We start from the raw sequence: 96821 nt of genomic DNA on the forward strand, positions 1-96821 counted from the left end.
ACGGGTCTGAGCGCGAGGCGCGACTGCTGGTAGGCTGGGAAAAGCGCGTCGTAGCGACGGACAAGATCCTCATCGGCCAGCTCTGCCGTGCGATGATGCGGCCGCACCCAATCGTCGACGCACTCAGCCATCGAGGGATAAATGCCAAGCGAAACGGCGGCAATCATCGCCGCCCCGGCCGCACCCGCCTCTTCGCGTTCGCTCGTCTGGACGCTGGCGCCGAGCGCACCGCCGAGGATGCGGCGGAGAGAAGCACTGCGGGCGGCACCGCCCGTCAGGCGAATGCATTTCGGCAGCGGCCCCATCTCGGCATAGCAATCCCGGGCGGCAAGGGCGAGGCCGTCGAAGACCGCGCGCAGCATGTCGCCGAAACCATGCGCCATCGAAAGCCCTACGAAGGAGGCGCGAGCCGAGGCATCGACAAAGGGGCCGCGCTCACCCGCCTCCGAGATGTAGGGCTGGAAGAGAAGCGGCGCGTCCTTCGCGTCGGCGAGCCAGCCATCCACATGGGCAAGCAGATCGCTCTTGGACTTCTCGACCCCCATGCCCTTGAGCACGCCGCCCGCAAGCGACAGAATCCAGTCGATGTTGAGCGTCGCAGCCATGTTCGACTGCATCTGCGTATAGGTGTCCGGGATCGGCATGCACATGGTGTAGCCGGTGAGATCGCGGTTGAGGCGCACGTCGTCGGCACTCGTCGCCAGGCGCATATGCATGCCGGTCGAGCCGATGATGGAGCAGCCGGTGTCGGTTCCGGGATCGTAGAGACCCGCCCCGAGCGCGGTGCAGACGACGTCTACATAGCCAAGCACCACCGGAATCCCCGCGGGCAGCCCCGTCACGGCAGCGGCGGCCGACGAGAGGGCGTGATACGCCGTCGCCCCGTCGACGATTTCCGGCAGCAGGTGCTTGAGTTTTTCAAGGCCAAGGAAGGCGATCACATCGTCGCAATATTGCCGCGTGCGGAAATCGCCGAAGGTGAAATTCGCCTCCGAGGGATCGGTGGCGCGCCTGTCCGTGAGGTTGAAGTAGAGCCAGTCCTTGCAGTGAAAGGCGGTCGCAGCACCTTCGAGCATTTCCGGCGCATGCTCCTGCATCCAGCGCAGTTGCGGCCCCTGTTGGCAGGCGGCAAGCCCGGATCCGGTGCGCGCGAAGCGCTCGACGTCACCGCTCTCGCCGCGCAGCCGCTCGACGACCGCGCTGGCACGCGCATCGAGCCAGAGCCAGCCCTTGCCGACCGGCTCCCCATCCTTATCGATCAACCAGGTGCCGTCCCCCTGACCGGTCACCGCGATCGCGGCAACACGGCCAGGGAGGTTCTCGATCCTGGCCGAGAGCTCGACCAGGGTTTTCACTGTATCCGCCCAGGTGCGCCGGAGGTCCTGGACGGCACCGGCGCGGCCCACCGCCTCATAGCTGTTCGGAACCGCGGCCATGGCGAGCTGCCGGCCGCCGAGATCGAAGGCGACCGACTTGATGACCGACGTCCCGGCATCGATGCCGATCAGGATGTCGCGCATCAGGCGAGCTCCTCTCCATGCGAGATCGCATTGCCGCTCTCGCTGTCGAAGACATGCAGGCTCGATGGCTCGAGCCGGATGCCGATCGGTTGACCGATCTCGAGGCTCGTCCGGTCATGTTCGACGAGAACCATCGTGCCGCCGGCGAAGTCGGCCGCGATGTGGGTTTGATCTCCAAGCCACTGGTTAACGGCGACGCGGCCAGTGACTCCGTCGGCACTGCGCCGAACGGCATAGGGTCGAACGCCGAGAACCACTTTCTGCCGCTTCAAAAGCGCTTCCCGAACCGGATGCGAGAAATCGGAGGTGTGATAGTCGAGGTGTACTCCGTCCTTGAGACCGAAGCGGATGCCGGTGCCCGATCCGCTGACGCTCGCCTCGAAGACGTTCATCGGCGGCTCGCCGACGAACGTGCCGGTGAAGAGATTTGCCGGCCTTTCCTTGATCTTCTTGGGCGTGTCGAACTGCTGCAGCACGCCCCCTTCCATCACGGCGATGCGATCCGCAAGCGCGTTCGCCTCGGTCTGGTCGTGGGTGACGAGGATCGCCGTGAGCCCGCGCTCCTTGATGTAGTGCTTGATGCGGCCGCGCAGCACGGCACGCAATTGCGGTTCGAGCTGGCCCATCGGCTCGTCGAGAAGATGCAGGGCGGCATCGCGGATCAGCGCTCGCCCGAGGGAGGCACGCTGCTGCTGGCCGCCGGAGATCGAGCTTGGATAGCGGCCGAGGATGTCCTCGATCTCGAGCAGCTTGGCGATGCTCGCGACCTTCTCGTCGACAACGGCTTGCGACAGCTTCGATGCCTTCAGCGCGAAGCCGATGTTCTCGCGCACCGTCAGCGGCGGATAGAGCGAATAGCCCTCAAAGGCCATGGCGACGTTGCGGCGGACCGGCGGAAGCGTTTGCACCTGCCGGCTGCCAAGCGAGATCGTGCCACGCGAGACGGGCTCGAAGCCGGCAATCATCCTGAGGGTCGAGGTCTTGCCGCAGCCGGACGAACCGAGAAGCGCGATGATCTCGCCCTTCTTGACCTCCATGCTGAGCCTCTTCACGGCGTGAACGCCGTAGTCGACCGGACCGTAGAACTTGTCGACGTTATCGATCGAAAGAGCGGTATCGTTCATGCCGCTTCTCCGTTGCGCTTGGATGTGACTTCGGAAGGCCGGATGCGCTGTCCGCTCGCCCTGTCGAAGAGGAAGGCCGCTCGGCCGTTGACGGCGATGTGTGCAGGCCCGGCGGTGGGGCCGGGTGTGCCGGCGGGGCGTGAAACCAGAATCTCGCGACCGCGCGCGGTCAGCGCCAGCGTCACGGTCTTCTCGTTGAGCGGCGTTTCCGCCTCGACCGTCACCGGGACCGCACCGAGCGTTGAGGCTTCAGTGAAGGCGATCGTCTCCGGACGCAGCCCGAGGACGCATTCCTTGCCGACGATCTCGGCGCCGAAGCCCGGAAGGCGGACACGGACGCCGGAGAGTTCGACAAAGGCGCCGTCCGGTCCGCGTTGCGGCACGACATCGAGGAGGTTGATGGTCGGGTCGCCGAAGAGGCGGGCGATCTCAATATCGGCCGGTGAATTGTAGATCTCCGCCGGCGTGCCGATCTGTCGAATGCGCCCCTCTGCCATGACGGCGATGCGGTCGCCGAGTGCCATCGCTTCCTTGTAGTCCTGGGTGACGTAGATCACGGTCGCGCCCTGGGCGGCGAGCAGCCGGGGCAGTTCCAGCCGCATCTCGAAACGCAGCTTGGCGTCGACGTTGCGGAGCGGGTCGTCTAGCAGCAGCAGCGGCGGCGAACCGACGAGCGCGCGGGCGAGCGCCGTACGCTGTTTCTGCCCGTTCGAGAGCGCCTTTGGATGGTGGCTCAGCACATGATCTATCTTCAACAGCTTCGCCACTTTCTGCACGCCTCCGGCGATCGCCTCCTTGGAAGACTTCCGCGAGGTCAGCGCACTGGCGATATTGTCGGAGGCGCTCATATGCGGGAACAGCGCGAAGTTCTGGAAAGCCATGCCGACGCCGCGATGCTCGGCATCGACCGCCGTCATGTCTTCGCCGCCGATCAGCACCCTGCCCTCGTCCGGATCGATGACGCCGGCGATCAGCCGGAGCAGCACGGTCTTGCCGGAACCCGACGGTCCGAAGAGCACCAGCCGCTCGCCATCCGCGACTTCGAGCGACAGGTCGTCGAGAACCGTCTGGCTCTTGTAGCGCTTGACGATGTTCTTCAATTGCAGCGTGGTCATTGTCGATTATCCCTTCACCGCGCCAAGCGACAGGCCCTCGACGAGGTAGCGCTGGGCGTAGAGTGCGAGTGCCAGCGTCGGCGTGATCGAGAGCACGATCGCGGCGGCGATCTGGCCGTACTGGATGCCGGAAGCCGTGACGAAAGCGAGCGCACCGACGGTGACTGGCTGCTTGTCGGCGGAGGCCAGCACCAGCGCGAAGACGAAATTGTTCCAGGCGAAGATGAAGGCGAGCAGGCCGGCCGCCGCGATCCCAGGGCCGGCGAGCGGCAGGGCGATCTTGCGGAAGGTCGAGAACCAGGAATGGCCGGCGATGCGATAGGCATATTCGACGTCGGCCGAGATGTCCTCGAAATAGCCGCGCACGATCCAGAGGATGAGCGGCAGGCAAATCAGCTGGTAGACCCAGATGAGACCGAAATAGGTATTCGAGAGGCCAAGCCACTGGAAATATTGCGTCAGCGGCAACAGTACGAGCAGCGGCGGCGCGAAGCGGAAGGAGAGCAGCGTGAAAGCGATGTCCTCCGATCCCCTGAACTTGTGCCGTGCGAAGGCGTAAGCAGCGGGAACGCCCAGCACCAAAGCCAGCGCTACTGAAGCGACCGACAGGAACACCGAGTTGCCGAGATTGCGCATGAAGGCGATGTCGAGCGTACCAGCGGCCGTCGTGAGCTTGCCGGTGATCAGCGCCGCATAGTTGTCGAGCGTCGGCGTGAAGATCACCGAGGGAGGAATTCTGAGGATTGTCTCGTTCGTCTGGAAGGACATGAGGAAGATCCAGACGATCGGGAACATGAAGAAGATGACCACCAGAGTCAGGGCGATGCCGCGCAGGATACGTTCGAGCGGAGACATAGTTTCCATGGGAACCTCCTTACGCCTCGCCGCGGGCGCGTTCGCGCAGCCGGAGCCAGTTCTTGATGAAGACGTTCGAGAGAATGTAGGTGATCGCCCAGAGGATGATCAGCAGCGCGGCGGAGCGCCCGACATTGGTCGACTGGAAGAAGTTGAGGTAGGCCTCGACCTGGAAGACGGTCAGCGTGTCGCCAGGCCCGCCCTGCGTCATCGCATAGATGATATCGAATTGCTGGATTGAGTCGAGCAAACGGAAGAGCGTCGCCGTCAGGATGTAGGGCGTCAGCATCGGCAAGGTGATGCGGAAGAAGACGAAGGTGCGCGGCACGCCGTCGAGCGCCGCCGCTTCGAAGGGCTGCGTCGGCAGCGAGCGCAGTCCAGCGAGAAGCAGGATCATGATAAATGGCGTGTAGACCCAGATGTCGACGAGCACGACTGTGAGCAACGCCGTATCTGGCGACGAGGCCCAGCGGAAATTCTCAAGACCGACAAGGCTCGCGAAGTAGCTAAGAATTCCGAAGCCGGGATTGGTCATCAGCTTCCACATCAGCGCGGCGAGCGCCGGCGCCGTCATCAGCGGCAGAAGCAGCATGATCGAGATGAAGTTGTTGACCGTCGTACGCCGTTGCAGGAGCAGCGCGATCCCGAGCCCGAGCAAGAGCTCTAGGCCGACGGTGACGCCCGCATAGACCAGCGAGATCCTCAGCGTGTTCCAGAAGCCGGGATCGGTGAAGAAGTTCAGATAGTTCTCACCCCAGTTGAACTGGCGTGCCCATGGCTGGCTCAGTCGGTAGCGCTGGAAGGAATAGATCACCGCCGTGAAAAACGGGATCAGGATACCGATGCAGACAAGAAGCGCCGGCAAGGAGAGCACATAGGGAAGAACCCTCTTGCTGATCCTGAATCCGCCGGTCCTTGCACCGGGTTGCGTCACAGAAGCCATGGCCAGCTCCGTTCGGAATGCTTGTCTCGATGACATGAAGGGGTCGGCCGCGGCTGGCGCAGCCAGACCCCCTCCTCGTGCTTGTGCATGTTATCGATACGCCGACCGCCGCGGGCGAGCCGACGCACCCTCTCGAGCTTAACCGAGCCCGGCTTCCGCGAGCTGCCGGTTGATGCTCTCGGCGAGCTTGTCGAGCCCCTCATCGACCGGCACCTCCTTCGCCACCATTTTCTGCAGCGTCGCTGCCCATTCGGTGGTGAGGTCGAAGAAGAGCGGCTGGGCAGTGAAGTGGATCTTCGCGCCGGGTGCGGAAATATCATGCATTTCCACATAGCCCGGATAGCTCTTGTTCAGCCGTTCGCGGAAGATTTCGTCCTTCCAGACCGAAGCACGGACCGGGTTGACGAAGTCCATCTTCGTCGCACCGAAGATCGCGTGCTCCAGACCGGTTGCCCATTGCAGGAAATACCAGGTCGCGTCCTTGTCCTTGGAGAAGTTGGACATCGACAGCGACCAGATCCAGATGTTCGGCGTTGGCGCGGTGGCGGCCGGATTGGCGGCGAAAGGCGCGTAAGCGAGCTTGCCCGCCATCTTGTTGTCGCCGCCGTTCATGAAATAGCCGAGGATATCGGCGTCGTAGATCATGGCGGAAGCGCCGGCGCCGAGGTCGGTGCCGACCTGATACCAGGTATAGGTCGACCAGTCCTTCGGACCGCTTTCCTGAATCATCTGCACCCATTTGGCGTGGAAGGCCTTCGATTCCGGCGTGTTCATCGCGGCAGAAAGCTTGCCGTCGGCCGAGACGTTCAGATCCTTCTGGCCGAAATTGGCATAGCCGGAAAGGAAGCCCGGATGGATCGTCGCCCAGGAGCGCGAGCCGCGCACGCCGATGCCGTAGACACCGCCACCGACATCCTTGGTGAGCTTCGCTGCAGTTACCAGAAGCTCATCGAGGTTCTTCGGAACGCTGACCCCGACCTTGTCGAACATCTCCTTGTTATAGGAGAGGTTGTTCTGCTCGTAGCCCCACGGAATGCACCACTGCTTGGCATCTTCCGAACCGAGCGCCCCGCCCGGCTGGCCATTCCAGGCGCAGGATGCCTTGACGCCCGGCAGGAAGTCGTCCCACCCATATTGCGGGTTGGTCTTCGACGGATCCTTGATCCATTCGTTGAGGTCGGTGATCCAGCCGGCCGGACCATAGGTCCAGGTCATATAGGCGCCGGTCATGAAGGCATCGTACTCCGACGAGCTCGATGAGAGCGCCGCCGTCACCTTGTCGAAATAGACGTCCTCGGGGAAGACGTCATAGGTGACTTCGATGCCGGTCAGATCCTTGAAGGTCTGAAGATTTGCAATCATCGCATCGGCATAGGGGTGCTTGTTCAGAAGCAGCTTCAGCGATTTGCCCGAATGCGCCTTCCAGTCGAAATCGGCTGCGAGCGCCTGCGTCGACATCATGTTGAACAGGGTGCCGGCGGTGCCTGCCGTCAAGCCTGCCGCGCCGAGACCTTTCAACAGGCCGCGACGGTCCACCTCTCCGCGCAGGAATGCGCTAATGAGGTCTTTCTCCTTATCGTACATCTGTTCTCTCCTCCACTAAGGGTAGAACTGCTCGACTGAGCTGGCCGGCTACCCCAACCGGTATTGCCTCCCTGGACCTCGCGCGTCGGCTCTCTGCCGCCGTGTGGGTTCCGCATATTCTCAGGCGACGAGCGCTTGCGCGGTGCGCTCGTCGGTAATGAGCCCGCTCAGGAATCCGCTTTCGAGCACCGCGCGAATGGCGCGCGCCTTGATCCTTCCGCCCGCGACCGCCACGGCGCGGCGGTTCTTCAGGTCCTCGCGGCCAAGTGTAAAGGTGCGATTGGAGAGCGCCGTCTCGATCGGCCGGCCCTTCTCGTCGAAGAAGTGGCCGAGCAATTCGCCCATGCCGCCGCCCTTCTGGATTTCCTCGATCTCGCTCATCTCGATCATGCCGGTCGCCACCAGCGACGCCTCACGCTCCGCCGTGCCGATGCCGACCATCAGAAGATCGGCCGATTTCGCGAGATCGAAAACTTCGCGTACGCCGCGCTGGCTGAAAAGAACGTCGCGGTCCTCCACCGTGTTGGCGAAGAAAGGCACCGGCATCACAAAGGCCTCGGCGCCGGTGCGTTCCGCCAGGCGATGGATCACGTCATGCGGATTGGCGGAGAATTTGCGGGTGAGACCGCCGAGCAAGGAGACGAAGCGGGTGTTGTTGCCTGGAGTGCGCGGCAGGTATTCGACGCAGGCCGCGAGCGTACGCCCATGGCCGACGCCGATCAGCGCCGTTTCGCCGCGTTCGATCTCGCGCCTCAGGAATTGTGCGCCCGAGATCCCGAGCGCCTTCAGCGGCAGGTCGTCGCTGTCGAAATCGGGAACAACCTCGCAATAGTCGAGGCCGTATCGGCTTGAAAGCCTCTGCTCCAGCTCGACGCATTCGGAGACGTCGCCGTCGATATAGACCTTCACCAGACCTTCCTGGTTCGCCTTCATGATCAGCCGGTGCGCTTTGAGCGACGTGAGACCGAGACGCTTGGCGACCTCCGCCTGAGTCAATCCACCGGCGTAATGCAGCCACGCCGCGCGCGTCGCCATGCTCGCCTCGTCGTCGCGGACTGCCATTCCCCCGATGAATGCCATCGTCTCCACCCATGCTGCGCTGCATGAAAAATTTTGCGGCGCATGAAATTTTTATCAGATATGAAATAATTTTCACGGCATGAAAAAATTGTCAAGCGCGACATGGTTGCGCCTCCGCAAAAAAGCCGCCTCCTTTGTCCGGCGGCAGCAGCTTCGCGGCTACGGGTCAGAAAAGAACACGTGATTTCAAAAGCTTGGCGGATTTGTCGAGTTACGGGGCTCGGATCAGCGGAATCGCGGCTTCGGCCGCCCTGAACCGGTGGTTCGGGTTTCTCTCGAGAATGAGACCGGCTCACGGTGTCAGTGGCCGAGATTCTTGATGTAAAGCGAGAGCAGTTGCGTCTGCGAGGAGATGCCGAGCTTGCGATAAACGTTGCGGCGGTGGACTTTGACCGTGCCGGTCGAGATACCGAGCTTCAATCCGATCGATTCGGATGAATGCCCCTGGAGCACGAGTTCGATGATCGCTGCCTCGCGCTCGGTCAGATTGAGGTGCTGCCAGACGCCGTCGGCCGGCGGATGCACAGCCTTGCGCCGGGTTCGTCCGGTTCTCGCGAGCGCCGCGTCGAAGCGGCGGTCGAGCTCGCCCCAATGATGACGAACCAGTGCCGCAACCAGCGGCTCCACCTTCCTGAGCAAGGCAAATTCCACCCCGCTGAACGCGCCGGTCGCCTCACGCCGCATGAGCGAAAGCACCACGGTGACCTGGTCCCTGACCGGAACGAAAAAGCCCACCTCTTCGGCAAGCCCTGTCTGGACATAATAGGTGCGATAATATTCGCTGGAGAAGAAACGGTCGGGCGCGAGTTCCCGCATCCGCCACACGCCGGGCTTCGGCGCGCATGCGGCGTGGTAGAACGGGTCGAGCAGATAGGGTCCGGCCTGATAGAGGCTCACGAAGAGCACGTGGTCCTTGGCGTCGAAGGTGCTGTAGAGATCGATCGGCCGCTCCTTGCCTCGATAGGCGAAGACGACGACGTAGTCAAAGCTCATCAGGGTCGACACCAGCAGCCGGAAGGTGCTGCCGACCGCCTGGTCGTCCATAGGCGCGCCGCTGATCAGCGGCGACAAGGCTTGAAAAAGTCTCTCGAGGTCGATGACCAAACCGTTCCCCCGCCGCTACTGTTGCAGGGTATACTCCTTCCACGAGGCAATCTGCGGTGAAATACCTCTCTTGGGGTATATACCGGCTCGGTAACCTTTGACTAGGCTACCTGACAATGACGGTGGGAAGCGCCGGCGCAAAACCGCGAGCGATTCCAAAAACAACCGCAGGGAACAGACGTGACATCCGCTTCGACGAACGACATCGAATTCCGTTCGGTCGCCAAACGCTATGGCAGCGTGACGGCCGTGTCGGACATCAACCTCGCGGTGCCGCAGGGTGCCTTCGTGGCGCTGCTTGGACCTTCCGGCTGCGGTAAGACCACATGCCTGCGCATGATCGGGGGCTTCGAACAACCGAGCGAGGGCATGGTCTATATCGGCGGCCAGCCGATGAACGGCGTGCCGGCCTACCGCCGGCCAGTCAACATGGTCTTCCAGCAATATGCCCTCTTCCCGCATCTCGATGTCGAGCAGAACGTCGCCTATGGCTTGAAGCAGATGCGCCCGCGCGCCGCCACCGCCGAGATCGTGCGCCGCACGCAGGAGGCGCTCGAAATGGTTCGCCTCGGCGGCTTCGGCAAGCGCCGTATCCACGAGATGTCCGGCGGCCAGCAGCAGCGCGTGGCGCTCGCCCGCGCCATCGTCAACAAGCCGAAGGTGCTGCTCCTCGACGAGCCGCTCGCGGCGCTCGACAAGAAGCTGCGCACCGCCATGCAGATCGAGCTTCAGAGCCTGCAGCGCGAGCTCGGCATCACCTTCCTCCTCGTCACACACGATCAGGAAGAGGCGCTTTCGATGAGCGATCTCGTCTGCGTCATGAGCACCGGCCGCGTCGTGCAGATGGGACCGCCGCAGGAGATCTACGATCGCCCGGCAAGTCTGTTCGTCGCCGATTTCGTCGGCAAGACCAACCGCATCGCCGCCACGATCGAACCGGGCGCAGGCTCGGTGCGGCTTGCCAACGGCGTCGGTCTTTCAAAACCTGCGCGCGCCAACGGCACGGTCGGGGCTGCCATGGTCGCCGTGCGGCCGGAAGCGATCAGCCTCGTCCGAAATGGCACTGCAACACTGCAGGGGACGGTGACACACCGCATGTTTCTGGGTTCTACCGTAGAATACTCGGTCGAAGTCGAGGGCCTTGGTGATTTCCTCGTCACTGCCGACCGGCGCAATGAAAGCGAACTTGCCGAGCCCGGTGAACGGATCGGGCTCAACTTCGATCCGAACGCAATGCATGTCTTCCCGGCCTGAACGACCGGTCTGCCGCAATCAATGCACATCAACGATAAGGGAACAGCATTATGACCAAGTGGTACAGAGACAATGCCCCGATTACCGCGGACAGGCTCGCCGACGAGTTGATGCGCCTGAAGCGCGGCTCGGTTACCCGCCGCCATTTCCTCGGCGTCACCGGTCTCGGCCTGGCGACGGCCGTACTCGCGCGCCAGCCTGGTCTCTTCAATTCGACCGCATTCGCCGAGGAGCTCGGCACGCAGATGTCGATCGCGACCTGGCCGAACTATCATGATCCCGCCACCTTCGAGGCCTTCACGGCCGCGACAGGTGTTGCCGTCGAAGTCAACGTCTTCGGCTCGAACGAGGAGATGCTGGCGAAGCTGCAGGCCGGCGGTACCGGCTGGGACCTCTTCGTGCCCACCAACTACACGATCTCCACCTATGTGAAGCTCGGCCTCATCGACGAACTCGATATGGCGAAACTGCCGAAGTACGACGCCTCGACCGAGAACCCGCGCTTCACCAATGAAGGCATCGTCGACGGCAAGACCTATGCCGTGCCGAAGAACTGGGGAACGACCGGCATCGCGGTGAACTCCAGCAAGATCAAGACGCCGGTAGCGAGCTGGAAGGACTTCTTCGAGGTCGCGATGACCGAGGCCGACGGCCGCACTATGGTGCACGACTATCAGCTCACCACCATCGGCAATGCCCTGGTCTCGCTCGGCTTTTCTTTCAACTCGGTCAAGCCCGAAGAACTCGCCAAGGCCGAAGAGCTCCTGATCAAGGTGAAGCCGCATCTCTACGCGATCAACAGCGACTACCAGCCAGCAATGCGGGCGACCGACGCCTGGATGACGATGTGCTGGACCAATGACGGTGCCCAGCTCAACCGCGATATGCCGGAAATCAAGTTCGTACTCGGCAAGGACGGCGGCGAGATCTGGTCGGACTTCTACGCGATCCCGAACAGTGCGGCCAACAAAGCGGCTGGATATGCACTGCTCAACTACCTGATGGCGCCTGAAAACGCCGTCAAGGAGCACATCGCCAACGGGGCGCCGACGACCGACAGCCGGGTCATGAAGCTGCTGCCGGCGGAAGTGACGTCCAACAAGATCGTCTATCCGGACGAGGCCGCGCTGACCCCGCTCGAATTCGGCGCTGCCGTGACGCTGACGGATCCCGGCCGCGCCGAGCTTATGGCGCGGTTCAAGGCAGCTTGATTTTCGGCTCGGTGGCAAAATTTGCCCCTCGTCCCGCTGCCGCGACCCTCTCCCCGTTTTTGACGGGGAGAAGGTGGCCCGCAGGCCGGATGAGGGGCGGATCTTGAGCCTGCATTCTGACGGACCAACTCCATGCGCGCGGCAATGAACACGAAGAGGAACCTGGTGACGGCGGCGCTGGTTGCGCCGGCGGCCGCGTGGCTGACCGTCTTCCTGGTCCTCCCCTTCATCGCCATGCTTGTCTTCGCCTTCGGCGAGCGGGCGCCCGAAGGCGGATACCAGGTGGCCTTCACCTTCGCTCAGTTCGCCAACCTGCCGACGCGTGCCGCCGCCTTCTGGAATACGCTGCTCCTGGCGCCGACGGGTGCCCTGCTCTGCCTGATCGTGGCCTATCCAGTCGCCTACTATCTGGCCGTTAAGGCGAACCCGCGCTACCGCCTCATCCTCGTCTCTCTCGTCGTGGTGCCCTTCTGGACGAGTCTGCTCGTGCGCACCTATGCCTGGATGTACATTCTCGGCTCGCGCGGCATTCCCAATCTCCTGTCGATGATCGGCATCGAGGACGTCCGCATGCTGAACACGCCCGGGGCCGTGCTGCTCGGCATTGTCTACGGTTATCTGCCGCTGATGATCATGCCGATCTATGTGAGCCTCGAAAGACTCGACCGCCGGCTGCTGGAGGCCTCCGCCGATCTCGGCGCGAAGCCCGTCTCGACCTTTTTCGGCGTCACGCTGCCGCTGTCGCTGCCGGGGGTCATGACCGGTGTCGCGCTCGTCACCATCCTGCTACTCGGCGAATATCTGATCCCGCAGCTCTTGGGCGGCGGCAAGGTCTTCTTCATCGGCAACGCGCTCGTCGACCTCTTCCTGCAATCGCGCAACTGGCCTTTCGGCTCGGCCATCGCCGTCACTCTCGTCGCTGTTGTCGTCGTTGTTCTGATGGTAGCGATGCGGATCGCCTGGAGGGTCGCCGGAACAAGACAGGTGGATCTCGTCTGATGCGCGCCTTCATCTCCTCCGTCTACCTCTTCCTCTATGCACCGATCGCACTGGTCGTGCTCTTCTCCTTCAATGCGGGCCGCAATGCGAGCGAGTTCACCGGCTTTTCGACCGCATGGTATGCCAAGGCGCTGAGTAACACCTTTCTTGTCTCGGCGCTCCAAAACAGCCTGATCATCGCCTTTACGAGCGCCGCACTTGCCGCGGTTTTCGGCACCATGGCCGCGCTTGGCATGGAGCGGTTGAGCTCCCGCATGCGCGCGCTCTTCGATGCACTCTTCGCGGCAGCGATTGTCGTACCCGGCGTCGTGATCGGCATTGCGACGCTGGTCGCGCTCGTCGCGGTATTCTCCTTCGTCAATCCGACAATTGCAGCCCTCTGGCCTGGCGATCAGCCGCCGCGGCTCGGGCTCGGTTATGGCTCGATCATTGCCGCTCACGGGCTCTTCTCGATGGCGCTCGTCGCGATGATCGTCAAGGCGCGCATCGCGAGCCTCGGCCGCGACATCGTTGAGGCCTCGAGCGATCTTTATGCGACGCCGCTCACCACCTTCCGGTTGATCGTGCTACCGCAGATTCTGCCGTCGATTCTCGCGGGCTTTCTGCTCGCCTTCACCTTCTCCTTCGACGATTTCATCATCGCCTTTTTTGTCGCCGGCTCGAAGACGACCCTGCCGATTTATGTCTTCGCCTCGATTCGCCGCGGCGTGACGCCGGAGATCAACGCCATCGCGACGCTCGTGCTGGTCGCCTCGTTGCTCCTGATCCTGACCGCACGGGTGCTCATGCGCGAAAAGAAAAGCAAATCCGGGGAGTGAAACCATGATCCTCAAAGACCGGATCGCGATCGTGACCGGAGCAGGCTCCGGGATCGGCCAGGGGGGTGCCGCCATCATGGCGCGCGAAGGCGCTCATGTGGTGGTCGTCGACCGCAGCGCGACCGCCGCGAACGATACCGTCGCTGCGATTGCCGCCAAGGGCGGCAGTGCCGAGGCGCTCGCGATCGACGTCACGGATGACGACGCCCTGTCGCACGGCATTTCCGACGTCCTTTACCGGCACGGCCGCATCGACATCCTGCACAATCATGCCGGCGCGCAGGTCGCGGGCGACCTCGAGACGGTCGAGGTGGCGGGTTTCGACCGATCCTGGAGCCTCAATGTCCGCGCCCATTTCATGGCCGCCCGCCTGGTGGTGCCGTCGATGAAGGCGGCGCGCCGCGGCGTGATCGTCAACACCTCCTCGTCCTCCGGTGTACTCTATGATCGGGAGATGATCGCCTACACGACCACAAAGCATGCGGTCATCGCCATGACCCGGCAGATGGCCGGCGACTACGCGAAATACGGCGTGCGCGTGAATGCCCTCTGCCCGGGCTGGGTCGATACACCCTTCAACGAGCCCTTCATCGCCCAGATGGGCGGGCGAAGCGCCATCGAGGCTTATATCCGCGAGAGAGTGCCGCTCGGCCGCTGGGCCAGCGTCGACGAAATCGCCGAGTCGATCCTGTACCTCGTCTCCGATCGCTCGTCCTACATGACCGGCCAGATCCTCGTGGTCGACGGCGGCGAGACGGTCGTCTGACACGGCGAGGTATCGCCTCCACCCAGTTTTCGAAAGCGGATGAGAGAGCAAAGCCGTCCTCGTCACTTCGGCGGAAGCGACAGCGCATAGCTGAGCGCCGCCTCAATGAGGCTTCTGCGCAGGGCGTCGTCGCCATAGGTTTTCGCGCCGGCGCGCACCCAGCCATGCATTCGGCGCTCGCCCATCACCATCTGGACGACGCCTGGCAGCTCCAGCGCCCAACCGTCATTGCCCTTGCCCAGCCTCACCAGCATACCGTCCTCGCGCGCGCCGCAGAGGAGGTTGCCGTTGACGAGAAAGGCCAGGCCGCCGAACATCGGCTTCTCGGAAAGCCCCGGCTGATCGCCGAGTTCCTGCCTGACCAACTCCTCAAGCCCCTTATCGCGCATCGATTTTCCTCGCTCTTCCAAGGCTCGCAGCTGAATCATTTTCCGAAAGAGCCGAGTATAAAGCGCTGATTCGATTCGATGTATCGGCCCAGCTGAACCGTCCTCTGAAATTCTTGATTCAGCTCTTGAGCTTCAGACGCCGGCGCGTCTCGCTGGGGCTTTCGCGATAGTGGGCGCGGTAGCTGCGCGAAAACGACGACGACGAATTGAACCCGGAGATCGCTGCGATGTCAGCGAACTCCATCCGCGTTTCGATCACCTTGCGGCGTGCCGCATTGAGCCTCAGCGCCAGATAGTGCTCATGCGGGGCGGCGCCCATCGTCTCCTTGAAGAGGTCTTGCAGATGCCGGGCGCTGACACCCACCCGGCGCGCAAGGCGATGAAGCGTCAGCGGCGCCTCGACCGTTTCCTCCATGAGCTTGACCGCCGCGCCGACGCGCGTATCGAGAATGCGCATATTGCCGATCGCCGGCATCTGCAGCAGGTCGCCACGCGTGCGCTCCTGCTCGTAGATAAAGAGCCGCGACACTTCGAGGGCCAGCGAATAGCCATGCGCCCGACGGATCAGCTCCAGCATCAGGTCCAGCGTCGGCAAGGAGCCGCCGGTGGTGATGCGCTTGCCGTCGATGACAAACCGCTCGCGCACCATGGTCACCTGCGGATAGGCGGCGGCGAAATCCTCGAAATCCTCCCAGTGGGTGGTGGCGGAAAAATTGTCGAGCAGGCTCGTCTCGGCCAGCAGCCAGGACCCGGATTCGATTCCAGCCATTACCTCCCGATATCGAGCCGTCTGCGAGAGCAGCATCTTGAGCTGCGACGTGGCGCTGCACTGCCAATTGTAACTCGACAGCACGAAAAGCGGCGACGTTTCGCGCTGCGGCCGGAACGGCCCCGCGACCGGGATCGGGATGCCGCTCTTCGTCTCGATCGCCTCGCCGTTCGGGCTGAACATCGTCCAGCTATAAAGCGTGCGCCCGGCGATGCGGTTGGCGGCGCGCAGCGGCTCGATGACCGAGGCGACTAGGATCAGATTGGTCTCCGGCAAGACGAGCAGATCGACATGCTGCGCCTGCGAAACGGCGGCTTCCACGGTGTAACTTCCTCCTCCTTCTGCCGAAAATGTATAGAATGGCTCCGAACTTGGAAAGCAGGCTGGCGCTTTCTGGCTCCTAATAGGCTCATCAAAAGGGAGACAGCCATGCCACTCAGCATGAACCGCGAGGTGTTCGTCACCTGTGCCGTCACCGGCGCCGGCGACACCGTTTCGAAATCCCCTCATGTGCCGGTCACGCCGAAACAGATTGCCGAAGCGGCGATTGAAGCTGCCAAGGCGGGCGCCGCGATCGTCCACTGTCACGTCCGCGATCCCGACACCGGCGCACCGACGCGGCGCCGCGATCTCTATAAGGAAGTGACCGACCGCATCCGCTCCGCCGATATCGACGTGGTCCTCAATCTGACCGCCGGCATGGGCGGAGACCTGGTCTTCGGCAATGTCGAGAGCCCCTTCCCGGTCAACGAAAAAGGAACGGACATGGCCGGCGCCACCGAGCGCGTCGCCCACGTGGCCGAATGCCTGCCGGAAATCTGCACGCTCGACTGCGGCACGATGAACTTCTCGCTCGGTGACTACGTTATGACCAATACGCCGTCGATGCTGCGCGAAATGGCACGCCAGATGACGGCACTCGGCGTCCGCCCGGAGATCGAGGCCTTCGACACCGGCCATCTGTGGTTCGCGAAGCAACTCGTCGAGGAAGGCCTGATCGAAGACCCGGTCCTCATCCAGCTCTGTATGGGCATTCCGTGGGGCGCGCCGGACGACCTCAACACCTTCATGGCGATGGTCAACAACGTGCCCTCGAACTGGACCTTCTCGGCCTTTTCGATCGGCCGCAACGCCATGGCCTATCCGGCGGCGGCGATTCTTGCCGGCGGCAACGTCCGCGTCGGCCTCGAGGACAACCTCTATGTCGGCAAGGGCCAACTCGCGACCAATGCCCAACTCGTTGAAAAGGCGGTAGCCGTCGTCGAGAACATGGGCGCCAAGATCATCGGGCCGGAAGAGGTGCGCAACAAGCTGAAGCTGACGAAGCGGTGAAGGGTCCACGGCAATCTCGAACTCCGAGGTTGCCGCGGCGGCAGGGGCGAGCGGCTAAAGAGCGAAGTAGAGGATCCGGAGCCGCCTATCCCTCCCCCTTGTGGGGAGGGTGGCCCGCAGGGCCGGGAGGGGTTCCCACGGTACAACGGGATGGAGAGGGGAGAATGACCACCATCACCAAGGCCGCCTGCATCGGCGGCGGCGTCATCGGCGGGGCCTGGGCGGCGCGCTTCGCGCTTGCCGGCATAGACGTCAACATCTTCGATCCGCATCCGGAAGCCGAGCGGATCATCGGCGAGGTCATGGCCAATGCGGAGCGCGCCTATGGCATGCTGACCATGGCGCCGCTGCCGCCGCGCGGAAAATTCATCTTCTGCAAGAGCATCGAGGAAGCCGTCCAGGACGTTGACTGGATTCAGGAAAGCGTGCCCGAACGATTGGCGCTGAAGCGCGGTGTGATCACCGAGATCGACGCGGCCGCCCGGCCCGACGCGCTCATCGGCTCGTCGACCTCGGGCCTCCTGCCCTCCGACCTCCAGGCCGAGATGAAGCATCCCGAACGCATGTTCGTGGCGCATCCCTACAATCCGGTCTACCTGCTGCCGCTGGTCGAACTCGTCGGCGGCAAGAAGACCGCGCCGGAGACGATCAAGCGCGCCGAGGAAGCAGTTGCCGAGATCGGCATGAAGGGCGTCGTCATCGCCAAGGAGATCGAGGCCTTTGTCGGCGATCGCCTGCTCGAAGCGCTCTGGCGCGAGGCGTTGTGGCTGATCCAGGACGATATCTGCGATACCGAGACGCTCGATAATGTCATGCGCTATTCGTTCGGCATGCGCTGGGCGCAGATGGGGCTCTTCGAGACCTATCGCATCGCTGGCGGCGAGGCCGGCATGCGGCACTTCTTGGCGCAGTTCGGCCCCTGCCTCAAGTGGCCCTGGACCAAGTTCACCGACGTCGTCGACCTCGACGACGCGCTGGTCGAAAAGATCGGCGCGCAGTCGGACGCCCAGGCGGCCGGCCGCTCCATCCGCGAACTCGAACGCATCCGCGACGAGAACCTCGTCGGCATCATGCATGCGCTGAAGGCCAGTAATGGCGGTGAAGGCTGGGGCGCCGGCAAGCTGCTCGCCGATTTCGAGAAACGCCTCTGGGCGAAGGGCGGCAACCAGTCGAAAAGCTACGACGCTTCCGGGCCGCTGCGTCTCGTCGAGACAAAGGTCAATGCCGCCTGGGTCGACTATAACGGTCACATGACCGAGCACCGCTACCTGCAACTCTTCGGCGACACCTCCGACGCGTTGCTCAGACTGATCGGCGTCAACTTCGACTATGTCGAGGCCGGCCACAGCTACTACACCGTCGAGACGCATATCCGCCATCTCGGCGAGGCCAAGCTCGGCCAGGCGCTCTACACGACGCTGCAAGTTCTCGCCTCTGACCAGAAGCGCATCCACTTCTTCACGCGGATCCACGATGCTGGCTCCGATGACGTCATCGCTACTGCCGAGCAGATGATGCTGCACGTTGATGCCGAGGCCGGCAAGTCCGTGCCAGCGCCGGCGGAGGTGCTGGCGAAGCTGAAGCCGATCGCCGACGGGCATGCGAAGCTCAACGTGCCGGAAGGTGCGGGGCGGCATGTGGGGCAGAAGCGGTGAAGGGGATGACGGCGGGGCGACGCCCTCATCCCGCTGCGGCATGTCCCCTCTCCCCGCGCGCGGGGAGAGGGTTAGTCCTCGGGTTAAACTCGAGGAGAGGGACAACCCCGATACGCAGCCGCCAGCGGACCGATGAGGAGCGATCCGCAAGGCGAATGCAGCGGATCAAAATTACGAGGGAGAACAATGAATTTCGCACTGACCGAAGAACAGCAGATGATCGTCGACACGGTCCGCAGCTTCGTCGAAACCGAAATCTATCCGCATGAAAACGAAGTGGAGCGCACCGGCGTCGTGCCGCGCGAGCTGGGCCTCGAGATCGCCCGCAAATGCAAGGAACTCGGCTTCTTCGCCTGCAACTTTCCCGAGGAAGTCGGCGGCGCGGGGCTCGATCACCTGACCTTCACCCTGGTCGAGCGCGAGCTCGGGCGCGGTTCGATGGGGCTCACCGTCTTCTTCGGCCGCCCCTCCGGCATTCTGATGGCCTGCAATGAGGAGCAGCGCGAGCGGTACCTCTTGCCGGCGGTCCGGGGCGACAAGTTCGACGCGCTCGCCATGACTGAGCCGGACGCCGGCTCCGATGTCCGCGGCATGAAATGCTTCGCGAGGCAGGACGGCGACGACTGGGTCGTCAATGGCACGAAGCACTTCATCAGCCACGCCGACATCGCCGATTTCGTCATTGTGTTCATCGCTACCGGCGAGGAGCAGACGCCACGCGGGCCGAAGAAGAAGATCACCTGCTTCCTGGTCGACCGCGGCACGCCCGGCTTCGAAATCCGCGAAGGCTACAATTCCGTCTCGCATCGCGGCTACAAGAACTGCATCCTGACCTTCGACGACTGCCGGCTCCCCTCCTCGCAGATCCTCGGCGAACTGCACAAGGGCTTTGATCTCGCCAATGACTGGCTCTACGCAACACGGCTGACGGTCGCCGCCACCTCCGTCGGCCGCGCCCGCCGCGCCTTCGATTATGCCCTTTCCTATGCGGCCGAGCGCAAGCAGTTCGGCAAGCCGATCGGCGCCAACCAGGGCGTCTCCTTCAAGCTCGCCGACATGATCACCGAGATCGACGCCGCCGATCTTCTGACGCTATCCGCCGCCTGGCGGCTCGACCAGGGTCTGCCCTCGAACCGCGAGATCGCCTCGGCAAAGGTCTTTGCCACAGAAATGCTTGCCCGCGTTACCGACGAGGCGATCCAGATCTATGGCGGCATGGGGCTCATGGATGACCTGCCGCTCGCCCGCTTCTGGCGCGACGCCCGCGTCGAGCGCATCTGGGACGGCACCTCGGAAATCCAGCGGCACATCATCAGCCGCGACCTGCTGCGGCCGCTGGGGGCTTGAACGATGGGCGAACTTCCGCAAATTACCCCCCTCTGCCCTGCCGGGCATCTTCCCCACAAGGGGGGAGATCGGCAAGACGCAGCCGCCCAGCTTCCTTTTCAGAGAACCGTCTCGACCGCCCGCCGTACATCGAGAATATTCCAGCGCTCCTCGGCGGTCGCTGACGGGCAAGGACAGCGCCCCAACCAATCTCCCCCCTTGTGGGGGAGATGCCCGGCAGGGCAGAGGGGGGTGCGCTGCGGATGGCGCCCCCCCGGCGCACTCAACGGGGGCGCGGCATGACCACCCCTCCCCGTTCCCACGATCGCCTGATCCGCCCCCGCTCGATCGCCGTTTTTGGCGGCAAGGAGGCGCGGCGCGTCATCGAGCAATGCGACAAGATGGGCTTTGCCGGCACGATCTGGCCGGTCCACCCCCGCGAAGAAGAAATCCTCGGCCGCCGCTGCTACCGCTCGGTCGCGGACCTGCCGGAAGCGCCGGATGCCTCCTTCGTCGGCGTCAACCGGGCGCTTACCATCGAGATCATCCGCGACCTCGCCGCGCGCGGCGCCGGCGGTGCCGTCTGTTACGCTTCCGGCTTTCGCGAGGCGGCAAACGAGCTTGCCGACGGCAACGACCTGCAGGAAGCGCTGGTCGCCGCCGCCGGCGACATGCCGATCGTCGGGCCAAATTGCTACGGCTTCATCAACATGCTGGATGGCGCGCTGCTCTGGCCGGACCAGCATGGCATGTTGCGGGTGGAGCGTGGCGTCGCGGTGCTCACGCAATCCTCCAACATTGCCTGCAACATCTCCATGCAGAAGCGCGGCCTTCCCCTCGCCTATGTCATGACCGCCGGCAACCAGGCGCAGACCGGACTTTCCGATATCGCTTGCGCGGTGCTCGAGGACCCGCGCGTCACCGCCGTCGGCCTTCACATTGAAGGCTTTGACAGCATCGAGGCGTTGGAGCGGCTCGCAACCCGCGCGCGCGAACTGCGCAAACCAGTCGTGACGCTGAAGGTCGGCAAGTCGGAGGCCGCGCAAGCCGCGACCGTCTCCCACACCGCCTCTCTCGCCGGCAATGACCGCGTCTCCTCGGCCCTGCTCGCCCGACTTGGCATCGGCCGCGTTGATACGCTGCCGGAGCTTCTCGAAACCTTGAAGCTTCTGCATCTTCATGGTCCCCTCCCCAACGCCGACATCTCCTCAATGAGCTGTTCCGGTGGTGAAGCCTCGCTGATGGCGGACGCCGGCGTCCGGCGCAGCGTCAACTTCCGCCCGCTCAAGGAAGAACAACGCCGGCCGCTTCGCGAAAGTCTCGGCGAGATGGTGACCATCGCCAATCCGCTCGACTATCACACCTTCGTCTGGGGCAATCGGGAGAAGCAGACGGCCGCCTTCGCCGCGATGATGCGGGGCGGCTATGCGTTGAACCTGATCGTGCTCGATTTCCCACGGCTCGACCGCTGCGATGCCGCCGACTGGGTGACGACCTGCGAAGCGGTGATCGACGCGGCGGACGCGACCGGCGCGGTTGCCGGCATCGTCGCAAGCCTTGGCGAGAACATGCCGGAGGAAACCGCGCTTTCCCTGATGGCGGCAGGCGTAGTGCCCTTCTTCGGCATCGATGAGGCGCTCGCCGCCGCCGAGACCGCGGCAGCAATCGGTGCGTCCTGGGCAAGGGCGGCTGCGCCTCCCCTGCTTCAGGTCCGCCCGGATACCGGAGACGCTGTCACGCTGACCGAGGCGGAAGCGAAGAGTGAGCTATCCGCCTCGGGCATAGCCGTTCCCAACGGCATCACCGCCGCTACGGCGGAACAAGCAGCCGATGCGGCCGAAACCCTCGGTTTCCCGGTCGTGCTCAAGGGCCTGGGTGTCGCCCACAAGACCGAGGCCGGTGCGGTCAAGCTTAATCTCGCAAGTCGCGACGAGGTACTCGCCGCGGCCCAGGGCATGGCCTCAGTCGCCTCCGGCTATCTCGTCGAAAAGATGATTGCCAAGCCTGTCGCCGAGCTGATCGTCGGGGCAATGCGCGATCCCGTCGCAGGCCCGGTGCTGACCATCGGCGCCGGCGGAATTCTCGTCGAGCTGCTGGAAGACTCCGCAATACTGACGCTGCCGACGACCGAAGAGGCGATCGGCGAGGCAATCGCGGGCCTCAAGAGTCACAAACTACTGGATGGCTATCGCGGCGGTCCAAAGGGAGATGTCGCCGCCTTGATAAGGACTGTCGCTGCCGTGGCATCCTATGTCGTTGCAAACGCTTCCAAACTCGAAGAACTCGATATCAATCCTATAATGGTGTTGCCGGAGGGCCAGGGAGCCGTTGCCGCCGATGCCTTGATCCGCCGGAGGAAATGACGCCTATGACCGGACCGATCCTCACCCGCCGCGAAGGCGGCATACTTGAAGTCACGATCGACCGGCCGAAGGCCAACGCCATCGACCTGAAGACCAGCCGGGTCATGGGCGAAATCTTCCGCAATTTCCGCGACGATCCCGAACTCAGGGTCGCAATCATCACTGGCGCCGGCGAAAAGTTCTTCTGCCCCGGTTGGGATCTGAAGGCGGCGGCGGAGGGCGATCCCGTCGATGGCGATTACGGCGTCGGCGGCTTCGGTGGCATGCAGGAGCTGCGCGACCTCAACAAGCCGATCATCGCGGCCGTCAACGGCATCTGTTGCGGCGGCGGCCTCGAAATCGCGCTTTCGACCGACATCATACTTGCCGCCGAGCATGCGACTTTCGCGCTTCCGGAAATACGATCGGGCACGCTTGCCGATGCTGCCTCGGTCAAACTGCCGAAACGCATCCCTTATCATATCGCCATGGACATGCTTCTCACCGGTCGCTGGCTCGACGTCGTCGAGGCGAACCGCTGGGGTTTCGTAAATGAGATCCTGCCGGCCGGACGGCTGATGGAGCGGGCCTGGGAACTCGCCCGCCTCCTCGAAAGCGGACCCCCGCTCGTCTATGCTGCGATCAAGGAAGTGGTGCGCGAGGCCGAAGGCCGCGACTTCCAGACGACGATGAACAAGATCACCCGCCGGCAGTTCAGGACGGTCGACACCCTCTATTCGAGCGAAGACCAGTTGGAGGGCGCTCGCGCCTTTGCCGAAAAGCGCGACCCGGCCTGGAAGGGACGTTGAATTACGCGGGCCTCTACGGCCGCGACAAGATCTGGAGCCGGCTGGCCCGGCATTCTAACGTGGCACGCCGCGGATGCCGCTGCGCGCGGAGAGCTCGACCTCCCATAAGGAAGACTTATGGCAAAGATTTGTGATTTAGGGCGTTACAAGCCTCATCCAAGCAGCTAGCCTTATGGATGAAGATGGTGGGAGCGCCCCCGGAACCGGAGAAGGAGGTCAGGATAGGCAAAAATCATGGCGGGGCACCAAGCCCCGGGGCCGGAGCCATCGCATCGATGGCAAAACGCGAGTACTCTACCAATCACAACGAACGGCGAATGCCGAGGAAAGAAGGGAACAGGGGAATGAGCGATTACAAAGACTATCTGGCACGGCAGGTCATGCTGGGCAAAATGAACCGGCGTGAGTTTCTTGGGCGCGCGGCAGCTTTCGGCATCGCCGCATCGACGGCAAACACGCTTTTCGCGACCAGCGCGGCTGCACAGGAGCCGAAGCGTGGCGGTCACCTGAAGCTCGGTCTCGAAGGTGCAGCGGCAACCGACTCGAAAGACCCGGCCAAGGCGCTTTCGCAGTTCATGTTCGTCGTCGGCCGCAACTGGGGCGACATGCTTGTCGAAAGCCATCCGACGACCGGGGCGCCCGTGCCGGCGCTCGCCGAATCCTGGGAACCCTCCGCAGACGCGGCAACCTGGACCTTCACGATCCGCAAGGGCGTCAAGTTCCACGACGGCAAGGAACTGACGGTCGACGACGTCATCAAGACGCTGCAACGGCATACCGATGACAAGTCGGAGTCAGGCGCGCTCGGCGTGATGAAGTCGATCAAGGAAATCAAGGCGGATGGCAACAAGCTCGTTCTGACGCTGACGGAAGGCAATGCCGACCTGCCGCTGCTGCTCACCGACTACCACCTCATCATCCAGCCGAATGGCGGTCTCGACAATCCCGATGCGATGATCGGCACCGGTCCCTACAAGGTGACGAGTTTCGAACCTGGCGTGCGCGCCACCTTCGAAAAGAATCCCGACGACTGGCGCACGGACCGCGGTTATGTGGATACGATCGAACTGATCGCGATGAACGACGCAACGGCGCGTATCGCCGCCCTTTCATCCGGCCAGGTGCACTATATCAACCGCGTCGACCCGAAGACGGTCAGTCTTCTGAAGCGCGCTCCGACCGTCGAAATCCTCAACACATCCGGCCGCGGTCACTACGTCTTCATCATGCATTGCAACACCGCGCCGTTCGACAACAACGACCTGCGCATGGCGTTGAAACTGGCGATGGATCGCGAAACCATGGTCCAGCGCATCCTCGGCGGCTACGGCAAGGTCGGCAACGATTTCCCAATCAACGACACCTATGCACTCTTCCCGGAAGGGATCGAGCAGCGGGCCTATGATCCGGACAAGGCCGCCTTCCACTACAAGAAGTCGGGCCACAGCGGTCCGGTTCTGCTGCGCACCTCCGACGTCGCCTTCCCGGGCGCGGTGGATGCAGCCGTTCTCTATCAGGAGAGCGCGAAGAAGGCGGGTATCGAGATCGAGGTCAAGCGCGAGCCGGGCGATGGCTACTGGACGAATGTCTGGAACGTTCAGCCGTTCTGCACCTCCTACTGGGGGGGCCGTCCGACCCAGGACCAGATGTACTCGACGGCTTATCTGTCCAACGCCGACTGGAACGACACTCGCTTCCAGCGTGAGGACTTCGACAAGCTTCTGCTCGAGGCGCGCTCCGAACTGGATGAGGCCAAGCGCAAGGACATGTACCGCACCATGGCGATGATGGTGCGCGATGAAGGCGGTCTGATCCTGCCGATGTTCAACGACTTCGTGAACGCAGCCACCAAGCAGGTGAAGGGTTACGTTCACGACATCGGCAACGACATGTCGAACGGCTATGTCGCGACCCGGGTGTGGCTGGACGCCTGACGATGGAAAGCGGACCGATCACTGGTCCGGTTCTGACGGACGCGGCCGCGGGAGAGACACCCCTGCGGCCGACCGACCTTTCCGGAGTACCAGCAAAACCCAACCCCGCCCTCGCCGCTGGCGAGCTCGACGGCACATTCTGGCGGCGTTTCGTCTTTCGCCGTCCTCTCACGGCGCTGATCCTCCAGCGCCTCGGCTTGAGCGTCGGGCTTCTCTTCGCCGTGTCGCTGATGATCTTCGGCGGCGTCGAGGCTCTCCCCGGCGATTTCGCCACCACCTATCTCGGCCAATCCGCGACGCCGCAGGCGGTCGAGAACATCCGCAAGGATCTCGGCCTCGACAGACCCTGGAGCGAACGCTATCTCACCTGGCTCGGCGGTGCAGTGCAAGGCGACTTCGGCACCTCCTGGGCGAGCAAGAACTCCGTCAGCGAGCAGATCGGCAACCGCCTCGGCAATTCGCTGTTTCTCGCCTTCTTCGCTGCGCTCATCTCGGTACCGCTTGCAGTCGGGCTCGGCATGCTGGCGGTACAATTCCGCAATCGTATGCCGGACAAGATCATCAACGTGATATCGCTTGCCGCGATCTCGCTGCCGGAATTCTTCATCGGCTACCTCCTGATTATGGTTTTCGCGGTCCAATTGGGCGTCGCCACCTTCCCGGCGACCGTCTATGACAGCATGACCCTCACCGAGCGGCTTTCGGCGATCGCCCTGCCGGTGGCGACCCTGGTGCTCGTCGTTCTCGCCCATATGATGCGCATGACGCGGGCGGCGATCCTCAACGTCATGTCTTCGGCCTATGTCGAGACCGCGGAGCTCAAGGGTCTCGGCACCTTCCGCATCATTGCCCGCCATGCTGCTCCCAATGCCGTGGCGCCGGTCATCAACGTCATCGCGCTGAACCTTGCCTATCTGGTCGTCGGCGTCGTCGTCGTGGAGGTCGTCTTTGTCTATCCCGGCATGGGGCAATACATGGTCGATGCCGTGACGGTGCGCGACATGCCGGTCGTGCAGGCATGCGGCCTGATCTTTGCGGCCTTCTACATCTTCCTCAATATGGCGGCCGATATTCTCGCCATTCTCGCCAATCCGAGACTGAGGCATCCGCGATGAATGTGAAATCCATCCCCATCAGCGCCTGGATCGGCATTGCCGGCATCGCTCTTGCCATTCTCTGCGCGATTTTCGCGCCGGTGCTCGCCCCCTATGGCGAGCGCGACGTGGTCGGCGAGATCTGGATGCCGGCCGGCGGCGACTTCCTGCTCGGCACCGACAATCTCGGGCGCGACCTGCTTTCGCGCCTGATCTACGGCGCCCGCACCACCATTCTCGTGGCGCTGGCGGCAACCGTACTCTCCTTCGCGCTCGGCATGATCCTGAGCTTCGCCGCGGCCGTCATGGGCGGCTTCGTCGACCAGCTCTTTTCCCGCTTCAACGACCTGATGATGGCGATCCCGACGCTGATCTTCGCGCTCGTCGTTCTTGCCGTGCTGCCGCAGCATCTCTGGATCCTGATCCTCGTTATGGCCGTGCTCGACTCCACCCGCGTCTTTCGCATCGGCCGGGCTGTCGCGCTCGACGTCGCGGTGATGGAATTCGTCGAGGCAGCAAGGCTTCGCGGCGAAGGCAGCCTCTGGATCATCTTCCGGGAGATCCTGCCGAACACGCTGTCGCCGCTGCTTGCCGAGTTCGGCCTGCGTTTCGCCTTCTCGATCCTGTTCCTTTCCACGCTCTCCTTTCTCGGCCTCGGCATCCAGCCGCCGGCCGCCGACTGGGGCGGCATGGTCAAGGACAACAAGGACGGCATCATCTTCGGCATTTCGGCCGCTCTTGTTCCGGGTGCCGCCATCGCCACCCTTGCGATCTGCGTCAATCTCGTCGTCGACTGGCTGATGAAGCGCACCTCGAGCCTGAAAGGAGGGCGTGGCGATGCCTGAGCTGCTTTCCGTCAAGAACCTGAAGATCGAGGCGACAAGCTATCCGCCCGGCGAGCCGCCGAAGGTCGTGACGCTGGTCGAAGGCGTCTCCTTCGATCTGCAAAAGGGCAAGGTGCTCGGGCTCATCGGCGAATCCGGCGCCGGCAAGTCGACGATCGGCCTTTCGGCGCTTGCCTATGGTCGCGGCGGATGCGGCATCACCGGCGGCGAGGTGCTGCTCAACGGTAAGGATATCCTCAAGCTCGACCGCAGCGGCATCAACTCCGTGCGCGGCGCCCATGTCTGCTATGTGGCTCAGTCTGCGGCGGCCGCGTTCAACCCCGCCCACAAGCTTGGCGAACAGGTGATCGAGGCGTCGCTGCGCCACGGCATCATGAACAGGGCGGAGGCGCAGAAACGCGCGCTTTACCTGTTCCGCGTGCTGGGCCTGCCCAATCCCGAAACCTTCGGCGAGCGCTACCCGCACCAGGTGTCCGGCGGCCAATTGCAGCGTGCGATGACCGCCATGGCGCTCTGCCCCAATCCGGAACTGATCGTCTTCGACGAACCGACAACGGCGCTCGACGTGACCACCCAGATCGACGTTCTCGCCGCCATCAAGCACGCGATCGAGGAGACGCATACGGCAGCGCTCTACATCACCCACGATCTCGCGGTGGTCGCCCAGATCTCCGACGACATCATGGTGCTGCGCCACGGCAAGACCGTCGAATACGGCACTACAAAGCAGGTGATCGAAGCGCCGAAGGAAGACTATACCCGCGCCCTCGTCAGCGTCCGCCAGACGAAGCGAGACGAAGCCACGGACCAGTCCGGCACGCTTCTCAAGATCGAGAACGTGCACGCTGCCTATGGCAACGGGTTCAAGGTCCTGCACGACGTCTCGATGCATCTGCCGAAGGGCCAGACGTTGGCGATCGTCGGCGAATCCGGATCCGGCAAATCGACGCTCGCACGGGTGATCACCGGGCTCCTGCCGCCGACCGAAGGCCACATCACCTTCGAGGGCAAGGAACTGCCTCGAACATTGAAAGGACGGTCGCGGGAGGAACTGCGCCGCATCCAGATGATCTACCAGATGGCGGACACCGCGATGAACCCCCGCCAGACGGTGCGCGACATCATCGGCCGGCCGCTTTCCTTCTATTTCAGCATGCACGGCGCCAGGAAGACCGAGCGCGTCAAAGAACTGCTCGACCAGATCGAGATGGGCTCGCGCTTTCTGGACCGCTACCCCGCCGAACTTTCCGGCGGCCAGAAGCAGCGCGTGGCGATCGCCCGAGCCCTTGCCGCCAAGCCTGAACTCATCCTCTGCGACGAGCCTACTTCGGCACTCGACCCGCTGGTCGCCGAAGGCATCCTCAATCTTCTTATGAAGCTTCAGGAAGAAACCTCTGTTTCTTATGTCTTTATCACGCACGACATCGCGATCGTGAGGGCGATCGCCGACAGCGTCGCGGTGATGCACCGCGGGCGGCTCGTGCGCTTCGGCCCGAAATCGAAGGTGCTCTCGCCGCCCTTCGACGACTACACAGACCTGCTGTTGAAGTCGGTTCCGGAAATGGAAATCGGTTGGCTTGAAAGGGTGCTGAAAACGCGTCGAATGGAGAGCGCCGGCAATTGACGGATCGGCGTCTCTCGCGCGTCGTATGAGCGGCGAAAGATGCCTCGCGAGCTCCGGAGCCCGGGAGGCGAACCGCCGGCTCTCAATATTCGGTCGGCACGCTCAGCACCTCGGCCGCCGGTGTGTCGAGAAAGCTCTTAACCGTTGCCGGCAGTTGTCGCGATCCGAACGAGAGCACGCCGCAGCGCCCTAGCATCTGACGATGGTCCGGTTCCTGGCCGATGTAGCGCCAGATCATCCGCGACGCGTACGGCTGGTTTTCCTTGCGCCAGGAAACGCCCATGGTCGTGCCGCGGAGATAGACGCGCTGGTGCACGTCGAACGGCATCAGGATCGTTTGCGAAAGCATCGGCTCCCATCCGACGCTGCGCTCTGTGATGAAGATCCGGTTTCGCCAGAAGGTGACGAGTCCGACGTACTTGGAGAACTGCTGGATTTCGTTCGCAGCGTCGCGGATACGCTCGATCGATTTCACGCGGATGGAGCCACTGGCCTCGTAGATTCGCGAACAGGAGCAGACGACGAGACCAGGCCACGACGGCGACGTGTGATAGGTCTGATAATAGCCGATGTGCCGCCTCAACGCCGAGAGATCGCCGGGGAAGCCTTCGAACAGCAATCGCGCCTCGGAGCGATCCTGGTCGGGGCGGATCAGTCGCGCCTCGAACAGCTTCGGCGACAACGAAAAGTCCTGCGCCGAAAGCCCGAAGAAGGCGGCGATCCGGGCGATATTGTGTGGCGAAGGCCGTGCCTCGCCGCTGATATAGCGATTGAACTGCTGGCGATTGATGCCGATCTCACGGCAAATCTGCGAAATCGAGCGCCGTGTCGCGCAGGCGAAACGCAAATTGGCGACGAATGTCTCTGCCTGCTCCACGCCGATGCTCCCAGACCTCGATTGCGTAGCGTAAACTTGCGTCAAGAAGCGTCAAGTCGCGAAATTGTGTGCTGCCCGGCAGCCGCTAGGTTTTCCGTCGAAAAAACACAGAAGGGAACATGCACATGACCGAATTCACAAAGCGTGCGGACGGCCTGATCGTGTCGACCGGCATCAACCGGCGCGGATTTCTCGCGGGTACGGCAGCGCTTAGTCTCGCCGCCACCGTGGGAAGCTCGATAATGGCCGGCGAGGCGCGAGGACAGGAACCGAAGCGCGGCGGCCATTTGAAGCTCGGTCTCAAGGGCGGCGCCACGACCGACTCCCTTGATCCGGCCGCCTATACCGGCTCCGTCTCCTTCGTGATCGGCCATCTCTGGGGCGACAAACTCGTCGAATCCGATCCGGTGACCGGCGCGCCCCTGCCCTCGATTGCCTCCTCCTGGGAGCCTTCCGCGGATGCTTCGGTGTGGACCTTCAAGATCCGCAGCGATATCGCCTTCCATGATGGCAGCAACCTGACGGTCGCCGACGTCGTCGCGACGCTGAAGCGGCACTCCCACGAGGGCTCGAAGTCCGGCGCGCTCGGTCTGATGCGCTCGATCAAGACGATCGAGGAGAAGGCCGGCGACCTCGTCCTGACCCTTGCGGAAGGCAATGCGGACTTGCCGCTGCTCCTCACCGACTACCATCTGATCATCCAGCCGCGCGGCGGCGTCGACAATCCTGCCTCACCGATTGGAACAGGCCCCTACAAGCTCGTGAGCTATGAGGCTGGCCTCCGCGCGACCTTCGAAAAGAACACCGCCGACTGGCGGTCGGACCGCGGCTTTGTCGACAGCGTCGAAATTATCGTGATGAACGACAACTCGGCGCGCATCGCGGCCCTGTCCTCGGGCCAGGTGCACTTGATCAACAACGTCGACCCGAAGACGGTGCCGCTGTTGAAGCGTGCCCCGCGCGTCCAGATTCTGCAGACACCAGGCAAAGGCTTCTACAGCTTCCTCATGCATTGCAATACGGCGCCTTTCGACAACAACGATCTCAGGATGGCGCTTAAATATGCAATTGATCGGCAGGCCATCCTCGATCGCGCCGTCGGCGGCTACGGCAAGCTTGGCAACGATTATCCGGTGAACGAAAACTACGCGCTGGCCCCGGAAGGCATCGAGCAGCGCGTCTACGATCCCGACAAAGCCGCCTTCCACTACAAAAAGTCCGGTCACGACCGGCCGATCCTGTTGCGCACCTCGGACGCCGCCTTCCCCGGCGCGGTCGATGCCGCGGTGCTCTTCCAGGAAAGTGCCCGCAAGGCCGGCATCGAGATCGAGGTCCGCCGCGAACCGGAAGACGGCTACTGGACCAATGTCTGGAACGTCCAGCCGTTCTGCGCTTCCTATTGGGGTGGCCGCCCGACGCAGGACTCCCGCTATTCGACCTCTTATCTTTCGAGCGCTGAATGGAACGACACGCGCTTCAAGCGGGAGGATTTTGATAAACTGCTTCTAACCGCACGCTCCGAGCTTGACGAGACGAAGCGCAAGGACCTCTATCATCGGATGGCTCTCATGGTCCGCGACGAAGGCGGCCTCATCTTGCCGGTCTTCAACGACTATGTGAACGCCGCCTCCGCCTCGCTCAAGGGCTTCGTGCATGATATCGGCAACGACCTTTCGAACGGCTACATTGGAAGCCGCGTCTGGTTTGATAGCTGAGACGGATCGAGAGGTAGCCAACATGGTCGATCGCAGTTTTACCGTGATAGAGAACGAGTGGATCACGCTCAAGGACGGAACTCGGCTTGCCGCGCGGATCTGGATGCCGGAAGGCACGGAACAGAATCCAGTACCGGCGGTGCTCGAATACCTGCCCTATCGCAAGCGCGACGGGACCTGCGCGCGCGACGAATCCACCTATCCGGTTTTCGCGGCCGCCGGCATTGCTGGCGTGCGCGTCGACATCCGAGGCTCCGGCGAATCGGAAGGCGTGATCGACGGTGAATATACGCCGCGCGAGCTTTCCGACGGCTGCGAGATCATCGATTGGATTGCCGCGCAACCCTGGTCGAACGGCAAGGTCGGCATGATGGGGATATCCTGGGGCGGTTTCAACTGCCTGCAGGTGGCGGCACTCAAGCCGCCGGCGTTGAAGGCGGTGATCTCGATCGCTTCGACTGTCGATCGCTACAACGACGACATACACTACAAGAACGGCTGTCACCTCTCGGCGCAACTCTCCTGGGCGGCGACCATGCTCGCCTATCAGTCGCGCTCGCCCGATCCGGAGCTCGTCGGCGAGCGCTGGAGGGAAATGTGGCTGGAGCGATTGGAGAACGAGCCCTTCTTTCTCGAAGAATGGCTCGAGCACCAGCGCCGCGATGATTTCTGGCGGCATGGCTCGATTTGCGAGGATTTCGACGGCTTTCCCATTCCCGCTCTCGTCATCGCCGGCTGGGCCGACGGCTACCGCAACACGCCGATCAAGGCGATTGAGGGCCTCGGCGACAAGGCCAAGGGGCTCATCGGTCCCTGGGTCCACAAATATCCGCATTTCGCCTGGCCGAAGCCGCGGGCGGACTTCCACAGTGAAGCCATCCGCTGGTGGAACCGCTGGCTGCATGACGGGCGAAATGACGCGGAAACTCTTCCGCAGATGCGCGCCTATATTCTCGACGGGCCGAGACCGGCCCTCAGGCGCGACCGAGACCCGGGCCGCTGGATCGCCAAGGATCGGTGGGCCCCACCCGAGATGCGCGCCTTCGTCGCGACAAGCGACGGCAGCCTCGCCATCGACCCTTCTTCGCGGCGAGGGATCGGCGATGTCTATCTACGCTCGCCTCTCGACACCGGCACGGCCGCCGGCGAATATTTCACGCTGAAGCCGGATGCCGAGATGGCGGGCGACCAGCGCATCGACGACGCCGGCTCCCTCACCTTCGACACGCATCCATTGCTCGAGGCGGAGGATTATCTCGGGCAGCCGGTCCTCTCGCTCGAGGTCTCCTGCGCCGCCGAAACAGCCAACCTGATCGCCCGTCTCGTCGACATCCATCCCGACGGCACGGCGACCCGCGTCTCCTTCGGCGTTCTCAACCTCGCCCATCGCAACGGCAATGCAAAACCGTTGCCGATGGAGAAAAATCGCAAGACGCGCGTCACGCTGGTGCTCGACGCTTGTGGCTACCGCTTCCGCCCCGGCCATCGCATCCGGCTGTCGCTGTCGACCTCCTATTGGCCGATGATCCTCCCGCCCCCGAGCGATCCGGGGCTGACGATAGACACGGCGAGCCTGTCGCTGTCACTGCCGCTCCTCGGCGACCATCGCGAGATCGTCGTGCCGCAGCCCGCGAACCCCGAGCCGCTGCCGCACTACATCGCGCATTCGCCGGCTGAAACCCGCCGCACGGTCGAACGCGACATGACGAAGGGCGTGACCCGCTACCGGATCTACGAGGACACCGGCCTCGTCGAACACCCCGACACCGGCAACGCGACGCAGGATATCCGCGATGAAACCTGGTCTATCGCACCCCAGGATCCGCACTCGATGACGGGCATTTCGACCTGGACCTGCATCGCACGACGGGGTCGGCAGACGCTCAAGACGATCTCGACCTCGCATCTGGGCTGCACGGAAACCGAATGGATCACATCGGCAAAGGTCGAGGCTTTTGAGGGCGAGGAGAAGATTTTCGAGAAGAGCTTCGAGAAGCGGATCAGGCGGGATTTCATGTAGGCGATCGGCCCGCGTCGTTGCCCTCATCCCGCTGCCGCGCCCTCGCGCAGGATCGGTTTCGCACCCGTAAGCAGTCGATGAACGTCAGTCGCCCCACTTATTTCTTCTTGCTCATTCCGTTCCAACCAGTTGCGCGAGGCCATGAACGAGATGGCGAAATCCCGCTCGCGCGCCAGGGCTCATGTGCCGCGCCCGCAGCCAGGCATGGATCATCTGCGGCTCCTCGCGATAGGTGACGTCGACGCCCGCTTGCGCGAGCCGGGCGGCATAGGTCCGCGCGTCGTCCCGTAGCGGATCGAAATGCGCGCCGGTGATATAGGCCGGTGGAAGTCCGGAAAGATCCGTAGCCCTCAGCGGGTAAGCGAGGGAGTCCTCGGCAGGCGCCTGCAGCACGTCGCGATAATAGGCCACGTCCGTCGTCGAAAGCCCCGGCGCCTCCGCCATCTCGACATAAGAGCCGCTAACAAGATCGCCGCCGAGACCGGGATAGATCAGCACTTGGCCCGCAATGCCGGAAAGCCCCTCCGCCTTCGCCTTGAGCACGATACCCGCCGCAAGGTTCCCTCCTGCACTGTCGCCAACTACGACGACCGGGCGGTCATCGGCCAGAAGGCTTTCGAGCACCGCATAACAATCCTCGAAGGCCGCCGGCCAGATATGCTCCGGCGCCAATCGATAGTCGATCGAAATCAGTTCGGCGCGCGCACCATGGGCAAGTTCCGCACAGATCGCGTCATGACTTTCCAACGAGCCGACGACGAAGCCGCCGCCATGGATGTAAAAAACACGTGTCTCGGTCGCGACCTTCGCGGGGCGATAATGTCTGACAGGGGTCCGCCCGGCCACGCGTTCGTCCCGCCGCGTCAGGCCCTCCGGCGAAGGCGCATCGAATTCGGCGCAGAGCGCGTCGTACCATCGGCGTTGCTGCACGATAGATGCATTGACCGCGTCTGCGGGATAGAATCTTTCGCAGCGCTCGTGAAAAGCGAGAATGCCGGCTTCTGTCGGCATTGGTCTTGTTGATTTCTTATCCATCCTGTGCTCCCTTGAGGGCAGCTTAGCATCGCCGCGCCGCCGCGCACGGCAAAATGCGCCAACGCCTGCCGCGGTCCGCGCATTGCTTGCGTTTCCCTCAGCAAGCGGTGTTAATTCGCTCCATGGCATTCACGCTCCGGCAATTGCAATATTTCGTCGCCGTCGCCGAACAGGGCTCGGTCACCCGCGCGGCGCAGAACCTTTCGATCTCGCAGTCGTCGATCACCGAAGCGATCAAGGAGCTCGAAACCGATCTCGGCGTCGAGCTCTTCGACCGCCATCCGCGCGGCCTGTCGATCACCCATAACGGGCACCAATTCCTGCGCCATGCCACAAAAATCCTCGCCGACGTTTCCGACGCGCGAAGGAGCTTTGCCGACAGCCGCGAGGAACGCGGCGGCAGGCTCAATCTCGGCGTTACCTCGCTCGTCGCCGGCTATGTGCTCTCCGACCTGCTTGCCCGCTATCGCCGCGCCTGCCCCGGTGTCGAGGTGAGCGCCATCGAGGACAACGGCTCCTATCTCGAACATCTGCTGATCGGCGGCGAACTCGACGTCGCTGTCATGGTGATTTCCAACCTGCGCGACCGCATGGCGCTGCAGGCGGAAATCCTCGAAACCTCGCCCTACCGCCTCTGGCTGCCGATCGGCCATCCGCTCGTCGCCGCCGATATCATCTCGGTCGAGGACATCGCCAAGGAGCCCCTGATCATGCTGACGGTGGACGAGATCGAAGAGAACACCGGCAAGCTTTTGACGGCCCTCGGTGCGCGCCCGCATGTCGCTTTCCGCACCCGCTCGGTCGAGGCGGTCAGAAGCCTGGTCGCGACCGGGGCTGGCATCGCGCTTTTGCCCGACCTCGTCTACCGGCCCTGGTCGCTCGAAGGCGACCGGATCGAGAGCCGCGACGTCTCCGGCGCACTGCCGGTCGTGCAGGTCGGCATGGTCTGGCGCAAAGGTTCGAGCCTGCCGCAATCGGCGCGCGATTTCGTCGGCATTGCCGAAGCCTTGCGTAGCGCCCGCCCGCGATGAGACTCACGTGTTAGAGAGGCGCGAAATGCGAGCGGAAACCCGCTCATTTCGCGTCGATATCGGAAATACCGATAGCGACATTCTGATTAATGAATTTGCGAATACGGAGAAATAGAGGCACGCTTCACCTCGGGAACAAAGCCGCCGAACGCGGCATGAAACTGGGGAGACTTCCGATGAAGCAGACGTTGAAATCCTGCACGGCGCTCACGCTTTCTCTGGGCCTCGTAGCGCCGGCCTTCGCGCAGGAGCCGCTGAAGGAACTCGGCAAGGGGGAAGGCGAACTCTCGATCGTCGCCTGGCCCGGCTATATCGAACGAGGCGAGACTGACAAGAACTACGACTGGGTCACCGAATTCGAGAAGAAGACGGGCTGCAAGATCAGCGTGAAGACCGCCGCCACTTCCGACGAGATGGTCGCGCTGATGAACGAAGGCGGGTTCGACCTCGTCACCGCCTCGGGCGATGCCTCGCTTCGTCTCGTCGCCGGCAAGCGCGTGCAGCCGATCAACACCGACCTCATCCCGAGCTGGAAGACGATCGACGAGCGCATGCAGAATGCGCCGTGGCATACCGTCAACGGCGTCCATTACGGCACACCTTACGTCTGGGGCCCGAACGTCCTGATGTACAACACGGAAGTCTTCAAGGGTGAGGCGCCGAAGAGCTGGAAGGTCGTTTTCGAGGAAACGACGCTCCCCGACGGCAAGTCCAACAAGGGCCGCATCCAGGCCTATGACGGTCCGATTCATGTCGCCGATGCCGCCAACTACCTGATGGCGCACAAGCCCGAGCTCGGCATCAAGGATCCCTATGAGCTCAACGAGGACCAGTACAAGGCCGCCCTCGATCTGCTCCGCACCCAACGCACGCTCGTCGGACGCTATTGGCACGACGCGATGATCCAGATCGACGACTTCAAGAACGAGGGCGTCGTCGCCTCCGGCTCATGGCCCTTCCAGGTCAACCTGATGAAGGCCGAGAAGCTGCCGATCGCCTCGGTCATTCCGGAAGAAGGAGTAACGGGCTGGGCGGATACGACCATGCTGCATGCGGAAAGCGAGCATCCGAACTGCGCCTATATGTGGATGGAGCACACGCTCTCCCCGAAGGTCCAGGGCGATGTGTCTGCCTGGTTCGGCGCCAACCCGTCCGTGGGTGCCGCCTGCAAGGGTAACGAGCTCCTGACGGACGAGGGCTGCGCCACCAACGGCTACGACGACTTCGAGAAGGTCAAATTCTGGAAGACGCCCGTGTCGAAGTGTGAGAGCCAAGGCGAGTGCGTGCCCTATCACCGCTGGGTCTCCGACTATATCGGCGTCATTGGCGGGCGGTAAGGCGGACGCAACCGCATCGCAAGCATTCGCCCCTCACCCTAACCCTCTCCCCGCCCGCGGGGAGAGGGAACGCCTCCGCCAAAGCTCCCGCATCCCGTGAGGCTTGAGTGAGGCAGCCGCCGCAAGTCTCCAAGCGGGAGAAAGGTGCCGGCAGGCGGATGAGGGGCTAGAATCTCGGAGTATCCCCATGACCACCGCAGTCCTCTTCGACAATGTTTCCCGCTATTTCGGCGCCGTGCGCGCCGTCGATCGCGTGAATCTCAAGATCGCCGAGGGCGAGTTCTTCGCAATGCTCGGCCCCTCCGGCTCGGGCAAGACGACCTGCCTCAGGCTGATGGCCGGCTTCGAACAGCCGACCGGGGGTCACATCGAGATCTTCGGCGAGACCGCGGAGGGCGTGCCGCCTTACCGGCGCAGCGTCAACACCGTGTTCCAGGACTATGCGCTCTTCCCCCATCTCTCCATCCTGGAGAACGTCGCCTACGGCCTGATGGTCAAGGGGATCGGGCGGGAGGAAAGGCGCAAGGCCGCCGAGGACGCGCTCGCCATGGTCAAGCTGCCGGGCTACGGCACGCGCCGGCCAGGCCAGCTTTCGGGCGGCCAGCGACAACGCGTGGCGCTTGCCCGCGCGCTCGTCAACAAGCCGAAGGTGCTGCTTCTCGACGAGCCGCTTGGCGCGCTCGATCTGAAGCTCCGCGAACAGATGCAGGAGGAACTGAAGAGCCTGCAGAGGTCGCTCGGCATCACCTTCGTTTTCGTCACCCACGATCAGGGCGAAGCGCTGTCGATGGCCGACCGCGTCGCCGTTTTCAACGAAGGCCGCATTCAGCAGCTCGGCAGCCCGGAGGAAGTCTATAACCGGCCAAAGACCCGCTTCGTCGCCGATTTCGTCGGCTCGTCCAACGTGCTTTCGGCGGATCTCTGCCGGAAGCTGGGCCTGAAGGCGTCCTTTGCAAGCCTCCGGCCGGAGGCGGTCGCGATCGCGCCGCCGAGCGATGGCGCACTTAGCCTCTCCGGCACCGTTGCTTCCCAGAGTTTTCTCGGCGCGACCAACCGCGTCGTCATCGATGTCGAGGGCGCCCGCATCGCCGTGGCAAGCCCAGCGGCGCGTGGCGTTCCGCCGATCGGCAGCCCGGTGACCTTGAGTTTCGCCCCGAGCGATCTCCATCCCATGGAGGACGCATGACCATCGTTGCCGAAAGCATCATCCTTCCGGAGCGCCGCAGCACCGCCGGCCGCCTTTCCGATTTCTTCTGGAGGCACCCGCATGTGCTCCTCGCCATCCTGCTCGGGCCGCCGCTGCTCTGGCTCGGCCTCGTCTATCTCGGTTCCCTCTTCGCACTGCTCTTGCAGAGTTTCTTCTCGATCGATGAATTCTCGGGGCTGATCAATTACGAGTTTACGCTCGCCACCTACCGGCAGCTCCTGACTGACGCCAATCTCGACATCATCCTGCGTACCGTCACCATGGCGGCGCTGGTGACGCTCGTCTCCGCCGTCATCGCCTTTCCGATCGCCTATTACGCCGCCCGCTACGCGCGCGGAAAGTGGAAGGCGTTGTTCTATCTTGCGGTCATGCTGCCGCTCTGGTCGAGCTATCTCGTCAAGGTCTATGCCTGGAAGCTGATCCTCGCAAAGGAGGGCATTCTCACCTGGTTTTTTGAGAAGCTGAACCTTCTCTGGCTGCTCGATGCCTGGCTCGCTCTCCCTCTCGTCGGCGGCAACTCGCTCTCGGTCAGCTACACGGGCACCTTCATCGTATTCGTCTATGTCTGGATGCCCTTCATGATCCTGCCGATCCAGGCGGCACTGGAACGCGTGCCCCAAAACCTGATCGAGGCTTCCTCGGACCTCGGCGGCACGCCGGCTCAGACCTTCCGCTACGTGCTCTTCCCGCTGGCGCTGCCGGGCATCGTCGCCGGCTCGATCTTCACCTTCTCGCTGACGCTCGGCGACTACATCATCCCGCAGATCGTCGGCTCGTCGCGGCTCTTCATCGGCCAGGCCGTCTATGCCCAGCAGGGCACCGCGGGCAATATTCCGCTCGCCGCCGCCTTCACGGTCGTGCCGATCGTCATCATGGGCGCCTATCTCTGGATGGCCAAACGCATGGGGGCATTCGATGCGCTCTGAGAAAGCGAACCGCGCCCCTCTCGGCCTGAAGATCGCCGCCGCCGTCGGCCTTGCCTTCATGCATCTGCCGATCCTGTTGATCTTCCTCTACGCCTTCACGACGGAGGAGAAGAGCTATCAGTTCCCGCCACCCGGACTCACGACGCAATGGTTCGCGGTCGCCTGGGACCGGCCAGACGTGTGGGCGGCGCTGACGCTCTCGGTCAAGGTCGCCGCAATCGCTACCGCGGCCGCGCTCGTCCTCGGCACGCTTTGCGCCGCAGCGGTCAGCCAGACCCGCTTCTTCGGTCGCGAGACGGTCTCGCTGCTCGTCATACTCCCAATTGCGCTGCCCGGCATCATCACCGGCATCGCGCTGCGCTCCGCCTTCTCGATGGCGGACATTCCGTTCTCTTTCTGGACGATCGTGCTCGGCCACGCGACCTTTTGCATCGTCGTCGTCTACAACAATGCGGTCGCGCGCTTCCGCCGGATCTCCGGATCGCTGATCGAAGCTTCGATGGACCTCGGCGCCGATGGCTTTCAGACCTTCCGCTACGTAATCCTGCCGAATATCGGCACGGCGCTGCTTGCCGGCGGCATGCTCGCCTTCGCTCTTTCCTTCGACGAGGTGATCGTTACGACCTTCACCGCCGGCCAGCAGTCGACGCTGCCGATCTGGATGCTCGAAGAGCTGATCCGCCCACGCCAACGCCCGGTGACCAATGTCGTCGCCATGGTCGTCGTCATCGTCACCTTCCTGCCGATCCTCGGCGCCTATTACCTCACCCGCGACGGCGACCAGATCGCCGGCGCCGGCAAATGATTTCGCAATTGAAGGGAGAACAGACATGGACACCCAACTCTTGATCGGATCGCGCTTCGAAACCGGAACCGAGGCGGAGGAGAACATCCTGAACCCGAGGACGGGCGCCAAGATCGTCGATCTCGCCGAGGCCTCGCATGTGCAGATCGACGCCGCCGTTGACGCCGCCGAGCGCGCCTTCATCACCTGGTCGCAGACGACACCGGCGGAACGCTCGGGTTATCTGTTGAAGATTGCCGACGCGATCCAGAAGAACGCCGACGACTTCGCCGCGTTGGAAGCGCTGAACTGCGGTAAGCCGATCAACGCCGTGAAGAACGACGAATTGCCGGCGATCATCGACTGCTGGCGCTTCTTTGCCGGTGCGGTGCGCAACCTGCATGGGCCGACGGCGGGCGAATATCTGCCGGGCCACACCTCGATGATCCGCCGCGATCCGATCGGCGTCGTCGGCTCCATCGCGCCCTGGAACTATCCCTTGATGATGATGGCCTGGAAGCTCGCACCGGCGATCGGCGGCGGCAACACCGTCGTCTTTAAGCCTTCCGAACAGACGCCACTGACGGCATTGAAGCTTGCACGGCTCCTGGCCGATATCCTTCCTGAAGGCGTTGTCAACGTCATCGCCGGCCGCGGCGAGACCGTGGGCAACACGCTGATCAACCATCCGAAGGTCGCCATGGTCTCGATCACCGGCGATATCGCCACCGGCAAGAAGGTGCTCACCGCCGCCGCCAAGACGGTGAAGCGCACCCATCTCGAACTCGGCGGCAAGGCGCCGGTCATCGTCTATGACGACGCCGATCTCGAAGCCGTCGTCAACGGCATCCGCACCTTCGGCTACTACAATGCCGGGCAGGACTGCACTGCCGCCTGCCGTGTCTATGCCGGAGCCGGCATCTACGACAAACTCATCGCCGACCTGACCGCCGCCGTCTCGACGATCCGCTACAATCTGGAGGACGACACGGAAAACGAGATCGGCCCGCTGATCTCCAAACGTCAGCGCGACCGTGTCGCAAGCTTCGTCGAGAGGGCATCGGACCAGAAGCACATCGAGATCACCACTGGTGGCCGCACCGGCAGCGAGCACGGTTTCTTCTTCCAGCCGACGGTCGTCGCCGGTGCGACACAGGAGGACGAGATCGTTCGTCGCGAAGTCTTCGGCCCGGTCGTCTCCGTCACCCGCTTCACCGGGAAGGACGATGTCGTCGCCTGGGCCAACGACAGCGACTACGGCCTCGCCTCTTCCGTCTGGACCAAGGACATCAGCAAGGCGATGAAAGCGGCCTCGCGTCTGCAATATGGTTGCACCTGGATCAACACCCACTTCATGCTGACCAACGAGATGCCGCATGGCGGCGTCAAACAGTCGGGCTATGGCAAGGACATGTCCGTCTATGCGCTCGAGGATTACACCGCCGTCCGGCACATCATGATCAACCACGGCTGACGATCGAGCGACGGCCGTCACCCGCTGCCGCAGCCTGCTCCCCGCACGCCGGGAGAATTCTTTCTTTGCCCTCCGATCGTTAGACGCGATCGGAGGGCTTTTCTTTTCGCCTCCCCGCCGTCGCCCAAAGCTGTTGCATGTTTCCCACAAATCCAGAAACATGACTCTAAAAGTCATGAAAATAACTTGCACCCATTAAAATCATGAGTGAATAGCTCACCTATTAAATTTCGCTTACCGGTCAGAAAGTTGCATAGCATGCCCCGCGGAAAGTCCCTCCTCCTAACATCCGCTCCGCCCTCGCAGCAACATCGGCCCTCGCCTTCGTCGCCACCGCGCACGCGCAGGAGGCGGATCAGCAGGCCGCCACGAACGGCGATTCCACTACTCTCGAAACGCTGGTCGTCAGCGGTGGCAGCGGCGGCGTCATCACCGCGGAAGGCTATGTCGGCATCAGCAGCGCCACCGGTGCGAAGGTCGATACGCCGTTTCTGGAGACGCCGCAGTCGATCTCATCGGTGACGGAACAGCAATTGAAAGATCGTAATCCGCAGTCGCTGCTTGAGACGCTGGCCTATACGCCGGGCTCCCGCGTCGGCGCCTATGGCTTCGACCCGCGCTTCGACGCGTTCTTCGTACGCGGCTTCGACGTCACCTATACCGGCGTGTTCCGCGACAACCTCCGACAGCCGGGCGCTGGCTCCTCGCTTTTCAAGAACGAGCCTTATGGTTTGGAGGGTGTCTCGATCCTGCGTGGCCCCTCCTCGGCGCTCTATGGCGCAAGCGGCGCCGGGGGTCTCTATAATCTGATCAGCAAACGCCCGACGGAAGAGACGCTGCGCGAGGTGCAGATCCAGTACGGCAGCCATGAGCGCTACCAGGGTCAGTTCGACTTCTCCGGTCCCGTGAACGAAACCGATCCCGTCTACTACCGCCTGACGGGCCTTCTCCGCGACGCGGATACCGAGCAGATCGGCGTTCCCGACGACCGCGCCTATATCGCGCCTGCCTTCACGTGGAAGCCCGACGAGGACACTAGTCTCACGATTCTCGGTGAATATTCGCGCACCAAGACCGGCGGCACGGCAGCCTATTACTACGACACCGCGACGGGCAAGGTCACCGACTTCTTTGCCGGTAATCCCGCTTTCAACGACTCGGTGCAGACGCAAGGGCGAGTCGGCTACGAGTTCGAGCATCGTTTCAACGATACGTTCACGTTCCGCCAGAACGCTAGGGTTTCGACTCTCAACATCGATGCCGATTGGGCCTTCGCCTACGCTCCGAACGCCGCCGATCCCACATTGATCGACCGCAGCGCAGGAACGTTCGATGAGCGATTGACGGCCATCGTGATCGACAACCAGCTCGAGTCGAATTTCGAGACCGGCGCCCTCGATCATACGCTGCTGGCCGGCGTCGATTTCACCAAGCTGCGTTGGCGCTCGCTTGATGGCCGCGGCGTGTCGCCGCCGCTCGACACGAATGACCCCGATCGTGGCGATCCGGTGGCTGCGATAGATTTTCAAACCCGTGTCGTGCAAGACCAGTGGCAGGTCGGCACCTATCTGCAAGACCAGATCCGCTACGACGCCTGGACGCTGACGGTCGGCGGTCGCTACGATTGGGTCTCGACCGACACCGACACAACAAACCTCCTAACCGATACGGTCACCGCAGTCTCTCAGAAAGACAAGGAATTCTCCGGCCGTATCGGCCTGACCTATGAGACCGACTTCGGCCTTGCGCCCTATATCAGCTACTCGACGGCCTTTGCACCGAATGCCGGCATCAACCTGGAAACGAACCAGCCCTTCAAGCCGACCGAAAGCACTCAGGAGGAAATCGGCTTCAAATATCTTCTGCCGAACAGCAACACGCTGATCTCGGCTGCCCTCTTCAATATCGACCAGAAGAACGGGCTCTACTACGAGGTCGTGAGCCTGTCGTCGGGACCTGCGAACATCCAGGTTCAGCGTGGCAAGCTGCGCTCCCGCGGTTTCGAGCTCGAGGCCACGACAAGCCTCGACAACGGTCTTTCGCTGACCGCCTCTTACGCCTACACCGACATGAAGATTATCCAGGGGCCGGCAGGGACGGTTGGCAATTATGTATCCTCGGTTCCACGCCACATGGCATCGATTTGGGCCGATTACACTCTGCCGGAAGATGGCCCGGGCGCCGGACTCGGGTTCGGCGCAGGCGCTCGCTTCATGGGATCGAGCTACGGCAACGACGAGAATACCCTCCGCAACTCCGCCCGCGTTCTCTTCGACTCTGCTGTCCACTACGACTTTGCCGCCTTGGACAAGAAGTATGATGGCCTGCGGCTGCAGGTGAACGCTACGAACCTCTTTGATCGGCGCGAGCCGGTCTGCACGGCCGGCTTCTGCTACCGAGACCAGGGCCGCACCGTAATCGGCTCGCTGCGTTACAACTGGTGAGGCCATGGCGACGGCGGGGCGCGAAAACATGGTGGAAACCGGCGGGCCGACGCCCCTGTCGGCCGCCTTTTCCGGCCCGCATGCCTGGTGCAACGAAAAGATGGTGCTGTCGGCGGACCTTGCCGACGGCATTCCGCTGCCCGAGTTCTTCGCCTCAGGCGCCTTCGATCGTGGGCTTTCGCTCTATGCCGAGACGTCCGGCGCCAGCGATCGTCGCGCAGTCGCCTCCATGTGGTCGCTCTTTTATTTCTCCGCTCTGACCATTCCTTATGTGGTTGCTCGGGTGCTGGACCATCAGGAACTCCCCGTCGTCTTCGACGACATGACTGTGGCCCTCTCCGCCGATGGGCTTCCCCGCGCTTTCGGAGTCGCGACAGCCGGTGAATGGCGGGATGCGGGCGAGATTTTCGCGATGATCGGCCCGCTCATGGAGGAGCACCTTTCCAGAGTGGTGCCCTATCTCAAGGCGACCGGCGGCATATCGCCCAAGCTCGCCTGGAACAATGCCGCCGTTTACATCGATTACGCGCTTCGCACGGCCGGACCCGAACCCTTGCATGAGCAGGCGGGCGCCATGGTCGGCTGTCGCGCAATGCCCAATGGCGCGCCCAACCCCTTTTTCGATTGTCTGCGGCACGAAGAGGAGGCGGACGGGACGCGCGTCTGTCGGCGCAAGATCTGCTGTCTCAGGTACCTCCTGCCGGGAGTCCCGAGCTGCGGCAGCCTGTGCGCCCTTCCCAGCCAAAGGAACCAATAGTTTGCTTCGCTTGCTCCTCACGCTTGTTCGCGCTGGCGCGCTTCTGCTCGCGCTCCTTATCTCGCTCACCGCCCGAGCGGAGACGCAATGGCCGCTGACGGTCACCGACGCGGTCGGCCGAGAGGTCACGATCCCCGCGAGGCCAAAGGCGGTGCTGCTGGGCAGCGGTTTCAACTTCGTAGCGCTGTCGCTCATCCATCCCGATCCAGTCGGCCTGCTCGCCGGTTGGTCCGGCGACATGAAGAACGACAATCCGGAAATCTACGAAAGCTTCGTGCGCAAGTTCCCGAGGCTCGCCGACGTGCCGCTGATCGATGACGGCAGCGGGCCCGGCCTCTCCTTCGAGACGATCCTGACGCTCAAAGCCGACCTTGCGGTTCTCGCCAATTGGCAGGCCGACACCGAGGCCGGCCAGCGCGCTATCGAATACCTCGAAAGCACCGGCGTTCCGGTCGTCGTCGTCGATTTCAACAACGAGCCGCTGAAGAACACACCCGACAACATGCGCCTCCTCGGCAGGATCTTCGAAAGAGAAGCGCAGGCGGAGGATTTCGCCCGCTTCTACGAAGAGCGCCTCGCCCGTATTCGCGACCGCGTCGCCGAGCGCCCCGAGCCAGGCCCGAAGGTGCTCATGGAGGCCTTCCCGGCGGCGGATCGCTGCTGCTGGGCCTATGGCATCGGCGGCCTCGGCGAATTCATCGGCGTCGCCGGCGGCCGCAACATCGCCGAAGGCAAATTGCCGCGTCCCGGCGGCATGATGAATGCGGAAGCGGTGATGGCCGAAAACCCCGATGTCTACATCGCCACCTCGTCGCCCGGCGGCAAATATAGCGGTTTCTCGATCGGTCCAGGGGTTGCGGCCGAAGAGGCGGAGCGGACATTGGCGGAAGCTGTCGACAAGCCGGTAATGGCAAGCATCGCAGCCGTGCGCAATGGACGGGTGCACGGCCTCTGGAATTTCTTCAACGCCATTCCGCTCAACATCGTCGCGGCCGAGGCCTTCGCCACCTGGCTGCGGCCGGACCTTTTCCCCGACATCGATCCAGCGGTGACGCTCGCGGAAATCAACCGGCGCTTCGCTGCGGTTCGCTTCGAGGGCAGCTACTGGATCAGCCTGAAGGCATCGAAATGATCCGCTGCGGCTGGCGCCCGGAAATGCGAGGCAGGCCCTCCATCCGAAAGCGGCCGCGCCACTCCATTGCCAGTTGCTCACCACCCTATATAAGACTCCGACAGGAGGACTTTGATGCTGTGGCTGGTTGCGTTACCTCTGGGCGTGGCGCTCGTATATCTTGCGGCGCGCTACGGCCGATTTCGCAGTTGGCTGGAGCCGGTTCTGTCGATCGCCGTCGCCCTCGCGCTCACAGCCGCCTTCCTGGTCTGGCTGAGCGAAGGCACCCCTGAACAGGCTCCTGCGCCCGCTCCGACCCCGCCCACGGCCGGTCTCGCAGCTTCCGATATCCTGCTCGAGAACATGAGCTTCGAGCCTAACCAGTCACGACGCAGCTACCGCGTTCGCGGCACCGTCGCCAACACATCCGAGGTGGCGCTCGAGTATTTCCGCCTGACCGTCACGCTTGAGGATTGCCCGCAAGGCACCTGCAGACGGATCGGCGACGACACGGCTCTTATTCTCGTACGAGTGCCCGGCGGCCAGAGCCGCCCGTTCGAGACGTTTCTCACCTTTCCTTTTAGGCTCGATGAACCGCCAACAGCCCCGAAGTGGAGCTACAGGGTGAGCGAGGTCAGGGGCGCGGTTGGTCGGTGAGTTTGCAACCGCTTCGCACATCCCCGCCCCTCGCAGCTGGCTTGCGCTACGGACGGATGGCCCCTCCCTAACCTCTCCCAACACGGGGGACGGGCTTTCAGCGCGCAGCGCTTAGCCCAATCCGACATCCCACAGTTGACAACGGCTGGAACAAAAGTGCGGCAAAGGAGCCCCTCCCCTTGTGGGAGGGGTTGGGAGGGGAAAAAAAGGAACGCCTCAACAATAGATCCTGAACCGCTCGCGGATTGCCCGGTCGATCTCCGGCGCAATGACGGACGGAGCGGCCTCCGCGAGGATGCGGTTCTTCCTCTCGATCGCACGGACGACGAGATCCGGTCGGCCTATTTCCACCCATTCCTTTGGACTCGTCCGGTCGGCGACAACCGGGTAGATATATTCCGTCTGCATGAGCCCAAGCGTTTGCGGATGGCCGAGATAGTGACCGGGACCGTCCAGGCAGACGGAGCGCATCGTGTCGAGCGAAACCGAATCCTCCGTCACCTCGATGCCGCGGATGCAGCGCTGCACCTGGCCAAGCAGGTCGTCGCCCAGCACCAGCGATTCCAGGCAGAAGCCGAGAAGCGAGGCATGCATGCCGACGGCCTCGTAAACCATGTTGAGACCCGAGAGCCCCGCCATGACATTTGAGATCGCCTGTTCCCAGCCGGCCTGCATGTCCGGCAGCTTCGCATCGGCAATGCCGGCGGCAGCCCCGCCGGGCAGGCGATAGAACTGGTGCATCTGCGCGCAGCCGGCAGTGAGCAGTGCCTGCTCGCCCGAGCCGCCCGACATTGCCCCGGTTCTTAAATCCGAAACGAAGGGCCAGGTGCCGAAGACGGCCGGATGGCCGGGCGCGAGCGCATTGACATAGACGACACCCGCCAGGCATTCGGCAACCGCCTGGACGATCGCGGTCGCAAGCGGCGCCGGGGCGGTCGCCCCCGCCTGTCCGGCAGAAAGGAGCAGGACCGGCATGCCGCCACGGATGCACTTCTCCATGGTGATGCAACTTTCCTCTGCGAATTTCATCGGCGGCACGACGAAGCAGTTGGAATTGGAAACGAAGGGTCGCGCCCGCCACTTCTCCTCTCCGCCGGCGATCATATGGATCAGATCGAAGCAGCCCTCGACATGCGACGGATCGGAAAAGCTGGTGCCGACATGTTTGGTGGTGCCGGCGCAGCACGCATAGAGCGTATTGATGTCCATCAGGAAATTGTCGGGAATGTCCCGGCAGACCATCGCGCGCTGGAAGAAGTGCACATTATCGAGATGATGGACGAGCTGCGCGGCATTGAGCAAGTCCTTCGCCGTCGACTCGCGATATTCCCGCTTCTCGACGTCGACGACGTGCACTGCCGCGCCGGCAGTGCCGTAATAGACGCGGGTGCCGGTGAGTTCGAGATTCTGTTTCGGATCACGGGCGTAAAGCGTGATGTCGCGCGCGGCGATGGCGAGCATGTCCTCGACCAGCGCGCGGGGAAAGCGGATGCGCCCGTCTTCGCCGAGGATAGCGCCGGCGCCGGTCATGATCTCGATGCCGGACTTCGGCGCGTTGGCGAGGCCGATCTGCTCCAGCGCATCGAGCGCCGCTTCGTGGATGCGTTTCACGCCCGCCTCGGTCAGCGGCCTGTACTGCCCGCCGGAAAGGCCGGGGCGAACCGGCCGGATGTTTTCGGCGAGCGGAGCGGAACGAAGCGCGACACGCGCCGCCCGTCCGCCGGACCGTCTCGAAACCGCAACTGCGCATTCGTCAGCCATCGTCATGTCTCCAAAAATGCGGCCTACGCCCGCACCCGTTCCGCCTTCGGGTCGTACATCGCCTTCAGCGAAGCCTCGGCCTCAACCCGCGTTCCGGCGATTTCGATCTCGTAATACGACGCCAGAAGGTCGGCTTCGCTCTCCCCTTGGCACGGCACGTAACCGAGCCCGATCGCGCCGCCGAGGTGATGGCCGTAGTTGCCGGAGGTGATCGTCCCGACGATTTCACCATCGCGCACGATAGCTTCGTTGTGGAAGAGCAGCGGCTCCGGATCGGTGAGCCGGAACTGCACCAGCCGACGCGTGAGGCCCTTCTGGCGCTTGGCAAACACCGCCTCGCGACCGATGAAATCCCCCTTCTCCGGCTTAACTGCAAAGCCGAGCCCGGCTTCCAGCACGTGATCCTCATCGGTAATGTCGTGGCCGAAATGGCGGAACGCCTTTTCGATGCGGCAACTGTCGAGCGTGTGAAGGCCGCAGAGCTTGAGGCCGACGTCCCGTCCGGCGGCCTCCAGCACCTCGAAGACATGGGCGGCCTGGTCGGTGGAGACGTAAAGCTCCCACCCGAGCTCGCCGACATAGGTGACGCGATGGGCACGTGCGAGCCCCATGCCGATCTCGATCTCGCGCGCCGTGCCGAAGGGATGCGTCTCATTGGAGAAATCGTTCGGGCTCACCCTCTGCATCAGTTCGCGCGCCTTCGGCCCCATGACGCAGAGCACGCTTTCCGCGGCGGTCACGTCGGTGATCACCACGAACTCGTCGCGGAGATGCTTGCGCAGCCAGGCAAGATCGCGCTGCAGCGTCGCGCCCGGCACGACGAGGAAGAAGGCGGTCTCCGAAAGTCGCGTGACCGTCAGGTCGCTCTCGATGCCGCCGCGGGCGTTCAGCATCTGGGTGTAGACGATACGACCCGGTTCGACATTCATCTCGTTGGCGCAGAGGCGCTGCAGGAAGGCGAGCGCATCGCGGCCTTCGACGCGGATCTTGCCGAAGGACGTCATGTCGAAAAGCCCAACGCCACCGCGAACCGCAAGATGCTCCTCGCGCTGGTTCTCGAACCAGTTCTGCCGCTTCCAGGAATAGCGGTATTCGCGTTCCTGGCCTTGCTTGGCAAACCAGTTGGCGCGCTCCCAGCCGGCGACTTCGCCGAAAACGGCGCCGCGGGCTTTCAGATGTTCATGAATAGGCGAGCGGCGGACCCCGCGGGCCGTCGCCATCTGCCGATAGGGGAAATGATCGGCGTAGAGAAGACCAAGCGTCTCCGACACACGCTCCTTGAGATAGGCGCGGTTCTTCTGGAAAGGCTGAGCGCGGCGGATATCGACCTCCCAGAGATCGCAGGGCGGTTCGCCGTCGTTCATCCACTGTGCCAGTGCCATGCCGGCACCGCCGGAGGAGACGATGCCGATCGAGTTGTAACCAGCCGCCACCCAGTAACCTTTAAGCTCGGGCGCTTCGCCGAGATAGTAGCGATCGTCCGGCGTGAAGCTTTCCGGCCCATTGAAGAAGGTGTGAATGCCGGCCGTCTCCAGCATCGGCATGCGACTGACCGCCATTTCAAGGATCGGTGCGAAATGGTCGAAGTCCTCCGGCAACTGGTCGAAGCAGAAGTCCTCGCGGATGCCGTCCATGCCCCAGGGCTTGGCCTTGAGCTCGAAGGCGCCGATGAGCATCTTGCCGGCATCTTCCTTGTAATAGGTGCACTCGTCCGGCACGCGCAGCACCGGCAGGCGGCTCAAGCCCGGGATCGCCTCGGTTACGATGTAGAAATGCTCGCAGGCGTGCAGCGGCACGGTTACGCCGGATTGGCGGGCAAGTTCTCTGCCCCACATGCCGGCGCAATTGACGACGTTTTCCGTCTCGACCGTGAAGCTCTCGCCGTTCTGCTCGCAGGTGACGCCGGCGACGCGGCCTTCCTTCTGCAGGACCGACGTGACCTTCACCCCTTCAATGATTGTCGCGCCGTTCTGCCGCGCACCCTTGGCAAGCGCCATGGCGATATTGGCCGGATCGCACTGGCCGTCGAGTGGCAGATGCACCGCCGCCTTGACGTCAGAGACGTTGAGGTGGGGGTAGAGCTCCTTGACCTCACTCGGAGTGATCTCGCGAACATCGACATCGAAGGCGCGCGCCAGCGAGGCCTGCCGGTAGATCTCTTCCCTGCGCTCTTCCGTAAGCGCCACCGTGATCGAGCCGTTCTGGCGCATGCCCGTCGCAATGCCCGTCTCGGCCTCGAGTTTCACGTAAAGGTCGGCCGAATATTTCGCGAGACGGGTCATGTTCTGCGAGGCGCGGAGCTGGCCGATCAGCCCGGCCGCATGCCAGGTCGTGCCGCAGGTGAGTTGCTTCCGTTCCAGCAACACGACATCGGTCCAGCCGAGTTTCGACAGATGATAGGCGACCGAGCAGCCGGACACGCCGCCGCCGATGATGACCACGCGCGCCTTTTTAGGGATGGGCTTCGTCATGCCTTCAATCTTTCGTTGGAGGGATCCCAGAGCGGCTGGTCCAGCTGGACGGTTGCCTTGAAGCGATCGCCGAAAATCTCGACCTCGATCTCCCGGCCGGGTACAGCGAGGTCGGCCCGCAGCATTCCAAGCGCGATCGACTTGCCGACGCGATAGCCCCAGTTGCCGGAGGTCGTCTCGCCGACGACCTCGCCGCCCGACCAGAGCGTCGACATATAGGGCGCATCGCATTCGCCGGCCTCGACCGTGAGTGTCACGAAACGCTTGGCGACTCCCTGCTGCTTCTCGCGCTCCAGCGCCGCCTTGCCCTTGAAGCTCGGCTTCGACCAGTCGACGAAGCGCTCGAGCCCACCCTGAAGCACCGTGTAGTCGGTCGACAGATCGCCCTTCCAGGCCCGATAGCCCTTCTCGATGCGTAGGCTGTCGAGCGCTTCCATGCCGAAAGGCTTCAAGCCGTGTTTTTGTCCGGCTTCCCAAACTGCATCGAATATAGCGGCGGTATCACCCACCTTCGTGTGGATTTCCCAGCCGAGCTCACCGGCAAAAGAGACCCGCACGAGCTGGCAATAGCGTCCGGCGATCTCAGCCGTCTGATGTGTCAGCCAAGGTGTGGAAAGATCGGCCTCCGCCACTTCCGCGAGGATCGCGCGCGACTTCGGCCCGGTCAGGATTTGGCAGGCAAAATTCGCGGTCACGTCGTCGAGTGTGAAGGCGGCATCGGCCGGGCGGTGCTTCTGCAGCCACTCCAAATCATGCCATTGCGCCGCAGCCGCGGTGATCAGGAAGAAAAAGTCGTCCTCGATCGTCATCACCGACATTTCCGTGACGATACGGCCCTTGTCGTCGGCGAAATAGGCAAGGCCGATGCGCCCGGGCTTCGGTACGCGCCCGGTGATGAGGCTGGAGAGCCATTCGCGCGCGCCCTCGCCTTTCAGCCGGAAGCGTGAGAAGCCTGGCAGGTCGAGGATGCCGGCGGCATCGCGCACCGCCAGGCACTCCTCCTCGATGCGCTTCGCCCAAGGCCCTTCCCGTCCCCAGGTCTGCGTCGCCTCTTCGGATGTGTCGTCGCCGGGCTTCGCATACCACATGGCGCGCTCCCAACCGTTATAGGGCTTGAACTGCGCCCCGAGCGCGGCGATACGGTCGTGGATCGGCGAAAGCTTCTTCTTGCGCGCGGCCGGCCAATAGTGCTTCGGGAAATGCATCGCATATTCATGGCCGTAGACTTCCATTCCCTTGGCGATGCAATAGTCCTGGTCGGTATAGTCGGTGTAGCGCCGCGGATCGCAGGACCACATGTCCCATTCCGTCTGGCCCTCGGTCACCCACTCGGCAAGCACCTTGCCCGCCCCACCGGCCTGGCAGATGCCAAAGGTGAAGACGCAGGCCTCGAAGGCGTTCGGCACGCCCGGCATCGGCCCGATCAGCGGGTTACCATCCGGTGCATAGGGGATCGGCCCGTTGATGACCCGCGAGAGGCCCGCGGTGCCGAGGATCGGCACGCGCTCGACCGCGTCGTTCAGGTACCATTCCAAACGTTCGACATCGTCTGGGAAGAGCTGGAAGGAAAAATCCTCCGGAATCGGGTCGTCAGGCGTCACCCAATGGGCGCGGCAATTCCGCTCGTAAGGTCCGAGGTTCATGCCGTATTTTTCCTGCCGGAGATAATAGGAGGAGTCGACATCGCGTAGGAGCGGCAGCTTGTGGCCCACTTCCTTCGACCAGGCCGCAAGCTCGGGGATCTCGTCGAAGAGAATATATTGATGGCTCATCACCATCATCGGCACGTTGCGGCCGAACATCTTGCCAACTTCGCGGGCATAATATCCGGCGGCATTCACCACATACTCGCAGCGGATTTCGCCCTGCGGCGTGGTGATCACCCATTCGTCCTTCTCACGCCGCGCGCCCGTGACGGGGCAGAAGCGGACAATCTTCGCACCCAGGTCGCGGGCGCCTTTCGCAAGCGCCTGGGTCAGCTGGGCCGGGTCGATGTCACCGTCATAGGGATCGTAGAGCGCGCCGGTCAGATCATGCGTCTCAAGAAAGGGATAGCGGCCGCGCATCTGGTCGGGCGTCAGGACATCGAGCTCCATACCCTGGTAGCGGCCCATGCCAACGACGCGCTTGAATTCCTGCAGCCGCTCCTTGGAATGGCCGAGGCGGATCGATCCCGTCACATGATAGTTCATCGGATAGTCGACGCGCTGCCCAAGCTCACGGTAGAGCGAGGCCGAATAGCGCTGCATGTTCATGATCGACCAGGACGAGGAGAAGGTCGGCACGTTGCCGGCCGCATGCCAGGTCGAGCCAGCGGTGAGCTCGTTCTTCTCGAGAAGCACGCAATCGGTCCAGCCGGCCTTGGCAAGATGGTAGAGCGAGGAGGCCCCTACGGCTCCCCCGCCGATGATCACGACGCGTGCGTGAGACGGCAAATTCGACATGCGCTGCTCCCTCTTTGTCGCGATATTTGACGAGGAGCGGAGTGCCATCAAGCACGTAGATCAGCCTTTATTGATCGAAGAATTCGATTAGATTGGTTCCTGCGGGAGACAAGGAACGCCACGAACATGCAAGCCGACCTTATCGAGACCTTTCTGGACCTGATGGAGACGCGCAGTTTCAACCGCACCGCCGAGCGGCTGAACATCACGCAATCGACCGTCTCCCATCGCGTGAAGGCGCTCGAGGCGCAGTTCAACCGCAAGCTCTTCACCCGAAACAAGGGCGGGACCGTCCCTACGGCCGCCGGCCTGCGCTTTCTCGATTACGCGAAAGCAATGCAGAATCAGTGGCATGAGGCGACCCGCGCAGTGACGAGCGCCGGCGCCCTGGAGCGTTCTATGCGGCTCGGCATCCAGCATGATCTGGCGGAAACCCTGGCCGGCCGCTGGGTGGCAGCAATCCGCCGCGAACTGCCGACCACGGAGATCTATTTGGAAGCGGATTATTCGAACCAGATGAACCGCGACCTTGCCGCCGGAGAGCTCGACCTCGCGATCCTCTATACACCTCATTTCCTGCCCGATCTTCATTATGAACGCATCGGCGAACTGCATTACGTCCTGGTCAGCACCGATACTCGCGCCATTGCCGGCGTGAAGCCTGAAACCTACATCCGTTCGAGCTATTCGCCCGCCTTCGACCGCGCCCACCGGCTGGCGCTACCGCATCTTTCAGCCGCTTCGCTCGCTGCCGGCCAGAATATGGCCATCTCGGGCCTGCTGCGCACGCTCGGCGGCGCGGCCTATGTGACAAGGGCCACCGCCGAACACCTCTCCGGAAGCGGAGTCGCAGCCATGATTGCCGACGCGCCGGTCATTCCGCAGGCCGTCTACGCTGCAACGAGCCTTCGCACCCGTCATGCCCACCAGCACCGCAAGATTATAGGTGCGATGGAGGGTTTGCTCGCCGATGTGGCGGCGCCGTAAGGCAGGTTAGAATTTGCCCTTGAACTCGGCCTTCAGCCGGCCGACGTCCGCGGCCGTCACCCCTTTCGGGTCGGTGACTGCCATCCAGGAGTCGATATAGTGCTCGGGTGCGTAGACGTGGCCGTAGCCGATCGGCGATGTCGTGGCCAGCGCCATGTCGGCGAGCAATTGCAGCCCGGTGACGACTGGGAACCAGCTCAATGCCGGCGATACATCCGGCCCGCGCGGCGCCTTCATCCAGTCGGGTTCGCGATAGAAGGAGCGCGGGTCGAAGAAGGTCACCGGGTCGCTTGCATATTGCAGGTAGACGATGCGCATCGCACCCCATCGGGCACCGGGAATCTCGAGCGAATTCTCCTGGTTCGTGAAGCGGATGATCGAGCTGTCCCGGTAGCGCGGCAGCCAGGCGGGCGAATCGGGAACGCGATTGGCCGTCACGGAAAGCCAGAGCGCGCTTTGAAAGGGCGGTCCGCTCCAGAGCGCGCCCTGGAAAGGATCGCTGATCACGTCGAAGAGATCGACGGAGCCTTGCGAGTTCATCGCCCCGAGGCTCAGACCATGCAGATAGAGCTTCGGACGCCGGTCCTTCGGCAGCGTCGTCCAGTAGCCGTAGATCTCGTCGAAGAGCGCATTGGCGACTTCTGAGCCGTAACCCGGCTCGACCAGCAGCGACAGCCAACTCGTGAGATAGGAATATTGCACCGCCACGCTCGCAACGTCGCCATGCAGCAGATATTCGAGCGTGTCGAGCGCCGCCGGATCGATCCAGCCGGTGCCCGTCGGTACGACGATGAAGAGCGACTTGCGCTCGAAGCCGCCGGCGCGTTTCAGTTCTTCGAGCGCCAGTTTTGCCCGATCCTGAGCGGTCTCCGCGGAATTCAGCCCGACATAGACGCGCACCGGGTCAGGGGCAGCACCGCCGAAGAAGGCGCCGATCTCGGCTCCCGTCGGACCGGAGGCGATGAACTGGCGCCCCTGCCGACCAAGCTCGTCCCAGTTCAGCAAAGACGCGTCGCTGCCTGTCTTGGCGGGATCGACAGGGGGTGCGATATCGGGATCGATAAGCGCATCGAGTTGTTGGAAAGAACTGTCCGCCGCACGAAGCGCGAACTTGAAGATCACCCCATTCGCCACCGACCAGAAGAGCGCGAGGGCGATGAGCCCGCCAAGGGCGTTGGCGATGGGTCGCGTCAGGAAATATTGCAGCCATCGAGAAAGAACGCGGAAAGTCAACCGGAACAGCCGCGCCAGGAAGACGAGCGCGACGAAAAGCAGGCCTGCAACGAGGCCGATCCTCAACGGTTCCGCGCTCTCGATCGATTCAAGCCCCATGAGATGGCGCACCGTGTTCTGCCAGCCCGCTGCCTGCCACAGGAAGACGGCGGCGGCCGCGATCGAGACGATCGCCGCGGCGATTTTCAATGTGCGCGCCCGTCGCACCGTCGGCTCCGGAAGTTCGAAGAAGGACCAGAGCCAGCGTAGAAACACGCCGATCGCGTAGCCGGCGGCAAGAGAAAAGCCGGAGATTACCGCCTGAATGAGATAGGGCCGCGGTATGAGACTTGGCGTCAGCGAAACCGCGAAGAAGAGGAACCCGACGAGCAGCCCGCTCGTGGAGAATGAACGCAGGAGGCTCAAAAGATGACGCGGAAACGGCCTCGGCAGGTCCGTCTGCTGAACGTGTTCCATCGCGGACCTCCACTTCGCGGGCGTTGTCGCCGCAATACTCGCTGATTGTCCGGCGCGAGCGACGCGCTGGCGGCAATGTCGCTTTCCGCTCCCCCACAGTCAACCATGCCGTCCCTCGCAGGGCGGGGAACCGGGGAGTCCTGGTCGGATTCCGCCCTAGATTCTGCGCTCCTTGATCGTGTTCATCACGAAGCTCGTTTCGATCGACGCGACGCATTTGAGCCGGGCGATCTTCTCCTTGATGAAGCGCTCGTAATGGTCGAGACCGGCGCTCATTACCTTCAGCACATAATCGCGCGAGCCGGTGACAAGATGGCACTCAAGCACCTCCTCCCAGCCGCGGACCGCCTCCTCGAACATAACGATCTCGTCCTCGTGCTGCCGGCTCAATCTCACCGTTGCAATCGCCGTCATTGTCCAGCCCTCGATCGCCGGATCGACGAGCGCCGTGTAGCCCCGGATGACGCCTGTTTCTTCCAGCCGCCGCAGGCGGCGGAGGCAGGGCGACGGAGAAAGGCCTACGCGCTCGGCAAGTTCGTTGTTGGTGATCCTCGCGTCAGAAATCAGCTCCTTCAGAATCCGGCGATCCGTCTCATCGGCAATTTTTTGCGCCATATCGTTTCTGCTCCGGCAAAAAGTTGCGCCACATCAAAACGAAGTGATCGCAAATAGCAAGGATCGGCCCAGGCGTTTGGTATAATTTAGCTGGTAGTCGCGTCCCCTGCACCGAGGAGAGAACCATGACCGCGCCGCACCCGTCCAAGACCCATATCGGCAACCATAAACTGCATCCGGAAACGCTGATGCTGAACTATGGTTACGATCCCGAGCTTTCGGAGGGCGCCGTCAAGCCACCGGTTTTCCTCACCTCCACATTCGTCTTTCACTCGGCTGAAGAGGGCCGCGACTTCTTCGATTTCGTCTCCGGGCGGCGCGAACCGCCTGCCGGCGTGGGCGCTGGGCTCGTCTACTCCCGTTTCAACCACCCGAACAGCGAGATCGTCGAAGACCGGCTCGCCATCTTCGAGCGGGCGGAAGCGGGCGCGCTGTTTTCATCCGGCATGTCGGCGATCGCAACGACGCTGCTCGCCTTCGTGCGTCCCGGAGACGCCATACTGCATTCCCAGCCGCTCTATGGCGGCACCGAGACATTGCTCGCCAAGACCTTCCGCAATCTCGACATCTCCGCCGTCGGCTTTGCCGACGGCATCGATGAGGCGGCGGTCAGTGCCGCGGCGGAAGAAGCAATGAGTAAGGGCCGTGTCGCTGCGGTCCTTATCGAGACGCCCGCCAATCCCACCAATAGCCTCGTCGATATCGCCATGATCCGCCGCATCGCCGACCGCATCGGCGAGAAACAGGGCGCCAGGCCGATCGTCGCCTGCGACAACACGCTGCTGGGACCGGTCTTCCAGCACCCTATCGAACATGGCGCCGATCTCTCGCTCTACTCGCTGACCAAATATGTCGGCGGCCACTCCGATCTGATCGCCGGAGCAGTGCTCGGCTCCAAGGCACTGATCAAGCAGGTGAAGGCGCTTCGCGGTTCGATCGGCACGCAACTCGATCCGCATTCCTGCTGGATGATCGGCCGGTCGCTGGAGACGCTGTCCGTGCGCATGCAGAAGGCGAACGACAATGCCCGCATCGTCGCCGAATTCCTGCGCGATCATCCGAAGGTCGAGCGCATCCATTATCTGCCCTTCCATGACGAGGCGTCTCCGGTCAGCCGCGTCTACGCCGCGCAGTGCAGCGGAGCCGGTTCCACCTTCTCCTTCGACATCGCAGGCGGCGAGGAGGCGGCGTTCCGCTTCCTCAATGAATTGCAGATTTTCAAGCTCGCCGTCAGCCTTGGTGGTACGGAGTCCCTCGCCAGCCACCCGGCTGCGATGACCCATTCCGGCGTGCCGATCGAGGTGCGTCATCGCATCGGCGTGCTCGAATCCACCATCCGCCTGTCAATTGGCATCGAGCATCCGGACGATCTCGTCGCCGATGTCGCCAATGCTCTGACGACCATCTGATGCGGTGGGGGCGGCGCCAACTTAATGTGTTAGGATGACTTAATGCGTTAGGATATTGACGATGTTGCCGAGCGGGTCGCGCAGAAAGAAGCGCCGCACGCCCCAGGGCTCGTCGGTGATATCGTAGACGACCTCTGCGCCCGCAGCCTTGGCACGCTCATAGACTTCGTCTACGTCGTCCACTTCGATCGAGAGCGCCGGCACCGGCGTTCCCGATCCGCCTTCGGTGGCGAAGCTCACCTGCGGCACGGCGGAGCCGCCCACCGCCGCATAGGTGACGAGCCAGCCGTGATCCATCACCACCTCGAGGCCGAGCAGATCCGTGTAGAAATGGCGCGCACGTTGCGGATCGGACACCTGAAGGTTTGGCATGATACGCCGGACTGTCATTTGACCCTCCCGAATTGATGAGGCCGCCCTCACCGCCCCTGCGCTTATAACAGAGCCGGCAGCAATCAAGTGACAACGGTCGCGGCAGCCGATCAGAGCGACAGGATGAAGAGTATCGCACTGTCGTGACCGCCAGCGCCTCAGACGCGCGCGAAGCCCAGCACGAAAAGGGCGAGCGATGCGATCGAGGCGAGCGTTCGGACATGGTTCCACCAGACCCAGTCGGTCAAGTAGCGCTGTTGCCAGAGTTCGGTTGCGGCCTGGCCGGGAGCGGCGGCGGCAAGCGCATTGTTGAGCGGCACGTTGAAGACCATCGTTACCACCAGCGTGCCGATGAAATAGACGAGCCCGCCCGCCGCCAGCAGACAGCTCCCCTCCCCGCCCCAGAGGGCGGTAACGACAAGGACTAGGCCGAGAAGCGCCGTCCCCATGAACGCGGTAAGGAACAGCGGATTCTGGATCACTACGTTGATGGCGTTCATCGCAGCGATACCCTCTTCGGGCGGCAGTCGCGACAACGCCTGCATGATGCAGACGGAAAAAACGAAGAAGAGGCCAGCTATCAGACCGGAGCCGATGACGGCAGCAAAGGCCAGGACGGGGATAAGGGCAATCATCGCACAGTTCTCCAGATACGAATCGCAGCCTCTGCAGGCACGGTGTGCAAATCACACGGGCGTGTACTCAACTGAAGAGATAGCCGACCGTCGCGCCACAGTCACCAGTGGTCCTCTTCGAGGGCGATGCGAATGCGCGGAAAGCCGCTTCACACTTTCAGCATCCACTCGATTGACATCGCCAGCGCGCGAACCTAATCATCTCTGATCGGTTGGTTCCCGGAATGCGAACGCTTTTCGGGAGTAAACGGGAACGTGACGGATGGACCCACACTGGGCATCTCAATCACGGCCGACCCCGCGACTGTAGAGCGGCGTGAACTTGCCGTTCCGGAGCGATCCGGAAAAAGCCACTGGGAGGGACCGCGAGAGGCGGTTTGACCTGGGAAGGCGAGGCAAGTCCCTGGTGTCTCACCTGACGCCGCGAGCCAGGAAACCTGCCAATCGATGCGGGCATAGTGCCCATCCGGGAACATCCCTTGCCATCACGGAGGTTGTCATGGCTACGTCTACCGTCTCGAGCATTCCGCTCTCCCTCAGCGATCGTCTGACCGCGGGCTTCGTCGCCCTGATGATCGGCGCTTTCCTCGTCTTCGGCGCAGGCCTCGCAAACTCGGCGGTGCTGCACGACACCGCACACGACACTCGTCATGCCTACGGCTTCCCCTGCCATTAAGCGATGTGATGGGACGCTTGCCGCGTTCCACATCGACCGGCGGCAGACCGACTTCCAGCGTGAGGAGCATGAGCGCACTTGCCGTAGAGCATGCGCGCTTGCCGCTTCGCGTGCCGGCGTCGGCCTGCCTATATGGCAACGGGAAATGGCGCCTGCCGATGTCGCGAGGACAGCCCGCGCGCCGGATTGAGGAAAATCGACAATGATCGTCAAAACACTTCTGGCCGCGATCGTGGCCGGGCTGATATCGGGCGTCTTCATGACGGCCGCTCAGGAGCTACGCGTCACCCCGCTGATCCTCCATGCTGAGGAATTTGAAGGCGAAGCGCCGGCCGCCCCCAACCAGCCGAGCGGCCAGCAGCCGGCGGCAACCGACCATCAGCACTCGCTGAACGACGCCTCGCCATTCGGCACGATGCTGGCAACGCTCTCGCCGATTACCCCGGCCTATGCCCATGAGCACGAGGGAGGGCATGAGGAAGGCGGCGTCATGTTCGGCATGAGCCGCTTCTCCGGCACGCTTCTCGCCAATCTCGTGACCGGCGCCGGCTTCTCGCTGCTTCTGGCCGGCGTCAGCTTGGTAATCGGCTATCCGATCACACTTCAAAACGGTGCGCTCTGGGGCGCCTTCGGCTGGCTTGCCGTTCACCTGCTGCCCGCGATCGGCCTTCCGCCGGAACTCCCTGGTTTCCCGGCAGCCGAGCTCGGCGACCGGCAGACCTGGTGGGCTGCGACCGTGCTGCTCTCGGCCGTCGGCCTCTATCTGGTGGCGCTCCGCCGGGAGGTGATCGCCAAGATCTCCGGGCTTGCTCTGATCGCAGCTCCTCATGCCTATGGCGCGCCGCAGCCGCTCGATATCTCCAGCAATGTTCCAGCCGTCCTCGGCGCCGAATTCGCCGTCGCGGCTCTGGCGACGACCCTCGCCTTCTGGCTTGTCCTCGGTGTCGTCTCCGGCTTCATCAACGAGCGGTTCGTCAAGCCGGGTTAGCCGGCACGGCGCGGCACTTTCTCCCCGCCCGCGGGAGAAAGGTCGCGGCAGCGGGATGAGGGGGCGGAAAGTTCTTCTCGTTCAATCGCTTAAAGCGCCCCCGTCCCGCAAATGCTCCCGCAGCCGCTCCCGCCGAAGCTCCGGCTTAAGCAGCACGCACGTATCGCAGTAGCTGCCCCCGTCGCTGCGGTAGTAGAGGCAACAGCCGCCACGCATCCGGTAAGTCCGGGAAAGCACTTGCTCTCCCGGACCGCGGCCCGGCGCGGCGTCAATTCTCTCGTAGCACAGTTCCCGCGAATAAAGCGGCGAGCCCACGCGTTTGACGATCGCCAGCGCCCGTTCCATTGCATCGGCCTCGGCTCCTCGCCGCCGCCCGATGTCGAGGAAAGCGCCGGCGAGGCCGTCGGCGGCAAGGCGCCACTGGGCGCGGGACGAGAGCCCGCAGCGCCGCTTGATAAGCGCGATCACCGGTTTTAGCTGCGCGATGAAACTATCGTGGAAAACCCCGTCCGCATCCGTGGACGCCGCCTCGTCCGCAGCCCGCGGCAGTCTGGCAAGGAAATGGAAGCGGCCGGCCTCGACCATACGGCCTCCCACCAACCTCTGATAGCTTTCGAAGCGCAGATCCGTCACCTCAGGGACTACTCCGCCGACGAGATAGATCGCACCGGCAGCGAGGCCGAACTGATGGCTGTAGAAGGCAATGAGATGCGCCGCTCGGATCTTGTCGTCCATTCCGGATGCGAAACGATCCTGGTACGCGAGAACCGTTTCAAGGTCGGCCGAAGCCTCGGCCCAGAACGCCGCCAAGGAGCGGAATCCCGCCGCCCCGGTGGCAAGTGAACAGGCCACTTCCGCAAAAGCATCCGCGAGCCATGTGACGGCAGCCATAGCGCCCTCTTCCGCCGATGTGCCCCTGCCCTGCCGCGCCTGCAACCCCGCTTGCTCCCCTTCAGACCCGAGAAACGGGCGCCGAAAGCCAGCCGCCCTCGAAGCCGCCCTTGCGCAGCCCACGCGTGATCGCTGGAATGCCGCGCGTCAACTCCCAAATGAGCCCGCTTCTCCAGTTCTCGATCATCATAACCAATAGCCCCTGGTCAAGCCCGACGATCCTGTCATCCACCCAACCCTCGGGTCCCGCGCCTGGTAAGCTCGGATTGAAGCCGCCGGGAAGCCGTTCCTCGCTCATGAGTCCCGGATATTGCCGCATCAGGTGGGAGAGACTGGCGAGGCAAGCATCCGGCTCGAATGGCAGGCCTGCAAGCGACGCCCACGGGACAAGCGTTCCGTCGTCGGCGCCGAAGGGAGCGCCGCGCGCCGCGTAGCCCAGCAGTCTCTGCCAGCGTCCATCGCGGAGGCGCATCCGCCCTCTCGGCGCGTGGCAGGCGCTGAGTCCCCAGAGGTCGCGGCAATAGCCGGAGAAACCGTGCGGATTCTCCTCCGCATAGGCGCGCTGCAGCGCGATCGCCCGGCGCGTATTCGCGAAATAGTCGCTTGCCCTCTCCCGCATGCCTCTGTCGCGGATGCCGCGGAAATCGATCCATGCATGCGGAAAGAGGTGGATGAAAAGCGCCCCGGCATGGAGATGGGTCCTTTCCTCGACCGTCAGCCACTCGTGCGCGGTCGTAAAGGCTTCATAGTTTTCCGGAGCGATCGGGTGCGTCGGCGACCCAAGCGCCAGCACGTAGAGAAGCTGTGCCTCGCTGTAGCCGTGCCATCGGTGTTTCAGGAAGCGCCCGGGCGGCCGCCAGCCCATCGTCACGGTGTCGCCGCGATTGAGCGCCCAGGTCCAATCCGCCCTTTCATGGAGCCGCAGGGCAAGAAGTCGAATTTCCGCTTCATTCGCGCTCGCCCCCGTGAAATAGGCGGCCGCCGTCAAAGCGCCGACAAGGAGCAGCGTGCTGTCTATGGTCGAGAGTTCGCTCCGCCAGGTGCGCTCGCCTGTGCGCATGTCGAGGAAATGATAGTAGAAGCCGCGATAGCCGGTCGCCTGCGCATCGCTCGCCTGCCGACTGCCAGCGAAGAAGCGCAGGGTCGTCAGCACGCGCGACGCGGCCTCATGGCGTCCTATCCAGCCGCGCTCGACCGCGACCGGGTAGCAGGAAAGGCCGAAGCCCGTGGCAGCGGTGCTCGACGGCGAACCTTCGCGCGACGTATCGGCCACAAGGCCGGTACTCGGATCGGAATATTTGAGAAAATACTCGAACGCCGCCCGTTGCAGACGGTCGACGCGTGCGAGATCCGAATTCGGCCTGTGGAACATTCACGGGTATCTCTTTGAGGACCATGGTCAGATTGCGGCAGCGCTATCCGCTTGGACGCGTCGACCACCCCGACACCCTGGCGGCGCAGTATCGAGATTATTCGCCCGCGCCCAGGGGAACTGTTTTAGGCGCCCCGCACGCCTGGCGATCACCGAATATTGTAGGCCGGCTCTGCGGCAACAGTCGCCGATTTCCAATCCTGTGCTACATTCATCGGATGGTATCACCGGCAAAGCAACGCCTGATTTGCGGCGAAGCTGGTGTCGGGGCGGGGACGGTTCGTGCCGATGCGTTGATCATGATGATTGGCTGATGCGATGTTGAGCGTGATGGCGTTGATCCTGGCTCTCAGTGGAAGCCCGATACAGTCGGCCGCCATGCCCGCGGATGTCGATGTGGAACTGGTGCTGGCCGTCGACATGTCCGGCTCGATGGACATGGAGGAGGCGCGGGTGCAACGCTCCGGCTACCTCCAGGCATTGAGGCACCCGGAATTCATCAACGCGGTCAAGGGAGGCTTCCTCGGGCGCATCGCCATAGGCTATTTCGAATGGGCGGGGCTCGTGAACGAGGCCTCCGTCGTCAATTGGCAGATCATCGACGATGCCGAGGACGCTGAAGCCTTTGCCGCCAAGGTGGAAGCACGGCCGATCGGCACACGCCGCGGCACCTCGATCTCGAATGCAATCATTTTTGGCGCGAACCTGATCGACTCGAATACCTTCTCCGGGGCGCGGCGCGTCATCGACATTTCCGGCGACGGCCCGAACAATACCGGGCCGCCCGTAGCCCCTGCCCGCAACGACGCAATAGCACGCGGGATTGTGATCAACGGCCTTGCGATCTTGATCCGCCCGTCGGTTTCAACCGGTCCACTCGATCAATACTATGCGGAATGCGTCATCGGCGGCCCCGGCTCGTTCGTGCTTCCGGTGCATGAGGCCGAGGATTTCGCGGTCGCGATCCGCCAGAAACTGATCCTCGAGGTGAGCGGCGTGGCCCCCAGACCTACGCTTAGCCTCGCCGCCGGCGAACCCGTGGCAGATTGCATGATCGGAGAAAAGCTCCGGCCGGGATTTCTCGACCGGGTCTATCCGGAGCTCGACCGTTAGAACTTTTTCCGCCACTGGAACGGCGCGCGCGGAACGGGGCCAAAAATGCGTGCGGCCTTCTCGTCGCATCGCACTTTGCCCTTCCCGCCCGGGATGATCTGCCTGGGCGCCCGGCGACGGGACGCCCCGTTCCCCTCACTGCAACCGACGAGTCGACGTATCGAGGCCCGCGCCCGTGATGACGAACTCGTGCCGGTGGCGTATCTCGTCGGCGACGGCGTGCAACGCCATCTCGACGCAATATTCCACCGCCTGGGCATCCAGCGCTCGGGCGCTATCGCGGATATGTGTCAGCATCCTCGCCATGCTCGCGAGTTCCGACTCAGTGTCCGTCGAAGGTAAAACATGCTTAGTCATTCGAACCCCCACTGCGTACGCTAACCTGAGCCCGACTATAAACGAATCCGCCGTTTACGCGCGTTGCACGAGCGTTGCACACGCCAAAGTAGTTATTCTGGTCACGTTCCACCAAAATTAGAGGGCTCGGACGAATTTGTGAGGAGAAATTAGCGAGGCCCATGAGTGGGGATTCAGCGAGAAGCGCCATTCAAGACGAGATCGCCCGCGACAGCGCGCGCAAGCCGAAACGACGCGCCCTGTTGCCCTCGGGGCTTTCGAGATCGGGAATGACAACCTTCACGACGGAAAAGGGAAAACGGTCCGCAGAGAGCCGTACCGCGATGACGGACCGGACACCCGCCTCCTTCACACGATCGATGGTGCAAGGCAACAGAGAACCGAGGCCGACACCGACGCAGGGGGTGCGAAGCGCGAACTGGCGCGGCTCTGCCAGGAAGGCGCGCCGTGTCGTTTCCGGCAGGGGTCGACTGAAGGCCTCGGGATGGACGTCGTCCCGAGCGCCGCTGACATAGGTGAGCCGCGACTGGACCGCCTCGGTCACCGCTCGAATCGCCGCCCGGACCGGGAAGAGATGCGCTCCGCAGCCGCTCGTCACCTCGACGAAGCGCACTTGCCCGCCGGTTACAACGTTGCTCGGCGCGAGCAGCGCGAGAAAGGCAGGAATATTCGTGTCGCTGGTGATGTCGAAAAGCCGGAGCTCGAGCCCCGCCGCTTTGATGCGCTCGATGAGCTGGCCTAGCACCGGATCGCCGAAGGCCTCGGGAGCAACGCATTTGCGATGGCGGGCTTCAGGACCGGACACTTGCCAGAGAACGTGCGCATCGCGCTCGACCCGTTCGAGGATGCCATGCAACGTGGCTTCCTCGACGACATTTCCCGACGCGAGCCCGTCGGACGACATCCAGAAGCGCGAAGGACGCGTGCGGTCGAGCAGGACCGCCTCGAGCGGCACGAAGACATCGCGGCCGGAGACAAGATCGACGCCGCCGACCCACGTTATTTCTTCATCCGGTCCGACATCCTCCCGCCCCGCCGCGGTGAGGCTGGGAAGCGGATCGGCGGCACGCCCGAAAGCGCCGAGATTGCGGGCGGTGTCGACAACCGTTTCGACGGCCGGCTCGCCGGCGACGGCGCGCTCCAGCGCTTCCATGATCGCCGACACCTTCGCGTCCGCATCCGTCCGGCCCTTGCCCTGCGCAACGACGATCGACCTTGCGTTCGGCGTAAAGGCGCACCAGACCGGAATCCCGACATTATCGAGGCCCGTCTGTCGGGCGACCCTCGTCACGCCGAAACCGGCAAGAAAAGGTCGAACACGGGCAAGTGTCTCCTCCGGACTGCACACCCGGTCGGAATAGGCACCGCGCGACGCCGCGCGGCGCTCGGCCTCGATGCTTTCCCTCGGCGTCTCGTCGCCCATCGGTTGAATGCTGTCGACGGGCCAGTCACCCCCGCTCATCTGACCGAGCATCGCAGGCGCCACCGCCGGCCGGCGGTGAAGACAGCAAAGCCTTCCTCCATGCCCTCACCCACCCTCACGACCAATGTCGAAGCGCTCTCGAATGTCCGGAACACCCCCCGAAGCATGCTCAAATAGCGGAAACATAGCAACCCGCCGCCTAGAGCGTTGCGCGTCTCATCAGAGGCGCAAACATCGCTGTAGCACTTTGAATTGCTGCATGTCCTTTGTCCCTGAATCGAGGCCGACTTAAGGAGACATGCAGTAGGCGTCTGCGGCCGATAACCGATCGGACCGCGGGTGCGCCGTTGTTCGGCCGTCGCTTTGATGCTATATTGATCCTGTTCGATCGAGGGCGCCGGCACCCCTCCGAAGATCGTTCGCCTGGAGCGCGCTTGGCCCAAACAAGCGCGCTTTCATATTTTTGCCCTACCGTCAGCGACGCCAGAATACGACGGCGCAACACCTGCCGCTCATCAGAGCATTTCAGGAAAAGCGTGACGTCGGAATTGCGGAGTTTCAAAGGGGCTAGTTCCGGCGCGTTGTAGGGGAAGCGCCCGGCGCAAAACCCCGGCGAGCCTGGAAGCTCACCGGGTGACGCTTTTTTTATTGAATCACCTGCACCACCGTGCGGGTCTTCGGGTCCGCGATCACGCGCTGCTCGTTGACCACGGCGTAGGCGTAGCGGGTGTCTTCCGGAATGGGAGTGAGGACGACCGTCTCAGGCAACGGCTTGCCCACGACAATCTGCTCCTGGATTACGATCGGTTGTGGCGGAAGCGGCTGCGCTTCCACATACTCGATCACCTTCGGCGGAGGCGGGTCAAGGGCCGCACCAGCGATCGCCCCAGCAACACCACCAATAGCGGCACCGACCGGCCCGCCGACAATCGCGCCCGTGGCGGCTCCGCCGGCCGCGCCGGTTACGGCACTGTTCCTCGATGTGTCTTCCGCCGCAGCAGGGACAGCCATCGAGCTCAATCCGACACCCAAGGCAATAGCACTCTTGATGAGAATACCTGTCATCAGAAGTTCTCCTTGTTATGAGTCCCTTCCAGGGGACAACACACAGGGCCCGAGAGTGTTCCCGTATTTGCCTCGCCGTAGGTACTGCCAAGGGGCAGAGGCCTTACACGCGTAGAGATCGCATTAACCATACTCGTTTACGTTCCTCGCGGGGTTTGCAAAGGGAATGGGGCAATGATCCGGGCGGGCAGTCTTCTCGTTATTCTTCTTTCAGGTGCGCGGCTCGCGGCGGCGGCCGATATCGACGGGCCCCTGGTCGGGCCTGAGGATAATTATGAGGTGCCGGTAGAACAATCTTCAGGCGGCGTCGCCGGTTATATCGAAGGCTCCTATGGCGCCGCCGTCGATGCGCCCGGCGGTATCGATACGGATACCTGGGAATTGCGAGGTGCGGTGAACTTCGACGCCGGCTCCGGAATGAACCTGCAGGTCGACCTGGGTTACACCCGCGCTTCGTACGACGATCTCGACACGAACAGCTACGATGGCGCGCTCCACGGCTACTACCGCGACAACACTTATGCAGCCGGCGTCTTCCTGCAGGCGGCACGCCTCGATCCGGGCATCGACACCCATATCAACGATTACCTCGGCGGCCTCGAAGGCGCCTATTTCCTCGACACCTGGACCCTGCACGGGGCGCTCGGCTACGGCCAGACGCGGATGGAAGGCATCGACGCCGACCACTACATGGGCGCGCTCGGCGCACGCATATACGCGACCGACAACATTCGCTTCGACATCGACGGCTCCCTCAACCGCATCTCGGAAAGCGACATCGATTACGATCTGCGTACCCTGAAGCTGACGGCCAACTACCGGCCCGAGGCCTTCCCCGTCACGCTCTTCGCCGGTTACAAATATGTGAATGAAGAGCTCTCCGGTTTCCGTGAATCGCTTTCCGGCAACACCAGCACGATCTTCGGCGGCTTGCGCTTCTCCTTTGGCTCGGCAACCCTGCGGGAGGAAGAGCGCCTCGGCCCTGTCTGGTCCAACAACCGCCTGGCCTTCTGATCCGCTGTTCCGTCGGACCGAACGCGCGCGCCGGATACCCGCACGGCACGAGCAACCGTCATTGCTTGCCTCGTGATATTGAAGGGCGCTCTCGAAAATCGGCGTCGGAAATTGATCGCTTGAAATGGCGGGCTTTGTTTAGACGCGCGATCTTACCTTTCCGGTACATCGCAAGCGCCTTGCGACGGATGCACTTTCCGTTGTTGAGGACCGTGAAAGTCGCCGCGCGGCAAGACCCGGCTTGAGGTCGCGCGCTAAGCCCGTTGGGCAACTCCGGGGCAACTTTCGATGGTGAAGGCAATGGCTGAGCGGCGAGCGGCGCTCAACATGAGCAACCTCGAGCTCAAATCCGGGCTGCAGCAGGGCTACGTCGCGAAGCTCGATAATTGGGAGCGCACATACGGCCGCGGCGTCGGTCCAGATACTATGCCGCTCTTGCTCGGTGGCCTGCGAGTCGGCTCGTCGACTTACCGCGCCGGCCGCAAAAATCAAAAGCTGATTTGGTCAGTGAGCAAATTAAGCAACGACATGTGACCGAACTCAGGGCCTTCTCTCAACCGGCAATGAGATCAGCATGCATGCAGAGTTCACGGTCGGCCGTGACGTCATCATTTACAGAACCGTAAAGGACGCAGCGGTAAGTGGGCTATGACGCCGTTCGCTCATATCGTGCAGCTAATAGTCTAAGCGGAAAAACGAGAGGCGGCAGCAGCCGCCGTAGCCGCTCGACCTGCCGCATGATCGCCCGTCGCCAGAGGAGGATAGCGCCAGCAATAAGTAATACTTAGTTTATTTCTTGCTTAATTAGACTTTAGTAGCATAGTCTGACCGTCCACTGCCTGGGAGGAGCAAGATGGAGCATGTCGAGACCGAAAAGCTTTCGAAGCACACCGTTACCAAGGTTTGGAACGTCCACGAATTTTGCCAACAAAATCAATTGGGTGAGAAAGAAGAGATCCGACTTCGTCGGCTATTCGGTCGGTTCGCTACGGCTCGCGAGCTGCTGCACAACGCCAAACGCGCTCCCAAGTGGAGATACTGAGGGTTGGCGATAGGATCCCGCGTTCATCGCTGACGCGGGCGGTCGCAAAATGAAGCTGCGCACCAAAAAAACAGACCCGGCTATGTGGCCGGGTCGGTTGAAAGGTGTTTCTACCGTTTACGTCACATGGCGCCACGAAGAGGCGAGGACGGCAACAGGAGATCCCTTCTCCGCGCGTGCGGGAAAACGTGGCCGGCAAGCCGGACGAGGGTGCTCTACCTCTCGACGACACCCCGCGCTGGGCCGGGTCCACCGCGTCGAGACCGATCACTGCTCGATGGCGAAGGTCACGTTGACGGTGACGTTATACGCGTTCTCTCCGGTTGCCACCGGCACTGCATCGGCGGCAAATTCCTTGGCCATGCTGCGCGCCACGGGGATCGGCTCGGGCCGGTCGGGCTGCTCCGCGAGCTCGATCAGCCGGCCGAGCGAGACGCCGGCCGCTTCGGCCAGGACCCTCGCCTTGTTGATGGCGTCGGCGACGGCGGCCTTGCGGGCCTCAGTGATCACAGCATCCGGCTTGTCGTTTGTGAATTCGATGCCGCCGCCCTGATTGACGCCGAGGGTGACCGACTTGTCGAGGACTTCGCCGAGCTTGGTAAGATCGCGCACGCGCACGCTGACACCATTGACGACCTGATAGCCGACGAGCTCCGGCGGTCGGTTGCCGCCGTCATTGTTCTGCGGGTAGTTGTATTGCGGCATGATCGAGAAGCCGCTCGTCTGCAGGTCGCGCTCGGCAATGCCGGATTGTTTCAGCGCCGCCAGCACGTCCTCCATCGCCTTGTTGTTGGCATCGAGCGCCTCGCGCGCGGTCTTGGCGTCCTTGACGACGCTCAGTTGCAGGATCGCCATGTCGGGAGCGGTTGTCGAGCGGCCTTCACCGGAGACCTTGATCACCGCCTGGCGGCCCCTGATGCCGTCCAGGCGCCCCTTGTCCCCCTTGCCGGCAACGTTGTCGTCCGCCGCAGCGGCGGACGCCAAGGCACCGGCAAAGGCGGCGGCGACAGCGGCGACATGAACCGTGCGGGCAATGCGTGTAGCAATCATGGATGTGTCTCTCCGGTTGTTTATTCGTCGATTCCATGCTTATCGATTGTGTAGGTATTGCGGCAATGGCTTGTCGGCAAAAAGGTTTTCCGCTAGAGCCATTGACAGCTTGCGAATTGCCATTGGTTCGCAACAGCCGGCATACGGCAGCAGGGCCTGTAGCTCAATGGTTAGAGCCGGCGGCTCATAACCGCTTGGTTGGGGGTTCGAGTCCCTCCGGGCCCACCAAAATCTTTGTTTTTACTACGTTATTTTCCCCTGTGTCCAAAATGCGGACAAAACAATTTTGGACACGCTTTCTCCGCATCTTTTCAGCTCTCAGGCCCGCCACGACTCGGCGGGTAGCGGGCCGCGGAACTTGTGCTGAGAGCGAGCTCGACGCGGTGCGGCAACCGCAGGAGGAGGACGCCACGCCGGTTTGGATCCAGTTCCAAGGCCAGAGCCATCGGCGAGGGCTCGCTTCATGGCGTGCGCTCGAGCAGCCGATGGCGACGGGGGCTCTGCGGCGCTCGGCTGTCGCGGCCCGCGCGCCTCAGAGGTGCTGTTCACTCGGTGGTTCGGGGCAAAGGTAAAAAAGCTGAGCGCGGAGGGAAGCTGCGCAACCGGGCTAATACTATTGGGCTATAGATCGCCGTTCATGGTGCCCTAGGTCGTTATCCGTCGTTCTTGCTCAACACCTATTCATTTCAGAAGCAATTTAAAGCGGAGCCTGTGCGTAAAGGCACGGGCTCCGCTTAATTTCGCCTCTCGCGACACTAGTTTTTAGTCCGCGAACACGGGCGGTCTCTTCAGGCGCGGCATAGGTCCCCTTGCTAAATCTCTCCCAATCGACAGCGCTGCCGCTCACTACTAGCCAGCGATTGACCTCGCAGCCGTCGGCGCGGAAGCAAAACCCCACGGACCGCTCGTATCGCCGCCAAAGCGCTGACTGCCGCAAACGACAACAAAAAAGCTGAACGGTGTGTGCCGCTCTCTTAAGGAAAGGATGACGGGCGCTGTGAATTCCAGCGCTCCCGCACTCTCGCCCAAGTCAATGGACTCGCATGCAGAAAAGCCCCCACGCCAGGCGTGAGGGCTCCATTTCCGTCGGCCGGGGGAGACAAGACGGAAATTCAAGGATTACCAGCGGCCGATTATCGGGCATCCGCGCACGTTTGCGAAGATGATTGCCTGGCGCTCGCCGTAGCGACGGCCCTGGACGACGACTTGGCGGCGGGAGACGTCGGCAACGTGGGCCCGGCGCAGGCCGCGGTCACGTGCCTTGTCGACGGCAAGCCACGGTTCGCAGCGGCCGCGGCGTTCCCAACGATCGCGCCGCCAATCGCGCCGGTCGTCCCAGCGGTCATAGTCGCGGTCGCGGTAGTGGACGCCACCGCCCTGACCGAATTCGAAGATCAGCTGATCGGCCGAAGCCGTGGTAGTCGCACTCACAAGTCCGGTCATTCCGAGCACGGCGGCGACGGCGGCATTGACGAGGAATTTCTTCATGGCGTTTCTCCGGTGTAGGCGAAGGGTTTCGAACTGGCTATTTGCGCCAAAGATAGACCGGACAAACTGAACGGTATCGGAACCCTCCGTTCATGCGGTATTCAGATTCAAGATCTCGTTGGAACAACGGGACAGAAACGCGATACGTGTTTCAGACAATGCTCCGCCCCTGCGGAGCGCCGCCAAGCGATTGATTCAAGGGATTTCGACGATTGCAGCAGGCGTGCTCAGCCCGTCAGCTCCCGCTCGAAGAGGCGAAGATTGCGGTAGTGGCTGAGGCGGGTGATGACACCGTCCTCGATCTCGAAGACGAAGACGCTCGGAATGGAATAGCTCTGGCCCGAGGCTTCGGGAAGGCCGGCCATCGTCTCGCGGTAGGTGCCCCGCGCCGTCGTATCGGCCGCCACCCGCTGGCCGAAGGCGTCGCGCATCAGCACGATGTCGCCGAAGCTCTCGTCGAAATGGCGCAGATAGTTCATCACCCATGCTCTGAGAGGAACGGCACCGACGGTCCGCTGACCGGTGAGCGAATCGAGCGCGACGTCTTCGTCGAGGAGACGGGAGAGCGCGTCGAAATCGCGATCGTTCAGGGCGTCGATAAACCGGCTGGCAATCGTTTGGGCGTCTGGCATTCCCTCCTCCTTCTACTAGCCGCCGAGGTGCAGGACGATCTCGCGGCGATGCGGCCGATCGCGGTGTTCGAAAAGGTAAAGCCCCTGCCAGGTGCCGAGCGTCAGGCGCCCGTCCATGACGGGTATCCCGATCGAAACTTGCGTGAGGGCGGCCTTGATATGGGCAGGCATATCGTCCGCCCCCTCCATCCTATGCACCACCCACTGCATGGAGGGATCGGAGGAAGGCGGCACCAGCCGGTGAAAGAACGCGTGGAGGTCACGCTTGACGTCCGGATCGGCGTTCTCCTGGATGATCAGCGATGCGGAGGTATGGCGGACGAACACGGTGAGCAGCCCCTCCGGCACGCCCGCTCGCCGCACGAAATCGGCGGCTTCAGTGGTAAACTCGTAGAGCCCCTGCCCCTTGGTGGCGATGGTGACGACGGTCTGCGGCATCCTGTTCTTTCCGCTGCCTTGCAAGCGGCATTGCCCGCCCCCGCGCAAAGGTGCGGCCGCTGCATGTTTCCTTAAATCGCAAGCGATTTAAGGATGAAAACATGCAGCGATTCAAAGTGCTACAGCGCCCTTTGCGCGTCTGATAAGACGCGGCGCTGTAGGCAACGCATTTGATTACCGCATGACTCTATCCCTAAATCGCCGCCGATCCTACATCTCCAGGAAAGGCTCAAATCCGCCGTAGATCAAGCGCTTGCCGTCGAAAACGGATTTCCACTCGTCACCCTGGAGCCGCGGATCCGCCATGACCTTGGCGACGATCGCGTCGCGATCCTGTCGCGAGTTGTAGCGGACCCAAGAAAAAACGACCGTCTCGTCTTCCTTGGCCTGAACTGCGCGCGGGAAGGATGTGACTTCGCCATAGGGCACGTCGTCGCCGAGGCATTCGATATATTCGAGCGCACCATGCTCCTTCCACACCTCGCCCGCCTTTCGTGCCATGTCCTTGTAAGCCTCGATGTTGGCCTTCGGTACCGCAACGATAAAACCGTCGACATATGCCATGTTCGTCTCCTCCGTTTGAAAGACAACAAAGGACGATCGAAACGAAAAGGTTCCGACATGCGATGTGATTTTCATGATGCGGCTGTCGGAAAGGCTCTTCTCGTTTTATCGCGACTGGCGCTCGCGGCGATCGTTCGACTTCTCCTCAAAACCGATCCTTAACGTTTACGCTTTATCAATCTCTCGCAAACGAGAGGTTCCGCGATGCGTTGCGTTTTTGTCGTCGTTCTCCTGTTGCTGGCCGGCTGCGGAACGGTGCCGAAAGATACCCGGAACGCCTGTGCGGTTTTCGAGCAGCGAGATGGCCTTTTCAACAATTGGCGCCGAGCCGCTTATCAGGCGGAGCGTGAATACGGCGTGCCCGTTCCGGTGCTGATGGCCACGATCTATACGGAATCCGGCTTCCGCCATGACGCCAAGCCGCCGCGTACCAAGCTCTTCGGCTTCATTCCCTGGACGCGGGTCTCCTCGGCCTATGGATATTCGCAGGCGCTCGACGGCACCTGGGCCCGCTATCAAGGCGAAACGGGTCGCTGGCTGGCGCGCCGGACCGACTTCGCCGATGCGATCCGTTTTATCGCCTGGTACCATAGCGAGAGCCATCGGAAGAACGGCATAGCGCTCAACGACACCTACCGGCTCTATATCGCCTACTACCATGGCCACGGCGGCTACGAGCGCGGCAACTGGAGCGACACGGCCAAGACTGGCGCCAAGAGGGCGGCGGGCATGGCCGCAATCTACACACGCCAGTTGCGCGGTTGCGGTTCCTGACAGAGAAAGCTCTGCACGGCGAGCGCGAAACGTGCCGCCGCCATTCCGATGTAGCATCGACCGGTGCGCCCTCGCCCCGCAGGCGGGGACCGCGAGGGCGCGGCACTGAGCAGCGATCTAGCCGAGCGTACCGATCAGCTCCCGATAGGCCGCTTCGGGGAAAGCCTTCAAGGTGCGCGTGCGCACATTGCCGTTCATGCCGAGGGTCAAGGCGAACCGCGCAGCCACCGCGTCGTCCGGCGCTTCGCAGACCGCGACCATGTCGTATTCGCCCATGGTCAGATAGAACTCCTTGAAGGAGCCGCCCATCTCCTGAAGCAGCTTCTTGGCCGCATCAAGCCGCCGAGGAGATTCACGTACGTTTTTGATACCCTGCTCGGTCCAATTGAGAAGTACGACGTAAGTGGTCATATCACACCTCCCGTAGAGCCATCCCGCCTTCGATGAAAGGCGGCCAAGATGCTCCGATTTCGAAAGGGCTGGAGCGCTTTTGCGCCTCGAGTGCCGGCGCGGTGCCCTACAGCCTTCATGCCTACATGGCGCGTGCTGCCAGCGGAAAGATGCCCGGCAGAATGTTCCACTTAGACATGAAAGGCTCAGGCACGACTGGACGCCTGCGGGTGCAACTACGTCTCTCGCACTGCAAACCAGTGCCCCTTCGCTGCAAGCCGCAAAGTATAGTCCCGCTGCCGGGGGCGAACAAGCAACTGATACCGCGGCCGCGAAAAGAAAGAGCCGGGCGCAAGCGCCCGGCTCCACTCTTTAGGTTTCGCTAGAAAACCGGCGATCAGCTGTCGAGGAACGAGCGCAGCTTGCGCGAACGGCTCGGATGCTTGAGCTTGCGTAGCGCCTTCGCTTCGATCTGCCGGATACGCTCGCGGGTGACCGAGAACTGCTGGCCGACCTCTTCGAGCGTGTGGTCGGTGTTCATGCCAATGCCGAAGCGCATGCGCAACACGCGCTCTTCGCGCGGCGTGAGCGAGGCAAGAACACGGGTCGTCGTCTCGCGCAGGTTCGCCTGAATGGCCGCATCGATCGGCAGCAGCGCATTCTTGTCCTCGATGAAATCGCCGAGATGCGAATCCTCCTCGTCGCCGACCGGCGTTTCGAGCGAGATCGGCTCCTTGGCGATCTTCAGGACCTTGCGCACCTTCTCGAGCGGCATGGCGAGCTTCTCCGCCAGTTCCTCCGGCGTCGGCTCGCGGCCGATCTCGTGCAGCATCTGACGCGAGGTGCGCACGATTTTGTTGATCGTCTCGATCATGTGCACCGGGATGCGGATCGTGCGGGCCTGGTCGGCGATCGAACGGGTGATCGCCTGCCGAATCCACCAGGTCGCATAGGTCGAGAACTTGTAGCCGCGACGATACTCGAACTTGTCCACCGCCTTCATGAGGCCGATATTGCCTTCCTGGATAAGATCGAGGAACTGCAGGCCACGGTTCGTGTACTTCTTGGCGATCGAGATCACGAGACGCAGGTTCGCCTCGACCATCTCCTTCTTGGCGATGCGCGCTTCGCGCTCGCCCTTCTGCACCATTGACACGATGCGGCGGAACTCGGCGATGGAGATGCCGGTCTCGGTCGCGAGATTCTGGATCTCCTGCCGGATATCGCGGATCGTCTGGTTCTCGGCCCTGGCAAATTCCTTCCAGCCCTTGCCGGCAAGATTGCTGATCGACTTCATCCAGTTCGGATCGAGCTCGGCGCCCGAATATTGTTCGAGGAAGGCCTCACGCTTGATGCCGTAGGACTCCGCGAGGCGAAGCAGCCGACCTTCGTTCTGCGTCAGGCGCTTGGAGATGTCGTAGAGTTGCTCGACCAGCGCATCGATGCGGTTCTGGTTGAGCGACAGCGACTTCACCGCCTTGATCAGCTCGTCCTTCAGCTCCTTGTAGCGGCGCTCTTGCGCCGGCGACAGCGTGCCGGTCGCGGCAAGGCGCGCTTCCACCTGCTGATCCTGCAGCTTGCGGAGCTTCTTGTAGGTCTCGGCGATGAGGTCGAGCGTCTCCATCACCTGCGGACGCAGCTCGGCCTCCATAGCCGCAAGCGAGAGGTTCGATTCGTCATCGTCCTCTTCCTCTTCCTCCGGCGGAGGCATATCGCCGCCGACATTGGTGATGTCGTCATCGTTCGCCGCAACGCGCGCCTTGCGGACCTTTTCCTTCTCTTCGGCCGCCTTGCGGTCGGCTTCGATCTTCTCCGGGCTCTGGAACTGCGGGGCAGCCTTGGCCTCGGGACCAGAATAGGTCGTTTCGAGATCGATGATCTCGCGCAAGAGCGTCTGGCCCTCGTTCAATTCGTCGCGCCAGATGATCAGTGCCTGGAAGGTAAGCGGGCTTTCACAGAGCCCGGCGATCATGGTTTCGCGGCCGGCCTCGATGCGCTTGGCGATGGCGATTTCGCCCTCGCGAGAGAGAAGCTCCACCGAGCCCATCTCACGCAGGTACATGCGCACCGGATCGTCGGTGCGGTCGGTCGGCTCCTTCTTCTTGCCGGTTGCAAGCGCCGTGCCGCCGACGGTTGCGAGCTCGCCGCCCTCGCCGTCGCTGTCATCGCTGCCGCCGTCGTCGTCGTCGCCGCCGGCGACTTCCTCTGCTTCCTCGTCCTCGATGACATTGATGCCCATGTCGGAAAGCATGGCCATCGTGTCCTCGATCTGCTCGGAGGTCACTTCCTCGGAAGGCAGGACGGAGTTGAGCTCGTCCATGGTTACATAGCCGCGCTTCTTGGCGGCCTTGATCATCTTCTTGACAGCGTCGTCGGAAAGATCGAGAAGCGGACCGTCCGGAGTGCCTTCGCGTTCAACGTCTGCTTCTTCGTTTTCTTTGACTTTTGTTGCCATTTATTCGTCGCTTTCCTTGTCGCAACCGGCCTGCGCCCGGTGCCAATGCCGCTCGGAGGTCCGGGCACGCCGCGTACCCGCCACCGCTTCATTTCCCCTGACGTAACGGGATGATGTTTAATTCCTGATTAACCACGACAGCGATCGCGGTTGAACGGGCAAGCTTCGACAGTCCTGCCACTGAAACGTCCCTGGCATGATTTCCTATCCGCCGTACCATGTCGCCATTTCTGCTTGAAATGGTGATTCCCAGAATTTTTGATCCCGTCAAGCGTTTCCGGTGAAAAACCGCGCAAATCGGCAAAAAACGCTGACTGGCGGGGTTTTGTGCTGTTTATCAGCTTTCGCTCAACATGTAGGTGCGACCCGAAGAAAGACAAGAGCCGCCCTGGTTTTCCCGGGACCAAGCAATAAAAACTGGCGCGAAATGGGCGGCGCGACCGCCACAAACAGCAAACGCAAAAATATTCCAGCAAAATAGGTCACCGGTGCGCCATTTCGCAATAGCGTTCCGCTTCTCGACTTGTCACTCGACCAATCGCAGAGAACTTTGCCGGCTCCCCTACCAGTCCATCACAACCTTGCCGGAATTGCCGGAGCGCATGGCCTCGAAGCCGTCGCGGAAGTCGTCGATGCCGATGCGATGGGTGATGATCGGCGAGAGGTCGAGCCCGCCCTGAACGAAGGCGATCATCTTGTACCAGGTCTCGAACATCTCGCGACCATAGATGCCCTTCAGGTTGAGCATCTTGAAGATGACCTTGTTCCAGTCGATCTCGAAGCCCGCCGGCGCAATGCCGAGGATCGCGATCTTGCCGCCATTGTTCATCTTGTCGATCATGTCACGGAAGGCGGGCGCGGCCCCCGACATCTCCAGCCCGACGTCGAAGCCCTCGGTCATGCCGATCGACCGCATCACGTCGGCGAGATTCTCCTTCGATGCGTCGACGACGTGATCGATCCCGACCTTGCGCGCGAGATCGAGACGGACGGGGTTGATGTCGGTTATCACCACCTTGCGGGCGCCCGATCGCCTGGCGACCAGCGCGCCCATGATGCCAATTGGTCCGGCGCCGGTGACCAGCACATCCTCACCGACGAGATCGAAGGAGAGCGCCGTGTGCACGGCATTGCCGAAAGGATCGAAAATGGCGGCGATCTCGTCCGGTACATCATCCGGGATCGACACGACGTTGTACTCCGGCAGGCAGACGAACTCGGCGAAGGAGCCGGGGCGGTTGACGCCGACACCAAGCGTATTGCGGCAGAGATGTCCCCTCCCCGCGCGGCAGTTGCGGCATTTGCCGCAGACGATATGGCCTTCGCCGGAAACCCGCTCGCCGACATGATGCTTGGTGACGGCCGAGCCGACTTCGGCGATCTCGCCCATGAATTCGTGTCCGACGACCATCGGCACGGGAATAGTCTTCTGCGCCCACTGATCCCAGTTCCAGATGTGAACGTCGGTGCCGCAGATTGCCGATTTCTTGACGCGGATCAGAACGTCGTTCGGGCCGATCTCCGGCACCGGTACACGCTCCATCCAAAGCCCGACCTCCGGCTTCGTCTTGACCAGCGCCTTCATCATGTTGGTCATCTTAGAGATCCTCGCTCCTCCGCGTTTCGCGCGGTTACCAACTTGCCACTCTCCCCGCTAGCGCAGCCTTTCAAATCACGCCCAACTCCCGCCCGACCTCCTCAAACACCGCGATCGCGCGGCGCACATCTGCTTCGCTATGCGCGGCCGACATCTGCGTGCGGATGCGCGCCTGTCCTCGCGGAACCACCGGGAAAGAGAAGCCGATCACGTAAACGCCCCTCTCCAGCATGCGCGCCGCCATCTCCTGCGCCAGCGCCGCGTCGCCGAGCATGACCGGGATGATCGGGTGCCCTTCGCCGGAAAGCGTGAAGCCGAGCTTCGACATGTCGGCCCGGAAGAGCGCTGCGTTTGCGTAGAGCCGGTCGCGAAGGCTGTGGCCGTTCTCGATCAGTTCGAAGACCTTGAGCGAAGCGGCGGCGATTACCGGGGCGAGAGTGTTCGAAAAGAGATAAGGCCGCGAGCGCTGGCGCAGCCAGTCGACGATCTCGGCCTTTGCCGAGGTATAGCCGCCGGAAGCGCCACCGAGCGCCTTGCCGAGCGTGCCGGTAATGATGTCGATCCGGCCCTCGACGCCGCAATGTTCCGCGGAGCCGCGGCCATGCTTGCCGACGAAGCCGACCGCGTGGCTATCGTCGACCATGACCATCGCGCCGTATTTTTCCGCAAGATCGCAGACGCCCTTGAGGTTGGCGATGATGCCGTCCATCGAGAAGACGCCATCGGTAGCGATGAGCTTGAAGCGGCTGCCTTCGGCCTTCTTCAACTCCTCTTCGAGTGCCGCCATGTCATTGTTGGCGTAGCGGAAGCGCTTGGCCTTCGAGAGGCGTACGCCATCGATGATCGAGGCGTGATTCAGCGCATCCGAAATGACCGCGTCCTCTTCGCCGAGCAGCGTCTCGAACAACCCTCCATTGGCGTCGAAACAGGAGGAATAGAGAATCGTGTCCTCCATGCCGAGGAAGGACGAGATCCGCGCCTCGAGTTGCTTGTGCTCCTCCTGGGTGCCGCAGATAAAGCGCACGGACGCCATGCCGTAGCCGTAGCGGTCGAGCGCCTTCTTCGCGGCCTCGGCAAGCTCTTCGTTATCGGCAAGGCCGAGATAGTTGTTGGCGCAGAAATTCAGGACGCGCTTACCGGATGCAACTTCGATCTCGCCCGCCTGTTTGGAGGTGATGACGCGCTCGGACTTGTAAAGCCCGGCCGATTTCAGGCCTTCGAGTTCGGAGCGGAGGTGCGAGAGGAAGGCTGAGGTCATGGCGGGCCGCTTTCAAGCAAAAAGGTTGTCTAGACAAATAGCGCGATGGCTTTCGACGCACAGCGAATTCTCACTGCATTGTCGAGGGGAAATGCGCGGGTTTCAAGCACCCTCCGTGCCGCCGAGGCGGCGTGAACGACCCGCTCGGAACGGCACGCATGGCTAAACCGATCAGCGGCCGTCCTCAAATTCCTCGATCACCGCGAGAAACGCCTCGCCATACCTCTCCCGCTTGCTCTCGCCGATGCCCGGAATGTCGATGAGGTCGACGAAGTCGCGCGGTCGCCGTTTGGCGAGCGCTATCAAGGTTGTGTCCGGGAAAACCACATAGGGCGGCACGTCCATCTCGCGAGCGATCGACAGGCGCTCGGCGCGGAGCAGCTCAAAGAGCTCCAGATCAGAGCCCGCCAGATCCGAACGTTCGCGGGCGGCGACCGATTTCTGCCCGCGCGCGGCTCTCCCGGAAGCAGCTCGGTCCTTGCGGAAGAGAACCTGCCGCTCACGCCGGAAGACGCTACGCGCCTCCGGCTCGAGCTTGAGCGCCCCGAAGGCCGTGTGATCCACGGTAATAAGACCTGCGGCGAGCAGTTGCCGGAAGACTGATTGCCACGTCCGCGCCGGCAGGTCCTTGCCGGCACCGAAGACCGGCATGTCGACATGGCCGAAGCGCTCTGTCTTCTCGTTCACCGTTCCCATCAGCACGTCGATCACATGGCCGGTCCCGAAGCGCTCGCCGGTGCGGTAGACGGCGGCGAGCGCCTTGATCGCCGCTTCAGTGCCGTCCCAGGTGTCGACCGGCTTCAGGCAGGTATCGCAATGACCGCAGCCGCCCGGATGGGCCTCGCCGAAATGCGCCAGGATCGCCTGCCGCCGGCAACCCGCCGTCTCGCAGATCGCCAGCAACGCATTGAGCTTCGATCTTTCGATCCGCTTGATCTCCTCGGGTGCGCCGCCGTCGTCGATCATCCGCCGGCGCTGAATGACGTCGGCCATGCCATAGGCCATCCAGACTTCGGAGGGCAGCCCGTCGCGCCCCGCCCTCCCCGTTTCCTGATAATAAGCCTCGACCGAACCCGGCAGGTCGAGATGCGCTACATAGCGCACGTCCGGCTTGTCGATCCCCATGCCGAAGGCGACCGTTGCGACGAGGCACAGCTTCTCCTCCTTCAGGAACGCGTCCTGATGGGCATCGCGCACCGCCCGCTCCATGCCGGCATGATAGGGAAGCGCGCGGATCCCTTGCGCGTTCAGCCATTCCGCTGTGTCCTCGACCTTGGCACGCGAAAGGCAATAGACGATGCCGCTTGCATCCTTGAAGCGCCTCAGGAAGCGCAGGAGCTGCTGGCGCGGCTGGTCACGCTCGACGATCTCGTAGGCGATGTTGGGCCGATCGAAGCTCGATGTGAAGACCCTCGCACGGGTCAGCGCCAGCCGCTCGACAATATCGTCGCGCGTGTGCGGATCAGCGGTCGCGGTCAATGCAATGCGCGGCACGCCGGGAAAGCGCGACGCAAGGCAATCGAGGCCGCGATATTCGGGACGGAAATCGTGCCCCCATTGCGACACGCAGTGCGCCTCATCGATCGCGAAGAGGGCGACATCGATGTCGCCGATCATCTCGGCGAAGCCGTCGGTGACGGCGCGCTCCGGTGTGACATAGAGCAGGTCGAGTGCCGCCGACGCAAGCGCCCGGCGGACGGCGATCGCCTCCTCCCGCGTGAGCGAAGAATTGAGCGCCGCGGCGCGAATGCCGAGCTGCTTCAGCGCCTCCACCTGGTCGCGCATGAGCGCGATCAACGGCGAGACGACGATGCCGACGCCCCTGCGGCAGAGCGCAGGAATCTGGAAGCACAGCGACTTGCCGGCCCCGGTCGGAAAGAGCACGACGGCATCGCCGCCCTCGACCACATGTTCGATGACTGCCTGCTGCTGACCGCGAAAGGCGGAATAGCCATAGACGCGTTTGAGGACGTCGAGGGGATTACGGGCGCCGTCCGCTTCGAAAAGGCGTGCGGTGGGATTGGGGCTGTCGGGCATGGAATCGCTTTCGTCGGGGCGCCGAGTATGGTGTCACGGAGATCGAATGCAAAGAGGTGGAGCTGACCCCTGACGCTGCCCTCTCCCCGCAAGCGGGCCCGGCTGCGGCGAGAAGCTGCCAGCAGGCGGATGAGTGACCGTCCCACGCGCCTCCGCTACCGCGCCGCTGGCCCCTTGACCCTTCCGGAAAGCACGCCGAACCCTTCGACGATGGCTTCGAGCTTGTCCATCCGGTGGAGCTCGAGCTGCACCTCCTCCATGGCGCGCACGAGCCGCTGGCCCAGCTCCGCATCCTCGGTGGCCGCAGCCTCGGCGATCTCGCGTTCAAGCTCCCGCTTCTGCCAGAGCAGCGCCTTGGTGCGCCGGTGGAGCGTGAGGGCCTGCAGATAACCTTCGCGCGCGTCCTCTGGTGCTGCCGCGGCCGTCGCGGTCCAGAGGCGCGCGTAGCGGGCCTGCTGATCGAGCGCGCCGATCAGCGCGCCGAAGCCATCGGCTTCGAGTTGTTCCATGAGGCTTTCCCGCGTCAGGCGCGGCCCGCTCGCCGCCGCAGCGTTCAAGACTGCGGCCCAGCAGCGCTGCAGATCGCGATGGTCGAACTCGATTGTTGCGATCTCATCGTACTCGTCGAACAGCAATTGCGGGTGGTTGACGATCGTAAGCGCGAGCACGCTTTCGCGCAGCAGCGGCACCGCCTGCTGGCCGCTGACGAGCGAGGAGCGCGCCAAGCGGTCGGAGACCGTCGTTGGGCCGGCGTTCCGGTCGCCGGCATTGCGAAAGCCGCCGTCCTGCCATCCGCCAGCTTGTCGCCCACCCCCTTGCCGCCCGCCGCGCCCAAAAGGCCGCCTCTCGCCCCTGAAGGGCGTGCTGCCCTGCAGGAATGCATTCAGCCGGTCGCGCATGTCCTGGCCGTAGTGACGGCGCACGCTCTCGTCGGCGATGACGGACGTCACCTGCCGCAGCCGCGCTTCAAGCTCGGCGCGCTTTTCCGGCGTGTCGAATTCCCCGCCCTGGATCTCGCGCAGCCAGACCATGTCGGCAAGCGAGCGGGCATTGCCGAGCACCTTGTCGAAGGGTTCGCGCCCTTCATGGCGCACGAGATCGTCCGGATCCTTGCCGTCCGGCAGCATGGCGAAGCGCACAGAGCGCCCCGGTTTCAGGTGCGGCAACGCCAAGTCGACGGCGCGGTTGGCGGCGCGAATGCCGGCGCCGTCGCCGTCGAAGCAGAGCACCGGCTGCGGCGTCATTTTCCAGAGGAGATCGAGCTGGTTCTCGGTGAGCGCCGTGCCGAGTGGCGCGACGGCATTCCCGATTCCCACCTGATGCAGCGCAATAACATCCATATACCCTTCGACGGCGATGATCGTGCCCGCCCCGTCGGTGCCCTGCGAAGCGCGGCGAGCGCGCGCGAAATTGAAGAGCACGTTGCCTTTATGGAAGAGCTCGGTCTCGTTGGAATTCAGATATTTGGCCGGCGCGTCCGGCGACATGGCGCGGCCGCCGAAGGCAATCACCTTCTCCCGCGCGGAGAGGATCGGAAACATGATCCGGTCGCGGAAGCGATCATAGGAAACCGGTATGTCCGGACCATGCACGACGAGGCCGCAAGCTTCGAGCTGCTCCTTGCCCACACCCTTCCCGGCGAGAAACTCCTTTAGCGCATTGCGGCTGTCGGGCGCATAGCCGAGACGAAACGTCTCGATTGTCCGGCCGGTCAGTCCGCGTTCGCGCAAGTAGGCGCGCGCCTTCGCGCCGTTGGCAGTCTGGAGCTGGTCCTGAAAGAACTGCGTCGCGAGCTCCATCACATCGAGCAGGCTCGTGCGTTCCTTTTCCCGCCGCTCGGCCTGCGGATCCGGCTGCGGCATGGCGACGCCCGCCATCTCGGCGATCTGCTGTACGGCTTCGGGAAAGCTCAAGCCTTCGAGATCGGTGAGAAAACGGAAGTGATCGCCGGAAACGCCGCAGCCGAAGCAATGATAGCGGCCCTTGCGGTCCTCGCAGTGGAAGCTCGGAGATTTCTCGCCGTGGAAGGGGCAGCAGGCCCAATAGTCCCCGCGCGACACATTGGTCTTGCGCCGGTCCCAGGTGACGCGCTTGCCAACCACGTCCGAAATCGGGACTCGGTCGCGTATCTCGTCGAGGAAGGATTGTGAAAAGCGCATCGATTACCTCTGGCCAGCCTTCCATATAAGCGGCATGGCAGGAGGAAGCCACAGGCGCGCTGCGCCTTGCCCGCAATTCACAGGGCACGAAAAGCAGCGCCCGCCGTGAACGGGCGGGCGCGCCGACTTATTTCAGCAATTCCTTGACCACGCCGGAGGCCTTGGCAAAGTCCATCTGGCCGGGATAACGCTCCTTCAGTGCGTTCATGCACTTGCCCATATCCCTAAGGCCGTGCGCTCCCGTGTCCGCGACGACTTTTGCGCAGACTTCCTTGACCTTCTCCTCGGAGAACTGCTCGGGAAGGAACTCGTTGATGATAGCGATTTCCTGCCGCTCCTGTTCGGCAAGCTCGGGGCGGCCGCCCTCGTCGTAGACGCGGGCCGATTCCTCGCGCTGCTTGATCATCTTCGCAAGGATCTGCAGGATCTCGTCGTCACCCACAGGGTCCTTGCCCTGGCCGCGATTGGCGATATCGCGATCCTTGATCGCCGCCTGGATCAGCCGGACGGTCGAGGTACGCCGGGTGTCCTTGGCTTTGAGCGCCTCTTTCAGTGCGTTTGCGAAATGCTCGCGCATGTCTTCACTCCATGTCGAAACCGGCCCCAGGCAAGCCTCAGGAGCCGGTCCGATTTTGCGTCGTTGTTGTCGTCGTCTTAACCAGTGCGGCAGGCACAATCAAACCCATTGCACAACCGCTTGAATTATAAGGTATTTTATTTCCGAACAATTCACGGGCGCCCGGTTGACCCGGTCAAAGCCTTTGGCTATTTTCCGGCACCTGCACGAACATCGGCATGAACCTTTCTCTCGCGGGGCTTCCGCGCGCCATGCCGCATGCTATTTGAAATGGCGTTGAATCGGCCGGCTTTCAAGCCTCGCTTTCCGCCGCAACGGGATAGGAACGATGACCGCGACACCCGCATGGACAACCCAGAAACCCACTGCCCTGCTCGTTCTCGCCGACGGCACGGTTATCGAAGGCAAGGGCATTGGCGCAACCGGAAAGGTTCAGGCCGAAGTCTGCTTCAATACCGCGCTGACCGGGTACCAGGAAATCCTCACCGATCCCTCCTATCTCGGCCAGATCGTCACCTTCACCTTCCCCCATATCGGCAATATCGGGACCAATGACGAGGACATCGAGGACCTGACGCCCGCGGCCCGCCACGGCGCAGTCGGCGTGATCTTCAAGGCCGACATCACCGAGCCCTCCAACTACCGCGCGGCCAAGCACCTCGACGCCTGGCTGAAGGCGCGCGGCATCATCGGGCTCTGCGGCATCGACACGCGGGCGCTGACGGCCTGGATCCGTGAAAACGGCATGCCGAACGCCGTCATCGCCCACGATCCGGCCGGTGTCTTCGACATCGAAACGCTGAAGGCCGAAGCCAAGGCCTGGAGCGGTCTGGAGGGACTCGACCTTGCCAAGGTCGCGACCTCCGGCCAGTCCTATCGCTGGACCGAGAAGCCCTGGGTCTGGAACGAAGGCTATTCGACGCTCGGCGAGACCGATGCCGCCTATCACGTCGTCGCCGTCGACTACGGCGTCAAGCGTAACATCCTTCGCCTCTTCGCCGGTCTTAACTGCCGGGTGACGGTCGTTCCGGCTCAAACGAGCGCGGAAGAAGTGCTTGCGTTGAGGCCGGACGGCGTCTTCCTGTCGAACGGCCCGGGCGATCCCGCGGCGACTGGCGAATACGCCGTGCCGGTGATCAAGGATCTGCTCAAGACCGAGATCCCCGTCTTCGGTATCTGCCTCGGCCACCAGATGCTGGCACTGGCGCTCGGCGCCAAGACCGAGAAGATGCATCAGGGCCACCACGGCGCCAACCATCCGGTCAAGGACCATACGACCGGCAAGGTCGAGATCGTCTCGATGAACCACGGCTTCGCAGTCGATTCGAAGTCGCTGCCGCAAGGCGTTGAAGAGACTCATATTTCGCTCTTCGACGGCAGCAATTGCGGCCTGCGCGTTGACGGCAAGCCGGTCTTCTCCGTGCAGCATCACCCGGAAGCCTCGCCCGGCCCGCAGGACAGCCATTACCTTTTCCGCCGCTTCCTCAATCTCATTCGCGAGAAGAAGGGCGAGCCGGCGCTGGCCGAGCGCTAAATCAATCCCGGATTAGGCCCGCCTCGTGCGGGCCTTTTGTTCAGCCTTCGCCCAGCCGCTCCGCGATGAAGTCAACAGTTGCGCGCACGGACGGCAGTTGCCCTCGCCGATGCGGCATTAGGATCGTCGTCGTCACCTTGCCCGCGGTCCACTCCGGAAGAATGTGGACAAGCGCGCCACTTTCAATCTCCTCCCGGCAAAACTTGCCGGGCAAGGTGGTGATACCGAGTCCGGCCACGGCAGCCTCGCGCAGGACGCGGGATTCATCCGCAACGAAACGCGGCCTCGGCGACACCGCGACGGTCGAGCCGTCGGCCCGCTCCATCACCCACCCTTCGGAGCTGAACGACGTGATGAGCCCATCGTGATGCTCAAGTTCCCCCGGTCTCTCGGGCACGCCGCTCCGCTTCAGATAAAGAGGTGAAGCGACGATCAATTTGGCCTGCGAGCCGACGCGGCGCTGAACGAGGCCGGAATCCGGCAGCGGTGCAAAATGATCGCGCACCGCCAGGTCGAAGCCTTCCTGGATGATGTCGACGAAGCGGTCCGTTGCATGCAGCATCACGCGCACCTTCGGATAGGCGAGCGCAAGCTGCGGGAGCAGCGGCGCCAGCGAAAGCTGCGCCGTCGGCACCGAAGCCGTGATCCGGACAGCCCCTGTCGGCTCCGCAAGCCTGCCTTTGACGACATTCTCCGCCGCTTCCGCCTCGATCAGCATCGCCGCCGCGTGGCGATAGAAATCCTCGCCGGTCTCGGTCACCGAGAAGCGGCGAGACGTGCGATTGATCAGGCGGACACCAAGATCCTTCTCGAGCTCGGCCACGCGCTTGCTGAGCGTCGACTTCGGCACGTTCAGGGCGCGCGCCGCCGACGCAAAACCCTTGTGATCGACCACGTGAACGAAGAGCGTGAAATCGTTGAGATTGGCCATAAGCACCCATCGTCTACAAGCATGGACGATAGGTCCACATCGCCCTATCTAGCACAAGTTCGTCCACGCACTCATCTGTTCCTCATCGTTGTTGAACCGAAAGGAACGGATATGGTCAATTATCAGGGAAAGAAGGCGATCGTCATCGGCGGCACCCACGGCATGGGCCTCGCGACGGTACGCCGTCTCGTCGAAGGCGGTGCGGAGGTACTGCTGACCGGCCGCAATGAGGATAATCTCGCGAGTGTCAGGCGGGAGTTCGGTCCGCGCGTCCATGCGGTGCGCTCCGACATCGCCGATCTCAACGACATCGCCGTGCTTGGCGCCGCCGCCGGTCAGACGCTCGGCACGATCGATCTCCTGCACATCAATGCCGGCGTCTCAGAATTGGAGCCGTTCGATCGGGTCAGCGAGGCCTCCTATGATCGCCAGTTCGCGGTCAATACGAAGGGCGCCTTCTTCACCGTGCAGAGGCTGGCACCGCTGATCCGCGAGGGAGGTGCTATCGTCTTCACCTCCTCCGTCGCCGACGAGGGCGGACATCCGGGCATGAGCGTCTATAGCGCGAGCAAGGCGGCACTCGTCTCCTTCGCATCGGTGCTTGCGGCCGAGCTGCTGCCACGCGGAATCCGCGTAAACTCCGTCAGCCCCGGCTTCATCGACACGCCGACAAAGGGGGTTGCCGGCCTCACCGAGAGGGAGCGCGCCGAGTTCAAGGAGCTCGGCGATACCATCACGCCTATGAAGCGGAATGGCACGGCAGACGAAGTCGCGCGCGCCGTGCTGTTCCTCGCTTTCGAGGCGACCTTCACCACCGGCGCAAAGTTCGCGGTCGATGGCGGCCTCGGCCAGAAGCTTTCGACGGCCGCCTGAACCACTTTCCAGGAAAGAACGACCATGGGCACAATTTCCATCCTCGGCCTCGGCGCCATGGGCACGGCGCTTGCCCAAACGCTTCTTCGCAAGGGTCATACGGTCACCATCTGGAACCGGACGCGCTCGCGCGCCGAGCCGCTTGCCGCCGCCGGTGCGAAGGTCGCCGAAAGCCCTGCCGAAGCGATCGCGGCAAGCGAACTCACCATTCTCTGCGTCGTGGATTACGCGGCGGCGCGTGCAGTACTGGCGCGAGCGGAGGACGCCCTCGCCGGCCGCGATCTCGTCAATCTCACCAATGGCACGCCCGGCGACGCGAGCGAATTCGGCGCGTGGGTGGCGGCAAAGGGAGCGACCTATCTCGATGGCGGGATCATGGCGATCCCGCCGATGATTGGCGAGGCCGGCGCCTTGATCCTTTACAGCGGCTCACCGGCCCTCTTCGAACGACACCGGCAGGCGCTCGACGCGCTTGCCGAAAGCCGCCATCTTGGGGACGATCCGGGCCTCGCAGCGCTCTACGACCTCTCGCTGCTTTCCGGAATGTACGGCCTCTTTTCCGGCTTCCTGCACGCAAGCGCCCTGGTGACGAGCGCCGGCGGCAAGGTCGGTGACTTCCTGCCGCTGCTCCTCCCGTGGATCGAAGCGATGAGCGGTACCTTGCCGGACCTTGCCGACAAGATCGACAGCGGTGCGCACCACCGCAACGTCGTCTCCAACATCGGCATGCAAAAGATTGCGCTCGAAAATATTGTCAGGGCGAGCGAGGAACAGGGCGTCGCTTCCGATTTCATCGAGCCGATGCTGCGGCTCGCGGGCCGCCGCGTCGCAGCGGGGCGCGCCGTGGACGACATTTCTGCCGTCATCGAGGTGATCCGGAAACAAAAATGACTCTGAACTCAAGATGATAGAACCGCCACTTGAACCGGATCGGCGGATTATTGAATCGCTGTCTGAACAAGCAAAAAGGCCCGCCACGAACCGGCGGGCCTTCGATTTTTCTGTTCAGTTCTTACCTGCAGGCGGCGCAGAAGCGCTGAATGCGGCGGCAGGCTTCCTCCAGCAGCGCCTCGGAGGTGGCGTAGGAGATACGGAAGTTTGGGCCGAGACCGAAGGCCGAACCATGGACCACCGCCACACCCTCCGCTTCAAGAAGCTCGGAGACGAAGTCCTCGTCGGTCTCGATCACCTTGCCCGAAGGCGCGGTCTTGCCGATGAGACCGGCGCAGGACGGATAGACGTAGAAGGCGCCCTCCGGGGTCGGGCAGGAGATGCCCGTGGCCTGATTCAGCATCGAGACGACGAGATCGCGCCGGCCCTGGAAGATTTCCTTGTTGCGCGGGATGAAATCCTGCGGGCCGTTCAGTGCCTCGACCGCGGCCCACTGCGCAATGGAGGTCGCACCCGAGGTCTGCTGGCCCTGGATCATATCCATCGCCTTGATGAGCTGGAGCGGGCCCGCCGCATAGCCGATACGCCAGCCGGTCATCGCATAGGCTTTGGACACCCCGTTCATCGTCAGCGTGCGGCCGTAGAGGCCGGGTTCGACCTCGACCGGCGTTGCGAACTTGAAGTCGCCATAGGTCAGGTGCTCGTACATGTCGTCCGTCAGCACCCAGACGTGCGGGTACCTCATCAGCACGTCCGTGAGCGCCTTCAACTCGTCATGGGAATAGGCAGCGCCCGAGGGGTTCGACGGCGAGTTGAACACGAACCACTTGGTCTTCGGCGTGATCGCCTTTTCGAGGTCCTCTGCCTTGAGTTTGAAGTTGTTCTCCTGCTTGGTCGAGGCGAAGACCGGCGTGCCGCCGCAGAGCGCCACCATCTCCGGATAGGAGACCCAGTAGGGCGTCGGGATCACGACCTCATCGCCTGGATTGAGCGTCGCCATGAAGGCGTTGAAAAGAATCTGCTTTCCGCCGGTACCGACGATCGTCTGCGCCGCGGTGTAATCGAGATTGTTCTCGCGCTTGAACTTCTTCGCGATGGCCTCGCGCAGTTCCGGAATGCCGGAGACCGGCGTGTACTTCGTCTCGCCGCGGTTGATCGCGTCGATCGCGGCCTTCTTGATATTGTCAGGCGTATCGAAATCCGGCTCCCCGGCGCCAAGGCCGATGACATCACGACCTTTCGCTTTCAACTCGCGGGCTTTCTGCGAAACGGCAATGGTGGCGGAAGGCTTTACACGGGAAAGGGCATCGGCAAGGAAGGCCATGATCTTGAGGTCCTGATCGTTTCGATACGGCGTGAAGCGCTGAAGAGCTCGGGCTCCATAGCGGTTAGGTCTATGTCGAAAGACGCCCGGCCTTGCAAGCGTTCGAGGGGGAAAAACGGCCGCAAAAGCGCGCAGAATGCGTCACCATGACAAAGTTTCATCGATGCCATCACTGCGGCCCGATCGCGGCAGCCGGTTTACAGGGTCTTTGGAGCCTCATGAACGGGTCGCCGGCACCGCTCGCACGCCGAACGCTTCGCCGCGACCGGACCACCGCCCAAGCGCATTGAGCCCGAGAAAAACAGCGCTCCTCGCTTATTTTCCGGAAAGCCTCAATTTTGCCACAACAACTGCCTTTGCACGCCGCAATTCCGTCCCGCAAGAGCCGATTTCGGAGCTTCTTCTCAAGAGTGCGAATGCATTGGCATCTTGGGGGTATGCTATGTTTCTCGACGATGAAATCGCCGCGGCGCGCGCACGGCGCAGGCAGGCGCGCTGGGGCTTCTATCTCGCGCTCGCCGCACTTGCCGCCTGCATCGTGATGGTCCTGGGTCTCACGGCGGATGCGACCGTACAAGCAGCCGAGAGCCAGCCGCAGCCGATAGTAGCTCATGTTTCGGAACTTGGCTTGCCGCAGCCGGTGGTGCACGCCGACCGGCAGATCCTGATCGGCCTCACGCTCATCGCAACGGCGCTTCCGGCCGCCACCGCCTTCGCCCTCTGGCGGAGCCGCGTCGCCTTGCCCGTCCGTCCGGAGGCTCGGCGCCATGTCCGGTGACGACGATCTGCGCGAGCCGAAAACGGACTTTCTCGGCCGATTGTCGGCGATCGAAACGATCGTCGCCGCGATCATCGCGCTTGTTGTTCTGGCCGGTCTTATGCTGGTCGGCAAAGGCTTCTACATGAAGGCCAAGTCCGAGGCATCGCACGTTCCGAACAGAAGTTTCGCTATGCAATCCGACCGCCGCGCATCGGAATTCCAGACCGCCGCGAACGTTCCTGTGATACGCGCCAGAAGCGCCGCGATCGCCGCTGCCGCGAGCGACTGACGAGGCGCTGGCCGTTCGCCTTAGCCGTTCGCACTGTCCGGATAAAGGTCTTTTGATCCGATTTGACTTGAAGGCCGCGGCACCGCGCTCCAGTTTAACCCCGATCATCGCGTGTCGGCGCGGGGACATGGGATGCGCCGCCCGCATCCTTCCCGGGCCCGCGCAACAGGACCGGAGAGCTGCGATGCGACGCCCGTGGCGGAGAAAAATCAATCCGAGCAACATCCGATCGGCACATGCCGGAGCGGCGATTTCAGTAGCCGCTTGGCTCCTCTTGCATGCCGCATCGCCTGCCGCCGCTCAGGAAGCGCGGGAGTTTTCGACGCAGGCGGGCGCCGTTCGCGTGGAGACGCTGGCGAGCGGGCTGGAACATCCCTGGGCAGTCGAGGTCATGCCGGACGGCGCCCTGATAGTCACCGAGCGGCCGGGTCGTCTGCGTGTCCTGCGGGACGGTAAGCTTTCGAGAGCGATCGACGGTGTGCCGAAGGCAGCCGCAACCGGCCAGGGCGGCCTTCTGGATGTTGCCCTTGATCCGCAATTCGCAACGAACCGCATACTTTATCTCACCCTCTCCGCTCGCGGCGACGGCGGCTACGGCACCGTCCTCGTGCGGGCAGCCCTTTCCGAAGACGAGCAAAGCCTTCAGGAGGTGAAGGAAATATTCCGGATGAACCGGTTCACCCGGACAGGTGTGCACTTCGGCTCGCGCATTGCCATCGACAAAGACGGCAGCCTGTTCTTCGGCATCGGCGACCGCGGCGAAAGCGAACGTGCGCAGGACCCCCGCGACCACGCCGGCTCGATCCTGCACATCAACCCCGATGGCGGCATTCCCGCCTCCAATCCCTATCGCGGCGGCACCGGAGGTCGGGCGGAGATCTGGTCCATAGGCCACCGGAATCCGCAGGGCATTGCCTTCGACCCCAAGGATGGCAAGCTTCTGACGGTCGAACATGGTTCGCGGGGCGGCGATGAAATCAATAATCCGCTACCCGGCAAGAACTACGGCTGGCCAGTGATCACCTACGGCAAGGACTACTCCGGCGCGGAGATCGGCGAAGGCACCGCCAAGGAGGGCATGGAGCAGCCGCTCTATTATTGGGATCCGTCGATCGCGCCGGGGGCGATCGCGGTCTACCGCGGCAGCATGTTTCCGGAATGGGACGGCGACCTTATGGTCGCGGCTCTGAAATACCAGTTGCTCGCCCGCCTCGAGCGCGACGAAAACGGCACCATTACCGGCGAGGAGCGCCTTTTCGACGGTGAGTATGGCCGCATCCGCGACGTGATCGTCGCCCCCGACGGCGCGCTTCTGATGGTGACCGACGAGGCGAACGGTGCCGTGCTCAGGGTCTCCAAGGCCCCGACGCAATGAGGCCCACCTCAAGCGAGGCCCTCACCTCCTTGCGGAACATGAATTTCAGCCCGGACCAGACCGCGTCCACAGCGCAGACCTTTACGTCGACGAGACCGAGCGGCAGAAATATCTCCCGCAGGATGTCCTCGTTCAGCGTGGTGGCAACCCCCGAGGCACGCTTTGGCCACGAGATCCAGAGCATTCCGTCCGGCCTCAGCCGGGTAGCCAAGGCCGGCGCCGCTGATTCGAGCCTTACCCTCTCCGTCTCGAAGCTGTGAATGTAATCATACTGCCGCGGGGCCGCCCCTTCGAGCGATGTCGCCATACGCGCGAAGCCGGGAAAGGCCGCAATCTCAGGAAGAACGCCCGGAACGTCGAGAAGCAGCGCGACCTGGCCATCGCGCAAACCGAGTTTCTTCGCAAGCGGTGTGCCCGAATAGCCTGCGGAGCTCATCCATCTGCCTTTCGCCACCAACCCGCGACCGTCTATCGTCATCCGTCGCAACGGTTGCTGTAGGTGGCGAGGATGAGGCTTGCCCTCAAAAAACGCAACTGATAGAGCGGCTAAAGCGAGACGCGCAAAGGGTCGCTGTAGCACTTTTTGAATTGCTGCATGTCGCCGAGCGAGCCCGCTTTGGATCGCTTCCACCCCAAACCTTGTCGACCCGGGAGCCCGTCGTGACTCGCATCCAGGCCAATCTGTTTCTGCTGTTCGCCGGTGCGATCTGGGGTGCAGGCTTTGTCGCGCAATCGACGGCGATGGAGGCGATCGGTCCCCTCTGGTTCATCGGTCTGCGTTTCGTGATCGCTACTCTCGTGGCCCTGCCGCTGGCGCTTGTCGAAGCAAGGCAAGCGACGGCGCCATTGCCGCGAAACGCCGTTCGCAACTTCATCTTCATCGGGCTGGCGCTTTTCGGCGGCGCTGTGACGCAACAGTTCGGCCTGCTCAGCACCACCGTCACCAATTCCGGCTTCCTGACAGGGCTCTACGTCGTCTTCGTGCCGGTGCTGACGGTCGTGTTCCTGCGCCGCCAGCCGCATTGGGTTATCTGGCCGGCGGCATTGCTCGCAAGCTTCGGCATCTTTCTCTTGAGCGGAGGCGCGCTGTCGTCCCTGACCGGCGGAGATCTGCTGACGATCGTCTGCGCCCTCTTCTGGGCAATCCAGGTGATGCTGGTTGGTGTCTTCGCCCCGGCGACGGGACGGCCGATGCTTCTGTCGATGACGCAATTCGCCGTCTGTGCCGTTGCGGGCTCCGCGCTCGCCGTGATCTTCGAGCCGTTGAGCCTCGATGTCGTCCGGCAGGCACTGCCGCAGATCCTCTATGCCGGCATTTTTTCGAGCGGCATCGCCTTCATCTGCCAGGTGGTCGGCCAGCGCTACACTACCGCGCCCCAGGCCGCCATATTCCTGTCGAGCGAGGCTCTCTTTGCCGCGCTCTTCGGCGTGCTGCTACTCGACGAGATCATCACGCCGATCGGCTATCTCGGTTGCGCCGTCATCTTCGCGGCGATGCTCGCCGTCGAACTCGTACCGGAACTCACGAAGAAACGTGAGGAGGAGGCAGAGGCGGCAGCCTAACCGTCCCGCTTTTGCGCACTGATCAAGACTAGACTTATAATACTACTAATACTGTGTGGAAATCGCTGCCCTTTGCTTCAGAGTGGAGGAGCGGAGAGTTCGCTCGGCGCTCAGTGCTGCAGCTTTTCGATAGGATTCATAGCTCAAACCTGCAATGGTTCGAAGCGCAGAGAAGGACTAGACATATCAGGCAGTTGCGGGTGGGAAATCTCACTGCCCAAAGTCGCGGCATGTTCGAGAGCGACAAAATTTGACGCAAACCGTCTAGTCTACACTCGCTTCACCTCAAAGAGCTTTGGATTCAACAGCTTGCGATGCATTCTCGGATATGGCGAGCCCACCCGGCAATTGGCACGTTTTTGAGCAATGGCAAGTCGCAACCTGGCGTCAGAAAAGTTTTGCTTGCCAATTCAAAATAAACCCATCACTCTTACTCTGTTCGGGCAATTTGCGAACGCGGGAAGATCTTGAAAATAAGCGGGCCGGAGACGCAAGCCACTCCGGGCGGCGAGGGTGGGGAGGCTTATTTTGCAAACCTTTCCATGCTGGTCGCGATAACCAGGACCCTTTCCTCAATTGTCGAGAACTGCCTGCCCCCACGCCCATATTGGGCAAAACTGTAATGCTGCCCGTGAAACGGGTGGAGAGAAAAGGACCTGACGCATGGCCGAAACTGGCACTGTAAAATTCTTTAACACCGACAAGGGCTTTGGCTTCATCAAACCTGAAAGCGGTGGCGCGGACATCTTCGTACATATTTCTGCCGTGCAGGCCTCCGGCCTGAGCGGTCTCACGGAAAACCAGAAGGTCACCTTCGACACCGAGCCGGATCGTCGCGGCAAGGGACCGAAGGCAGTCAACCTGCAGATCGTCGGCTAACGCTGCTCTCTGTCGATACATCGCGTTTGAAGCCCGGCAAGTTTGCCGGGTTTTTTCGTTCAGGCTCCATTCAGTTTGGGCTGTATAGAGTTTGTTAATCATGAAAACCGGAGCCGATCCGGCCCATGCATAGGACAAAAAGCCCATGAAAAAGTTCATCAAAGCAGCCGTTCTCTCAGTCGCCGCCGCGGCAATGGTTCTCCCGACCTTCGGCACTGCCCAAGCCGGGGACGACGACGATCTGTTGGCAGCAGGCGCAGTGGGCTTAGTCACCGGCGCGCTCATCGGCACCGCGATCGGCTCGCAGCCGCGCTACTATGGCGAACCCGAACGGGTCTACATCGATCCGGAACCCGAATATTACGAGCCGCGCCCGGTATATCGCCCCCGCCCGGTCTACCGCCCCGTCTATCGCCCGGTCGTTGAGAGCTATGGCCTCGAACCCTGGACGCCGGAATGGTATCGCTATTGCTCGCAGCGCTACCGCTCCTTCGATCCGGACAGCGGCACCTTCGTCGGCTATGATGGCCGCAGCCATTTCTGCACCGCAGGCTGATCGAAGCCAGCGCAATCAGAAGGGCGCATGACGCGAACGCGTCGTGCGCCCTTCTTCTTTCGCTGCCTTCTTTACTGCATGTTTCCTTAAATCGTAGCTCATTTAAGGACAAAAACATGCAGCAATTCAAAGCGCTACAGCGCCCTTTGTGCGTCTGAAAAGACGCACGGCGCTGTAACTGCACCTCAGCCTGCTTCAGAGGCCCCGTAGGAAGGGGTTCGTGCGGCGCTCCTCACCGATCCGGCCACCCGGGCCGTGACCGCAGATGAAGCCGACGTCGTCCCCGAGTGGCAGGATCTTGTCGCGAATTGAAGTGAGAAGCTGCTGGTGATCCCCGCCCGGCAGGTCGGTGCGCCCGATCGAGCCATGAAAGAGCACATCGCCCACATGGGCGAATTTCTGTGCCCGGTTGAAATAGACGACATGGCCGGGCGCGTGACCAGGGCAATGCAACACCTCGAAGACGTGACTGCCGAAGGAAACCGTGTCGCCATCCTCCAACCATCGGTCCGGCACGACGTTGCGGACCTGCATGGCGAGACCGAAGCGCTCTGCCTGGGCCTCCAGCCGCTCGAGCAGCGGCAGGTCGTCCTTGTGCGGCCCTATGATCTCGAGGCCCAGTGCCTCTTTCAGGTCCCTGGCGCCGCCAGCATGATCGATATGGCCGTGCGTGAGCCAGATCGCCTTCAGCGTGATGCCGTTTTCGCGAATCGTCTGCAGAATGACATCGGCATCGCCGCCAGGATCGACGATGACTCCCTCCTTGGTTTCGCTGTCGAACAGGACGGTGCAGTTCTGTTGGAAATGCGTCACCGGGATAATGCCCGCCTGTAACATGTCGCCTGTGCCTCGCTCTAGGATTGTTGGAGGGCCCGCGGGCCGCCCTTTTCACGTCACCTATAGCGATAAATGAGCGCAGGAACAGGGCAAATCAGCGGAGCGCAGCGATCTCGGGCGCGGCCACCGGCGCGGGAAATTGCACCGTAGTCAGCAAAAAGGCCGACACGGCGAGCTTGGCCGCTACGACGATAAACACCAGCGGCCGCAGCCGCTGCGCCGTGAGCTTGGTTTCGTCGGAAATACCATCCTGCATCTTTCAGACTCCCGTTCATTACGTGCGACTGCGGACGATCCACCATGTTGACGCCGGCTCGAGCAACACTCGGCGGCGTCAATATGTTTCATGCTCACATTTCGTGATGTCACCGGCGGAACATCCCAGTCCGGCGGTGCGTTTGGCCTGCACCAAAAAAGAGGAGCAAGACGATGAAGACCCTCTCCCCCCATCTGCTTCGAGCGGTCGCGGCAGCGGGTTTGATCCTCGCTGCAGGCGTGTCCACCGCCGGCGCAGCGATGAGCGCAATGGCAGTGACCGATCTCAACGTGCGCGCCGGCCCTGGGCCGCAATATCCGATCGTCGGACTGGCGGCGCGCGGCAGCACGGCCGTACTGGAAGGCTGCATCCAGGGCAGCAACTGGTGCCGCGTTAACGTCGGCGGCGTGGCCGGCTGGGCCTATGCAAAATATCTCGCGACCGGCTCCGGCGGTTCGACAGTGGTGATTTCCGAGCGCCGCGCAGAACTCGGCGTTCCGGTCGTGACCTATGAGACCACCGGGAGCACGGTAGCCACTCCGGCCGAGCCGCTTGAATTGATCGGGCCCGTCGAAGAGGTGACGGCGATCACTCCGCCGCCCGCGGTCCGCACCTATATCACCGAAAATCCGGTGGATACGGTTTACCTCGACGGCGAGGTGGTTCTTGGTGCCACACTGCCGCAGACCGTCGCCGTCCGGCCGATTCCGGAATACGACTACCAATATGTCAACGTCAACGGCCAGCCCGTGCTCGTAGAGCCCGCGACACGGCGCGTCGTCTACATCTATCGCTGACGCCGGACTCTTCCGACGTCACCGCAGCGCGTCGCTCCAGATGCGCTGCGAGAGGGTCGGCTGCAGCCAGCAACGTCAGCACGTAATATCCTCAGCATCGCGGCGTTCGCGTCGCTGAAATAGATTTCCTCGTCTGATCAATGAAGCAGAGTGCTGCCGTGGCGTCACCTCCTCCGTCAGTGCATCATGTTCTGTTGATAAATCTTGCGGTTCTCGGCAAACACCTTGGGGCAAATTCCATACTTTGAATTCAGCGACTCGATTATGAATTTTGTGAACAGCCGCCTTTATCCTCAATGATGAGTGTCATCACGCTACAGCGCCGTGCGCCTTTTCAGACGCACAA

86 protein-coding genes, 1 tRNA gene, 1 pseudogene and 1 riboswitch (1 of these 89 only partly in view) are annotated in these 96821 nt (G+C 62.7%); of the genes and pseudogenes, 47 read left to right on the forward strand and 41 right to left on the reverse strand.

Features of this window, described 5'->3' with window-relative positions; genetic code table 11:
* The 8 genes from AYK65_RS10945 to AYK65_RS10980 form a co-directional block, all read right to left on the reverse strand.
* Window positions 1-1520, reverse strand: partial view of an FGGY-family carbohydrate kinase gene (locus tag AYK65_RS10945; RefSeq protein ID WP_081158333.1) — the 5' portion only. Its footprint begins 58 nt before the window's first position; the window shows 1520 of its 1578 coding nt (coding positions 1-1520); its start codon is at window positions 1518-1520; the stop codon falls past the left edge of the window.
* A complete protein-coding gene (locus AYK65_RS10950; protein ID WP_026617839.1) occupies window positions 1520-2644 on the reverse strand; it encodes an ABC transporter ATP-binding protein in 1125 nt (374 codons plus the stop codon). Before AYK65_RS10950 ends, AYK65_RS10945 begins: the two co-directional genes overlap by 1 nt.
* A complete protein-coding gene (locus AYK65_RS10955) occupies window positions 2641-3759 on the reverse strand; it encodes an ABC transporter ATP-binding protein (protein WP_081158334.1) in 1119 nt (372 codons plus the stop codon). The genes AYK65_RS10950 and AYK65_RS10955 overlap by 4 nt, the downstream gene beginning before the upstream one ends.
* 6 nt (window positions 3760-3765) lie before the next feature.
* Entirely contained in the window at window positions 3766-4623 is an 858-nt protein-coding gene (locus AYK65_RS10960) for a carbohydrate ABC transporter permease (RefSeq protein WP_026617841.1), read from the reverse strand.
* Between the two features lie 10 nt (window positions 4624-4633).
* On the reverse strand, window positions 4634-5557 hold the full coding sequence (locus AYK65_RS10965) for a carbohydrate ABC transporter permease (RefSeq protein WP_026617842.1): 924 nt from the start codon (window positions 5555-5557) through the stop codon (window positions 4634-4636).
* Between the two features lie 138 nt (window positions 5558-5695).
* A complete protein-coding gene (locus AYK65_RS10970; RefSeq protein ID WP_026617843.1) occupies window positions 5696-7141 on the reverse strand; it encodes an ABC transporter substrate-binding protein in 1446 nt (481 codons plus the stop codon).
* Window positions 7142-7261: 120 nt separating this feature from the next.
* Window positions 7262-8221: a sugar-binding transcriptional regulator gene (locus AYK65_RS10975; protein ID WP_026617844.1), complete on the reverse strand. Its 960-nt coding sequence runs from the start codon at window positions 8219-8221 to the stop codon at window positions 7262-7264.
* Between the two features lie 300 nt (window positions 8222-8521).
* A complete protein-coding gene (locus tag AYK65_RS10980; RefSeq protein ID WP_081158335.1) occupies window positions 8522-9325 on the reverse strand; it encodes a helix-turn-helix transcriptional regulator in 804 nt (267 codons plus the stop codon).
* A gap of 180 nt (window positions 9326-9505) precedes the next feature.
* Between AYK65_RS10980 and AYK65_RS10985 the strand changes: the two genes are divergently transcribed.
* From AYK65_RS10985 to AYK65_RS11005, 5 genes are all read left to right on the forward strand, one after another.
* Window positions 9506-10579, forward strand: coding sequence for an ABC transporter ATP-binding protein (locus tag AYK65_RS10985; RefSeq protein WP_081158336.1), 1074 nt, complete (start codon window positions 9506-9508; stop codon window positions 10577-10579).
* Between the two features lie 50 nt (window positions 10580-10629).
* Window positions 10630-11790 (forward strand): polyamine ABC transporter substrate-binding protein, encoded by a 1161-nt coding sequence (locus tag AYK65_RS10990; RefSeq protein ID WP_081158337.1) that lies wholly within the window; start codon window positions 10630-10632, stop codon window positions 11788-11790.
* A 132-nt stretch (window positions 11791-11922) separates the two neighbouring features.
* Window positions 11923-12789: an ABC transporter permease gene (locus tag AYK65_RS10995; RefSeq protein ID WP_046118833.1), complete on the forward strand. Its 867-nt coding sequence runs from the start codon at window positions 11923-11925 to the stop codon at window positions 12787-12789.
* Window positions 12789-13607, forward strand: a complete 819-nt coding sequence (locus AYK65_RS11000; protein ID WP_081158338.1) for an ABC transporter permease — start codon at window positions 12789-12791, stop codon at window positions 13605-13607. The genes AYK65_RS10995 and AYK65_RS11000 overlap by 1 nt, the downstream gene beginning before the upstream one ends.
* 4 nt (window positions 13608-13611) lie before the next feature.
* Complete coding sequence (locus tag AYK65_RS11005) at window positions 13612-14373, forward strand: SDR family NAD(P)-dependent oxidoreductase (protein ID WP_026617850.1); 762 nt, start codon at window positions 13612-13614, stop codon at window positions 14371-14373.
* A 62-nt stretch (window positions 14374-14435) separates the two neighbouring features.
* On the opposite strand, the gene AYK65_RS11010 is transcribed toward AYK65_RS11005, so the two are convergent.
* Both AYK65_RS11010 and AYK65_RS11015 read right to left on the reverse strand, forming a co-directional pair.
* Window positions 14436-14762, reverse strand: coding sequence for a TfoX/Sxy family protein (locus tag AYK65_RS11010; RefSeq protein ID WP_081158339.1), 327 nt, complete (start codon window positions 14760-14762; stop codon window positions 14436-14438).
* 118 nt (window positions 14763-14880) lie between these two features.
* Entirely contained in the window at window positions 14881-15852 is a 972-nt protein-coding gene (locus AYK65_RS11015; protein ID WP_081158340.1) for a GlxA family transcriptional regulator, read from the reverse strand.
* Between the two features lie 108 nt (window positions 15853-15960).
* Between AYK65_RS11015 and bcoG the strand changes: the two genes are divergently transcribed.
* The 9 genes from bcoG (at window position 15961) to AYK65_RS11060 (ending at window position 28492) form a co-directional block, all read left to right on the forward strand.
* A complete protein-coding gene (gene bcoG, locus AYK65_RS11020; protein WP_081158341.1) occupies window positions 15961-16863 on the forward strand; it encodes a 3-dehydrocarnitine:acetyl-CoA trimethylamine transferase BcoG in 903 nt (300 codons plus the stop codon).
* Window positions 16864-17027: 164 nt separating this feature from the next.
* Complete coding sequence (locus AYK65_RS11025) at window positions 17028-18518, forward strand: carnitine 3-dehydrogenase (protein WP_081158342.1); 1491 nt, start codon at window positions 17028-17030, stop codon at window positions 18516-18518.
* Between the two features lie 186 nt (window positions 18519-18704).
* Window positions 18705-19865, forward strand: coding sequence for an acyl-CoA dehydrogenase family protein (locus AYK65_RS11030; RefSeq protein ID WP_081158343.1), 1161 nt, complete (start codon window positions 18705-18707; stop codon window positions 19863-19865).
* A 278-nt stretch (window positions 19866-20143) separates the two neighbouring features.
* Complete coding sequence (locus AYK65_RS11035) at window positions 20144-22207, forward strand: acetate--CoA ligase family protein (protein WP_081158577.1); 2064 nt, start codon at window positions 20144-20146, stop codon at window positions 22205-22207.
* Between the two features lie 5 nt (window positions 22208-22212).
* The gene (locus AYK65_RS11040; protein WP_081158344.1) at window positions 22213-22995 is read left to right on the forward strand and encodes a carnitinyl-CoA dehydratase; all 783 of its coding nucleotides are present in this window, start codon (window positions 22213-22215) and stop codon (window positions 22993-22995) included.
* A gap of 344 nt (window positions 22996-23339) precedes the next feature.
* The gene (locus AYK65_RS11045) at window positions 23340-24929 is read left to right on the forward strand and encodes an ABC transporter substrate-binding protein (RefSeq protein ID WP_081158345.1); all 1590 of its coding nucleotides are present in this window, start codon (window positions 23340-23342) and stop codon (window positions 24927-24929) included.
* Between the two features lie 2 nt (window positions 24930-24931).
* On the forward strand, window positions 24932-26044 hold the full coding sequence (locus AYK65_RS11050; RefSeq protein WP_034886088.1) for an ABC transporter permease: 1113 nt from the start codon (window positions 24932-24934) through the stop codon (window positions 26042-26044).
* Window positions 26041-26868, forward strand: a complete 828-nt coding sequence (locus AYK65_RS11055) for an ABC transporter permease (RefSeq protein ID WP_026617860.1) — start codon at window positions 26041-26043, stop codon at window positions 26866-26868. Before AYK65_RS11050 ends, AYK65_RS11055 begins: the two co-directional genes overlap by 4 nt.
* Window positions 26861-28492 (forward strand): ABC transporter ATP-binding protein, encoded by a 1632-nt coding sequence (locus AYK65_RS11060; protein WP_046118827.1) that lies wholly within the window; start codon window positions 26861-26863, stop codon window positions 28490-28492. Before AYK65_RS11055 ends, AYK65_RS11060 begins: the two co-directional genes overlap by 8 nt.
* 82 nt (window positions 28493-28574) lie before the next feature.
* Here the strand turns inward: AYK65_RS11060 and AYK65_RS11065 are convergent, their stop codons facing one another.
* Window positions 28575-29369, reverse strand: coding sequence for a helix-turn-helix domain-containing protein (locus AYK65_RS11065; protein WP_026617862.1), 795 nt, complete (start codon window positions 29367-29369; stop codon window positions 28575-28577).
* 125 nt (window positions 29370-29494) lie between these two features.
* Between AYK65_RS11065 and AYK65_RS11070 the strand changes: the two genes are divergently transcribed.
* Window positions 29495-31084 carry an ABC transporter substrate-binding protein gene (locus AYK65_RS11070; protein WP_081158346.1) on the forward strand — a complete coding sequence of 530 codons (1590 nt, stop codon included), beginning with the start codon at window positions 29495-29497 and terminating at the stop codon, window positions 31082-31084.
* Window positions 31085-31106: 22 nt separating this feature from the next.
* Window positions 31107-33104, forward strand: a complete 1998-nt coding sequence (locus tag AYK65_RS11075; protein WP_081158347.1) for a CocE/NonD family hydrolase — start codon at window positions 31107-31109, stop codon at window positions 33102-33104.
* 111 nt (window positions 33105-33215) lie between these two features.
* Here AYK65_RS11075 and AYK65_RS11080 read toward each other — a convergent pair whose 3' ends face one another.
* The gene (locus AYK65_RS11080) at window positions 33216-34139 is read right to left on the reverse strand and encodes an alpha/beta hydrolase (RefSeq protein WP_026617865.1); all 924 of its coding nucleotides are present in this window, start codon (window positions 34137-34139) and stop codon (window positions 33216-33218) included.
* 122 nt (window positions 34140-34261) lie between these two features.
* Here AYK65_RS11080 and AYK65_RS11085 point away from each other — a divergent pair, with 122 nt between their 5' ends.
* The 10 genes from AYK65_RS11085 (at window position 34262) to AYK65_RS11130 (ending at window position 45867) form a co-directional block, all read left to right on the forward strand.
* Window positions 34262-35170: a LysR family transcriptional regulator gene (locus tag AYK65_RS11085; RefSeq protein WP_026617866.1), complete on the forward strand. Its 909-nt coding sequence runs from the start codon at window positions 34262-34264 to the stop codon at window positions 35168-35170.
* A 176-nt stretch (window positions 35171-35346) separates the two neighbouring features.
* On the forward strand, window positions 35347-36507 hold the full coding sequence (locus tag AYK65_RS11090) for an ABC transporter substrate-binding protein (RefSeq protein ID WP_026617867.1): 1161 nt from the start codon (window positions 35347-35349) through the stop codon (window positions 36505-36507).
* A 187-nt stretch (window positions 36508-36694) separates the two neighbouring features.
* Window positions 36695-37693, forward strand: coding sequence for an ABC transporter ATP-binding protein (locus tag AYK65_RS11095; RefSeq protein WP_026617868.1), 999 nt, complete (start codon window positions 36695-36697; stop codon window positions 37691-37693).
* Window positions 37690-38640 (forward strand): ABC transporter permease, encoded by a 951-nt coding sequence (locus tag AYK65_RS11100; RefSeq protein WP_081158348.1) that lies wholly within the window; start codon window positions 37690-37692, stop codon window positions 38638-38640. The genes AYK65_RS11095 and AYK65_RS11100 overlap by 4 nt, the downstream gene beginning before the upstream one ends.
* The gene (locus tag AYK65_RS11105; protein WP_046118822.1) at window positions 38630-39445 is read left to right on the forward strand and encodes an ABC transporter permease; all 816 of its coding nucleotides are present in this window, start codon (window positions 38630-38632) and stop codon (window positions 39443-39445) included. The genes AYK65_RS11100 and AYK65_RS11105 overlap by 11 nt, the downstream gene beginning before the upstream one ends.
* 25 nt (window positions 39446-39470) lie before the next feature.
* Window positions 39471-40898 carry a gamma-aminobutyraldehyde dehydrogenase gene (locus tag AYK65_RS11110; protein WP_081158349.1) on the forward strand — a complete coding sequence of 476 codons (1428 nt, stop codon included), beginning with the start codon at window positions 39471-39473 and terminating at the stop codon, window positions 40896-40898.
* Between the two features lie 287 nt (window positions 40899-41185).
* Window positions 41186-43342 carry a TonB-dependent siderophore receptor gene (locus AYK65_RS11115; RefSeq protein WP_081158350.1) on the forward strand — a complete coding sequence of 719 codons (2157 nt, stop codon included), beginning with the start codon at window positions 41186-41188 and terminating at the stop codon, window positions 43340-43342.
* 4 nt (window positions 43343-43346) lie between these two features.
* Window positions 43347-44099 carry a siderophore-iron reductase FhuF gene (gene fhuF, locus AYK65_RS11120; RefSeq protein ID WP_172401990.1) on the forward strand — a complete coding sequence of 251 codons (753 nt, stop codon included), beginning with the start codon at window positions 43347-43349 and terminating at the stop codon, window positions 44097-44099.
* A 1-nt stretch (window position 44100) separates the two neighbouring features.
* Window positions 44101-45231: an ABC transporter substrate-binding protein gene (locus tag AYK65_RS11125; protein WP_081158351.1), complete on the forward strand. Its 1131-nt coding sequence runs from the start codon at window positions 44101-44103 to the stop codon at window positions 45229-45231.
* A 114-nt stretch (window positions 45232-45345) separates the two neighbouring features.
* Window positions 45346-45867 (forward strand): hypothetical protein, encoded by a 522-nt coding sequence (locus AYK65_RS11130; protein WP_026617875.1) that lies wholly within the window; start codon window positions 45346-45348, stop codon window positions 45865-45867.
* Between the two features lie 216 nt (window positions 45868-46083).
* Here the strand turns inward: AYK65_RS11130 and AYK65_RS11135 are convergent, their stop codons facing one another.
* From AYK65_RS11135 to AYK65_RS11145, 3 genes are read right to left on the reverse strand one after another with little or no spacing between them, the layout of a single operon-like run.
* Entirely contained in the window at window positions 46084-47628 is a 1545-nt protein-coding gene (locus tag AYK65_RS11135) for a trimethylamine methyltransferase family protein (protein ID WP_026617876.1), read from the reverse strand.
* A 23-nt stretch (window positions 47629-47651) separates the two neighbouring features.
* A complete protein-coding gene (locus tag AYK65_RS11140; protein ID WP_081158352.1) occupies window positions 47652-50099 on the reverse strand; it encodes a GcvT family protein in 2448 nt (815 codons plus the stop codon).
* On the reverse strand, window positions 50096-52543 hold the full coding sequence (locus tag AYK65_RS11145; RefSeq protein WP_081158353.1) for a GcvT family protein: 2448 nt from the start codon (window positions 52541-52543) through the stop codon (window positions 50096-50098). The genes AYK65_RS11140 and AYK65_RS11145 overlap by 4 nt, the downstream gene beginning before the upstream one ends.
* 126 nt (window positions 52544-52669) lie before the next feature.
* Between AYK65_RS11145 and AYK65_RS11150 the strand changes: the two genes are divergently transcribed.
* A complete protein-coding gene (locus AYK65_RS11150; RefSeq protein ID WP_026617879.1) occupies window positions 52670-53530 on the forward strand; it encodes a LysR family transcriptional regulator in 861 nt (286 codons plus the stop codon).
* 6 nt (window positions 53531-53536) lie between these two features.
* Here AYK65_RS11150 and AYK65_RS11155 read toward each other — a convergent pair whose 3' ends face one another.
* Together AYK65_RS11155 and AYK65_RS11160 are read right to left on the reverse strand one after the other, a co-directional pair.
* Window positions 53537-55219 (reverse strand): alpha/beta hydrolase, encoded by a 1683-nt coding sequence (locus tag AYK65_RS11155; RefSeq protein ID WP_081158355.1) that lies wholly within the window; start codon window positions 55217-55219, stop codon window positions 53537-53539.
* 156 nt (window positions 55220-55375) lie between these two features.
* Window positions 55376-55834, reverse strand: a complete 459-nt coding sequence (locus AYK65_RS11160) for an Lrp/AsnC family transcriptional regulator (protein ID WP_046118815.1) — start codon at window positions 55832-55834, stop codon at window positions 55376-55378.
* Window positions 55835-55959: 125 nt separating this feature from the next.
* On the opposite strand from AYK65_RS11160, the gene AYK65_RS11165 reads away from it, so the two are divergent.
* Window positions 55960-57243, forward strand: a complete 1284-nt coding sequence (locus AYK65_RS11165; RefSeq protein ID WP_046118814.1) for a cystathionine gamma-synthase family protein — start codon at window positions 55960-55962, stop codon at window positions 57241-57243.
* 39 nt (window positions 57244-57282) lie between these two features.
* On the opposite strand, the gene AYK65_RS11170 is transcribed toward AYK65_RS11165, so the two are convergent.
* Window positions 57283-57633, reverse strand: a complete 351-nt coding sequence (locus tag AYK65_RS11170) for a VOC family protein (protein WP_081158356.1) — start codon at window positions 57631-57633, stop codon at window positions 57283-57285.
* Between the two features lie 140 nt (window positions 57634-57773).
* A complete protein-coding gene (locus AYK65_RS11175) occupies window positions 57774-58250 on the reverse strand; it encodes an anthrone oxygenase family protein (protein WP_026617884.1) in 477 nt (158 codons plus the stop codon).
* Between the two features lie 196 nt (window positions 58251-58446).
* Window positions 58447-58709: riboswitch (cobalamin riboswitch) on the forward strand.
* Window positions 58710-58749: 40 nt separating this feature from the next.
* Here AYK65_RS11175 and AYK65_RS11180 point away from each other — a divergent pair.
* A complete protein-coding gene (locus AYK65_RS11180; RefSeq protein WP_026617885.1) occupies window positions 58750-58926 on the forward strand; it encodes a CbtB domain-containing protein in 177 nt (58 codons plus the stop codon).
* Between the two features lie 202 nt (window positions 58927-59128).
* The gene (locus tag AYK65_RS11185; protein ID WP_046118813.1) at window positions 59129-59914 is read left to right on the forward strand and encodes a CbtA family protein; all 786 of its coding nucleotides are present in this window, start codon (window positions 59129-59131) and stop codon (window positions 59912-59914) included.
* A gap of 81 nt (window positions 59915-59995) precedes the next feature.
* Here the strand turns inward: AYK65_RS11185 and AYK65_RS11190 are convergent, their stop codons facing one another.
* Window positions 59996-60805 (reverse strand): (2Fe-2S)-binding protein, encoded by an 810-nt coding sequence (locus AYK65_RS11190; RefSeq protein ID WP_081158358.1) that lies wholly within the window; start codon window positions 60803-60805, stop codon window positions 59996-59998.
* 61 nt (window positions 60806-60866) lie between these two features.
* A complete protein-coding gene (locus tag AYK65_RS11195; protein ID WP_081158359.1) occupies window positions 60867-62177 on the reverse strand; it encodes a glucoamylase family protein in 1311 nt (436 codons plus the stop codon).
* Between the two features lie 318 nt (window positions 62178-62495).
* Between AYK65_RS11195 and AYK65_RS11200 the strand changes: the two genes are divergently transcribed.
* A complete protein-coding gene (locus AYK65_RS11200) occupies window positions 62496-63290 on the forward strand; it encodes a DUF1194 domain-containing protein (protein ID WP_026617889.1) in 795 nt (264 codons plus the stop codon).
* A gap of 135 nt (window positions 63291-63425) precedes the next feature.
* On the opposite strand, the gene AYK65_RS11205 is transcribed toward AYK65_RS11200, so the two are convergent.
* From AYK65_RS11205 to AYK65_RS11215, 3 genes are all read right to left on the reverse strand, one after another.
* The gene (locus AYK65_RS11205; RefSeq protein WP_081158361.1) at window positions 63426-63659 is read right to left on the reverse strand and encodes a hypothetical protein; all 234 of its coding nucleotides are present in this window, start codon (window positions 63657-63659) and stop codon (window positions 63426-63428) included.
* A 178-nt stretch (window positions 63660-63837) separates the two neighbouring features.
* Entirely contained in the window at window positions 63838-65070 is a 1233-nt protein-coding gene (locus AYK65_RS11210; protein WP_081158581.1) for a YcaO-like family protein, read from the reverse strand.
* A gap of 645 nt (window positions 65071-65715) precedes the next feature.
* Window positions 65716-66135: a DUF1236 domain-containing protein gene (locus AYK65_RS11215; protein WP_026617892.1), complete on the reverse strand. Its 420-nt coding sequence runs from the start codon at window positions 66133-66135 to the stop codon at window positions 65716-65718.
* Between the two features lie 174 nt (window positions 66136-66309).
* Between AYK65_RS11215 and AYK65_RS11220 the strand changes: the two genes are divergently transcribed.
* The 4 genes and pseudogenes from AYK65_RS11220 (at window position 66310) to AYK65_RS11235 (ending at window position 68191) form a co-directional block, all read left to right on the forward strand.
* Window positions 66310-67149, forward strand: coding sequence for a porin family protein (locus tag AYK65_RS11220; protein WP_026617893.1), 840 nt, complete (start codon window positions 66310-66312; stop codon window positions 67147-67149).
* A 288-nt stretch (window positions 67150-67437) separates the two neighbouring features.
* Window positions 67438-67683, forward strand: a complete 246-nt coding sequence (locus AYK65_RS11225) for a hypothetical protein (RefSeq protein ID WP_026617894.1) — start codon at window positions 67438-67440, stop codon at window positions 67681-67683.
* Window positions 67650-67836 (forward strand): annotated as a pseudogene (locus tag AYK65_RS33825) (hypothetical protein). Before AYK65_RS11225 ends, AYK65_RS33825 begins: the two are co-directional and overlap by 34 nt.
* Before the next feature lie 166 nt (window positions 67837-68002).
* Complete coding sequence (locus tag AYK65_RS11235; protein WP_026617895.1) at window positions 68003-68191, forward strand: hypothetical protein; 189 nt, start codon at window positions 68003-68005, stop codon at window positions 68189-68191.
* A 267-nt stretch (window positions 68192-68458) separates the two neighbouring features.
* Here the strand turns inward: AYK65_RS11235 and AYK65_RS11240 are convergent, their stop codons facing one another.
* On the reverse strand, window positions 68459-69241 hold the full coding sequence (locus AYK65_RS11240) for an SIMPL domain-containing protein (RefSeq protein ID WP_026617896.1): 783 nt from the start codon (window positions 69239-69241) through the stop codon (window positions 68459-68461).
* Between the two features lie 152 nt (window positions 69242-69393).
* Between AYK65_RS11240 and AYK65_RS11245 the strand changes: the two genes are divergently transcribed.
* Window positions 69394-69469, forward strand: a tRNA-Ile gene (locus AYK65_RS11245).
* Window positions 69470-70360: 891 nt separating this feature from the next.
* On the opposite strand, the gene AYK65_RS11250 is transcribed toward AYK65_RS11245, so the two are convergent.
* The 4 genes from AYK65_RS11250 to AYK65_RS11265 form a co-directional block, all read right to left on the reverse strand.
* Window positions 70361-70729 carry a hypothetical protein gene (locus tag AYK65_RS11250; RefSeq protein WP_026617897.1) on the reverse strand — a complete coding sequence of 123 codons (369 nt, stop codon included), beginning with the start codon at window positions 70727-70729 and terminating at the stop codon, window positions 70361-70363.
* 227 nt (window positions 70730-70956) lie between these two features.
* Window positions 70957-71361, reverse strand: coding sequence for a ketosteroid isomerase-related protein (locus AYK65_RS11255; protein ID WP_046118640.1), 405 nt, complete (start codon window positions 71359-71361; stop codon window positions 70957-70959).
* A 15-nt stretch (window positions 71362-71376) separates the two neighbouring features.
* Window positions 71377-71799, reverse strand: a complete 423-nt coding sequence (locus AYK65_RS11260; protein WP_026617899.1) for a secondary thiamine-phosphate synthase enzyme YjbQ — start codon at window positions 71797-71799, stop codon at window positions 71377-71379.
* 210 nt (window positions 71800-72009) lie between these two features.
* On the reverse strand, window positions 72010-72363 hold the full coding sequence (locus AYK65_RS11265) for a DUF1428 domain-containing protein (protein WP_026617900.1): 354 nt from the start codon (window positions 72361-72363) through the stop codon (window positions 72010-72012).
* Between the two features lie 204 nt (window positions 72364-72567).
* Here AYK65_RS11265 and AYK65_RS11270 point away from each other — a divergent pair, with 204 nt between their 5' ends.
* Entirely contained in the window at window positions 72568-73137 is a 570-nt protein-coding gene (locus AYK65_RS11270) for a transglycosylase SLT domain-containing protein (RefSeq protein WP_026617901.1), read from the forward strand.
* A 117-nt stretch (window positions 73138-73254) separates the two neighbouring features.
* Here the strand turns inward: AYK65_RS11270 and AYK65_RS11275 are convergent, their stop codons facing one another.
* The 7 genes from AYK65_RS11275 to AYK65_RS11305 all read right to left on the reverse strand — a co-directional run bounded on the left by AYK65_RS11275 (window position 73255) and on the right by AYK65_RS11305 (window position 83610).
* Window positions 73255-73548 (reverse strand): GYD domain-containing protein, encoded by a 294-nt coding sequence (locus AYK65_RS11275; RefSeq protein WP_026617902.1) that lies wholly within the window; start codon window positions 73546-73548, stop codon window positions 73255-73257.
* Between the two features lie 376 nt (window positions 73549-73924).
* Window positions 73925-75982, reverse strand: a complete 2058-nt coding sequence (gene rpoD, locus AYK65_RS11280; protein ID WP_026617903.1) for an RNA polymerase sigma factor RpoD — start codon at window positions 75980-75982, stop codon at window positions 73925-73927.
* A gap of 562 nt (window positions 75983-76544) precedes the next feature.
* Complete coding sequence (gene tdh / locus AYK65_RS11285) at window positions 76545-77579, reverse strand: L-threonine 3-dehydrogenase (protein ID WP_081158362.1); 1035 nt, start codon at window positions 77577-77579, stop codon at window positions 76545-76547.
* A gap of 70 nt (window positions 77580-77649) precedes the next feature.
* The gene (locus AYK65_RS11290; RefSeq protein WP_081158364.1) at window positions 77650-78837 is read right to left on the reverse strand and encodes a glycine C-acetyltransferase; all 1188 of its coding nucleotides are present in this window, start codon (window positions 78835-78837) and stop codon (window positions 77650-77652) included.
* Window positions 78838-79008: 171 nt separating this feature from the next.
* Complete coding sequence (recQ, locus tag AYK65_RS11295; RefSeq protein ID WP_081158366.1) at window positions 79009-80874, reverse strand: DNA helicase RecQ; 1866 nt, start codon at window positions 80872-80874, stop codon at window positions 79009-79011.
* 155 nt (window positions 80875-81029) lie between these two features.
* Window positions 81030-83033, reverse strand: coding sequence for a DNA primase (gene dnaG / locus AYK65_RS11300; protein ID WP_081158368.1), 2004 nt, complete (start codon window positions 83031-83033; stop codon window positions 81030-81032).
* Between the two features lie 127 nt (window positions 83034-83160).
* Entirely contained in the window at window positions 83161-83610 is a 450-nt protein-coding gene (locus AYK65_RS11305; RefSeq protein WP_026617908.1) for a GatB/YqeY domain-containing protein, read from the reverse strand.
* A 328-nt stretch (window positions 83611-83938) separates the two neighbouring features.
* On the opposite strand from AYK65_RS11305, the gene carA reads away from it, so the two are divergent.
* Window positions 83939-85144 carry a glutamine-hydrolyzing carbamoyl-phosphate synthase small subunit gene (carA, locus tag AYK65_RS11310; protein WP_081158370.1) on the forward strand — a complete coding sequence of 402 codons (1206 nt, stop codon included), beginning with the start codon at window positions 83939-83941 and terminating at the stop codon, window positions 85142-85144.
* A 40-nt stretch (window positions 85145-85184) separates the two neighbouring features.
* On the opposite strand, the gene AYK65_RS11315 is transcribed toward carA, so the two are convergent.
* Window positions 85185-86075: a LysR substrate-binding domain-containing protein gene (locus AYK65_RS11315; RefSeq protein ID WP_081158372.1), complete on the reverse strand. Its 891-nt coding sequence runs from the start codon at window positions 86073-86075 to the stop codon at window positions 85185-85187.
* Between the two features lie 111 nt (window positions 86076-86186).
* On the opposite strand from AYK65_RS11315, the gene AYK65_RS11320 reads away from it, so the two are divergent.
* On the forward strand, window positions 86187-86948 hold the full coding sequence (locus AYK65_RS11320) for an SDR family oxidoreductase (protein WP_026617911.1): 762 nt from the start codon (window positions 86187-86189) through the stop codon (window positions 86946-86948).
* Between the two features lie 24 nt (window positions 86949-86972).
* The gene (locus tag AYK65_RS11325) at window positions 86973-87839 is read left to right on the forward strand and encodes an NAD(P)-dependent oxidoreductase (protein WP_081158374.1); all 867 of its coding nucleotides are present in this window, start codon (window positions 86973-86975) and stop codon (window positions 87837-87839) included.
* Between the two features lie 121 nt (window positions 87840-87960).
* On the opposite strand, the gene AYK65_RS11330 is transcribed toward AYK65_RS11325, so the two are convergent.
* Window positions 87961-89163, reverse strand: coding sequence for a pyridoxal phosphate-dependent aminotransferase (locus AYK65_RS11330; RefSeq protein WP_081158376.1), 1203 nt, complete (start codon window positions 89161-89163; stop codon window positions 87961-87963).
* Window positions 89164-89605: 442 nt separating this feature from the next.
* On the opposite strand from AYK65_RS11330, the gene AYK65_RS11335 reads away from it, so the two are divergent.
* The 3 genes from AYK65_RS11335 to AYK65_RS11345 all read left to right on the forward strand — a co-directional run bounded on the left by AYK65_RS11335 (window position 89606) and on the right by AYK65_RS11345 (window position 91587).
* Window positions 89606-89941 carry a hypothetical protein gene (locus AYK65_RS11335; RefSeq protein WP_026617914.1) on the forward strand — a complete coding sequence of 112 codons (336 nt, stop codon included), beginning with the start codon at window positions 89606-89608 and terminating at the stop codon, window positions 89939-89941.
* On the forward strand, window positions 89931-90212 hold the full coding sequence (locus AYK65_RS11340; protein ID WP_139793168.1) for a hypothetical protein: 282 nt from the start codon (window positions 89931-89933) through the stop codon (window positions 90210-90212). The genes AYK65_RS11335 and AYK65_RS11340 overlap by 11 nt, the downstream gene beginning before the upstream one ends.
* A 184-nt stretch (window positions 90213-90396) precedes the next feature.
* A complete protein-coding gene (locus AYK65_RS11345; protein WP_081158378.1) occupies window positions 90397-91587 on the forward strand; it encodes a PQQ-dependent sugar dehydrogenase in 1191 nt (396 codons plus the stop codon).
* On the opposite strand, the gene AYK65_RS11350 is transcribed toward AYK65_RS11345, so the two are convergent.
* Window positions 91559-92023, reverse strand: coding sequence for a hypothetical protein (locus tag AYK65_RS11350; RefSeq protein ID WP_081158379.1), 465 nt, complete (start codon window positions 92021-92023; stop codon window positions 91559-91561). The genes AYK65_RS11345 and AYK65_RS11350 overlap by 29 nt on opposite strands.
* 224 nt (window positions 92024-92247) lie before the next feature.
* Here AYK65_RS11350 and AYK65_RS11355 point away from each other — a divergent pair, with 224 nt between their 5' ends.
* The 3 genes from AYK65_RS11355 to AYK65_RS11365 all read left to right on the forward strand — a co-directional run bounded on the left by AYK65_RS11355 (window position 92248) and on the right by AYK65_RS11365 (window position 94585).
* Window positions 92248-93150, forward strand: a complete 903-nt coding sequence (locus tag AYK65_RS11355; protein WP_026617916.1) for a DMT family transporter — start codon at window positions 92248-92250, stop codon at window positions 93148-93150.
* Between the two features lie 663 nt (window positions 93151-93813).
* Complete coding sequence (locus tag AYK65_RS11360; protein ID WP_026617917.1) at window positions 93814-94029, forward strand: cold-shock protein; 216 nt, start codon at window positions 93814-93816, stop codon at window positions 94027-94029.
* Between the two features lie 145 nt (window positions 94030-94174).
* Window positions 94175-94585 (forward strand): BA14K family protein, encoded by a 411-nt coding sequence (locus AYK65_RS11365; protein ID WP_026617918.1) that lies wholly within the window; start codon window positions 94175-94177, stop codon window positions 94583-94585.
* A gap of 195 nt (window positions 94586-94780) precedes the next feature.
* Here AYK65_RS11365 and AYK65_RS11370 read toward each other — a convergent pair whose 3' ends face one another.
* Both AYK65_RS11370 and AYK65_RS32365 read right to left on the reverse strand, forming a co-directional pair.
* Window positions 94781-95422, reverse strand: coding sequence for an MBL fold metallo-hydrolase (locus tag AYK65_RS11370; RefSeq protein WP_026617919.1), 642 nt, complete (start codon window positions 95420-95422; stop codon window positions 94781-94783).
* 94 nt (window positions 95423-95516) lie between these two features.
* Window positions 95517-95678, reverse strand: coding sequence for a hypothetical protein (locus tag AYK65_RS32365; RefSeq protein WP_167549754.1), 162 nt, complete (start codon window positions 95676-95678; stop codon window positions 95517-95519).
* Window positions 95679-95851: 173 nt separating this feature from the next.
* Here AYK65_RS32365 and AYK65_RS11375 point away from each other — a divergent pair, with 173 nt between their 5' ends.
* Window positions 95852-96475 carry a DUF1236 domain-containing protein gene (locus AYK65_RS11375; protein WP_026617920.1) on the forward strand — a complete coding sequence of 208 codons (624 nt, stop codon included), beginning with the start codon at window positions 95852-95854 and terminating at the stop codon, window positions 96473-96475.
* Window positions 96476-96821: the final 346 nt, after the last annotated feature.

Source organism: Ensifer aridi, from assembly GCF_002078505.1.
Lineage (GTDB): Bacteria > Pseudomonadota > Alphaproteobacteria > Rhizobiales > Rhizobiaceae > Sinorhizobium > Sinorhizobium aridi.

Bases quoted from the DNA above. Each gene is read 5' to 3' on its own strand.
- AYK65_RS10960 (WP_026617841.1), bottom strand. From the start codon at position 4,623: ATGGAAACTATGTCTCCGCTCGAACGTATCCTGCGCGGCATCGCCCTG.
- AYK65_RS11175 (WP_026617884.1), bottom strand. From the start codon at position 58,250: ATGATTGCCCTTATCCCCGTCCTGGCCTTTGCTGCCGTCATCGGCTCC.
- AYK65_RS11260 (WP_026617899.1), bottom strand. From the start codon at position 71,799: ATGCCGCAGACCGTCGTCACCATCGCCACCAAGGGGCAGGGGCTCTAC.
- AYK65_RS11160 (WP_046118815.1), bottom strand. From the start codon at position 55,834: ATGGCGCAAAAAATTGCCGATGAGACGGATCGCCGGATTCTGAAGGAG.
- AYK65_RS11025 (WP_081158342.1), top strand. From the start codon at position 17,028: ATGACCACCATCACCAAGGCCGCCTGCATCGGCGGCGGCGTCATCGGC.
- AYK65_RS11330 (WP_081158376.1), bottom strand. From the start codon at position 89,163: ATGGCCTTCCTTGCCGATGCCCTTTCCCGTGTAAAGCCTTCCGCCACC.
- AYK65_RS11215 (WP_026617892.1), bottom strand. From the start codon at position 66,135: ATGACAGGTATTCTCATCAAGAGTGCTATTGCCTTGGGTGTCGGATTG.
- AYK65_RS11185 (WP_046118813.1), top strand. From the start codon at position 59,129: ATGATCGTCAAAACACTTCTGGCCGCGATCGTGGCCGGGCTGATATCG.
- AYK65_RS11220 (WP_026617893.1), top strand. From the start codon at position 66,310: ATGATCCGGGCGGGCAGTCTTCTCGTTATTCTTCTTTCAGGTGCGCGG.
- AYK65_RS11275 (WP_026617902.1), bottom strand. From the start codon at position 73,548: ATGACCACTTACGTCGTACTTCTCAATTGGACCGAGCAGGGTATCAAA.
- AYK65_RS11130 (WP_026617875.1), top strand. From the start codon at position 45,346: ATGCTGTGGCTGGTTGCGTTACCTCTGGGCGTGGCGCTCGTATATCTT.
- AYK65_RS11135 (WP_026617876.1), bottom strand. From the start codon at position 47,628: ATGGCTGACGAATGCGCAGTTGCGGTTTCGAGACGGTCCGGCGGACGG.
- AYK65_RS11070 (WP_081158346.1), top strand. From the start codon at position 29,495: ATGACCGAATTCACAAAGCGTGCGGACGGCCTGATCGTGTCGACCGGC.
- AYK65_RS11190 (WP_081158358.1), bottom strand. From the start codon at position 60,805: ATGGCTGCCGTCACATGGCTCGCGGATGCTTTTGCGGAAGTGGCCTGT.
- fhuF (WP_172401990.1), top strand. From the start codon at position 43,347: ATGGCGACGGCGGGGCGCGAAAACATGGTGGAAACCGGCGGGCCGACG.
- AYK65_RS11270 (WP_026617901.1), top strand. From the start codon at position 72,568: ATGCGTTGCGTTTTTGTCGTCGTTCTCCTGTTGCTGGCCGGCTGCGGA.
- AYK65_RS11090 (WP_026617867.1), top strand. From the start codon at position 35,347: ATGAAGCAGACGTTGAAATCCTGCACGGCGCTCACGCTTTCTCTGGGC.
- AYK65_RS11000 (WP_081158338.1), top strand. From the start codon at position 12,789: ATGCGCGCCTTCATCTCCTCCGTCTACCTCTTCCTCTATGCACCGATC.
- AYK65_RS11320 (WP_026617911.1), top strand. From the start codon at position 86,187: ATGGTCAATTATCAGGGAAAGAAGGCGATCGTCATCGGCGGCACCCAC.
- carA (WP_081158370.1), top strand. From the start codon at position 83,939: ATGACCGCGACACCCGCATGGACAACCCAGAAACCCACTGCCCTGCTC.
- AYK65_RS11335 (WP_026617914.1), top strand. From the start codon at position 89,606: ATGTTTCTCGACGATGAAATCGCCGCGGCGCGCGCACGGCGCAGGCAG.
- AYK65_RS11325 (WP_081158374.1), top strand. From the start codon at position 86,973: ATGGGCACAATTTCCATCCTCGGCCTCGGCGCCATGGGCACGGCGCTT.
- AYK65_RS11305 (WP_026617908.1), bottom strand. From the start codon at position 83,610: ATGCGCGAGCATTTCGCAAACGCACTGAAAGAGGCGCTCAAAGCCAAG.
- AYK65_RS11265 (WP_026617900.1), bottom strand. From the start codon at position 72,363: ATGGCATATGTCGACGGTTTTATCGTTGCGGTACCGAAGGCCAACATC.
- AYK65_RS11195 (WP_081158359.1), bottom strand. From the start codon at position 62,177: ATGTTCCACAGGCCGAATTCGGATCTCGCACGCGTCGACCGTCTGCAA.
- AYK65_RS32365 (WP_167549754.1), bottom strand. From the start codon at position 95,678: ATGCAGGATGGTATTTCCGACGAAACCAAGCTCACGGCGCAGCGGCTG.
- AYK65_RS11200 (WP_026617889.1), top strand. From the start codon at position 62,496: ATGTTGAGCGTGATGGCGTTGATCCTGGCTCTCAGTGGAAGCCCGATA.
- AYK65_RS11375 (WP_026617920.1), top strand. From the start codon at position 95,852: ATGAAGACCCTCTCCCCCCATCTGCTTCGAGCGGTCGCGGCAGCGGGT.
- AYK65_RS11030 (WP_081158343.1), top strand. From the start codon at position 18,705: ATGAATTTCGCACTGACCGAAGAACAGCAGATGATCGTCGACACGGTC.
- AYK65_RS11055 (WP_026617860.1), top strand. From the start codon at position 26,041: ATGAATGTGAAATCCATCCCCATCAGCGCCTGGATCGGCATTGCCGGC.
- AYK65_RS10950 (WP_026617839.1), bottom strand. From the start codon at position 2,644: ATGAACGATACCGCTCTTTCGATCGATAACGTCGACAAGTTCTACGGT.
- tdh (WP_081158362.1), bottom strand. From the start codon at position 77,579: ATGACCAACATGATGAAGGCGCTGGTCAAGACGAAGCCGGAGGTCGGG.
- AYK65_RS11225 (WP_026617894.1), top strand. From the start codon at position 67,438: ATGGTGAAGGCAATGGCTGAGCGGCGAGCGGCGCTCAACATGAGCAAC.
- AYK65_RS11350 (WP_081158379.1), bottom strand. From the start codon at position 92,023: ATGAGCTCCGCAGGCTATTCGGGCACACCGCTTGCGAAGAAACTCGGT.
- AYK65_RS11035 (WP_081158577.1), top strand. From the start codon at position 20,144: ATGACCACCCCTCCCCGTTCCCACGATCGCCTGATCCGCCCCCGCTCG.
- AYK65_RS11110 (WP_081158349.1), top strand. From the start codon at position 39,471: ATGGACACCCAACTCTTGATCGGATCGCGCTTCGAAACCGGAACCGAG.
- AYK65_RS11100 (WP_081158348.1), top strand. From the start codon at position 37,690: ATGACCATCGTTGCCGAAAGCATCATCCTTCCGGAGCGCCGCAGCACC.
- AYK65_RS10995 (WP_046118833.1), top strand. From the start codon at position 11,923: ATGCGCGCGGCAATGAACACGAAGAGGAACCTGGTGACGGCGGCGCTG.
- AYK65_RS11045 (WP_081158345.1), top strand. From the start codon at position 23,340: ATGAGCGATTACAAAGACTATCTGGCACGGCAGGTCATGCTGGGCAAA.
- AYK65_RS11180 (WP_026617885.1), top strand. From the start codon at position 58,750: ATGGCTACGTCTACCGTCTCGAGCATTCCGCTCTCCCTCAGCGATCGT.
- AYK65_RS10975 (WP_026617844.1), bottom strand. From the start codon at position 8,221: ATGGCATTCATCGGGGGAATGGCAGTCCGCGACGACGAGGCGAGCATG.
- AYK65_RS11040 (WP_081158344.1), top strand. From the start codon at position 22,213: ATGACCGGACCGATCCTCACCCGCCGCGAAGGCGGCATACTTGAAGTC.
- AYK65_RS11085 (WP_026617866.1), top strand. From the start codon at position 34,262: ATGGCATTCACGCTCCGGCAATTGCAATATTTCGTCGCCGTCGCCGAA.
- AYK65_RS11010 (WP_081158339.1), bottom strand. From the start codon at position 14,762: ATGCGCGATAAGGGGCTTGAGGAGTTGGTCAGGCAGGAACTCGGCGAT.
- AYK65_RS11165 (WP_046118814.1), top strand. From the start codon at position 55,960: ATGACCGCGCCGCACCCGTCCAAGACCCATATCGGCAACCATAAACTG.
- AYK65_RS11315 (WP_081158372.1), bottom strand. From the start codon at position 86,075: ATGGCCAATCTCAACGATTTCACGCTCTTCGTTCACGTGGTCGATCAC.
- AYK65_RS11145 (WP_081158353.1), bottom strand. From the start codon at position 52,543: ATGTCGAATTTGCCGTCTCACGCACGCGTCGTGATCATCGGCGGGGGA.
- AYK65_RS10990 (WP_081158337.1), top strand. From the start codon at position 10,630: ATGACCAAGTGGTACAGAGACAATGCCCCGATTACCGCGGACAGGCTC.
- AYK65_RS11080 (WP_026617865.1), bottom strand. From the start codon at position 34,139: ATGGATAAGAAATCAACAAGACCAATGCCGACAGAAGCCGGCATTCTC.
- AYK65_RS11075 (WP_081158347.1), top strand. From the start codon at position 31,107: ATGGTCGATCGCAGTTTTACCGTGATAGAGAACGAGTGGATCACGCTC.
- dnaG (WP_081158368.1), bottom strand. From the start codon at position 83,033: ATGCGCTTTTCACAATCCTTCCTCGACGAGATACGCGACCGAGTCCCG.
- AYK65_RS11155 (WP_081158355.1), bottom strand. From the start codon at position 55,219: ATGGAACACGTTCAGCAGACGGACCTGCCGAGGCCGTTTCCGCGTCAT.
- AYK65_RS11140 (WP_081158352.1), bottom strand. From the start codon at position 50,099: ATGACGAAGCCCATCCCTAAAAAGGCGCGCGTGGTCATCATCGGCGGC.
- AYK65_RS11060 (WP_046118827.1), top strand. From the start codon at position 26,861: ATGCCTGAGCTGCTTTCCGTCAAGAACCTGAAGATCGAGGCGACAAGC.
- AYK65_RS11210 (WP_081158581.1), bottom strand. From the start codon at position 65,070: ATGGGCGACGAGACGCCGAGGGAAAGCATCGAGGCCGAGCGCCGCGCG.
- AYK65_RS11345 (WP_081158378.1), top strand. From the start codon at position 90,397: ATGCGACGCCCGTGGCGGAGAAAAATCAATCCGAGCAACATCCGATCG.
- AYK65_RS11170 (WP_081158356.1), bottom strand. From the start codon at position 57,633: ATGACAGTCCGGCGTATCATGCCAAACCTTCAGGTGTCCGATCCGCAA.
- AYK65_RS11340 (WP_139793168.1), top strand. From the start codon at position 89,931: ATGTCCGGTGACGACGATCTGCGCGAGCCGAAAACGGACTTTCTCGGC.
- AYK65_RS11105 (WP_046118822.1), top strand. From the start codon at position 38,630: ATGCGCTCTGAGAAAGCGAACCGCGCCCCTCTCGGCCTGAAGATCGCC.
- AYK65_RS10955 (WP_081158334.1), bottom strand. From the start codon at position 3,759: ATGACCACGCTGCAATTGAAGAACATCGTCAAGCGCTACAAGAGCCAG.
- AYK65_RS11240 (WP_026617896.1), bottom strand. From the start codon at position 69,241: ATGATTGCTACACGCATTGCCCGCACGGTTCATGTCGCCGCTGTCGCC.
- AYK65_RS10965 (WP_026617842.1), bottom strand. From the start codon at position 5,557: ATGGCTTCTGTGACGCAACCCGGTGCAAGGACCGGCGGATTCAGGATC.
- AYK65_RS11370 (WP_026617919.1), bottom strand. From the start codon at position 95,422: ATGTTACAGGCGGGCATTATCCCGGTGACGCATTTCCAACAGAACTGC.
- AYK65_RS11250 (WP_026617897.1), bottom strand. From the start codon at position 70,729: ATGAAGAAATTCCTCGTCAATGCCGCCGTCGCCGCCGTGCTCGGAATG.
- AYK65_RS11235 (WP_026617895.1), top strand. From the start codon at position 68,003: ATGGAGCATGTCGAGACCGAAAAGCTTTCGAAGCACACCGTTACCAAG.
- AYK65_RS11005 (WP_026617850.1), top strand. From the start codon at position 13,612: ATGATCCTCAAAGACCGGATCGCGATCGTGACCGGAGCAGGCTCCGGG.
- rpoD (WP_026617903.1), bottom strand. From the start codon at position 75,982: ATGGCAACAAAAGTCAAAGAAAACGAAGAAGCAGACGTTGAACGCGAA.
- AYK65_RS11290 (WP_081158364.1), bottom strand. From the start codon at position 78,837: ATGACCTCAGCCTTCCTCTCGCACCTCCGCTCCGAACTCGAAGGCCTG.
- AYK65_RS10970 (WP_026617843.1), bottom strand. From the start codon at position 7,141: ATGTACGATAAGGAGAAAGACCTCATTAGCGCATTCCTGCGCGGAGAG.
- AYK65_RS11150 (WP_026617879.1), top strand. From the start codon at position 52,670: ATGCAAGCCGACCTTATCGAGACCTTTCTGGACCTGATGGAGACGCGC.
- AYK65_RS11365 (WP_026617918.1), top strand. From the start codon at position 94,175: ATGAAAAAGTTCATCAAAGCAGCCGTTCTCTCAGTCGCCGCCGCGGCA.
- AYK65_RS11360 (WP_026617917.1), top strand. From the start codon at position 93,814: ATGGCCGAAACTGGCACTGTAAAATTCTTTAACACCGACAAGGGCTTT.
- AYK65_RS11255 (WP_046118640.1), bottom strand. From the start codon at position 71,361: ATGCCAGACGCCCAAACGATTGCCAGCCGGTTTATCGACGCCCTGAAC.
- recQ (WP_081158366.1), bottom strand. From the start codon at position 80,874: ATGCCCGACAGCCCCAATCCCACCGCACGCCTTTTCGAAGCGGACGGC.
- AYK65_RS11050 (WP_034886088.1), top strand. From the start codon at position 24,932: ATGGAAAGCGGACCGATCACTGGTCCGGTTCTGACGGACGCGGCCGCG.
- AYK65_RS11095 (WP_026617868.1), top strand. From the start codon at position 36,695: ATGACCACCGCAGTCCTCTTCGACAATGTTTCCCGCTATTTCGGCGCC.
- bcoG (WP_081158341.1), top strand. From the start codon at position 15,961: ATGCCACTCAGCATGAACCGCGAGGTGTTCGTCACCTGTGCCGTCACC.